The organism is Stenotrophomonas sp. FSL W7-1447 (assembly GCF_037966425.1).
Classification (GTDB): Bacteria; Pseudomonadota; Gammaproteobacteria; order Xanthomonadales; family Xanthomonadaceae; genus Stenotrophomonas; species Stenotrophomonas pavanii.
In genome coordinates, this window is sequence record NZ_CP150199.1 from 286041 (window position 1) to 393670 (window position 107630).

At 66.6% G+C, this 107630-nt stretch carries 122 protein-coding genes, 1 tRNA gene and 1 riboswitch (2 of these 124 cut by a window edge); of the genes, 45 read left to right on the forward strand and 78 right to left on the reverse strand.

Annotated features, from left to right (window positions below):
* A protein-coding gene (locus NSQ78_RS01175) for a LysR family transcriptional regulator (protein ID WP_053462614.1) crosses the window boundary here: on the reverse strand, positions 1-139 show its beginning. It extends 773 nt beyond the left edge of the window; only the first 139 of its 912 coding nucleotides appear in the window; its start codon is at positions 137-139; its stop codon lies off the left edge, out of view.
* A gap of 114 nt (positions 140-253) precedes the next feature.
* Here NSQ78_RS01175 and purU point away from each other — a divergent pair, with 114 nt between their 5' ends.
* Positions 254-1105, forward strand: coding sequence for a formyltetrahydrofolate deformylase (gene purU, locus NSQ78_RS01180; RefSeq protein WP_026347242.1), 852 nt, complete (start codon positions 254-256; stop codon positions 1103-1105).
* 128 nt (positions 1106-1233) lie between these two features.
* Here purU and pncA read toward each other — a convergent pair whose 3' ends face one another.
* The 4 genes from pncA to NSQ78_RS01200 form a co-directional block, all read right to left on the reverse strand.
* Complete coding sequence (gene pncA, locus NSQ78_RS01185; RefSeq protein ID WP_064237429.1) at positions 1234-1860, reverse strand: bifunctional nicotinamidase/pyrazinamidase; 627 nt, start codon at positions 1858-1860, stop codon at positions 1234-1236.
* 55 nt (positions 1861-1915) lie between these two features.
* Positions 1916-2587, reverse strand: a complete 672-nt coding sequence (locus tag NSQ78_RS01190) for an epoxyqueuosine reductase QueH (RefSeq protein WP_339207629.1) — start codon at positions 2585-2587, stop codon at positions 1916-1918.
* Positions 2588-2725: 138 nt separating this feature from the next.
* Positions 2726-2954, reverse strand: a riboswitch (cobalamin riboswitch).
* Positions 2955-3033: 79 nt separating this feature from the next.
* Positions 3034-4443 (reverse strand): nicotinate phosphoribosyltransferase, encoded by a 1410-nt coding sequence (locus tag NSQ78_RS01195; RefSeq protein WP_064237431.1) that lies wholly within the window; start codon positions 4441-4443, stop codon positions 3034-3036.
* Between the two features lie 64 nt (positions 4444-4507).
* Entirely contained in the window at positions 4508-5563 is a 1056-nt protein-coding gene (locus NSQ78_RS01200; protein WP_149901853.1) for a bifunctional nicotinamide-nucleotide adenylyltransferase/Nudix hydroxylase, read from the reverse strand.
* 187 nt (positions 5564-5750) lie between these two features.
* Here NSQ78_RS01200 and NSQ78_RS01205 point away from each other — a divergent pair, with 187 nt between their 5' ends.
* Positions 5751-7643, forward strand: coding sequence for a patatin-like phospholipase family protein (locus tag NSQ78_RS01205; RefSeq protein ID WP_049465430.1), 1893 nt, complete (start codon positions 5751-5753; stop codon positions 7641-7643).
* A 73-nt stretch (positions 7644-7716) separates the two neighbouring features.
* On the opposite strand, the gene NSQ78_RS01210 is transcribed toward NSQ78_RS01205, so the two are convergent.
* Together NSQ78_RS01210 and NSQ78_RS01215 are read right to left on the reverse strand one after the other, a co-directional pair.
* Positions 7717-8670, reverse strand: coding sequence for a DUF1028 domain-containing protein (locus NSQ78_RS01210; RefSeq protein ID WP_064237433.1), 954 nt, complete (start codon positions 8668-8670; stop codon positions 7717-7719).
* 349 nt (positions 8671-9019) lie between these two features.
* Positions 9020-10387 carry a short-chain fatty acyl-CoA regulator family protein gene (locus NSQ78_RS01215; RefSeq protein ID WP_064237434.1) on the reverse strand — a complete coding sequence of 456 codons (1368 nt, stop codon included), beginning with the start codon at positions 10385-10387 and terminating at the stop codon, positions 9020-9022.
* 115 nt (positions 10388-10502) lie between these two features.
* On the opposite strand from NSQ78_RS01215, the gene NSQ78_RS01220 reads away from it, so the two are divergent.
* From NSQ78_RS01220 to mmsB, 5 genes are read left to right on the forward strand one after another with little or no spacing between them, the layout of a single operon-like run.
* On the forward strand, positions 10503-12008 hold the full coding sequence (locus tag NSQ78_RS01220) for a CoA-acylating methylmalonate-semialdehyde dehydrogenase (RefSeq protein ID WP_064237435.1): 1506 nt from the start codon (positions 10503-10505) through the stop codon (positions 12006-12008).
* 14 nt (positions 12009-12022) lie between these two features.
* A complete protein-coding gene (locus tag NSQ78_RS01225) occupies positions 12023-13189 on the forward strand; it encodes an acyl-CoA dehydrogenase family protein (protein ID WP_064237436.1) in 1167 nt (388 codons plus the stop codon).
* Entirely contained in the window at positions 13186-13983 is a 798-nt protein-coding gene (locus tag NSQ78_RS01230) for an enoyl-CoA hydratase (RefSeq protein ID WP_064237437.1), read from the forward strand. The genes NSQ78_RS01225 and NSQ78_RS01230 overlap by 4 nt, the downstream gene beginning before the upstream one ends.
* Positions 13980-15155 (forward strand): enoyl-CoA hydratase/isomerase family protein, encoded by a 1176-nt coding sequence (locus tag NSQ78_RS01235; protein ID WP_064237438.1) that lies wholly within the window; start codon positions 13980-13982, stop codon positions 15153-15155. Before NSQ78_RS01230 ends, NSQ78_RS01235 begins: the two co-directional genes overlap by 4 nt.
* On the forward strand, positions 15152-16042 hold the full coding sequence (gene mmsB / locus NSQ78_RS01240) for a 3-hydroxyisobutyrate dehydrogenase (RefSeq protein ID WP_049449384.1): 891 nt from the start codon (positions 15152-15154) through the stop codon (positions 16040-16042). The genes NSQ78_RS01235 and mmsB overlap by 4 nt, the downstream gene beginning before the upstream one ends.
* 165 nt (positions 16043-16207) lie before the next feature.
* On the opposite strand, the gene NSQ78_RS01245 is transcribed toward mmsB, so the two are convergent.
* A complete protein-coding gene (locus tag NSQ78_RS01245; protein ID WP_005411948.1) occupies positions 16208-16633 on the reverse strand; it encodes an organic hydroperoxide resistance protein in 426 nt (141 codons plus the stop codon).
* Positions 16634-16744: 111 nt separating this feature from the next.
* Positions 16745-17701 (reverse strand): cation transporter, encoded by a 957-nt coding sequence (locus NSQ78_RS01250; protein ID WP_049466253.1) that lies wholly within the window; start codon positions 17699-17701, stop codon positions 16745-16747.
* Between the two features lie 187 nt (positions 17702-17888).
* On the opposite strand from NSQ78_RS01250, the gene NSQ78_RS01255 reads away from it, so the two are divergent.
* The 3 genes from NSQ78_RS01255 (at position 17889) to NSQ78_RS01265 (ending at position 22284) form a co-directional block, all read left to right on the forward strand.
* A complete protein-coding gene (locus NSQ78_RS01255; protein WP_064237439.1) occupies positions 17889-18482 on the forward strand; it encodes a lysozyme inhibitor LprI family protein in 594 nt (197 codons plus the stop codon).
* Between the two features lie 25 nt (positions 18483-18507).
* Positions 18508-20904, forward strand: a complete 2397-nt coding sequence (locus NSQ78_RS01260) for a peptidoglycan-binding domain-containing protein (protein ID WP_064237440.1) — start codon at positions 18508-18510, stop codon at positions 20902-20904.
* Positions 20905-21369: 465 nt separating this feature from the next.
* Entirely contained in the window at positions 21370-22284 is a 915-nt protein-coding gene (locus NSQ78_RS01265; protein ID WP_064237441.1) for a DUF4760 domain-containing protein, read from the forward strand.
* Positions 22285-22324: 40 nt separating this feature from the next.
* On the opposite strand, the gene NSQ78_RS01270 is transcribed toward NSQ78_RS01265, so the two are convergent.
* The 11 genes from NSQ78_RS01270 to NSQ78_RS01320 form a co-directional block, all read right to left on the reverse strand.
* Positions 22325-22564, reverse strand: coding sequence for a hypothetical protein (locus NSQ78_RS01270; protein ID WP_064237442.1), 240 nt, complete (start codon positions 22562-22564; stop codon positions 22325-22327).
* Positions 22565-22843: 279 nt separating this feature from the next.
* Positions 22844-23299, reverse strand: a complete 456-nt coding sequence (locus NSQ78_RS01275; RefSeq protein WP_064237443.1) for a hypothetical protein — start codon at positions 23297-23299, stop codon at positions 22844-22846.
* Complete coding sequence (locus NSQ78_RS01280) at positions 23296-23481, reverse strand: hypothetical protein (protein WP_064237444.1); 186 nt, start codon at positions 23479-23481, stop codon at positions 23296-23298. The genes NSQ78_RS01275 and NSQ78_RS01280 overlap by 4 nt, the downstream gene beginning before the upstream one ends.
* The gene (locus tag NSQ78_RS01285; RefSeq protein WP_230548406.1) at positions 23474-23899 is read right to left on the reverse strand and encodes a hypothetical protein; all 426 of its coding nucleotides are present in this window, start codon (positions 23897-23899) and stop codon (positions 23474-23476) included. Before NSQ78_RS01285 ends, NSQ78_RS01280 begins: the two co-directional genes overlap by 8 nt.
* A gap of 351 nt (positions 23900-24250) precedes the next feature.
* Positions 24251-26947 (reverse strand): toprim domain-containing protein, encoded by a 2697-nt coding sequence (locus NSQ78_RS01290; RefSeq protein ID WP_049405147.1) that lies wholly within the window; start codon positions 26945-26947, stop codon positions 24251-24253.
* 192 nt (positions 26948-27139) lie between these two features.
* Positions 27140-27397: a hypothetical protein gene (locus NSQ78_RS01295; protein WP_339207643.1), complete on the reverse strand. Its 258-nt coding sequence runs from the start codon at positions 27395-27397 to the stop codon at positions 27140-27142.
* Entirely contained in the window at positions 27397-27702 is a 306-nt protein-coding gene (locus tag NSQ78_RS01300) for a hypothetical protein (RefSeq protein ID WP_064237446.1), read from the reverse strand. Before NSQ78_RS01300 ends, NSQ78_RS01295 begins: the two co-directional genes overlap by 1 nt.
* Complete coding sequence (locus NSQ78_RS01305; protein WP_053461901.1) at positions 27702-27944, reverse strand: hypothetical protein; 243 nt, start codon at positions 27942-27944, stop codon at positions 27702-27704. The genes NSQ78_RS01300 and NSQ78_RS01305 overlap by 1 nt, the downstream gene beginning before the upstream one ends.
* 323 nt (positions 27945-28267) lie before the next feature.
* Positions 28268-28471, reverse strand: coding sequence for a hypothetical protein (locus NSQ78_RS01310; protein ID WP_230548407.1), 204 nt, complete (start codon positions 28469-28471; stop codon positions 28268-28270).
* Positions 28472-28541: 70 nt separating this feature from the next.
* Positions 28542-28886: an ogr/Delta-like zinc finger family protein gene (locus NSQ78_RS01315; protein ID WP_080473085.1), complete on the reverse strand. Its 345-nt coding sequence runs from the start codon at positions 28884-28886 to the stop codon at positions 28542-28544.
* Complete coding sequence (locus NSQ78_RS01320; RefSeq protein WP_080473086.1) at positions 28883-29215, reverse strand: hypothetical protein; 333 nt, start codon at positions 29213-29215, stop codon at positions 28883-28885. The genes NSQ78_RS01315 and NSQ78_RS01320 overlap by 4 nt, the downstream gene beginning before the upstream one ends.
* 84 nt (positions 29216-29299) lie before the next feature.
* Here NSQ78_RS01320 and NSQ78_RS01325 point away from each other — a divergent pair, with 84 nt between their 5' ends.
* Both NSQ78_RS01325 and NSQ78_RS01330 read left to right on the forward strand, forming a co-directional pair.
* Positions 29300-29731, forward strand: coding sequence for a helix-turn-helix transcriptional regulator (locus NSQ78_RS01325; RefSeq protein ID WP_064237447.1), 432 nt, complete (start codon positions 29300-29302; stop codon positions 29729-29731).
* 98 nt (positions 29732-29829) lie between these two features.
* Complete coding sequence (locus tag NSQ78_RS01330) at positions 29830-30183, forward strand: hypothetical protein (RefSeq protein ID WP_064237448.1); 354 nt, start codon at positions 29830-29832, stop codon at positions 30181-30183.
* On the opposite strand, the gene NSQ78_RS01335 is transcribed toward NSQ78_RS01330, so the two are convergent.
* The 24 genes from NSQ78_RS01335 to NSQ78_RS01450 form a co-directional block, all read right to left on the reverse strand.
* Positions 30128-31147: a phage late control D family protein gene (locus tag NSQ78_RS01335; protein ID WP_049405135.1), complete on the reverse strand. Its 1020-nt coding sequence runs from the start codon at positions 31145-31147 to the stop codon at positions 30128-30130. The genes NSQ78_RS01330 and NSQ78_RS01335 overlap by 56 nt on opposite strands.
* Positions 31144-31542 carry a phage tail protein gene (locus tag NSQ78_RS01340; RefSeq protein ID WP_164184998.1) on the reverse strand — a complete coding sequence of 133 codons (399 nt, stop codon included), beginning with the start codon at positions 31540-31542 and terminating at the stop codon, positions 31144-31146. The genes NSQ78_RS01335 and NSQ78_RS01340 overlap by 4 nt, the downstream gene beginning before the upstream one ends.
* A gap of 11 nt (positions 31543-31553) precedes the next feature.
* Positions 31554-34418 (reverse strand): phage tail tape measure protein, encoded by a 2865-nt coding sequence (locus tag NSQ78_RS01345; protein ID WP_339207652.1) that lies wholly within the window; start codon positions 34416-34418, stop codon positions 31554-31556.
* Between the two features lie 172 nt (positions 34419-34590).
* Positions 34591-34707, reverse strand: coding sequence for a GpE family phage tail protein (locus NSQ78_RS01350; RefSeq protein WP_014648142.1), 117 nt, complete (start codon positions 34705-34707; stop codon positions 34591-34593).
* A gap of 8 nt (positions 34708-34715) precedes the next feature.
* Positions 34716-35042: a phage tail assembly protein gene (locus tag NSQ78_RS01355; RefSeq protein ID WP_061478809.1), complete on the reverse strand. Its 327-nt coding sequence runs from the start codon at positions 35040-35042 to the stop codon at positions 34716-34718.
* 59 nt (positions 35043-35101) lie between these two features.
* Positions 35102-35611: a phage major tail tube protein gene (locus tag NSQ78_RS01360; RefSeq protein ID WP_049405130.1), complete on the reverse strand. Its 510-nt coding sequence runs from the start codon at positions 35609-35611 to the stop codon at positions 35102-35104.
* A gap of 23 nt (positions 35612-35634) precedes the next feature.
* Entirely contained in the window at positions 35635-36804 is a 1170-nt protein-coding gene (locus NSQ78_RS01365; RefSeq protein ID WP_061478808.1) for a phage tail sheath protein, read from the reverse strand.
* 16 nt (positions 36805-36820) lie between these two features.
* Positions 36821-37180, reverse strand: a complete 360-nt coding sequence (locus NSQ78_RS01370) for a GPW/gp25 family protein (protein ID WP_339207659.1) — start codon at positions 37178-37180, stop codon at positions 36821-36823.
* Positions 37177-37743, reverse strand: a complete 567-nt coding sequence (locus NSQ78_RS01375; RefSeq protein WP_053461905.1) for a phage baseplate assembly protein V — start codon at positions 37741-37743, stop codon at positions 37177-37179. The genes NSQ78_RS01370 and NSQ78_RS01375 overlap by 4 nt, the downstream gene beginning before the upstream one ends.
* Positions 37744-37817: 74 nt before the next feature.
* Positions 37818-38468: a hypothetical protein gene (locus NSQ78_RS01380; protein WP_339207662.1), complete on the reverse strand. Its 651-nt coding sequence runs from the start codon at positions 38466-38468 to the stop codon at positions 37818-37820.
* A gap of 1 nt (position 38469) precedes the next feature.
* Positions 38470-40488, reverse strand: coding sequence for a tail fiber domain-containing protein (locus NSQ78_RS01385; RefSeq protein ID WP_339207664.1), 2019 nt, complete (start codon positions 40486-40488; stop codon positions 38470-38472).
* A gap of 9 nt (positions 40489-40497) precedes the next feature.
* Positions 40498-41055, reverse strand: coding sequence for a phage tail protein I (locus tag NSQ78_RS01390; protein WP_064237456.1), 558 nt, complete (start codon positions 41053-41055; stop codon positions 40498-40500).
* Complete coding sequence (locus NSQ78_RS01395; RefSeq protein ID WP_339207667.1) at positions 41048-41938, reverse strand: baseplate J/gp47 family protein; 891 nt, start codon at positions 41936-41938, stop codon at positions 41048-41050. The genes NSQ78_RS01390 and NSQ78_RS01395 overlap by 8 nt, the downstream gene beginning before the upstream one ends.
* Before the next feature lie 86 nt (positions 41939-42024).
* Positions 42025-42486 (reverse strand): phage virion morphogenesis protein, encoded by a 462-nt coding sequence (locus NSQ78_RS01400; protein WP_339207669.1) that lies wholly within the window; start codon positions 42484-42486, stop codon positions 42025-42027.
* The gene (locus NSQ78_RS01405) at positions 42483-42968 is read right to left on the reverse strand and encodes a phage tail protein (protein WP_339207671.1); all 486 of its coding nucleotides are present in this window, start codon (positions 42966-42968) and stop codon (positions 42483-42485) included. The genes NSQ78_RS01400 and NSQ78_RS01405 overlap by 4 nt, the downstream gene beginning before the upstream one ends.
* Positions 42965-43489 (reverse strand): hypothetical protein, encoded by a 525-nt coding sequence (locus NSQ78_RS01410; RefSeq protein ID WP_053461911.1) that lies wholly within the window; start codon positions 43487-43489, stop codon positions 42965-42967. Before NSQ78_RS01410 ends, NSQ78_RS01405 begins: the two co-directional genes overlap by 4 nt.
* Positions 43489-44124 carry a glycoside hydrolase family 19 protein gene (locus tag NSQ78_RS01415; RefSeq protein ID WP_339207673.1) on the reverse strand — a complete coding sequence of 212 codons (636 nt, stop codon included), beginning with the start codon at positions 44122-44124 and terminating at the stop codon, positions 43489-43491. Before NSQ78_RS01415 ends, NSQ78_RS01410 begins: the two co-directional genes overlap by 1 nt.
* A gap of 1 nt (position 44125) precedes the next feature.
* Positions 44126-44401, reverse strand: a complete 276-nt coding sequence (locus NSQ78_RS01420; protein ID WP_014648128.1) for a phage holin family protein — start codon at positions 44399-44401, stop codon at positions 44126-44128.
* Positions 44394-44747 carry a putative holin gene (locus tag NSQ78_RS01425; protein ID WP_049405104.1) on the reverse strand — a complete coding sequence of 118 codons (354 nt, stop codon included), beginning with the start codon at positions 44745-44747 and terminating at the stop codon, positions 44394-44396. The genes NSQ78_RS01420 and NSQ78_RS01425 overlap by 8 nt, the downstream gene beginning before the upstream one ends.
* Positions 44748-44749: 2 nt before the next feature.
* Positions 44750-44965, reverse strand: a complete 216-nt coding sequence (locus NSQ78_RS01430; RefSeq protein WP_014648126.1) for a tail protein X — start codon at positions 44963-44965, stop codon at positions 44750-44752.
* The gene (locus tag NSQ78_RS01435) at positions 44965-45432 is read right to left on the reverse strand and encodes a head completion/stabilization protein (RefSeq protein ID WP_339207677.1); all 468 of its coding nucleotides are present in this window, start codon (positions 45430-45432) and stop codon (positions 44965-44967) included. The genes NSQ78_RS01430 and NSQ78_RS01435 overlap by 1 nt, the downstream gene beginning before the upstream one ends.
* Before the next feature lie 104 nt (positions 45433-45536).
* Positions 45537-46244 carry a phage terminase small subunit gene (gpM, locus tag NSQ78_RS01440; RefSeq protein ID WP_339207679.1) on the reverse strand — a complete coding sequence of 236 codons (708 nt, stop codon included), beginning with the start codon at positions 46242-46244 and terminating at the stop codon, positions 45537-45539.
* A gap of 2 nt (positions 46245-46246) precedes the next feature.
* Positions 46247-47263 carry a phage major capsid protein, P2 family gene (locus NSQ78_RS01445; RefSeq protein WP_049419457.1) on the reverse strand — a complete coding sequence of 339 codons (1017 nt, stop codon included), beginning with the start codon at positions 47261-47263 and terminating at the stop codon, positions 46247-46249.
* A 33-nt stretch (positions 47264-47296) separates the two neighbouring features.
* Positions 47297-48157 (reverse strand): GPO family capsid scaffolding protein, encoded by an 861-nt coding sequence (locus NSQ78_RS01450; RefSeq protein ID WP_149901833.1) that lies wholly within the window; start codon positions 48155-48157, stop codon positions 47297-47299.
* A gap of 154 nt (positions 48158-48311) precedes the next feature.
* Here NSQ78_RS01450 and NSQ78_RS01455 point away from each other — a divergent pair, with 154 nt between their 5' ends.
* Together NSQ78_RS01455 and NSQ78_RS01460 are read left to right on the forward strand one after the other, a co-directional pair.
* Positions 48312-50069 carry a terminase ATPase subunit family protein gene (locus NSQ78_RS01455; protein ID WP_049405095.1) on the forward strand — a complete coding sequence of 586 codons (1758 nt, stop codon included), beginning with the start codon at positions 48312-48314 and terminating at the stop codon, positions 50067-50069.
* Positions 50069-51079, forward strand: a complete 1011-nt coding sequence (locus NSQ78_RS01460; RefSeq protein WP_064237464.1) for a phage portal protein — start codon at positions 50069-50071, stop codon at positions 51077-51079. Before NSQ78_RS01455 ends, NSQ78_RS01460 begins: the two co-directional genes overlap by 1 nt.
* Positions 51080-51125: 46 nt before the next feature.
* Here NSQ78_RS01460 and NSQ78_RS01465 read toward each other — a convergent pair whose 3' ends face one another.
* The gene (locus NSQ78_RS01465) at positions 51126-51923 is read right to left on the reverse strand and encodes a hypothetical protein (RefSeq protein WP_064237465.1); all 798 of its coding nucleotides are present in this window, start codon (positions 51921-51923) and stop codon (positions 51126-51128) included.
* A gap of 712 nt (positions 51924-52635) precedes the next feature.
* Here NSQ78_RS01465 and NSQ78_RS01470 point away from each other — a divergent pair.
* Entirely contained in the window at positions 52636-52980 is a 345-nt protein-coding gene (locus NSQ78_RS01470; protein WP_064237466.1) for a hypothetical protein, read from the forward strand.
* Positions 52981-52998: 18 nt separating this feature from the next.
* Here the strand turns inward: NSQ78_RS01470 and NSQ78_RS01475 are convergent, their stop codons facing one another.
* From NSQ78_RS01475 to NSQ78_RS01485, 3 genes are read right to left on the reverse strand one after another with little or no spacing between them, the layout of a single operon-like run.
* Entirely contained in the window at positions 52999-53664 is a 666-nt protein-coding gene (locus NSQ78_RS01475) for an SOS response-associated peptidase (protein ID WP_064237467.1), read from the reverse strand.
* A gap of 54 nt (positions 53665-53718) precedes the next feature.
* The gene (locus tag NSQ78_RS01480) at positions 53719-54393 is read right to left on the reverse strand and encodes a hypothetical protein (RefSeq protein WP_154803396.1); all 675 of its coding nucleotides are present in this window, start codon (positions 54391-54393) and stop codon (positions 53719-53721) included.
* A complete protein-coding gene (locus NSQ78_RS01485; protein ID WP_064237469.1) occupies positions 54390-55472 on the reverse strand; it encodes a site-specific integrase in 1083 nt (360 codons plus the stop codon). The genes NSQ78_RS01480 and NSQ78_RS01485 overlap by 4 nt, the downstream gene beginning before the upstream one ends.
* A gap of 125 nt (positions 55473-55597) precedes the next feature.
* On the opposite strand from NSQ78_RS01485, the gene dusA reads away from it, so the two are divergent.
* The 4 genes from dusA (at position 55598) to NSQ78_RS01505 (ending at position 59388) form a co-directional block, all read left to right on the forward strand.
* Positions 55598-56593: a tRNA dihydrouridine(20/20a) synthase DusA gene (gene dusA / locus NSQ78_RS01490; protein ID WP_064237470.1), complete on the forward strand. Its 996-nt coding sequence runs from the start codon at positions 55598-55600 to the stop codon at positions 56591-56593.
* Between the two features lie 213 nt (positions 56594-56806).
* A complete protein-coding gene (locus NSQ78_RS01495; RefSeq protein ID WP_064237471.1) occupies positions 56807-57181 on the forward strand; it encodes a hypothetical protein in 375 nt (124 codons plus the stop codon).
* A 73-nt stretch (positions 57182-57254) separates the two neighbouring features.
* Positions 57255-57938, forward strand: coding sequence for a response regulator transcription factor (locus NSQ78_RS01500; protein ID WP_004136763.1), 684 nt, complete (start codon positions 57255-57257; stop codon positions 57936-57938).
* A gap of 25 nt (positions 57939-57963) precedes the next feature.
* Entirely contained in the window at positions 57964-59388 is a 1425-nt protein-coding gene (locus tag NSQ78_RS01505; protein ID WP_049466224.1) for a sensor histidine kinase, read from the forward strand.
* Between the two features lie 85 nt (positions 59389-59473).
* On the opposite strand, the gene NSQ78_RS01510 is transcribed toward NSQ78_RS01505, so the two are convergent.
* Together NSQ78_RS01510 and NSQ78_RS01515 are read right to left on the reverse strand one after the other, a co-directional pair.
* Positions 59474-60265, reverse strand: coding sequence for a M90 family metallopeptidase (locus NSQ78_RS01510; protein WP_188238377.1), 792 nt, complete (start codon positions 60263-60265; stop codon positions 59474-59476).
* Positions 60232-60516, reverse strand: a complete 285-nt coding sequence (locus NSQ78_RS01515; RefSeq protein ID WP_014645622.1) for a hypothetical protein — start codon at positions 60514-60516, stop codon at positions 60232-60234. The genes NSQ78_RS01510 and NSQ78_RS01515 overlap by 34 nt, the downstream gene beginning before the upstream one ends.
* Positions 60517-60660: 144 nt before the next feature.
* Here NSQ78_RS01515 and birA point away from each other — a divergent pair, with 144 nt between their 5' ends.
* The 4 genes from birA (at position 60661) to NSQ78_RS01535 (ending at position 63325) form a co-directional block, all read left to right on the forward strand.
* The gene (birA, locus tag NSQ78_RS01520) at positions 60661-61626 is read left to right on the forward strand and encodes a bifunctional biotin--[acetyl-CoA-carboxylase] ligase/biotin operon repressor BirA (RefSeq protein ID WP_049466222.1); all 966 of its coding nucleotides are present in this window, start codon (positions 60661-60663) and stop codon (positions 61624-61626) included.
* Positions 61623-62354 carry a type III pantothenate kinase gene (locus tag NSQ78_RS01525; protein WP_064237473.1) on the forward strand — a complete coding sequence of 244 codons (732 nt, stop codon included), beginning with the start codon at positions 61623-61625 and terminating at the stop codon, positions 62352-62354. Before birA ends, NSQ78_RS01525 begins: the two co-directional genes overlap by 4 nt.
* 9 nt (positions 62355-62363) lie before the next feature.
* Entirely contained in the window at positions 62364-63209 is an 846-nt protein-coding gene (locus tag NSQ78_RS01530) for an SPOR domain-containing protein (RefSeq protein WP_064237474.1), read from the forward strand.
* Positions 63210-63249: 40 nt separating this feature from the next.
* Positions 63250-63325 (forward strand) — tRNA-Thr (locus NSQ78_RS01535).
* 84 nt (positions 63326-63409) lie between these two features.
* On the opposite strand, the gene NSQ78_RS01540 is transcribed toward NSQ78_RS01535, so the two are convergent.
* Positions 63410-64534 carry an XVIPCD domain-containing protein gene (locus NSQ78_RS01540; RefSeq protein WP_080473089.1) on the reverse strand — a complete coding sequence of 375 codons (1125 nt, stop codon included), beginning with the start codon at positions 64532-64534 and terminating at the stop codon, positions 63410-63412.
* A 22-nt stretch (positions 64535-64556) separates the two neighbouring features.
* The gene (locus NSQ78_RS01545) at positions 64557-65156 is read right to left on the reverse strand and encodes a hypothetical protein (protein ID WP_149901828.1); all 600 of its coding nucleotides are present in this window, start codon (positions 65154-65156) and stop codon (positions 64557-64559) included.
* A 231-nt stretch (positions 65157-65387) separates the two neighbouring features.
* Between NSQ78_RS01545 and NSQ78_RS01550 the strand changes: the two genes are divergently transcribed.
* Both NSQ78_RS01550 and NSQ78_RS01555 read left to right on the forward strand, forming a co-directional pair.
* On the forward strand, positions 65388-65675 hold the full coding sequence (locus tag NSQ78_RS01550; RefSeq protein WP_012478870.1) for a type II toxin-antitoxin system RelE/ParE family toxin: 288 nt from the start codon (positions 65388-65390) through the stop codon (positions 65673-65675).
* 58 nt (positions 65676-65733) lie between these two features.
* A complete protein-coding gene (locus tag NSQ78_RS01555) occupies positions 65734-66036 on the forward strand; it encodes an addiction module antidote protein (protein WP_064237476.1) in 303 nt (100 codons plus the stop codon).
* 57 nt (positions 66037-66093) lie between these two features.
* Here the strand turns inward: NSQ78_RS01555 and NSQ78_RS01560 are convergent, their stop codons facing one another.
* Positions 66094-66417, reverse strand: coding sequence for a hypothetical protein (locus NSQ78_RS01560; RefSeq protein WP_080473090.1), 324 nt, complete (start codon positions 66415-66417; stop codon positions 66094-66096).
* 80 nt (positions 66418-66497) lie between these two features.
* Complete coding sequence (locus tag NSQ78_RS01565) at positions 66498-66905, reverse strand: hypothetical protein (RefSeq protein WP_064237477.1); 408 nt, start codon at positions 66903-66905, stop codon at positions 66498-66500.
* Positions 66906-67498: 593 nt separating this feature from the next.
* Between NSQ78_RS01565 and NSQ78_RS01570 the strand changes: the two genes are divergently transcribed.
* Entirely contained in the window at positions 67499-68269 is a 771-nt protein-coding gene (locus tag NSQ78_RS01570) for a DUF3011 domain-containing protein (protein ID WP_064237478.1), read from the forward strand.
* Positions 68270-68340: 71 nt separating this feature from the next.
* Here NSQ78_RS01570 and NSQ78_RS01575 read toward each other — a convergent pair whose 3' ends face one another.
* On the reverse strand, positions 68341-68790 hold the full coding sequence (locus NSQ78_RS01575; RefSeq protein ID WP_064237479.1) for a hypothetical protein: 450 nt from the start codon (positions 68788-68790) through the stop codon (positions 68341-68343).
* A 275-nt stretch (positions 68791-69065) separates the two neighbouring features.
* Between NSQ78_RS01575 and rocF the strand changes: the two genes are divergently transcribed.
* The 3 genes from rocF (at position 69066) to NSQ78_RS01590 (ending at position 70710) form a co-directional block, all read left to right on the forward strand.
* Complete coding sequence (rocF, locus tag NSQ78_RS01580; protein ID WP_064237480.1) at positions 69066-69986, forward strand: arginase; 921 nt, start codon at positions 69066-69068, stop codon at positions 69984-69986.
* A gap of 160 nt (positions 69987-70146) precedes the next feature.
* Positions 70147-70284, forward strand: a complete 138-nt coding sequence (locus tag NSQ78_RS01585; RefSeq protein WP_014035659.1) for an entericidin A/B family lipoprotein — start codon at positions 70147-70149, stop codon at positions 70282-70284.
* A 204-nt stretch (positions 70285-70488) separates the two neighbouring features.
* A complete protein-coding gene (locus NSQ78_RS01590) occupies positions 70489-70710 on the forward strand; it encodes a CsbD family protein (RefSeq protein WP_004153772.1) in 222 nt (73 codons plus the stop codon).
* Positions 70711-70786: 76 nt separating this feature from the next.
* Here the strand turns inward: NSQ78_RS01590 and NSQ78_RS01595 are convergent, their stop codons facing one another.
* Positions 70787-71587, reverse strand: a complete 801-nt coding sequence (locus NSQ78_RS01595) for a hypothetical protein (protein ID WP_064237481.1) — start codon at positions 71585-71587, stop codon at positions 70787-70789.
* Between the two features lie 108 nt (positions 71588-71695).
* Here NSQ78_RS01595 and NSQ78_RS01600 point away from each other — a divergent pair, with 108 nt between their 5' ends.
* The 4 genes from NSQ78_RS01600 (at position 71696) to NSQ78_RS01615 (ending at position 76290) form a co-directional block, all read left to right on the forward strand.
* Positions 71696-72988 carry a tryptophan--tRNA ligase gene (locus NSQ78_RS01600; protein ID WP_053461929.1) on the forward strand — a complete coding sequence of 431 codons (1293 nt, stop codon included), beginning with the start codon at positions 71696-71698 and terminating at the stop codon, positions 72986-72988.
* Positions 72989-73154: 166 nt separating this feature from the next.
* The gene (locus NSQ78_RS01605; RefSeq protein ID WP_053461930.1) at positions 73155-73451 is read left to right on the forward strand and encodes a hypothetical protein; all 297 of its coding nucleotides are present in this window, start codon (positions 73155-73157) and stop codon (positions 73449-73451) included.
* A gap of 149 nt (positions 73452-73600) precedes the next feature.
* Positions 73601-74533, forward strand: coding sequence for an MBL fold metallo-hydrolase (locus NSQ78_RS01610; protein WP_057494452.1), 933 nt, complete (start codon positions 73601-73603; stop codon positions 74531-74533).
* Positions 74534-74637: 104 nt separating this feature from the next.
* Positions 74638-76290 (forward strand): M28 family metallopeptidase, encoded by a 1653-nt coding sequence (locus NSQ78_RS01615; protein ID WP_064237482.1) that lies wholly within the window; start codon positions 74638-74640, stop codon positions 76288-76290.
* 127 nt (positions 76291-76417) lie between these two features.
* Here the strand turns inward: NSQ78_RS01615 and NSQ78_RS01620 are convergent, their stop codons facing one another.
* Together NSQ78_RS01620 and NSQ78_RS01625 are read right to left on the reverse strand one after the other, a co-directional pair.
* Positions 76418-76714 carry a hypothetical protein gene (locus NSQ78_RS01620; RefSeq protein WP_064239593.1) on the reverse strand — a complete coding sequence of 99 codons (297 nt, stop codon included), beginning with the start codon at positions 76712-76714 and terminating at the stop codon, positions 76418-76420.
* A gap of 67 nt (positions 76715-76781) precedes the next feature.
* Positions 76782-78116, reverse strand: a complete 1335-nt coding sequence (locus NSQ78_RS01625; protein WP_057494450.1) for an MFS transporter — start codon at positions 78114-78116, stop codon at positions 76782-76784.
* A gap of 224 nt (positions 78117-78340) precedes the next feature.
* Between NSQ78_RS01625 and yedA the strand changes: the two genes are divergently transcribed.
* Complete coding sequence (gene yedA / locus NSQ78_RS01630) at positions 78341-79246, forward strand: drug/metabolite exporter YedA (protein ID WP_049468675.1); 906 nt, start codon at positions 78341-78343, stop codon at positions 79244-79246.
* Positions 79243-80139 (forward strand): EamA family transporter RarD, encoded by an 897-nt coding sequence (gene rarD / locus NSQ78_RS01635; protein ID WP_053461935.1) that lies wholly within the window; start codon positions 79243-79245, stop codon positions 80137-80139. The genes yedA and rarD overlap by 4 nt, the downstream gene beginning before the upstream one ends.
* A gap of 303 nt (positions 80140-80442) precedes the next feature.
* Here the strand turns inward: rarD and NSQ78_RS01640 are convergent, their stop codons facing one another.
* The 4 genes from NSQ78_RS01640 to NSQ78_RS01655 all read right to left on the reverse strand — a co-directional run bounded on the left by NSQ78_RS01640 (position 80443) and on the right by NSQ78_RS01655 (position 84990).
* Positions 80443-81765, reverse strand: coding sequence for an ABC transporter permease (locus tag NSQ78_RS01640; protein ID WP_064237484.1), 1323 nt, complete (start codon positions 81763-81765; stop codon positions 80443-80445).
* A 13-nt stretch (positions 81766-81778) separates the two neighbouring features.
* A complete protein-coding gene (locus tag NSQ78_RS01645) occupies positions 81779-82936 on the reverse strand; it encodes an ABC transporter permease (protein ID WP_064237485.1) in 1158 nt (385 codons plus the stop codon).
* A 14-nt stretch (positions 82937-82950) separates the two neighbouring features.
* Entirely contained in the window at positions 82951-83640 is a 690-nt protein-coding gene (locus NSQ78_RS01650; protein ID WP_064237486.1) for an ABC transporter ATP-binding protein, read from the reverse strand.
* A 102-nt stretch (positions 83641-83742) separates the two neighbouring features.
* Positions 83743-84990: an efflux RND transporter periplasmic adaptor subunit gene (locus tag NSQ78_RS01655; protein WP_064237487.1), complete on the reverse strand. Its 1248-nt coding sequence runs from the start codon at positions 84988-84990 to the stop codon at positions 83743-83745.
* Positions 84991-85193: 203 nt separating this feature from the next.
* On the opposite strand from NSQ78_RS01655, the gene NSQ78_RS01660 reads away from it, so the two are divergent.
* The 3 genes from NSQ78_RS01660 to NSQ78_RS01670 are packed head-to-tail and all read left to right on the forward strand — an operon-like array spanning position 85194 to position 87141.
* Positions 85194-85322: a hypothetical protein gene (locus NSQ78_RS01660; protein WP_262088884.1), complete on the forward strand. Its 129-nt coding sequence runs from the start codon at positions 85194-85196 to the stop codon at positions 85320-85322.
* The gene (locus tag NSQ78_RS01665; RefSeq protein WP_064237488.1) at positions 85319-86542 is read left to right on the forward strand and encodes a sensor histidine kinase; all 1224 of its coding nucleotides are present in this window, start codon (positions 85319-85321) and stop codon (positions 86540-86542) included. The genes NSQ78_RS01660 and NSQ78_RS01665 overlap by 4 nt, the downstream gene beginning before the upstream one ends.
* Entirely contained in the window at positions 86539-87141 is a 603-nt protein-coding gene (locus tag NSQ78_RS01670) for a response regulator transcription factor (protein WP_014645643.1), read from the forward strand. The genes NSQ78_RS01665 and NSQ78_RS01670 overlap by 4 nt, the downstream gene beginning before the upstream one ends.
* A 558-nt stretch (positions 87142-87699) precedes the next feature.
* Here NSQ78_RS01670 and NSQ78_RS01675 read toward each other — a convergent pair.
* The 9 genes from NSQ78_RS01675 to NSQ78_RS01715 form a co-directional block, all read right to left on the reverse strand.
* Positions 87700-88236 carry a cytochrome b gene (locus NSQ78_RS01675; protein ID WP_057494446.1) on the reverse strand — a complete coding sequence of 179 codons (537 nt, stop codon included), beginning with the start codon at positions 88234-88236 and terminating at the stop codon, positions 87700-87702.
* Complete coding sequence (locus tag NSQ78_RS01680) at positions 88233-89336, reverse strand: catalase family peroxidase (protein WP_049470011.1); 1104 nt, start codon at positions 89334-89336, stop codon at positions 88233-88235. The genes NSQ78_RS01675 and NSQ78_RS01680 overlap by 4 nt, the downstream gene beginning before the upstream one ends.
* A gap of 140 nt (positions 89337-89476) precedes the next feature.
* Positions 89477-90844 carry a M17 family metallopeptidase gene (locus NSQ78_RS01685; RefSeq protein WP_064237489.1) on the reverse strand — a complete coding sequence of 456 codons (1368 nt, stop codon included), beginning with the start codon at positions 90842-90844 and terminating at the stop codon, positions 89477-89479.
* 3 nt (positions 90845-90847) lie between these two features.
* Positions 90848-91567: an HAD-IA family hydrolase gene (locus NSQ78_RS01690; RefSeq protein ID WP_049470017.1), complete on the reverse strand. Its 720-nt coding sequence runs from the start codon at positions 91565-91567 to the stop codon at positions 90848-90850.
* Between the two features lie 31 nt (positions 91568-91598).
* A complete protein-coding gene (locus NSQ78_RS01695; RefSeq protein ID WP_049470021.1) occupies positions 91599-92708 on the reverse strand; it encodes an AI-2E family transporter in 1110 nt (369 codons plus the stop codon).
* A gap of 67 nt (positions 92709-92775) precedes the next feature.
* Entirely contained in the window at positions 92776-93231 is a 456-nt protein-coding gene (locus NSQ78_RS01700) for a hypothetical protein (protein ID WP_049470024.1), read from the reverse strand.
* Entirely contained in the window at positions 93228-93698 is a 471-nt protein-coding gene (locus tag NSQ78_RS01705) for a phage holin family protein (protein ID WP_049465970.1), read from the reverse strand. Before NSQ78_RS01705 ends, NSQ78_RS01700 begins: the two co-directional genes overlap by 4 nt.
* 8 nt (positions 93699-93706) lie before the next feature.
* Complete coding sequence (locus NSQ78_RS01710; protein ID WP_053461944.1) at positions 93707-94072, reverse strand: hypothetical protein; 366 nt, start codon at positions 94070-94072, stop codon at positions 93707-93709.
* Between the two features lie 101 nt (positions 94073-94173).
* The gene (locus NSQ78_RS01715) at positions 94174-95607 is read right to left on the reverse strand and encodes a Do family serine endopeptidase (protein ID WP_049465966.1); all 1434 of its coding nucleotides are present in this window, start codon (positions 95605-95607) and stop codon (positions 94174-94176) included.
* 490 nt (positions 95608-96097) lie between these two features.
* On the opposite strand from NSQ78_RS01715, the gene NSQ78_RS01720 reads away from it, so the two are divergent.
* The gene (locus tag NSQ78_RS01720) at positions 96098-96988 is read left to right on the forward strand and encodes a hypothetical protein (protein WP_064237490.1); all 891 of its coding nucleotides are present in this window, start codon (positions 96098-96100) and stop codon (positions 96986-96988) included.
* 105 nt (positions 96989-97093) lie between these two features.
* Positions 97094-97780: a hypothetical protein gene (locus NSQ78_RS01725; RefSeq protein WP_053461946.1), complete on the forward strand. Its 687-nt coding sequence runs from the start codon at positions 97094-97096 to the stop codon at positions 97778-97780.
* 15 nt (positions 97781-97795) lie between these two features.
* Here NSQ78_RS01725 and NSQ78_RS01730 read toward each other — a convergent pair whose 3' ends face one another.
* Positions 97796-98155, reverse strand: coding sequence for a DUF1428 domain-containing protein (locus tag NSQ78_RS01730; RefSeq protein ID WP_053461947.1), 360 nt, complete (start codon positions 98153-98155; stop codon positions 97796-97798).
* 283 nt (positions 98156-98438) lie between these two features.
* On the opposite strand from NSQ78_RS01730, the gene NSQ78_RS01735 reads away from it, so the two are divergent.
* Together NSQ78_RS01735 and NSQ78_RS01740 are read left to right on the forward strand one after the other, a co-directional pair.
* Positions 98439-99011, forward strand: coding sequence for an Ax21 family protein (locus NSQ78_RS01735; protein ID WP_049465959.1), 573 nt, complete (start codon positions 98439-98441; stop codon positions 99009-99011).
* Positions 99012-99209: 198 nt separating this feature from the next.
* Entirely contained in the window at positions 99210-99887 is a 678-nt protein-coding gene (locus NSQ78_RS01740) for a response regulator transcription factor (protein ID WP_064237491.1), read from the forward strand.
* A gap of 6 nt (positions 99888-99893) precedes the next feature.
* On the opposite strand, the gene NSQ78_RS01745 is transcribed toward NSQ78_RS01740, so the two are convergent.
* A complete protein-coding gene (locus NSQ78_RS01745; protein ID WP_010486915.1) occupies positions 99894-100283 on the reverse strand; it encodes a DUF6165 family protein in 390 nt (129 codons plus the stop codon).
* Positions 100284-100461: 178 nt separating this feature from the next.
* Here NSQ78_RS01745 and NSQ78_RS01750 point away from each other — a divergent pair, with 178 nt between their 5' ends.
* Entirely contained in the window at positions 100462-101160 is a 699-nt protein-coding gene (locus tag NSQ78_RS01750; RefSeq protein ID WP_049465953.1) for a TorF family putative porin, read from the forward strand.
* Here the strand turns inward: NSQ78_RS01750 and NSQ78_RS01755 are convergent.
* Positions 101157-102350: an MFS transporter gene (locus NSQ78_RS01755; RefSeq protein ID WP_337589301.1), complete on the reverse strand. Its 1194-nt coding sequence runs from the start codon at positions 102348-102350 to the stop codon at positions 101157-101159. The two genes, NSQ78_RS01750 and NSQ78_RS01755, sit on opposite strands and share 4 nt — an antisense overlap.
* 98 nt (positions 102351-102448) lie before the next feature.
* Between NSQ78_RS01755 and NSQ78_RS01760 the strand changes: the two genes are divergently transcribed.
* Positions 102449-103336 carry a LysR family transcriptional regulator gene (locus tag NSQ78_RS01760; RefSeq protein WP_064237493.1) on the forward strand — a complete coding sequence of 296 codons (888 nt, stop codon included), beginning with the start codon at positions 102449-102451 and terminating at the stop codon, positions 103334-103336.
* Here the strand turns inward: NSQ78_RS01760 and NSQ78_RS01765 are convergent.
* Positions 103305-103772 carry a DUF1456 family protein gene (locus tag NSQ78_RS01765; protein WP_049465947.1) on the reverse strand — a complete coding sequence of 156 codons (468 nt, stop codon included), beginning with the start codon at positions 103770-103772 and terminating at the stop codon, positions 103305-103307. The two genes, NSQ78_RS01760 and NSQ78_RS01765, sit on opposite strands and share 32 nt — an antisense overlap.
* Before the next feature lie 147 nt (positions 103773-103919).
* On the opposite strand from NSQ78_RS01765, the gene NSQ78_RS01770 reads away from it, so the two are divergent.
* Complete coding sequence (locus tag NSQ78_RS01770; RefSeq protein ID WP_064237494.1) at positions 103920-104672, forward strand: SDR family NAD(P)-dependent oxidoreductase; 753 nt, start codon at positions 103920-103922, stop codon at positions 104670-104672.
* 89 nt (positions 104673-104761) lie between these two features.
* Here the strand turns inward: NSQ78_RS01770 and NSQ78_RS01775 are convergent, their stop codons facing one another.
* The 3 genes from NSQ78_RS01775 to radC form a co-directional block, all read right to left on the reverse strand.
* Positions 104762-105643, reverse strand: a complete 882-nt coding sequence (locus NSQ78_RS01775) for an SPOR domain-containing protein (protein ID WP_339207702.1) — start codon at positions 105641-105643, stop codon at positions 104762-104764.
* Between the two features lie 21 nt (positions 105644-105664).
* A complete protein-coding gene (gene argS, locus NSQ78_RS01780) occupies positions 105665-107353 on the reverse strand; it encodes an arginine--tRNA ligase (protein ID WP_049465941.1) in 1689 nt (562 codons plus the stop codon).
* Positions 107354-107465: 112 nt separating this feature from the next.
* Positions 107466-107630 carry the 3' portion of a DNA repair protein RadC gene (gene radC / locus NSQ78_RS01785; protein WP_308304154.1) on the reverse strand. Its footprint extends 576 nt past the window's final position, so 165 of the gene's 741 nt are visible here — the last part of the coding sequence; its start codon lies beyond the right edge, outside the window — the gene reads right to left on this strand; it ends in the stop codon at positions 107466-107468.

Below are 107630 nucleotides of genomic sequence, written 5' to 3' on the forward strand. Positions count from 1 at the left end.
GTACGCCCAGGTGCGCCTCCAGCCGGTTGATGTTCTGCCCGACTGCGGTGGCACTGATGCCAAGGATGCGGGCCGCGGCGGCAATGCTGCCGGTCTCTGCGGTGCGGGTGAAGCTGCGGATCAGTTGCAACAGGTTCATGACCAACCAGCTTGCCACGATGGAGGCCAAGTATCGCTTGGGACTGAACCCATCGGTTCGGCTGCATCGGCGATCATCCCGCCGCTGGGCAGGATGCTGCCCTACACTGTGGCGATGCGCCCCGATTCCATCCTCACCCTGTCCTGCCCCGACCGTACCGGCATCGTCTATCGCGTGTCCGGCCTGCTGTTCGACCACGGCTGCAACATCCTCGACGCCCAGCAGTTCGGCGACGAGGAAAGCGGCCGCTTCTTCCTGCGCGTGCATTTCGATCGCGATGCCGGCCTGCCGCTGGAGACCGTGCACGCCGCGATGGCCACGCTCGCCCAGGACTTCGGCATGGACTGGCAGCTGCACGATGGCCGCCGCCGCGCACGCCTGCTGGTGCTGGTCAGCAAACAGGGGCATTGCCTCAACGACCTGCTGTTCCGCGCCCACAGCGGCCAGCTGAAGGTCGACATCGCGGCGGTGGCGTCCAACCACGCCGACTTCGCGCCATTGGCCGCCTCCTACCAGGTGCCGTTCCACCACCTGCCGGTGACCGCCGATACGCGCGCGGTGCAGGAGCAGCAGATCATCGATCTGGTCGAGCGCGAGCGCATCGACCTGGTGGTGCTGGCGCGCTACATGCAGATCCTGTCACCCACGCTGTGCCGCGCGCTGGCCGGCCGTGCGATCAACATCCACCACAGCTTCCTGCCCAGCTTCAAGGGCGCGCAGCCCTACCACCAGGCACACGCGCGCGGGGTCAAGATCATCGGTGCCACCGCGCACTACGTCACCGAGGACCTGGACGAAGGCCCGATCATCGAACAGGACGTGGCCCGGGTGGACCACGCGATGGCGCCGCGCGAACTGGTACGGCTGGGCAGTGATACCGAATCGCTGGTGCTGGCGCGTGCCGTGCGCCGCCATGTGGAGCACCGCATCCTGCTCAACGGGCACCGCACGGTGGTGTTCCGGTAACGTGCTGCCCCTTCGTGGTCCGCCGGGCATGGCCCGGCGCTACCCACGGGTGTGACCCGGTAGTGGCCGCTGGTAGGCAACTGCAGGGATCCAGGCGTTGTACCAGCGGCCGGCACGACCGTTGTAGGTCAGGCGATCGCGATCCCCGCCTTGCCCAGCGCCTCGCGCACCATCGCGTCATTGGCTTCGGTCACCGGCCGGGTCAGGTCCCACAGGAACTTCACCCGGAAGCCGGACTTCACTGCGTCCTGCGCGCTCCACAGTACGCAGTAATCGCGGGCCAGGCCGCACACGTGCACTTCGCGGATGCGCCGCTCATGCAGCCAGCCGGCCAGGCCGGTGGCCGGGCGCTCGCCCTCGGGGCCGTGGTTCTCGCGGAAAGCGCTGTACGAATCCACCTGTTGGCGCGTGCCCTTGCGCAGGATCAGGTCGGCCGTGGTCCAGTCCACGCCCGGGTGCAGGGCGGCACCGGCGCTGCCCTGCACGCAGTGGTCGGGCCACAGGGTCTGCGGCTGCGCGTGCAGCAGGATGGTCTCGAACGGACGCTGGCCCGGGTGCTGGCTGGCGAACGAGGCATGGTCGGCCGGGTGCCAGTCCTGGGTCGCCACCACCGTGCGGTAGCGGCGCTGCGCCAACAGTCCGGCAATGGGGGCCACCAGCGCATCGCCCTGGTCGCAGGCCAGGGCGCCCCCGGGCATGAAGTCCGGCTGCAGGTCGATCACCAGCAGGGCGACATCGGCGGGCAGGGCGGTCATGGCAGTTCCGGTACAACAGAAGGGGCGACCAGCGTGGCCGCCCCATGCGCACACGTCAATCGCCCTGCGGCGTCCCAGCGGCCTGTCCGTAGTACAGCAGGCCGATCCTGATGCGCTCGCGGCCGTTCTCGCGGCGGTGGCGGTTGGCATCGCGCAGCGAGTACACGCAGCCGCAGTACTCCTGCTGGTAGAACTGCTCGCGCTTGCTGATCTCGATCATGCGGCTGGCACCGCCGCCCTTGCGCCAGTTGTAGTCCCAGTACTGCAGGCCTTCATAGCGCGAGGCGGCACGGATGCCGCAGTCGTTGATCTGCGCCATGTTCTTCCAGCGCGAGATGCCCAGCGACGAACTGATGGTGTCGTAGCCGTGTTCGTGCGCGTACAGCGCGGTGCGTTCGAAACGCATGTCGAAGCACATCGTGCAGCGGATGCCGCGCTGGGGTTCGTTCTCCATGCCGCGTGCGCGGCTGAACCAGTTGTCGGTGTCGTAGTCGCAATCGATGAACGGAATGCCGTGCTGCTCGGCGAAGCGGATGTTCTCCTGCTTGCGCAGCTCGTACTCCTTCACCGGGTGGATGTTCGGGTTGTAGAAGAAGATCGCGTAGTCGATCCCGGAGGCGGTGATCGCTTCCATCACTTCGCCGGAACAGGGCGCGCAGCATGAATGCAGCAGCAGGCGCTTGCCGTCGGCGGGCAGGGTCAGGGTGGGGCGTTGGAACTCGGTCATCGTCGGGTGCGTCAGGGCGTGGAAGCGGGCTGGCCGGATACCGTGAACAGGACGCGCGCGGCCACACCGCCTGCACGCGCAGGACGACGACGGCCCCGGCACCCTCCCCGCGGAGAGTCCAGGTCGAATCAGGGGACGGTCGTGTCCCCCGGCCGGGGCCGGTATTCGGGCTGATGGACACGGGCCGCAGCCCACCTACTCCCTGCCGCTTCCCAGGCGTGAGCCCAGTGCTGTTGGCAGGATTCGTTTCCATTCACCGCTGCGGGGCAGCTCCGGAATGGGCGCGCCAGGCGCCTTCACCGGATTCCCGTTTAAATCCCTGCCACCATCCAGACACGGCAGGGATACCTTCGGCGTGTGCAAGGTGGACCTGTTGGCCGCAGGGGTCAAGGCCCGGGGTCGGATCCCCGTTGACCCGCACCGGGCCCTGACCCCCGCAAACGCCTTCAGCATCCCGCCGCCGCCCGGGCCCGGATGTCGTCCAGCCGCTGGTCGTGCAGCAGGCGCCCGTTCTCCCACACGGTCACCATCGCGTCCTCGAAGCCGACCGGCAGGGTGTCGTCGCCGTTGGCCGGCAGTGGCACCGTATGCAGGCTGCCGTCACCCTGGCGGCGCAGCAGGCGCATGCGGCCACGCTTGCTGGTCTTGCCGGCATCGGTGACCGGATCCTTGTATACATCGACCCACTCACCGTCGACCCGTGCCGCCGAGCACTTCAGCGCGAACTTCTGCGTGTCGCGGTCCAGTCGCTGCAGCAGGGCGCCGCCCATGCCGAAGGCCACGTTGTCGGCCGCGTAACCGTCGCCCGTGATGCGCTGCAGGATGGCGCGGATCGTGTCGGGGTTGATGCCATCGCCCTGGATCACCCGGACGTGGTTGAGCACGCGATAGCCCTTGCCGTTGATCACGTGGCCGAATGCTTCATCCAGCCGGCGCAGGCTTTCGGCCACCACCTCCACCGGGTCGCCCGAGTCGGGCCGGATGACCAAGGTGGCGCCCGAGGCGATCACTGCATCGCGCAGGGTGGTACCCCAGTGCTCGCTGATCGCGCGGTAGATGTCATAGCTGTCCGACACGACCGCCACGATCGCACCGGGCTTGCCGAACTGGCGCAGCATGTTGCGGTAGGCGTCCACTTCACGCTCGCGGCCCCAGCTGGTGATGGTGCTGTGCTCGGCGGCGGGAATCGAATAGCCGGCCATCGGCGCGTGATAGTGCGCGCGGGCCAGGCACAGGGCCGATACGGTATCGGTGCCGAGGAAGTTGACCAGGTGCGCGGCACCGCCCAGCGCGGCCGATTCCAGGCTCGATACACCGCGCGCGCCGAAGTCGTGCAGCTTGAACGGCAGCTGCCCCTGCGGATCGTCGCTGGTCTGCTGCAGGAACGCGGCAATCGTCTGCCGTGCGTGCCAGCTGATGGTGGCCACGGTGACCGGATACCACACGCGCAGCAGCAGCGTTTCCAGGTACGACGGCACCCAGAACGCGGCCGGATCGGTCGACTCGATCGTCATCAGTGCCTGGTGGGTGGGCACCACGCAGCCCTCGGGCACGGCACGGATGCGTACCGGCAGGTGGCCGCCAAGCCGGTCGACGATATCGCGCCAGCCGGTCTCGTTGAACGGTTCGCCATGCGCGGCGAACACCGCAGCAGCGTCGTCGATGTCGTCGTGGGTGACCGGCCGTGCCAGCGCGTCCTTGAGGATCGCCTGCAGGCCGAAGAACACCGTGCGATCGTGCAGGCCGCCACGCGATTCGACGTAGAAGAACGTGGCATCGGTACCCGGGGGGTACTGCAGCCAATGGCTGGCCTTGTAGCTGTCGGTGTTGAGGAGAAGATTATCGAGGTAGTGCATGACGGAAGCTCCTTCGCGTCGGGTGGCACCGGCGGTCTATCCGCCGGTGGGGAGGCCGGGCCTGTCAGCCGCGGCCGAGGAAATACTCCAGGATGTGCAGGTGGTCTTCGAACAGCTGCGGGCCCATGTCCAGGGCTTCACTCATCGGTATCCAGCGCGCCTTGTCGGCGTCATCGCCGCCGCGCACCGGCGGCAGTTCGCCGGCGGGGAATTCGAAGTGGAAACCGTGGGTGATGGTGCGGCCGCGCTGGCTGCGGTCGGGGTGGTCGAAGACCTGCTGGCCCTTCAGTGACCCCTTCAGCACCGGCAGCGGGATCTTCAGCCGGGTTTCCTCGCGCAGTTCGCGCAGGCAGCTGTCGAGCAGGCTCTGTTCCTGGCCGACGAAACCGCCGGGCAATGCCCACAGCCCCTTGCCGGGTTCCGAGCGGCGGCGCACCAGCAGCACGTGGCCCGAATGCACCACCACTGCATCGGTGGTGACGAAGGTCGGCGCGTAGGGCGCATCCTTCCAGGCGGCCTTGTACTGTTCGATGAAGCGGTACTCGGCCACCAGCTGGGCATAGGCCGGCGCGCTCTTGCGGAACGCTTCGAGCATGTCGAACACCGGCGCCGGCACATTGCCACGCAGCATCAGCAATGCACCGTGGAAGTCCACGTCGCCGGCCTCGAACAGGTAACGCCGCAGTTCGGTGGCCGACAGCGTGGCGGTGTGCTGCACGTCCACCAGCGGCCACTGCGGGAACTCGCGCAGGTAGTAGCTGGACGCATCCTTGTCCATGCCGATCAGGCCGACTCTGGCATCGGCGGCGGCGCCGTCGTTGCGCAGGGCGTCAGCCACCTGGCGCTGCACGTTGGCGATCCACTGTGCTTCGTTGTACAGGTGGTCACGCAGCGGGCGGATCAGCAGGCGGTCGCCGTGGCCGTCGAGGGCCGCCTGGATCATCACGGCACGTTCGGCCACGGTCCAGGGATTGCGGAGGCTGCGGGGGGTATCGGCAGAGCCGACCAGGAAGATCAGCTTGCGGGCCCGGCTCAGGGCCAGGCGGGCAACGGCGGCGTGGCCGTTGTGGAAGGGCTCGAATCGCCCGATGAAGACGAGATAGTCGAATTCCATGAGAATCCCTCATGTCGTTGTGGCAGCCGCGGGTCTGTCCCTTGGCTTGCTGCAGATGCTACGCCGATGGACGGGCCGGTCAAGCCTGCAGCCACGCTTTCTGCTGAACGGCGCATTGCGTGCGCGGACTGCGCCGTTGTTCTCAGGCCCTGAGAAGCCTCTGCGCCATACTGCAACCCACGCGGCGGACGGCATGCTCGGGGGCAAGACAGTGGCGGACAAGTACTGCGATCTGGTCATGAAAGGCGGCATCACCAGCGGCATCGTGTACCCCAATGCGGTACTGGCGCTGGCCCGCGAGTATCGGTTCAAGAGCATCGGCGGCACTTCAGCCGGCGCCATTGCGGCAGCGGTGGCGGCTGCGGCGGCCTGCGGTGATCGCCGGATGCAGGCTGGCGAGCAGCTTGCCGGCGACGCCGGCTATGGCGGGCTGTCGGCGGTGTCGGCACAGCTGTCGCGGCGCGGCTTCATCTACAGCCTGTTCCAGCCGGCGCGCGGCGCGCGCGCGGCCTATCGCCTGCTGGTGGTGCTGACCGGCAATGCCAGCCTGCCGCACAAGCTGCTGTGCCTGGCCGTCGCCGTATTCGAGATCGCGCCGCTGGAAGTGCTGGTGTCGTTGGCGCTGCTGCTCGGGCTGGGCGGGTGGGGCGGTGGCTGGAGCGGGGTGGCCGCGACGCTGCTGCCGTCACTGCTGTGCGCGTACGGGGCTGGCGTCGCTGGCGCGGTGCTGCGGGTGGCACGGGTGGCGCGGCGCAACCTGCTGGGCCTGTGCAGTGGTCTCGGTCGCGATGCACGCAAGCCGGCATTGACCGAGTGGCTGCATGCGTGCCTGCAGCAGTTGTCCGGCAAGCCGCTGGATGCACCGTTGACCTTCGCCGACCTGCACGATGCGCCGCGCTATGCCGGTGAGCCGGACAGCCCGCATGCGATCAGCCTGCAGATGATCACCACCTGCATCTCGCACAACGAGCCGCGCACGTTGCCGCTGGGCGGCGCACAGTTCTGGTTCCTGCGCGAGGAGTTCGAACAGCTGTTCCCCGCCAGCGTCGTGCAGTGGCTGGTGAGCCAGGCCGGCCCGCCGCTGGAGGTGGATGGGCGGCAGTATTACCACCTGCCGCAGGGCCCGAAGCTGCCGGTGCTGGTGGCCACGCGCATGAGCCTGAGCTTCCCGCTGCTGATCAGCGCGGTGCCGCTGCATGAACCCTCACGCCGCGAACGACGCTGCGAACCGACCGCCCCTGCGGCCGACCCGGAGCACAACGTGGCCGACAGCATGGAGGGGCTGACCAGTGCCGGGCAGGCCTGCGGTCCGGTGATCACCGCCTTCCGCATCTGCTGGTTCTCCGATGGCGGCATCAGCAGCAACTTCCCGATCCATCTGTTCGACGCCGCCCTGCCGCGTTGGCCGACCTTCGCCATCAACCTGGTCTATCCGCAGCACGCCGAAGCAGTGAGCCAGGGCAGCGGCAGCCGGCAGGCGCTGGAGCATGCGGTGTTCCTGCCCACCGAAAACCGCCACGGCTGGCAACGGCATTACCAGTCCATTGCCACGCCGCTGGCCGCAGCCGAACTGGGGCGCTTCCTGTTCGCCGTCGTGGCGACCATGCAGAACTGGCGCGACCTGCTGCAGGCGCGCGCACCGGGTTATCGCGACCGCATCGTGCACGTCAGCCTGCAGGGCGACGAGGGTGGCATGAACCTGGACATGCCGCAGGAGGTGCTGACCCGCATCGCCGACAAGGGCAGCCTGGCCGGTGCGCGTTTCTGTTCGTTCTCGTTCGAGAACCACTACTGGATCCGCTGGCGCAACCTGGCCTCGGCCTACCAGCGCTACACGCTGGAGGTGGCGCGCACCGATGATCCGGCGCAGCAGGTGCTGGCTTACCGCGCGGCGTATTCGATGGTCGCCCGCGGTGAACCGTCACCGCCCTCGTACAAGCTGGGCTCGGAAGACAAGCGGCTGGCCTCGCAGCAACTGTGGGGGCTGATGGTCGAGCAGGGCCGCAGCTGGGACGACCTCGGCCCTGACCTTACCGATGGGGCGCCGCGACCGCTGCCGCAGATGAAGGTCACGCCGATCTACTGATCTCCGCCGCAGCCGATTGAACTGTTCTGGTGGGTGCCGACCTTGGTCGGCACGATCTGACCCCTGCGGTGCCTCATCGCCACGACGCCACCACCGCATCACCCTGCATGGGTACATACAACGGCAGCGCCAGCTCCTGCTTCACCCAGCCCGGATTGAGCGCACGCAGGCCGGCCAGGTATTCGCGGGCCAGCGCGATATCCCCCTGCCGCATCGCCAGGCGCGCAGCGCGCGCCCAGGTGCGGTCCCAGCCATGGGCCAGCGACAACGAGGTCGCCAGTGCCGCACGCGCCCCTGCCACATCGCCTTTCTCCCAGCGCTGCTCGGCGCGGATGATCGCCTCGTTGGACAGGCGCATGTCGTACAGCTCGCGCAGCCTTGCGACCGCGCGTGGGTCAGCGTCCACGCGCAGGTCGGTGTCCTGCCAGTCGCCGCCGGGCGTACGCACCAGCAGCGCCGCCGACCACTGTCCGCTGCGTTGACCACCCGCTGCCTGACCTGCTTCCAGCGCCGCCAGCAGGCGCGCGGCTAGCGGCCCACGTGAGGTGGCGAAGACGCGTTGCATCGATGCCAGCACCTCCCACCCGGCCAGACCATTGCCCTGCACGCTCAGCATGCCCTCGCCCTGCGCACCGGCCCAATCCGCCTGCTGCGCGGTAGCGCCGGTGTACTGCGCATTGCCGCCGCGTGCGCTGACCAGCCCCACCTGGCGCTCGGCCAGCGTGGTGCCATCGAAGTTGCCATCTTCATCCAACAGCTGCTTCAGCACCTGCGCAGGCGTGCGGCCTTTGGCCATCAACTCCAGACCCTTCGACCCATAGGTCGGGTTGGTTTCGAACTGGCTGGCGACCGCACCCACTTTCGCCTGCGCCCACGGCACGCCCACGCCGCCGACCGCCAGGTTATGCGTGGCCACCGCCACCCCACAGTCGCCGGCCTCGTTGCAGGCGGCAATGGAGAACGTCGCCCACGCCGGTGTGGCGGTGGCAGCGAGCAGCAGGGCCAGGCAAGAGCGCAACAGGGGCATGGGTGTCTCCATGGGCAGGCATTGCAATGGGATGCAGCCTACGCACGAAAGGTTTAGTAGATCCACGCGATGTGTGGATCAAGCGTGTCGACCTTGGTCGACACCCACCAAGAGCAGCGTGCCGACGAACGGTCGGCACCCACCCACAGCAGCGGGAAACTGTCGAAGGCGGGGTGGGTCCGGTTGCGGGGGTGTCCGCGGCATGGATGCCGCGGCCAAGCCCCCAAGGACGGGTTTACGGCGTCCCCCGCAACCGGACCCACCCCGCCATCCCACGGAAAGCCCGTTGTTGCTTTTGCTGTTGCCTTGGATTGAAGCAGGTGCAGGGCGCAGCCCTGCCGAACCAACCCTATCGCCCCGGCAACTGCGCGAACGCGCGCTGCATGCAGTCCTCGCGCGGGCACACCCGGCAACCCGGCCCGATCGACACCGAGTTGCCCGGGCTCTGCACATCCAGCCCCAGCGAATACACCAGGCGTTCGGCATGCTGTAGATCGCAGCCCAGCGCCACCGCGAAGGTCTTGCGGGGCTGGCCATGGCCCACCGGGCCACTGCTGACCTGCCGCGCCAGCCAGAAATGGCGGCGGCCATCGGGCATGCGCGCGGTCTGGGTGAGGATGCGCCCGGGCTGGTTGAACGCCTCGTAGACGATCCACAGGGGGCACGATCCACCCACCTGCGAGAAGTGGAAATCGGTGGCCGAATGGCGCTTGGATACGTTGCCCGCACGGTCCACGCGGATGAAAAAGAACGGCAGGCCAGGTGCGCTGCGCCGTGCCAACGTGCTCAGCCGGTGGCAGACCGCCTCGAAGCCGACACCGAACTGGTGCGCCAGCAGCTCGATGTCGTAGCTGCTGGCTTCGGCCGCACGCAGGAAACGCATGTACGGCATCACCAGCGCGCCAGCGAAGTAGTTTGAAAGACCCACCCGCGCCTGCGCGATGCGTGCCTCATCGGTAAAGCCGGCACGCGCCACCACCGCATCGATCTGCGGCAGGTAGCCGTGCAGGGCCAGTTCGGCGGCCATCTGGAACGCCTGCTGGCCCGGCTCCAGGTAGTCCGGCAGCCACAGCCGTCGCGTGCCCGCATCGTACTGGCGCTTCTCGCGCCCGGCCTGCAGCGCGGCCACTTCCACCAGCACGCCGTGGCGGTCGGCTAGCAGCTGGCGCAGGCGTGGTGCCACACGCCCGGGCGACAGCCCCCACTCGGCGAACAGGCGTTCGGCCAGTTCGTCCAGTTCGGGAATGTGGTTGTGCATGCGGTTGAAGAACTCGCGCACCTGGTCGCCGGCCGGCAGGGTGCTGCCGGCGCCGGGCTCGCCCAGCTGGAACTCCAGTGCGGCGGCGTGCTCGCGCAGCGCCAGGTGGCGGCGGTGCAGGTCCAGCAGCGCCCGGCTGACCTGCGGCAGGTTGCCGGCCAGCGCGCGCAGCTCAGTCGCGCTGACCTCGGCCAGGCCCAGGTCGCGCAGGGTTTCGCCCAGCGCTTCCTGCAGGGCGGCGGGCTCATCGTCATCGAACAGCGAGGAAACGTCGCCCAACACCTCTCCCAGCTTCTTCTGCACCGCCGGTGTCAACGGGCGCTTGTTGCGCTCGATCTGGTTCAGGTAGCTGGCCGACAGCCCCAGCGCGCGCGCCAGATCGGCCTGGCTGTAGCCGCGCTGCTCGCGCAGCCGCAGCAGGCGCAGGCCAAGTTGCCGTTGGGGGGCTGAATAATTCACAGAATTAACAGGAATCGTAGGGCGCATTGGCCAGATTAAGCGGATTCAGGCCGGAAATCGAGGTGGGTGCTGTGAATAATGCCAAGCATCTTTCGCACCCCGTGGGATTGTCGTCATGACTGTTGCAGCGCCCCGTATCCGCATGCTGATCGATGGCCAGTTCGTTGAATCGGCCACCTCCCACTGGCAGGACGTGATCAATCCGGCCACCCAGGACGTGCTGGCCCAGGTGCCGTTCGCCACCGCCAGCGAAGTGGACGCCGCCGTCGCCGCCGCCAAGGAAGCCTTCAAGACCTGGCGCAAGACCCCGATCGGCACCCGTGCACGCATCTTCCTGAAGTACCAGCAGCTGATCCGCGAAAACATGAGCGAGCTGGCCCACATCCTCACCGCCGAACAGGGCAAGACCCTGCCGGACGCCGAAGGCGATGTGTTCCGCGGCCTGGAAGTGGTCGAGCACGCCGCCGCCATCGGCAACCTGCAGCTGGGCGAGCTGGCCAACAACGTGGCCAATGGCGTGGACACCTACACGATCATGCAGCCGCTGGGCGTGTGCGCCGGCATCACCCCGTTCAACTTCCCGGCGATGATCCCGCTGTGGATGTTCCCGATGGCCATTGCCACCGGCAACACCTTCATCCTCAAGCCGTCCGAACAGGACCCGATGGTCACCATGCGCCTGGTTGAACTGGCGCTGGAAGCCGGCATTCCCAAGGGCGTGCTGAACGTCGTCCACGGTGGCGAGGAAGTGGTCAATGCGATCTGCGACCACCCGGACATCAAGGCCGTGTCGTTCGTCGGTTCCACCCGCGTCGGTACCCACGTCTACAACCGCGCCTCGCTGGCCGGCAAGCGCGTGCAGTGCATGATGGGCGCCAAGAACCACGCCGTGGTGCTGCCGGACGCCAACAAGGAACAGACCCTCAACGCGATGGTCGGTGCCGCCTTCGGCGCCGCTGGCCAGCGCTGCATGGCCGCGTCCACCCTGGTGCTGGTCGGCGAAGCGCGCAGCTGGGTGCAGGACCTGGTCGAAAAGGCCAAGACGCTGAAGGTCAGCGCCGGCACCGTGTCCGGCACCGACGTCGGCCCGGTCATTTCCTGCAGCGCCCGCGAGCGCGTGGAAGGCCTGATCGCCTCGGGCGTGGAGCAGGGCGCCAAGCTGGTGCTCGACGGCCGCAAGCCGCAGGTGGATGGCTTCGAGAAGGGCAACTTCGTCGGCCCGACCATCTTTGCCGGCGTTACCACCGACATGCGCATCTACCAGGAAGAGATCTTCGGGCCGGTGCTGGTCATCCTCGAAGCGGACACGCTGGAAGACGCCATCGCGATGGTCAACAGCAATCCGAACGGCAACGGCACCGCACTGTTCACCCAGTCCGGCGCCGCCGCGCGCGAGTTCCAGGAAGACATCGACGTCGGACAGGTCGGCATCAACGTGCCGATCCCGGTGCCGGTGCCGCTGTTCTCCTTCACCGGTTCGCGCGCGTCCAAGCTGGGCGACCTGGGCCCGTACGGCAAGCAGGTGGTGCTGTTCTACACCCAGACCAAGACGGTCACCGCGCGCTGGTTCGACGACGAGACGCTGAGCCACGGCGTCAACACCACGATCAGCCTGAAGTAAGCGCAGGAGCAGCCATGAGCCACTCGATGACGACGGAACTGGACGAAGCACAGCAGGCGTACCGCGAGGCTGCGCGCGACTTCGCACTGGCCGAACTGGCGCCGCACGCCGCGCGATGGGATGCGGAGGGCATCTTTCCGCGCGAGGCGATCGCCAAGGCCGGGGAACTGGGCTTCTGCGGTCTGTACATGGACCCGGAAGTGGGCGGCAGCGGCCTGAGCCGACTGGACGCCGCCGTCGTCATCGAGGAGCTCGCCAACGTCGATCCGTCGACTGCGGCCTACATCAGCATCCACAACATGGCCTCGTGGATGGTGTCCACGTGGGGCCAGCCGGCCCTGCGCGACGCCTGGGGCAGCGACCTGTCTTCGGGCAACAAGCTGGCCTCGTACTGCCTGACCGAGCCGGGCGCCGGTTCCGATGCGGCCTCGCTGAAGACCACCGCCGTGCGTGAGGGCGACCATTTCGTGCTGAACGGCTCGAAGGCCTTCATTTCCGGCGCCGGGGCCACCGAACTGCTGGTGGTGATGGCGCGTACCGGCGGTGCCGGTGCCGGCGGTGTCAGCGCGATCGCGGTGCCGTCGGACCTGCCAGGCATCAGCTTCGGCCGCAAGGAAGAGAAGATGGGCTGGAACAGCCAGCCCACCCGCGGCATCGCCTTCGAAAACGTCCGCGTGCCGGTCAGCCACCTTCTGGGAGAGGAAGGCGGCGGCTTCAAGCTGGCGATGAAGGGGCTCGACGGCGGCCGCATCAACATCGCCGCCTGCTCGCTGGGCGCCGCGCAGGGTGCGCTGGATGCCGCGCGCCGCTACATGGGCGAGCGCCGCCAGTTCGGCAAGGCGCTGGCCGAGTTCCAGGCGCTGCAGTTCAAGCTGGCCGACATGGTCACCCAGCTGGTGGCCGCGCGGCAGATGGTGCACACCGCCGCGCGCAAGCTCGATGCCGGTGCCAGCGATGCCAATGTGTGGTGCGCGATGGCCAAGCGTTTTGCTACCGATGCGGGTTTCATCGTCTGCAACGAAGCGCTGCAGATCCATGGTGGCTACGGCTACATCCGCGAGTACCCGATCGAGCGCCTGCTGCGTGACTGCCGCGTGCACCAGATCCTGGAAGGCACCAACGAGATCATGCGGGTGATCGTTGCCCGTCACCTGCTCAACACCGAAGAGGAACTGCGATGAAGGATTGGCGTACCCAGGAGCACGTGGGCCTGAAGGTCGAGGTCGATGGCCACACCGCCGTGGTCACTCTGAACAACCCGCCGGCGCATACCTGGACCGTGCACAGCCTGTCGGCGCTGCGCGACCTGGTCGGCGCGCTCAACGCAGACCGCGACATCTACGCGCTGGTGATCACTGGCGAGGGCGAGAAGTTCTTCTCCGCCGGTGCCGATCTCAACCAGTTCGCCTCTGGCGACAAGGCCGACGCACGTGAGGCCGCGCGCCGCTTCGGTGAAGCCTTCGAGGCGCTGTCCGGTTTCCGTGGCGTGTCGATCGCCGCGATCAACGGCTACGCCATGGGCGGTGGCCTGGAATGCGCGCTGGCCTGCGACCTGCGCATCATCGAAGACCACGCCCAGGTCGCGCTGCCGGAGGCCACCGTCGGCCTGCTGCCGTGTGCTGGCGGCACCCAGAACCTGCCGCGCCTGGTCGGCGAGGGCTGGGCCAAGCGCATGATCCTGCTGGGCGAGCGCATCAATGCCGAGACCGCGGTGCGCATTGGCCTGGCCGAAGAAAAGGTCGGCAAGGGCGAAGCCAAGGCACTGGCGCTGGAATGGGCGAAGAAGGCCGGCAAGCAGAGCCCGACCAGCATCGCCGCCTGCAAGACCCTGGTGCAGGCCACCCGCACCGGCACCCACGCCTCGGCGCTGGTGGCCGAGCGCGAAGCCTTCGTCGACCTGTTCGACACTGCCGACCAGGTCGAGGGCGTGACGGCCTTCCTGGAAAAGCGCGCCGCGCAGTGGAAGAACGCATGAGCACCGACACCGCTGCCGACGACGCACCGGTGCTGTTCGAAGAGCGCGTGGCCGGCAATGGCACGCGCATCGGCATCGCCACGCTCAACGCGCCGCGCACGCTCAACGGCTTCTCGCTGCCGATGGCGCATCTGCTGCTGAAGCAGTTGAACGCCTGGGCCGACGACGACGGCATCGCCATGGTGGTGCTGCAGGGCGCCGGTGAAAAGGCGTTCTGCGCCGGCGGCGACCTGCACAGCCTGTACAAGAGCATGGTCGCCTTCCGCGAGGCCGGCCGCAGCGACATCCGCGGGAACGACTACGCCGCCGAGTTCTTCGACGTCGAATACCGCGTCGATTACCTCATCCACACCTATGCCAAGCCGATCCTGTGCTGGGGCCATGGCATCGTGATGGGCGGTGGCATCGGCCTGATGTCCGGCGCCAGCCACCGCGTGGTCAGCGAGCGCTCCAAGCTGGCCTTCCCGGAAATCACCGTCGGTCTGTTCCCCGATGTCGGTGGCAGCTGGCTGCTGCCGCGCGTACCGGGCAAGGGCGGCCTGTTCCTGGCGCTGACCGGCGCGCTGCTCAACCCGGGCGACGCTATCTACGCCGGCCTGGCCGACGTGCACGTGGCCGAAGAACGCCGCAGTGCAGTGTTCGATGCGCTGCTGCAGGTGGCCTGGTCCAATGACACCGCGCACAACCACGAACGCCTGACCCATCTGCTGCAGTCGCATGCCAGCGATGCCGCCACCGGTCCACTGCTGGCCCACGCGGCGCAGGTCGATGCGTTGTGCGAAGGCGATGACCTTGAAGCCATCGTGGCGCGCATTGCCGGCCTGCAGACCGACGACGCCTGGTTGCAGGCGGCTCAGAAGACCCTTGCGGCCGGTGCACCGGGTTCGGCACGGTTGGCGTACGAACTTCAGCGCCGCAGTGCCGGCCAGGACCTTGCCGCGATCTATCGCCTGGAGTACATCGTCGCCCTGCATTGCGCCGCCCACGGTGATTTCGCCGAAGGCATCCGCGCGCTGCTGATCGACAAGGACCGCAATCCGCAGTGGAACCCGGCCACCCTGGCCGGGGCCACCGGCACGTGGGCCGACACCTTCTTCGCTTCCCCCTGGGCCGACGCTGCGCATCCGCTGGCCGACCTGGGCACTCCCCTTGTTGAAAGGAGCCTTGCATGAGCCGCATTGCATTCATCGGGTTGGGCAACATGGGTGGCCCGATGGCCGCCAATCTGGTCAAGAACGGCCACAGCGTGCGCGTGTTCGATCTGGTCCCGGCCGCGGTGCAGGCCGCTGTCGACGCCGGCGCCAGCGCCGCCGCGTCGGCGCGCGACACCCTGGCCGATGCCGAAGTGGTGATCTCGATGCTGCCGGCCAGCCGTCATGTCGAAGGCGTGTACCTGGGCGACGACGGCATTCTTGCCGCGATCCCTGCCGGTGCACTGGTCATCGACTGCAGCACGATCGCGCCGGCCAGCGCCCGCAAGGTCTCGGAAGCCGCCGCCGCACGTGGCCTGCAGATGATCGACGCACCGGTGTCCGGTGGTACCGCAGGGGCACAGGCGGGCACGCTGACCTTCATCGTCGGTGGCGAGGAGGACGCGCTGGAGCGCGCCCGCCCGGTACTGCAGGCGATGGGCAAGAACATCTTCCACGTTGGCGCCAGCGGTGCCGGCCAGGTCGCCAAGCTGTGCAACAACATGGCGCTGGGCGTGATCATGGCGGTGACCGGTGAAGCCATCGCACTGGGCGTGGCGCACGGCCTGGACCCGAAGGTGCTGTCGCAGATGATGGCGGTCAGCACCGGCCGCAGCTGGGCCACCGAGGTGTGCAACCCGTGGCCGGGCGTGCTGGAGAATGCGCCGGCCTCGCGTGGCTACAGCGGTGGCTTCGGCAGTGATCTGATGCTGAAGGACATGGGCCTGGCGGTGGAAGCGGCGATGAGCGTCGGCGCCTCGATCCCGCTGGGCGAAGTGGCGCGCAACCTGTACTCGATGAACCACCAGGCCGGCCGCGGCAAGCTGGATTTCTCCAGCGTCGTGCAGCTCATCACCAGCGAAAAGTGACCTGGTAGTGCCGGCCGCTGGCCGGCAACCTCATGCCCCCCTGTGGGACAACGAAGGTGGGATGGGCGGATGTTCGGTTTCGACCGGCATCCGCCCATTTTTTTGGGGTGGGTTCCCTGGGGTCGGATCCCTCTCGCAACGCGAAAGGGCTCTGACCCCGTTGCATCAGGCCACGACCAGCGTCACGTCGATGTTGCCGCGGGTGGCGTTGGAGTACGGGCACACGATGTGCGCCTTCTGCACCAGTTCTTCCACCTGCTCGCGCGGCACGCCCGGCACGTTGATGGTCAGCTCGGCCTCGATGCCGAAGCCGGTCGGGATCTGGCCGATGCCGACCTTGCCGGTGACGGTGGTGTCGGCCGGCAGCGCGACCTTGGCCTGGCCGGCCACGAACTTCAGCGCACCCAGGAAGCAGGCCGAGTAGCCAGCGGCGAACAGCTGTTCCGGGTTGGTGCCCGGGCCACCGGCGCCGCCCAGCTCGCGCGGGGTCGACAGCTGGATGTCCAGCACGTTGTCGGAGGAGACGGAACGGCCTTCGCGGCCGCCGGTGGAGGTTGCCTGGGCGGTGTACAGAACCTTTTCGATGGACATCGGGATGCTCCTGGTCAGTGGGTGGGTGTTGCGTTGGAGCCTACTTTGCCCGCTTTCCGCGTACGGTGGGTTGCAACGCGTACGAAAAACTTGATCGATCGTCCTGTTGGCCTAGATCGTCCATTCGCGGTCGGTGGTGAACATGATGGTCAGCCAGCGGTCGGGCGAGGCTTCGCCCAGCGCATCGCCGATCTCGTCGCGCAGCCGGTCCCATTCCACCAGCGGCCGCGGCGGGTCGTCCTCGCGCACCACGAAGAACAGTTCGATCTGTTCGCCACGCCCCACCTGGGCCACGTAGCTGCGGTGCTCGACGAAGCCATGCTTGGCCACGATCGCGCGTGCCACCGCGTCCACGTGCGCCTGCAGTTCCGGCGGAGTGACCAGCAGGATGCCGGCCAGCGCCCGGCGCACGGTACCGAGCGGGGCGATCATCACCAGCACGCAGACGAAGGCAAGGATGGCCGGGTCGATGTACGGCCCGACCCAGGCCAGCGAGGTGCCGCGCACCAGCACGCCGCCGAGGAAGGCCAGCAGATAGCAGGCCGACATGCTGGCGGCGATCACCCAGTTCTTCGCGTCCAGCGCGATGAACTCCGAACCGATGCGGCGGTTGGCGCGCAGGATGAACCCGGCCAGCGCACCTTCGCCAACGATCGACAAGCCGGCGAAGGCGATGGCCGGGCCGAGCGCGATGTGGCGGCCGCCGGACATCAGCGCATCCACCGCGTTGACCAGCGCATACAGCGCCGCCCCGATCATCAGCGTGCCGCTCACCCCCAGCACGATCGGCTCCAGGTGCCAGAAGCCCATGGTGAAGCGCTGGTTGAGCCGCGACTGCAGCGCGTCGGTGCTGGTTGAAAGCGCGATCAGACGCGCGACCAGCAGCGACAGCCAGGTCATCACCACATCGATCAGGCCGTAGATGCCGTCGAAGATGATCAGCGAGGAATTGGCCAGAAGACCGAATACCACCGCAGCGGCAGCCAGCAGCAATGAGGCGGCGATGGACAGGCGCAGTACGCCCTGTTCGGTGGTGGAGTCGAAGAACTGCGGACGATCGGCGGCCATGGAGCGATTGTAGAGCGCCGCCGCGCCCCGCGCGGGACCGGGCCAAAGCGGCTGCGATCGGTGCACACATTCTGAATCCAGTCAGGCATCTGAAATCCGTGCTGACGTAGCATGCAGTTCCCGATCGGGCCGATGGACGGCTTCGCGTTGACGGGCCACGTGCCTGGATGCCAAGGAGATGCAAGCAATGCAGGGAACGAATCACCTTTCAGCGGCCCCCCGCGAAACGTTCGGTAAGGCCGCAGCCATCGCGTTTGCGTTGGCACTGAGCCTCAGCCTGGCAGCATGCCAGGCCAAGAACCCGCAGGCGGATACGACGCATGCGCCTGCTGCGGCCGCGCCTGCCACTGCATCGGCGCCGGCCACTGCAGAGCCTGCACGTGCTGCACCTGCCACGACAGCGACGGACGCCTATGACGAAGACATGCCACCCCGGCGCCCGGATGATTCCTACAACAAGGCCACGTTGCGGCCGCAGTACGCCACGTGCGTGAACTCCAGCGGCGGCGAGACCCCCGCACTGCAGGCGTGTGGCGATGAGGAGCTTGCCTGGCAGGAGCAGCGCCTCGAGCAGGCCTTCATGAAGATCGTCGACGGCCCCGATGGCAAGGACAAGGACAGGCTGATGGACGAGCAGGCGGCCTACATGTCCGATACCAATCGCTACTGCAGCTGGAACCCTGCCGAAGACGGGCAGGGACAGATGCTGGACGCGCAGTCCTGCCGGATCAATCGCACGGCCAACCGTGCCGATGTGCTGCAGGCACTGACCTCGAAGTAATTCCCCCGCCAAGGAGTGCAGGACGATGGATGTTGTGACCCAGGCAAAGCAGGCGATGGATAGCTGGCATCGCGGCCAGACGTCGGCGCATTTCGAAACCGGCGGTCGCGGCCCCGGCCACGTGTCCACCGGCAGGGGCGACCACGGTGGCGTGTCGTATGGCAGTTACCAGTACGCGACCAATGTGGGTGGCGTGGACGAGTACATCGCTGCATCGCGTTACGGCAACCGCTTCCATGGCCTGCAGGCCGGAACCCCGGCTTTTACCGAACGCTGGAAGGAGGTGGCGGCTGCCGACCCGGCAGGCTTTGCCAGGGACCAGCACGACTTCATCCAGCACAAATACTATGACGTGCAGATGGGGCGCCTGAAGGATGTGGGCATCGATCTTTCCGGCCGCGGTCCGGCCGTGCAGGATGCGCTGTGGAGCACCTCGGTGCAGTACCGCGGCATGACCCGCTCGGTGTTCCAGAAGGGTCTCCAGCACACCTACGGCGAAGACTTCAAGCTGGCTGAGCTGAGTGACGAGCAGATTGTCCGCGCGGTGCAGGACTACAAGCACGCCAACGTGCAGTCGCACTTCCAGAGCTCGCCGACCCTGTGGGATTCGCTGCGTGACCGCGCGCTCACCGAGAAGACTGCGCTGGTCGGGTTGGCGCGCTACGACCAGGTCAACCGCAATCCCGAGGCGTACCAGGGCAAGGATTACCAGCAGGCGTTCGGTGAGCCCGAACCCGGACAGCGTGGCCAGCGTGCGGCGGTAGCGGCGATGGCCGACGGCGTGCTGACCCCAGGCGAGCGTGGGGCCGAGGTCCAGGCCCTGCAGGCCAAGCTGATCCAGGCGGGCCATACCGGCCACGACGGGCAACCGCTGGCGGCCGATAGCCACTACGGTGCCAATACCGAGCATGCGGTGCGCGCGTTCCAGCAGGCCCACGGGCTGACCGTCGATGGCAAGGCCGGCCGGGAGACCCTGCAGGCCCTGGATACCGCAGTACGCGGGCACACGCCGGTGCAGCCCGCAGCGCCGACCGCCCCGGCAGGCACTGCGACGCCTGCACCCGCAACCGCGCGTGAGCCCGATACCGCCCCTGCGCCCGGTGGCCAGCGCATCGTCGTGGTCGAATCCTTTGGCAACGGCAGCAGCAACCGCACACTGCGCCATGGCACCAGTGGCGAGGACGCTTATCGCGAGTTGAAGATCCATCACCCCAACACCAATGCCGAGGCCGTGCGCACCGGCAATGCCGCCAAGGCTGACCGGCCGTCGGCCATGGTCGAGGGCGAACTGGAAACCGTGCGGACCCGCGGTGATCGCAACGGCATCCCGCTGGTGCACAAGGATCTGATCCTGAGCAATGCGCGCGGCGACCGGGAGGTGATGATTCCCAATCCGGTCGCCGGGTATGTCCAGGTCAACAATGACAAGTGGAACTCGATCAGCATCTGGAGCCACCCGGCCGGTCATCCGGAGCGCGAACTGGTGGGGCAGGTACTGCACGGCGCGCGTGGCACCACGCCCTACAAGACCGGTGATTTCGTCGAGTACGGTGCACCCCTGATCCGCCAGTCCGACGCCGGTACCCCGGGTGCCGTGCATGCGCATATCGAGCTGGAGCCCGATCAATACCGCAGGTTCCTGGGTGACATGCTCAACGACCGCATCACCCTGGGCGGCAAGGTCCACGCGCAGGGCCCCGAAGCGGCGCAGGCCGCGCGCAGCACGCAACAGGCACCGATGGCCGATGGCGTGCTCAAGCAGGGCGAACGTGGTGATGAGGTCAAGGCCCTGCAGGGCAAGCTGGCGGCGCTGGGCTACGCGGGGGCCGACGGCAAGCCGCTGCATGCCGATGGCGTGTATGGCAAGGACACGGTCGCAGCGGTGAAGCAGTTCCAGGCCAACAACGGCCTCGACGACGATGGCAAGGCCGGCCGGAAGACCCTGGCGCAGGTCGATGCCCCCAACGCGGTGAAGGCCAGCACCCCGCCGGCAGCACCGGGTCGGGCCGAACCGGCGGCGCCGGCCAGCATGCGCGACCCCGGGCATGCCGACCACGCGCGCTTCGGCCAGGCCCTGGACAAGCTGCAGGCGCTGGAGCAGCAGCGCGCCCAGGCCGGCCTGAAGCCGCTGTTCGCCAACCCGCAGGAGGCCGAGCGTGCGGCCGGCCAGTTGGCCTACGAGAGCAAGGTGTCCGGCATGCGCCAGATCGACCACGTCGTGGCCCGCCCCGATGGCACCGGCCTGTTCGCAGTGCAGGGCGAGCTGGGCGATCCGGCCGCGCAGCGGACCTTCGTCGACCGCCAGCAAGCGGTATCGCACTCTGTCGAGGCCAGCAGCCGGCAGAGCGAGGCGTTGGACAGCCAGTTCAACCCGCGTGCACAGGAACAGCAGCAGGAACAGGTGCGCAACCGCGGGCTCTAAGGCCTGCGCGTCCCTGGGGCCGGTCGACCGGTCCCGGGGCCACCCGCCGCCATTCAGCCGGTCGGTGTAAACTATTGATCTCACTGGCAATGCCAGTCTCTGCGATCACCAGCCCGATGACGTCCGCCGCCGCCCGTTACGCCGATTCCCTGCGCCTGTCCGTTGCCCCGATGATGGACTGGACCTACAGCCTTGTGGGACAAGGCTTTTGCGGGTTCAGGCACATTAATGGCGCATTAAAGTCGCCGGGAGGCCCAGCCGATAGCTGAGGGGGAGTGTGGAAATTCTTGCGGACCGTCTACACTTTCCTCATAGCACCCAGATACACTGGTGCCGTCCCATCCGCTTCACCCGTCATGGAGGTCTGTATGAAGAACAATGGTGTTGAAGGCTAAGGCCCAAGCAACGGAATAGAAAAAGCAGAGGCCCCTACACGTTAGGGGCCTCTCTCGTATGAGGGGAAAAATGGAAAGGATCTTCACGGATTTGAAGTTCGCGCCAGTGTGGAGCTGGCTGTCGCTTGTCGTTAGCCTTGTAACGCTCACTTTGGCATGCAGTGGCGCTTACCAAGCTAAGGCAGTGGTCCTTTTGGCGGTCGTATCACAGCTTGGCCTGGGTGCCTTCTTGGCTCCCACCGTATTTCGAGCGGCTAAGAAAGGACACAAACACGTTCCCACTGTCTGCGCATGGACAGTGGTCTGGCTTGCTACTGCAGTAGCAACGTTCCTTTACTGGTTCTTCAACTGGCCGGGCTTCAATGCGAACGACCAGAATGACCGCATCTTGAACGTAGTTCCGGTTCTGACTGCAATCGTCTTTGGTGGTCTGGGCTGGTATGTGCACTATCAGTTCTCTGCTCGCACTCAGCGCATGAACAGCAGTTTTGCGCTGGTCATGGAGATGATGAAGAGTTCGGAGTACCTCGCCCGCAACGCTTTGGTAAGCGATCACTTCCCGTCCAGTGTCGAAGACATCCCCGATGAGTACATTCCGTACTTTGCTCCTGGCGCGGAAAAGCGCCTAAAGGATGCTGCCACTGCAGACGAACCTCTTTGCCCCATCAAGCTTGAGCAAGCGCGTGCAATCGCCGCTTTGCGCTACATCCTCAACTACTTCGAATTTATGGCTGTAGGCGTCAGAGCGAATGACATTGATTGTGATCTGCTTCTAGATACCGTGGGTCAGATCGTTGTGAGCCGATTTAAGAGATCGCAAAAGCTGGTGAAGTGGATTCGTGATCCTAAGCCGCTCGGTGCCGGTCAAGACCTCGCATTTGAACACCTTGAATGGATGTGCCGCGATTGGGAGCCACGTCTTGAGGAACAAACCTCCAAGGCAAAGCAGCGACTACTTGAGCGACAGCGAGTAGAGCAGCGCTAAGGGAAAAGCCGCCTTGCAAGGCGGCTTTTTCGTTACCTAGTCAGTGCGTCCTATTCGTCCGTTGTTCGTCCCACCAGTCTGCTACGTCGCGGGTGTCGTAGACCTCCCCGATACGGGGTGGCAAAAGACCCGCGCTGTGCTTGTTGGCCATGGTCTTCATGGTTGATGACGGGAAGAAGGCGTCACGCAACTGTGCGACGGTCAGAGTTGCCCCAAACTGTCCAAACAGCATCCAGAACGTGCCGAACCCACCTCCACCTGCCGTTCCCGGCGCTGCCATCAACCTGTTCCTCCAACTAGCCGCAGCTGCAGCTGGGGTGCGGGCGCCGGCAAAGGCGTCGCCGGTTGAACTGCCTGCAGGCCGTGTTGCTTGTGCCAATGTGCCCAAGCCAGGTCAAACGACGGATGCTTTGCAGTGGTGCTGCAACGGCACTCGATCAGGTGGCCGCCGCCCGCGCTCTCACGGCGTAGATCATGGACGTACCTGGCTTTATGGCCCGCCGGGCAGGCGGGGAGGGCGCGCGGCGGTGCCTTCTGCTGCTGTGTCATGCGGCGGCCCTCAATTCTCGAATGAACTGCCGTGCCTTGGCTGGCGGGCGGCGAGGGCGGCTTCCAGCATGGCGCGCACCATGGTCGGGATATGCACGGCGCCATCGATCCCGTAGGCCGTCAGAACGCTGATCACCTTGCTTTCGCAATCGCTAACGCCTGCCAGTGTTTCACGCGTGGTTGCCTGCAGTGCGGCCATGACCATCGCGTCGGTTACCAGCGCATCCCCCGGACCACCCGGGGAGGGCTGGGCGGAGAGGGCGGCTCGCCAGCACTTCCACGTCAGCTGGCCGAGCGGGTCGGCGTACATGTTCGGATGGTCTGCATCGCGGTCCGTGAGGATGTTGCCGCCTCGGTAGCTCTGCGCACGCGCCCACCCCTCAAACCGCGCCCGCTCGGCAAGATCCACCAGCTTTACCCTCCCACCGGGCTGCACGTCCGCCAGGGTCTTGTTGTCGGTGGTCATGCTGCACCTCCGGCGCGGCGCACGGCCATTGGGGCGCGGCGACGCAGCGCCTGCGGGATCTGACCCACGGCCAGGCCGGTGTGCCGGCGGCGGGGGGGGCGGGTCTGCCACATCTTGAGCATGGTGGCGCCAGCGACCGGCAGCAGCACGCACATGGCCAGCAATGCGACGAAATCAGCCATTGGCCACCTCCTGCGCAGCTTGGGCAACCACCTTGGAGCTGGCCTTCGCACCCGGAAGCATGTTGGCTACCGCGAACGGAAAGGGAAGCCGGTCAGCGAATGCGGCCAGCTCGGCCGAGATCCAATCCGCCTCGTCAGAAAAGTGTTCATTTCCCCTGGCCAGAATCCATCCTGCTGAGCTGCCTTTCCGCCGCTCGAACACGCGCTGGGCGACCTTCTGCCCGCCCATGTCCAGTTGGGCGGTGGCGATCACCTGGTTGTGGGTGATCCGCAGTGTGATGGTGGCGCTGCAATCGCGGCCTTGCGCCATGTCAAATCCACACATTCCCCCAGCCGTGCTAGCCTTTGCCACTGGTCCGGTGTCGGAATCCTGCGGAAATGCCTTGGTGTGGTCGGTACTGCCGATCATGTCGTGCATGGTTCTCTCCTGAACTTCGTTGGTGGATGGCCTTGGGGTCAGAGGTGGTGCTCTGCCCGCCGGACCGCTGTTGCGCTTACTTCTTGAATACCCAGCACCTCACGGTGCTGTGTCGGATGCGGCTCCTGACCGCCGAAATGCGAACGAGCCGAGGGCAAGTTCGGACGGCGTCAAGAAGCGGCTTGCCCGCCGGCAGCTGCACCCCCAAGCGGCGTGCTTCCGTCCTGACTTCCGGCATGCAAATGCCAAGGTGATCGGAATCACCCATGTGATCGCCGACGCCCCGCGACGCCAGCCCTCGCGCGACCACATGCCAGAATGCGTCCAATACCGTGACGTGCTTCGAGCCGGTCATTTTTTGAATACCCAGCAGCGAACGGCCACGCCACCGCCGGTGCTATTGGTTTTGATGGCGCTGTTCACCGTCAGATTCGCGTCGACCAGCTTGTAGCGGCGCGAGTCTCGCAGGTACGCCCGCAGCAGCTTTAGATCCGCCACCGGTTGGCTGTGGTGCGCAGCCTTGGCGATGAAATCGTTCAGATTGATGGCAATGCGCTGCGGGTCGCGGGAGTGATTGACCACTGGCCGCTCACCATTGCCGAGGCTTTCCAGATACTCGTAGGCTTCCCAGAATTCATTGACCAGGGGATGGTCTGCGCTGACGGCCGATTGGCGCTCCATCGCCATGGCAACCAGCGCTTGGCGTGTAGCTGTTACCAGCTCTTCGGGGATGTCGATGACCAGGCGCAACCCATCGAGCATGGCAAGCATCTGCGAGTGGTTCTTGATGATGCGCTCCATCCGCAGATCCTTGTTGTCGCGCAGCTTGGCCTCATAGAAGCGCACTCGCTCGCCGAACTTCTCCATCACCTGTGCCTCGGCACGTACGGCCTTGATGAGAAAGTGGCTCAGATCTTCGACCTGCAGGGCATTTAGGTTGTCCGCTGCCTGCCGGCTCTCCGTCGTCGCGTTGGGCTTGCGGAAGTGCAGCTTGACGATGCGCGTCATGATCGCCTCACTGGCATCCACGGCGGCGTTCTGGCTGATGACGATCGTGCCTCGGAAGGGTGGCTCGTAGGTTTCATTGCCACCGTTGCGCACGCCACGCGTGGCCAGCGTGCCGCCACCGTAGTAGTCCTTCAATTCGTCCCATTCAAACGACTTCGCGTGCGCCTTGTCCGGGGCATCGCGGTCGGCTTCAAGCAGCACCACCGGCATGCCCGAGGTTTGTCCCATGGCGCGGGCGCGGCCGGCCTTGGATGATTTGGCGGGATCGAAACCCTCGTAATCGCTGCGGGCGAGCAGCTTCCAGAGGAACGTCAGGAGCGTGGTCTTACCGGCACCGGCCTCGCCGGTAGCCTCCAAGAACGGGAAAGACTTGTGCGCGCTGCGGATCTGGTTGGCGAAAAGCGAGCCAAACCAGAACGTGAGCGCCACCATGCCGTTCGTGCCGAAGCAGATCCACAGCCACTGCAGCCAGTCGGTTCGGTAGGCTTCATGATCGCGCTGAATGTCCATGCGGATCGAACGCTGCGTGGTCTTGATACGCAGTTTGGGGAACTCGAAGTAGTCCTCGGCGTTGGCCAGGGTGACTTCACCATTGCGCACGGCCAGGTCGCCGAAGATGTACGCCTTGTGGTCCGGGCTGTAGCCGACGAAATCGACCGTGGCCACGTCCTTGATGCCAAACGTCTGCGCGTCCATCACGCGGTCCAGTTGTTTCCCCGTGCCGCTGAACAGCGCGCCCTGCGCAAGACTTAGCAAGCGCTTCTTAAACTCGGTGGCGCTGGCGATCTGAGCGCCGGTAAAGGTGCCCTTTACCGAGGGCGCATCGTGTGGGAAGTCCACGCGGAAGAAGTACCAGCTCTCGTCGGTGGCTTCGTGCTTCTGGAAGTACAGCGCCTCTGGATAGCAGTTGGCGATCTGTCGAACGGACGCGCTTGCGCGTTGGATCTTGGCCAGCTCCTCATCTTCCAGCTCATCTTCGCTGGCCAGGTCGCGGTCCCCGGCGCGCTCGCGGCACAGCTTCTCGTAGCGCAGCGCGTCGAACTCGAACCAGTACAGGCGCGAGTTGTGTTCAAGGTGAAACTCGGTGTTCTTCTCGCGCTCGTACATGATGAGGCCCTTGTCCATGGCGGTGCGCGCCAGGAGCAGCGCGCCATTGTGCAGTGCCAACTCGATATCGGCTTGCCACTGGCTGTCGCCGTCTTCTGCAGCCTGGGCACGCAAATGCAGGTCGTTCCAGTCGGTCTTCCTCTCGCCGGTCTGCTCGATCTGTGCCGCCTTGCAGCGATACCCCAGCCTTTCGGCGCGGCGCACATGCTTGGCGGTGTAGCCACGTGCCCCGGGCTCGTTGTCCAAGGCCCACACCAGCACCGGTAGGTCGTTGGGGCGTGCATCCCGCAGTTCCTTGAGAGACAGTTCGGGATAGGCGTTGCTCGACATGGCGGCCACGGCGCAGATCCCGCGTTGCAGCAGGGCGATTGCGTCGAAGATTCCCTCCACGATCCACACTTCGCGGGCCGTGCGCAGCTGGTCGCGGGCAGCCGCGCCCCACCACACCCCGGCGTAGCTTTCGCCTGGGGCAAAACGGGCTTTCATCTTCCCGAACCGGTGCGGGCGGTCGATGAGACGCTCCCACCAGCCGCCCTTCACCAGCGGGAAGCGCACTGTGGCCGTACCTTGGCGCTTGGCGCGGTCGTAGTAGTCCTCCTGCGTGTAGAGGCCCTGCAGCGGTTTGATGTTGAAGCCGCGGCCGGTCGCCAAGTAGGCGTCAGCGGCGGCGTGCGGTGCCTGCGGCGTCTGCGGATTGTGCTTGGAATAGTCGTCGAACAGGTCGTCGTAGAGGTCGCGCACGCGCACCTCCTGTCCGCACTTTGCCTGACGGCCGCAACGCAATACCCACGGCGTGAGGTGGCTGGTGTACAGCTCCTTCTTGCCGCAATGAGGGCACTTGCCCCCGCGCATGTATGGCGTGCCGACGCGGTGTTTGAGTCCGTAGTCGCGCTCGATGCGCGACAGGACCTGCTGGCGGATCTCTTCCTGCATGCCGGTTCAGCCCTGGCAAGCCGCAGCTGCGGCGTAGTGGTGGTGCATGGTTCTCTCCTGGCACCGTCGGCAGCGGTGGTGCGCTGCCGGCGATGCGGGTGTGGTCGGCTTACGGGGTACTGACTGGTGACGCGGGGGCGTGCATGGCTCTCTCCTTGCGACCCATGGCGGCGGTGGTGCGCCGCCTCGGGCCTATTCGTCTGCTGGCTTGGACCGGGCGAGAATTCCCCGCAGGTCGTCCCTGATGTACTCGGCCACGGCCGAAGTGTGGTCGGCAGTGATGCCCAGCACCTTGGCGGCCTCAGCAGGGAGTACGGCGATCAGCTCGACGGCGTAGGAGATGCGCCACAGGCGCGTCACGTCGTCGGCGCTGATGAGATGGCCATGCGCCTCGGTAACGGCCCGCGAGGGGTTCCGGTGCGGTGGCGTGTGCCCGTTGTGACTGGCCATCAATTCACCCCGCCCGGATAGCTGTCACCGGTGCGCAGCCAGTCGAAGAAACGGTCGGCCTCGCCTTTGGCGAGGAAGTACACAACGGTCCCGGTCTGGATGCCTTCGTTAGCGGCGCGCTGCACATTCCGCGAGTTGTGCGCGGAGACGGTTGCGGCGGTGTCGGAATCGATGTGTATCAGGGCCAAGTACAGCACTCGCCGCTGGTCGAAGGAGGCGCGAAGGCCGAAGCCGGGGATCTGCGTTTCCAGAACAATGACCGGGCGCAGCGCCTCGGTCGGCATCACGACATTTGCGGGGGACATCAGTGCGCCCCCTTGCTGTCGTCCTGGTGCGCGCCCCTGCGGGCATCGCACTGTGCCGTGTAGGCCATCAGCACGTCGCCCAGGGTGATGGCGAGCGGGGACATGCCTACGCCGACCAGTCGGGCGATGAACGCCTGATAGTCCTCAGAGGGCCATGCGAGGGTGTCGGCGATCAGGCCGAGGGTAAGCGAGAGTTGACGCGCGGAAGCATTGCCGGGCGTGGAAGGGGCGCCATGGGGCATGGAGACGTCTCCTGTATCCGAGGTGTGGCCTCGGCGAGACGTTTTGAGTCGTCGCGCCGAAGGTGTCGGGAGGCTCAAAACCGGGATACAGACCGGCGGGCAGTTTTCCCCTTGCGGGTGTTGTATGGCTGCCGCCCTCCCGACGCAGAAAGCGTCGGTGCGCTCGTTTTGCAGGCGCAAAAAAACCGCAATGCTGACGGGCGCGGTTGCCGCTGTATCCTCGGAGTTTTGAGTCTCCTTGCGGCAAACTCTGCTCCCTGCCTGCGGGGAAGTCAAGGGGGAATGGCGGAAAGTGTGGAAACGAGATTCAGCAACACGCAGGCTCATGCGGACACCCGCGCATCGACAGTTGAGGGCAGTTGCTGGTAGTCGCCACCGGCGGCAATGTGGGCCTCGACCAAGGCGCGCAGTTCGGCCGCATTGCGGGATTTTTCCGCGTACGGCACGTACTCAACACCGCTCGGGCTGGTGACGAAGTTCGGTTGTGTGGCGGTGGACCAACCGTCACGCTGAGTTTTATGTCGCATCATGCGCAGCACTTCCTAGCCAGCGGCCAAAGCCGCCAGGTCATTTCGTTGTGGAAGGGGAAACCTTGATTCAGACGGCGGGCTGATCGCTACCGCCGGGTGGTGCTTCCTCTAACGAGTCGATCCAGTCGAGCTGTACCTCGCCCCGATCCTGTTTCCAGCGCTGTTGCAGCAAAGTGCGCTGGTAGCCGGGCGTCGGTGGCAGTTCGCATGCGGGTGCGCTCGGAAGGCCGCTCGGGCTGGCGACGCTGGTCAGCTCTGAATTGCCAGTGTATGTCGCCCCGCACATCGGATTGGGACACACATAGGCATCGGTTCGCAGGAACTGGTGCTGCAACGCACTGGTGCGCTTCACCAACGGCGCTTTGCAGGCTGGACAGCAGAACACAGCACGCTGGCCAACGGCGGCGCTCATACCTTGCCCCGAACCTTGGATGCCCGCTTGGCGGCCGTGCGCTTGGGGGAGGCCTCGTTTGTCTTGCCACGCCCTGCGGTCAACTGACGGGATTTGGCGGGAACTGTGCAAGAATTGGGATCGCGCTTGATGCCAAGCGCGATAGCCGCTTCATGCGACTTGCCGAAGTTGCCTTTGCCGACACCGCGCAGCGCATCGTTAACCGCGTGCCGGTCGAGGTTGTTCTGCCGAGCAAAGGCGACGACGGTGATTCCCATGTTGCGCAGGTGCTGGCGAGCTTCCTCCGGCGTACGCAGTTTCTGGCGATTCGTGCGGCGTGTGGCAGTCATACCAATTCCCCGTGTTAAGCGAGCAGTGAAAGATCTTTCACTATCTTCGGTGAAACATATTTCACCTGTCAAGGAGGTTTGAGCGTGAGTGTGGGTCTTAGGCTGAAGGAAGAAAGGAAGCGTCTGGGCCTTACCCAAGAGGCCATGGGTGTCGCGTGTGGAGTCACCAAGCGCACACAGATTTTTTATGAGATGGATAGTGTGGGAGCCAGCGCGGCTTACCTCACCGCCGCCTATGAACTCGGCGTCGACGTGGTCTATTTGCTGACCGGCACCCGCGAGCGCCTGGCCGCAGCCGATGCCGATCTGCTCGATGCCTGGCGCAGTGCGTCGCCTTCGGCACGTGCCGCCGTGATGGCCGCGTTGCGTGGCGTAGCGCCGGCGTCGGCCACAAGCGCGCCTCGAACCTCTTTCGAGAACACCAGCATCGGCCAGCAGATCAGCGGCGATGTTGATCTGCGCGGACAAAAGATCGTTGTCAAGGCTCCGAAAGGTTCGAAGAAAGCCGCCCGCTGAGGCTCACCCCACATCGCATTCAGGCCGCTAACTCGCCCGTACAGGGCGCCGGTGGGGCGCGGTTTTCGATGTGAGGGAATATGGGTTGCAGCAGTGATGTGAAGCGTGGCGAGGTGGTGTGCGTGTGCGGCGGGCCCACCGTGTTCGAGGGGGCCGTGATTGGCCAGGTGTTTACCGGCGATGTGCAGATGCAGTGTCCCCATGCGCACCAGCACAGCGCGGAAGGCGACGAACGCGAACGGGCGCCCACGGAGACGGGGCGCCCGTTGTCGACAGCATTGATCGCGCTGGCGATCTGGCAGGCCACTTACCCGGCGGCAGCGGTTGCGGATGACTGCGGATCTTCGCTCGCGCATGCCGCCATGTTCTTCGCCGCAGGCGCGCTCACGCGTTACTTCAAGCCGAGACTTCTGCGCTGGATTCGCCGCCGCGCTCAAGCTCCAGCGCGGTAACAAAGCCTCCGCCGCCGTCGACGGTGTGCGTAGCCTTGGACACCAGCCAATCGGTGCCATCGATTTCCGGTTTGAAGCCGCTCACCGTCACCGTCTGTTCCGGATAGATATCGGCGCGGCCGAGCGCCAGGCGGTAGCTGAGCTGGGCCGTGCCGCGATCCAGCCGTTTGAACTCCGCCTCGGCATGCTGGCGCGCTTCCTCGGCAGTGGCATACGTGGGCTGCAGCTTCTTCTCGTTCTCTGACGTGCCCACCAGCACACCGGTGCGACGCGCTGCCTTGCGGTCGCCCCAGTACGCGCGCACGCCTGTGTACTTCTCGCGGTCAGCCACGGTGTAGCGGTGTTGATCGCCGGATGCACGAGTGATCTGGACACCGGGCAGCGGCTGGCCGCTGGCGGTAGTGCCGGCGCCGATAGGCGCGAAGATCAGCGCGCCGGCTTTCACCGTGGCCACCGCATCAAAACGCTTCCCCAAGCGCGTCAGGAGATTGATATCGCTCTCGTTGGCCTGGTCAAGATGCGGGATGCGGACGGACGCAAGGTTTGCGGCAATGGACGGGCGCAACGAATGCTCGGCGGCGATTGTGCCGAGAATGTCGCCCAGGGTGGCGTCATGCCAGCTGCGCTCGCGGCGGCTGCGGACAGCACCGGTCAGATCCGCAGAGCGCGCCCGGATGGAGACGATATCGGGAGCGCCGCTGTGCTCCACGTCATCGACCACGAACGTGCCCTTATCGAACAATCCGCTTTCGCGCCAGCCGATGGCCACCTGCAGCGTGACGCCGCGTCGCGGTAGCGCCACGCGCCCATCATGGTCGTGCAACCGCAGATTCAGTTCGTCGGCTTCGTCGCCCCGGCTCTCCGTCAGCGACAGGTCCAGCAGGCGCGGCGCGAGGCGGTCGGTCAGATCCTGCCCGTCCAGCACCACTCGCCATGCGGGGATCGGGTACGGTGTCGCCCTCATGCGACCGCCTCGGTGGCGCCGTCGTCGTCGCGCTCCAACTGCATCTGAAATTCGATCAGGCGCGGCGTGCCGTCGGGAAAGAACTCCTTGCGCGTCTCGCTCAGGCTGACCAGCAGAAAGGCGCCATATACCCGCCCACTGCCCTCCACCAGCGCCTGTGGCTTGCCCTGGTCGCCCAGCTCCCGCAGCGTGTCGAGCACCTGCAGATCGCCCACCAGCTCGGCGGCGATGGTGCCCTGCAGGGTGATGGTGTCGTCGCCTGGGCCAACGTACTGACGGGCCGGGCGTGCGCCCAGCCGGTCGCTGCTGGCGTGGCGCCACGTCATCTGCCGCTGCAGCTGCTCATAGGCCGCTGTGGAGAGGGAAAACACAAACGTGCCGTAGGTCATCATCATGGCGGCGTGCCTCAATCGCTCAGACGGGAGCCACGGCGGCTGGCCCGCTCGCGCTCAATGGTTTCAATGGTCTGGCGGACCAGGTCGGCGATGGCCTGGCCGTCGCTGCCCGGTGCCGCTGTGATCTGGATCGTGTAGCTGTTGCCGCCTGCGGCGCCCGTGGCGGCCTGCGCGGCACCCGGCGCCACTACCGGGCCGGCGCTGGCCATGACGGGCAGCGCAGCGGCGCCCAGGGCGATTCCTGCGCCTGCCTGCTTCATCCGGTCGCCCAGGGTAGCCACCTGCGACAGCGGCTCGCCCTGGCTGCGGTCGAGACCCCCGGCCAGGCCCTGCATGGTGAAGTCACCGAACTGCGCGAACACCCGCGATGGGCTGTGGATGCCGAGCATGCCCTTGAACTTGCCCACCACGCCCGAGGCGACGCCGGCGACGGCATCCATGGCCGCGCTGCCTTTGGACACGATGCCGTTGACCAGGCCCTGCACCATGTCGATGCCGGCCTGCATCATCTGCGCCGGCCAGCCGAGCAGGATCTGATTGACGCCTGCCCACATCGCGCTCAGGCCCGAGCGGATCTTGTCGCCGTTGCCGGTGAACAGGCCCACGATCAGATTCCACGCGCCCTGCAGGTACGTCCACGCACCGCCAACAGCGTTCTGGATCACCGGCAGGATGGTGGTAAAGGCGCTGACCAGCCAGCCGATGGCCTTCACCGCCACGCGCAGGTTCACCGTCAGCACGGTGGCCAGGATCTGGCCGAACCCGCGCCCCGCATCGGTGGCGCCCTGCAGCTGCTCGCTGGTGGCCTCGAACGGGGCGAACAGCTTCATCACCCAGCCCCACGCCTGGCTCATCGCCGAGGACACCATGTCCCACACCGGGCCGAGCGGTTCGAGCGCGGTGGCCAGCTCGGCCATGATCGGATTGACCACGTCGAGAATGCCCTGCCAGGTGCCGATCATGAATGCCTTGATCGGCTCCCAGTATTTCCACACCAGCGCTGCCACCACGCCGATGGCGGCGCCGATGGCCAGCACCGGCAGGCTGATGCCCCCGAGCAGCGGCAGCAGCATGCGGCCAACGTTGAACAGCATCGGGAACGCCCGGCCGGCCAAGGACAGCACCTGGCCCACCAGCTTGCCCAAGCCGCCGCCACCGCTGAGCAGCATCACAGCCTTGTGGATCTGCGTCAGCGCCATCGCGCCGACCCCACCTGCGACAACCAAACCGCCGAGCGCAGCAGCCAGCGCGGTGCCGCCGATGGCCAGCTTGGCGATGGTGGCGACCATCTGAGGGTTGCTCTTGACCCACTCGGCCATGCGGTCGGCGACCTTGGCCACGCGCGCAGCCAGCTCCTTCACCGTGGGCAACAGGGTCTTGCCGATGCGCTGGGACAGCACGATGGCGCTGTTCTTGAGCAGGATCAGGCCATTCTCGGCCGTGCCGACACGGGCGGCGTACTCGGCGTTCATCGAACCGCCGTACTTCTGCTCATCGGAGACCTTGCCCAGGTTCTCCTTCAGCAGGTCGAGGTTCGTCAGCAGCGGTGCGATGGCGCCGATGGACTCGCGGCCGAACAGCTGCGTCATGGTCGCGGCCTGTTCGGCCTTGGGCAGCTGCTTGAGCTTCTCCAGCACGCCGAGAATCGCGCCGCCGGCATCGTCCTGCATCGCCTTGGCCAGATCCCCTGCCTTGAGGCCGAGCTTGTCGAACGATGCCACCTGCCGGGCAGTTGCGGCATCGCCCGAGGACAGCGTGAGCAGCATGTTCTTGATGCCCGTGGCAGACACTTCCGACTCGATGCCCATGCCGGCCACCGTCGCGCCCAGCGCCGCCAGCGGGCCGCTACCCAGGCCGGCGACCTCGCCAAGGGCACCGATACGGTTCACCACCTCGCTGATCTTCTGCACGCTGGCCGGGCCGGTGTTGCCCAGGTAGTTGATCTTGTCGGCCAGCACGACAACGTCATCCTGGCCCATGCGGAACGCGGTGCGCCAAGTAGCCATCGTCTGGCCGGCGTCTTCGGCGGTGGTATCGAACGCCACACCCATCTTCGCCGCGTCCTCGGCGAAACGGGTCAGCTCGTTGCTGGCGATGCCGGCCTGGCCGGCGGCGGCGACGATCTTGGCGATGTCGGTGGGCACCATTGGCAGGCGCCGCGACAGCTCCTGAATATCGTTGCCCATCTTCTCGAAGCCGTCCGGCGTGTCGAAGTCCACTACCTTCTTCACGTCGGCCATAGCCGACTCGAAGTCCATGGCCTGAGCGATGGGCAGGACCTGGGCGCGCAGCGCGCCGAACGCGGCCAGTGCAACACCCGCACCGTGGGCTGCTGCATTCATGCCGGCGCTGTGGATCTTCTGGCTACGTGCCTTTGCTGCGTCAAGCGCAGCCAGGCGAGCGCGCTGCTGCTCCATCTGCTGCGAGGCGGCGGCGATATCCGTGCGCAGCCTGCGCTCATGCGCACCGAGCTGGCGCGTGCTGATGCCGGCCCGATCCAGTCCCGAGCGCAGCCGCTGCAGCTCAACCTGCTGCTGTTTCTGCTGGGCGCTCAGCTGGGCGGCGGCCGTCTTGGCCTGGCTGAACTCGCGGCTCAGCTTGCGGGTGGGGGTGCCAGCCTCCCTCATCTGGCGGGCAAGCGCCGCCACGCGCGCCTGCGCCTGTTGGTAGCTCTGCTCGGTACCGCGCAGCGCCTGCTGCTGCTGGCGGTAGGCGCTCACATCGCGCTGGGCGCTGTTCAGGCGCCGGAGGGTGGCTTGCTGCGCCTGTAGGGCCGAAGCCAGCCCCTTGCTGCCGGCCATGACTTTGCGGAAGGGACCGGTGGCCTGATCGAGAGCCTGCAGCACCACCTGCAGGCGAAGGTTGCCGCCGCTCATGCGACGACAACCGATGTACCGGCTACGCCGAGGGCGTGTCGGTCGGTGAGGAAACCAGCGCCGCCAGCAGGCGGCACAGCGCGCTCAATGCCCAGGTCAGCAGAGTGCCGACTCCGCAAAGCAGGAGGCCCGCCAAGGCGATGAAGACCACTATGTCCATGGGCGAAAGGTATCACGGCTCGGCTCCACTTCTTACACGGGCGCGCTCGCGCCATTCGATCAGTTCAAACAGCGAGAGGGCCGATAGCTCGGTGAGAGTGAATGGGAAAATCACCGCGATATCGGCCATGAAATCCTCTACGCGCTGAGGAATTCCCGCTGCGCCTTCGGCACAAAAAAACCAGCGGCGAGGGTGCCGATGGCGACCAAGTCGGCAGGGTCCAGCTTGTTCACGTCTGCAGCCGTCAGCGTCGGCTCGGTGATGCGCGGCAGCAGCGCGGCCACCGCGCTCACGTCGATCTGCAGCAGGTCCACCAGCTTGATGCCGCGCAGCTCCCCGGCGTTGGGCTTGCGCAGCTTGATGGTGGCGATGACCTGCTCGCCGCGCTGGATTGGGTAGTCGAGGGTGACCGTGTTGGCGTCGATGGCTTCGGCGCCGGCGGTGGTGGTGGCTTTGTCAGTCATGTCGTGGGTCTCTCAGGGCAGAGGTGGGCCGGGCCGCTGAGGCAGCCCGGTTATGTGGGTCAGGCGCCGATGGCGCGTCGCTGGCCGGCCAGCTGGTCCACGCCGTTGACGATGAACACCATGCCGACCATGTCGATTTCGATCTCGGTACGGCCGTTGATGCTCAGCTTGTAGTAGCTGGCGGTGGTCTTCACGCTGAACTCGGTGTCGTCACCGACCTTGCCGGTGCCGGGGTCGATCTCGCTGTGGCGGCCGCGGATGACGATCTCCAACGCGTCCACGTCGGCGCTATCTTCGCGCTGGTATGCACCAGCGAAGCGCAGCTGCACGGCGTTGTGAGCGATGGCGCCGTACTGGCGCAGCACGTCGCGCATCAGTCCGCCGCACTTCCATTCCAGTTCGATCTTTTCCTGGCCGAGGTCGATATCGATGGGGCCGAGCATGCCGCCGGCGCGGTATTCCTCCATCTTGCGGGTCAAGGTCGGCAGCTTGACCTCGGTGACCTGGCCCAGGTAGCTGAGGCCGTCATTGAACAGGTTGAGATTCTTGAGCTTGCTGGGCATGGACATGGGAATGGTTCCTCAGTACGGCATCAGCCGTTGATACGGGCCGGGAAGTCGGCGAAGTAGCGGTCGGTGATGCGCTGGTTCAGTACCAGGTTCTCCAGCGGCGGTACCGGCGTGTAGTCGTAATCGATGGTCACCCGGCCGGCCTTCAGCTGGCTGGGCTCGTTGGCGGCTTCGTCGTACCAGGCCGATGCACCCAGCACGTAGCCCGCGTTCACCAGCTCTCGGAATTTGGCATTGATGCTCTCCAGCATGTCGCGGATGAGCGACGGATGCTCGGGCTTGTCGATGTAGACCATCTGCGCCTCTGCAATGGTGTCGGCCAGGATCTGCGCGGTGCGCGTGGCCGTCTCGAAGGCGAACAGCGGGTCGTCGCTGCAGGTTCGCGAACCCCAGAACTTGTAGCCGTTGGAGTTGATGAGGGTGGTGATGTCGGCGGCGTTCAGCAGGCCAGCGTCGGTCGCCGGATCTTGCAGATCCCAGTGCACGTCGCGGCTGATGCCGGTCACGCCGGCGACGGCCACATTGGAGATCGATTTGTGCCAACCCTGCTGCTCATCGATCATCGCGCGCAGGCCCAGGGCGCGGGCGGTCGCGAACGCCATGCTGGTGGTGGCGTCGGCAGTGTTGAACGCGACGAAGTCGGGATAGATCAGCATCAGCTCGCGCTGGCTGAACTGCTCGCGATAGGCGATGGCTTCGCTGACCGAGGCACTGGCGGCACAGCTCACGTAGGCCATCGCGCGCAGCTTCTTGGCGATGACCGCCAGCGCGGCCGAAACCGGCTGGGTGTCCAGACCGGGTGCGCCCAGGATGCGCGGACGCACGCCTACCTGCGCCTCAGCTACCAGCAGCGCCTGCATGCCGGTGAAGGTGGCGCCGTCCTTCTTGCCGATCACGTTGGCGGTGGTGGCGCTGTCGTCGGAACCTTCGGCGACGCGCACCACCACGGTAATGGCGTTGGCCTGGTCGGCAATGGCCTGCAGCGTGGCGCGCAGCGTGCCGCTGGTGCCGGCCTTGCCGACGGCGCCCAGCACGTCGGTCAGCAGCACCGGTCGGTCGAGGGGGAACAGCGTGGCGTCGGCGTCCTGCGCGGTGCAGACGACGCCGACAACAGCGGTGGCAACAGTGCGAATCGGACGCACGCCGCCGTTGATTTCGATGACGCGTACGCCGTGGTGGTAGTCGGTGGCCATGAGGGAACTCCTGCGGTTATGGGGTGCGGAAGCGAAGCGGGACAGAGAGACGGGTGGTGCTGGAGGCGCCGGCGGGCACCGTGCGCTGGCCATCCAGATCCAGCACGAACGTGCCTGGCTCCTGACCACGCGCGAGGGTGATGCGGCTGAGGCGCAGGCGCGGCTCCCAACGCATCAGCGCCGTTGCAGTAGCGCCATACAGGCGCAACCGTGTGGCTTCGTTGAACGGCTGGTCGATCAGCTCCGGCAGCAGCGAGCCGTAGTCGCGGCGCTGGATGCGCGAGCCGATGGGAGTAGTGAGAATGTCGGCAATGGACTGCCGCAGATGCGCGGTGTCGTCCTTGAAACTGCCTGCCTGACCGTCCATGCCGATCATGCCGGCGGTCCCGACGTGCCGCTGCCCGGCTGCACCGCGCCGTGCTTATGCTGCTTGAGGCTGATGCCGCCGCCCACAACGTCCTCGGAAGCCTCAGCCTTGCCGTTGATGGTGACCTGGCCGGTGATGCTGGTATCGCCGTTTATGGTGACCGGCCCGTTGATCGTCACGCCACCATCTGCGGTGATCGTGGCAATGCCACCGCTGGGCAGGATGGCTGCGAGCGCATGTGACGCGCTGTCGTAGCTGATGACAGCGCCATCACTGAACTTGACCATGACCAGATCCGCATTGTCGGACGGGGCGGGGTACTGATCGCAGTACAGGCCGCGCAGGACGACCGCATTGGCCAGGTCGCCGTCGCTGCACACCAGCGTCACCTGCTCGCCGACGCTCGGCGGTGCCCACACCGCGAGCGTGCCGGCGGCGGATGCCAGCCATGGGATGTAGTCGGTATGGGCCTCGCCCGTGCGGACACGACACAGCGCACGCGCATGATCGACCGTCGTCACCACGCCATGGCGCAGCAGGTTGTTGATCTGTTGGGGCTGGGCGCTATCCATGCGCCCATGTTGTGCCGTGCCTCTCGCGCGCGCACGTAATGGCACGCGTAGATCGACGCGCTACAAAGCTGCGGTTACCACCAGCCGGCCGCGCCTACGCTGGCCACCATGATGGAACGGCTGACGGTCCCGCCGGCCCTTCGCATGAGGCAGTGGAACTCCACATCCGCGCGCACATTCTGGCCCGAAGCGCTGGGCACGCTGACCTGGGCCGAGCACGACTGCGAAGCGCTGGCATTGCGCCAGTCCGGCGCCGTACTGCCAACGTTCGCCGCGCCGACGTTGGCGAACTCAAAGCGCACGTCATACTCACCCACGCCGCCGTTGCGCAGCCACATCCCGCGCTCAGCCACGCGGCTGGAGTTGTTGCCGCCGCCGATGGTCGACACCCAGACCTCGTAGGCGCCATCGGCGTTGATGCGCAGCTCCACCTGCGCCGAGGTGTTGCCCTGCGCGTTGGTGTCGGATTGGTTGTGTGCGGAGAAGCCCTTGCCGTGAAAGGGCAGAACGTAGGTTGCTGTGCCCTTTGCAGCCCACAGGTTCGACACGTCGACGCCGCCGGAGCGATATCCCACGTCGCCACGCTTCTGACCGTACTGGATGTGGGCATACCGGAGCGGTTGCCCGCTCCGCCGGTATCCGCTGGCGGTTGGGCCATCGCCCATCACGTCGGGGTCGAACAGGTCGTCGAAGTCATAGCCATTGATACGGTATCCGCTTGCCATGTCAGACCCTCTCCCGCAGCTCGCGGACCTGGCCAGCAAGCTCCTGAATCGCCCGGGCCAATACCGGCAGCAGTTGGTCGAGCTTGACGGACGGAACGCGCTCTCCGTCGAACTCGACGCCATCCATATCCACAGCCTCGGGAACCAACTGCGCCAGCTGTTCGGCGACGAAGAACAACCGCCGGCGCCCATCGCCGTTGTACTCCGGCTTGTAGCGACCTGCGGCCAGTTCCATGCGCTCGACTGCTGCCAGGCCATAGGACACTGGGCCGTCAATGTCCTTCAGCTTGCGCGACGAGCCGAAGTCGAAGCCCCCGGCAGCGATGACGGAGCCGACGAATTCCGCGCTGCTATTTTTGATCTTTGCGAGAGTGAGATTGGCGCCGATGTTGAAGAAGTGGATGCCATCGGCAACTGAATCGCTGATGTTGGCGAAGACCTTATAGCCAACGCTGCCGGCGGGCGAATAGAACTGGATTTCCGGAATGTTCTTCTGAATGACGTGATTAGTTTCCGTGCGGAACGAGCTGGTGTTTGCGTTGAACAGCTCCTTTGTGACTCCGGTGGACCCGTTCCGCACGCGTGCGAAGATCGTGTCGCCGGCCGCAGTGTAGAGCCACGCCCAGTGGTTTCCGTCCTGCATGGCGATGCCGCCGCCATATGACCCGGAGGAGATGAGCCCCGCCGCCTGTGGTGCGTTTGGATCGAACGCGCCGCTGCCCTTGACACCGTAGTTCGCAACGAAGGCCCCCGAGCCGCTCAGGCTCGCGACGGTGACGCCAGTGCTGTTGGCCCAAGTGAAGTCGCTTGCGCGGAGTCGCATGCTCGCATTGGGTGTGTCGGAGCCATTCTGTCGAGCATCGAAGTAGACGGAGCCGGCAGCCGTTCCAATCCATCCATTCGCGTTACCGCCGTTCTTGAGCCACAGCTCCGGCATGGTCAACGAGCCGGTCATCACATCGCCCGATTTCTTGACCCTGCTGGCGGGATCGAAGTTCCCGCTTGTCCAGATCGTGCCGCCGGCAGAAAGCGTGGCGGTATATCCGCCCGCCGAGTTGTTGAAGTCGAAGTAGGCGCCATTCTTCTGAATGTACGAGCCGGTATCGCCCAGCACCAGGATTCCGTTACTGGCTACACCGTTCCATCCGTAAGAACGCAGCATGGCGCCATTCACCGCCAGCGGCCCGGTGAAGGTGTCTCCGGCGCGGTTGGCTTTGCCGTCGAGCGCGGGTTGCAGGCCGTCTACCTCGTCGATGGGATGCGAGTGGGGAGCCGGCGTGAACCTGTTCGGGACGCCGGTGAAGTTCTTCCAGTCCAGGTAGTAATCACCGTGCGCACCGTCGAGCAGATCGGCGTTGAGGCCGTTCCCATGGCCTTCATCGCGCAGCGCTGCGCCCTTCAGGCCCAGCTCGACGCGGAACATGGCAGCGGTGGCCAAGCCGAGCAGCGTCTTGACGAAGGTGGAAGGCGCGCCGGTGCCGAAGCGGTTGTTGATGTAGCGGGCCAGGCCGCGCGGGGTGATCGCCGTGGCAGGATCGCTGCCGGCGTCTGCCTCCTGCTCGGTGGCCAGCCGCACCACACCCATCTGCGTGGTCGTCGCCGGTGGATTGATGAAGTCGATATCGCCGACCTCGATGCTGGTGGCGTTGATCTTGGCGAACCGAATGTCCGTGGCCAGCAGCAGGGTCGCGGCCGCTGCCTTTTCCATGATGGGCGTGGACTGCGAGTAGACGGCAAACAGTGTGCCGTCCTGCAGGTACAGACCAAAGCCGCGCAGCGTGTAGGTATCGGTGCCATCGTCGCGCACGTTCAGGTGCAGCGTGTCGTCAGCAACGGCCTTGCCACCGAAGGTGGTCAGGCGCTTGAACTCCGCCGGCACGGATGCGCCCACGGTGCCCACATCGAAGTGCTGAGCAGTCAAGCCGACCTGTGTGACCTTGACCGGCGCGGTACCGGTGTTCTCTGCGTTGACGATGGCGGCAAAGCCAGCCGGCGTAATGGTGATCTGGGGGATGGGCATGGGTATGTCCTACGGTTCGCTGGCGGCCAGCTGCAGGCGGGTAGAGGTAAGCACGCGAGCCACGCCCAGGACGCCGATGGCGCCCTCGGCGTTGATGCCCTGAGTGAAGGAGTAGTGCGAACGCACGGGCTTGGCGCGGTCCACCGCAGCCATAACCTGGTCGATAAAGTCGGCGGTGGCGTCTTGCCCACCTTGACCGCTGAGGGTCAGCAGCAGCTCGAAGGTGTGGGGCTGGCCGGGCGGGTCCATCTGCCACCACTCGCGCAGCTGCACCTGTCCGCCGAAGCTGGCCACCACGTCGGCAATGCTCTGCGCGGTGCCCTTGTGCCGTTGGATCTGGAACGAGCTGGCGATGCGGGCGCGCTTGATCTGTTCCGGCCACTCGCTGTCCCAGGTGTCCACCGACACCGTCCACGCCAGGAACGGCAGAAACTCCGCCGGGCACGTCCACGGGTTCCACAGCAGGTGGTGAACCATCGGGATGCCCATCAGCTGCGCATCGGCGCCCTCCACGGCCCGTTCCAGCGTGGTGGCATTGGGGGGCAGCAGGGTGCGCACCTCAGTCATTGGTGCCCACGTGTTCGATCACCACAGCGGTGCAGTACGCCGCGCTCTGCGCACTGACCGTGATATCTGCGGCGGGACTGTCCAGCTGCACGCGCTGCACGCCCTCGACATGCAGGGCCGAATACAGCGCCGAGAGAGGAACGTCACGGCCCAGCCGCTGCGACTGGCTCAGGAAAAGCCGCATGCGCCGGTTGGCCTCGGCAATGACCAGGGCGCTGTCAGGTCCGTTGAAGGTGGTCAGCTGCGCGCGGACCTCGTACGGCTCAATGGTGGCTGCCGCCACAGTCACGTGGTCGGTGAGGGGGCGCACGTTCCCGTTGAGCAGGGCCGATTCCACCGCAGCCAGCAGCTGCGCGGAGGGCGTGCCATCGCCCTCCCGCGAAAGCACGGTCACCACGACTTCACCGGGCGAAGGGCTGGCCACGCTGGCGTCGAGTACGGCCACGTCGGCCGAAAGGGTGTGGAAGATGTAGGCACCTTCGGGGCCGGCAACCGATAGGCCCTCCGGCGCCAGCTGGATGCGGCGCCGGAAATCGGAATCGCTCTCGTAGACCGCCGGTGTGCCCGTCTCGGGATCTGCGGGGGTCAGTAGCTTTCGCTGAACCCCGTACGGTACCGCCAGGTTGTCGAGGTCGCCGCCCTGGGAGTACGGAAGAAGGAGGCCGCGAGCGCGCTGGTTGAACTGCTCGCGCAGCAGCACCTCTCGGTACGCACTGGCCTGCAGGATCTTCACCACCGGGTCGGATTCGACCACGGCGGTGTACTCCGGGCAAAGGCGGCGGAACTCAGCCAGACGCTCGGCGTAGATCGACTCGAACGAGCGCTGCTCGAAGATGTCGGGCGCCGGCAGCTTGTCGACTTCGATGGCGGTAAATGTGGACACGACAGCGCCGATTCGGGGATGCGTTTCAGCATCCCATCGCGCGCGCGCGTGCCTATCGGCTACGCCATGTAGGGGGGGCGATTACGCTACAGACCTTCCAGATGGTCGAGGATCAGATCGCGCACAAGCCGTTCGTCGGCTGGCGAGAAGCCCAGCAGGCGCCGACGTGCATAGGTAACGCGGGGACCGCCCTTGCTGACCGCATCGCTGCGGCCCTCCTGATGGATCAGTGCAATGCGCGATACACGGCCGGTGAAGCCGACGGCCACCTCATTTGGGGTCGCGCGTACGCGAAGGTGCCGCGCCTGCCGGATCTTGGCGAACATTGCGCCGCGCTTGATGCGCCCGGCCTTGGCCCGACGCAGGGGCGCGGCACGGCGCGCCGCGTACGGCGTGCCATCCGGGTTCTTCTGCGTTGCGATGCGCTGCTGTTGGGCCCGGCGCAGCGCGGTACCGACCTTGCGCGCCAGCTTGCCGCGTTCGGCCGGCTGCAGACGCCGCAGCAGGGGCGCGGCCCAGGCTTCCAGTCGCTGTAGATCCTCGTTCACTGCGTAATCGCCGGCAGCGTGGCGATCTGGACACCGTCTGCGACCAGGACGCCGCCGGCCAGCGTGTCGGCGTGGGCATCCTCTGCAGGCGGCTCGGGCAGGTGCTGCAGCTGCACGCTGCCATCAGCGGCGCGGGTGACCAACACCCGTTCGGTGAGCGGCATCTTGATGGCCAGATCCACCAGGCTGTCGCCCAGCACGTCCACCTCAAAGGTCAGCTTCTCACGGTTGACAGGGTTGGCCAGTAGTTCGGGCTGGTGACGGGTCAGCCATTGCAGCAGAGGCACCATGACAGCCTCGGGTGCGCTGCCAAAGTCGGTCAGCACCAGGTCCAGGGTGTAGCGGTACTCGAACGCCAGGCCCGGCCGGTAGGTACCGGCCAGGCCGCCACCGTCGACAAAGATCAGCAGCTTGTCGGGGTCGCTGGCCAGTGCCGGGACGGCGGCGACCAGGTGGTCGCGCAGCAGCTGCGGCTTCTTCATGGCGTACCTGCCTGCCGTTCAAGCTCGGCGTGCAGCTCGCGGGCCAGTTCCTGCAAGGCCACTACCTGCTCGGCGGTTGCGTGGCAGGTGGCGTAGTTGCTGGCGACGGTTTCGGCGACCGCAGAGAGCGGAGTGGCGGCGGCGGGCGCATCAGGATTTCCGGCAGGGCCGGCGGTGGGGCTGCCGCTCGCGGCGGTGTCGTGGAGCTGCACGAAGCCAGCAGGAACAACACAGGCAGCATCAGCGTTCGCGGTGACATAGATGGGAACCTCTTTGACGATGGTGTCGCCGCGCTCGTGCACCAGCTGTACGCGGTCCACGTACTCGGTCACGACGCGGGTGGTGCCTTCGGCCAGCTTGAGGCTGCTGGCCAGGGCGGCGTTGTCGGCGACGGCCTTGGCCAAGGCCGCGTTGGCCTTGTCCAGCGCGATGGTGGCGCGGCTGACGCGCGACTGCTGGCAGCTGAAGAGACCGGCGGTGGCCAGCACCAGGGCGGCCAGTGCGAGGGCGCGGTAGAGCATCAGCGCGCCCCCAGCGCGGCCAGGGCGCGCGTGGTGCGGGCGGTGCGGTCTGCCATGCCATTGGGCGTGGCGCGGCTGCGGGCGTTACCCAGGTTGATGACGCGGCTGACGGTCAGCACGTCGCGCTGATCGGCGTAGGAGTTGAGGCCGTTCTCTTTCCAGAACGCAGCCGCCGCCATGGCGCCGATCTCCGGCTCGATCAGCAGGCCCGGCTGTTCTTCCAGCGGCTGGCCGATGAGCTGCCCCATGCGGCGGTAATTGCCCCGGCCGGTATGCTGCAGCGGGCCACGGCCGCGGAACAGATAGCCGTCGCCGCTGGCCTCGCTACCGTTGCCGTTGCGGTTGGCGTAGACGCGGTTGCCGAGCTTTGCCGGCTGATGAACGAACGCGGCGGCCTCGGCCGGCGAGATGTACCGGCCGAACACTTCCAGCAGGCGTTCGCGGCTGTAGCTGAGCGACTCTTCGACACGCGACAGGCTCAGGCTTTCGTGGCCGAGCTGTGCCAGGAAGTAGGCCGCGCGCAAAGGCGTGTTGATGCCGAAGCGCCTCATGGCCGCGTTCAGCGCCTCGGCCCAGCGCTGTGCGCGCTGCAGCGGGCACTGCATGATCTGAGCGAGCAGAGCAGGGGTCAGCATGTCAGTTGCTCCCGAACAGGTGGGCCACGTTCCCACGCGCCCGATAGACGGCCACCAGCAGCACCACCAACAGTGCCAGCTGCCAAGCGGTGACGCGGGCGCCGGCGCCCTGCAGGATGATCTGCAGGGCCTGCCCACCGGTGCTAGCAATCAGCAGCCAGGCGCACCAGGCGATGCCGTGGCGATGGTTGGCGTTGGGGGCCGGCCGGTAGGTCAGCAGGCGCACGCAGATGGCCACGCAGCACAGCAGCGTGGCGGTGGTCAGTAGTTCAGCCATCGGAGCCTCCGCGCGGCAGGCGGCTCGGATCGGCGCTGCGGCTGCGCTCGATCAGGGCCAAGGTGAGGGTGATGATGGTGGCCGCGCACAGGAACGCGGCCAGGCCGCTGGACGCCACGTCAAACCGGCGCATGACCTCCGTGCCGCCCATGTAGCCGGCCACCACGCTGATGGCCAGGTAGATCAGCCGCTTCCAGAGCGACAGATCCTTGGCCGATACGACGAACAGTGTGGCACCGGCGAACGCGCCGATGAATGCGTCCGTCTCGATGCCCGGCAGCAGCGAGGCGAGGCCGACGCCGGTGGCCAGTGCGGCCATGCTGCCGGTGGAAGTTGGTTCGGTCATCTTCAATCCCATAGCTGGACAAGGGGACGCATCACTGCGCCGGTTGAGGGTGTCGGTACGTCCGGCAGTTCCACCACGGTGCCCATGGGCAGGACAGGGCCATGCAGGCTGATTCCATAGTTCAGCGCCATCACCCTCTCGACCATGCCGGCGGTGGTTCCGAGGTGCCGATGACACAGCGCGTCGATGGTGTCGCCCTGTAGCGAGCGGACGCGCATCAGATCAACTCCACCGTGACCCGGCGCAGCCCTTGCAGATCGCTGATGGCGTTGCGGTGATCGCGCCGCAGTTCATCAATGGTCGGGGTCAGATCGTCGGCGCGTTGATTGCCCTGGGCGGTAGCGTCATAGGACCGGTAGCGTTCGTGCAGCTCCACGGCGGTGCCACACTGCACGGCGCGCCGGTACAGCTGCAGCAGCACCGACTCGCCGTCGATCTGCTGCGCCGGTATGTCTGCCAGCGCAGCAAAGCCGTCCGCTTCCTTGCGGGCCTGCCACAACGCCAGCTCCCGCGTCACTGAGGCCACGGCCAGCACCACTGTGTTGCGCAGCCGCGCCGCCAGCACATCGCCCGGTACCCGGATGGCCTCGCGCAGCGCGTCCACGTCGATCTCTGGCCAGAACGGGCCGGCGGTGACAGGGGCAAGCTTGGGAGCGGGCGATGCGTTGGCGGTGAAGGCGCTCATGGTGTGTCCGTAGGTCGCCGGTGGTCGGGGCGTCACACCAAGGGAGAGAGGTCTTGGTGATCGGCCCCGAGCCGGCGGGGTCGCGGGGTACGCTCGGTGTGACGTCAGTCGTTGGACTGGCTGGCGTCGAACTTCTTCTGTAGGCGCTCGGCGCGCTTGAGGTCTTCCTTGCCGCCGCAGCTGTCATGCAGCTGGATCGCGGTGCGCAGGTCTTCGATGGCCTGGGCAACTGCGTCGGCGCTCAGCGGCGCCGCCTCGGTATCGGAGGCCAGCAGGCTGCGTCCACGCGCCAGCAGCAGACGGGCGCGCACTTCGTCGGGCATGTCTTGGCCCTCGGTGAGCGTGGCCGCCCGGTCGATCACATTCAGGTCGAAAGGGGCGCTGGTCTTGAGCGCGTTCAGCGCGGCCAAGCCGATCTCCTCAGCCACCACGCAGGCCGCTGTGCGCTTGTGGGTGTCCGGCATATCCAGACCGTGGGCCAGGACGTACCGCGCAATGTCGAGGCCGGCATCGAACAGCCCGGCATCGAAGTGCCACAGCATCAGCGTGGAGACGATATCGTCCTTGCCGCCGGCGTCCGCCGACAGCACGCCGTCCAGATACGGGGCATAGGACGGCAGCAGCGCAGTCTTGAGCTGAGCCTTGCCCTGCGTGGACTGGATCTGCTTCAGCCGGGCGCGGTCGGAAGCCAGGCGCATCTGCATCTGCTGGTAGATCGTGGTCCCTTCCATCAGGTTGCTGCCGGCGGTGCGCGCCGCCTCCTTCGAGGCGAGCGCACGCTTCACATGGCGGCTGGCGGGGGTGTCGACCATGGTCAGATCCCGAACTCGATGTTCTCGGCCACCGCGCCCAGACCGTAGTCCTCCACCACGTAGTCATCGTTGGACGACTCGAAGTTGGCGACGCGGTTCTTGTTCGGCTGCTCGATGATGTGACGGCGGCGCGAGGCAATCTGCCAGTACAGCGACAGGTTGCTCAGGCTGGTCACCATCAGCGACTTGGCCGGGAAGAACGGCACGATGACCGGCTGCAGGCCACCGATGCGCTTGGCGCCCAGGATCAGTTCGGCCGCGACCTTCTCGGTGGGGGCGTTGTCACGGTTGATGATCGGGAAATACTTGTCGTGCACCAGCTGGCGGCCGCAGATCACCACCAGGCTCGGATCTTCCTGATGCCACGGGTCGATCAGGTTGGCGACCAGGTCCATCACCAGGGCATCGATGTTGCCGTAGTCAGCGTCGGTACCGCCCACCTTGATCTTGCCGCTGCCATCGACGCCTTCGGTCATGACACGCTCGGGCGCATGCTCGCGGTACTTCTGCAGCCAGCCCTTGTTCACATCCTGCAGCATCGGATTGGCGACGCGGTTGGTGTTGATGGCAATGCTGGTGCCGTGCCAACCGATCATGATCCGGTCCAGTGCCTGGCGCTGGATGATCGCGTCGCGGATCAGGGTCTGGAACTCGGGGCGATGTGCCCAGGCGTCCAGACGGGCATAGGGCAGGGCGGTGTCAAAGTCGGTCTTCTGGCACTCGTAGGTGTTGGACACCAGCGAGGTCGGATCGGACGGGTTGCGCTCGCCGTTGCCGCTGGTGTCGGTGCGGCCGGCGATGGTGCCGGTGATGCCAACGCCAACCTTCTGGCCCTTCAGTTCGTTCACGCCGACCATGTTGATCGCCTGCAGGAAGGTACTGCTTTCCTGCATGCGGGCTTCGAGGCTCTGCTGCACGGTCGGCTCGACAGAGAAGGTGTTGGCCACACCGCTGACGTTGTTCAGCGTGGCAACCTGCTGGGTGTAGCCCTCGAACAGGCGGCGGGTTTCGGTACGCATGGGGTAGCTCCGGAATGTTGAGAGAGGGTCCGATCAGCAATCGGTAATGTTGGCGGCGTCCACATCCTTGCCACCCGGAACAACCGGACGCTGGGTGAATGCCTGCGGGGTGTCGTCCAGCTTCTTGCGCAGCCCAGCCACCTGAGTGGACAGCGCCTGTACCTGCTCGCGCAGTGCGCGGTTGTCCTGGCCGAGCTTGGCCATGGCCGCATCCTGTTCACCCACCGCGCCGAGCAGCTGAGCGGCGAACTCGGCCACGTTGAACTCGGGATCTTCCTTGGCAGGCGCCGGCGCGGTCTTCTTGCCCAGGCCGAGGCTCGAAAGGAACACGGCGACCGGGCCGGGGCGAGCCTCCGGCTCATCCTCGGCGGTGAACTTGATGACCGTCTCCGTGGCCTCGGTGAACAGGTTCTCCGGGGCCTGCTTGCGGTCCTTGAGCGGGCTGCTCTCCGGGTGCTGGGCCGAGAACGCGAGCATGCTGGTGCCCAGGCTGGCGGGGGAGTCGGTCACGGCCAAGCCGAACAGGTATGCCTTGCCGCTGTCGGCGAACTCCGGGGAAATCTCGATGCTGGTAAAGACCTTCTGCTTGCGCACGTTGACCATGTCGACCAGGTCATCGGTCGGCTCGACCTGGGCGAAGAGCGCCAGCTTCTTCTTGCCGGCAATTTCCACTTCCTCGGCCTTCACCGCCAGCACGTCGCCATAGGCGCGGAACGGGCTGTCCGGCAGCGTGCTGCGGAAGTGTTCCAGCCAGATGCGTGCGCCGTACACCTCCGGGTCGTAGGTTTCGGCGATGTCCGCGATCTGCTGGCGCTCGATCACTCGGCCATCGGTGGTGGCGCCTTCGACGGCAACACGAAAGAACTCGGAACGCTTCTTGGTTTTGCTGGCCATCTCGCCCTCTGCTGGTGTCGTTGCGCATCGGTTCTCGATGCGATGACCCATGGTCGAATGAGGGCGCTGCAGCGGCAACGCGGTCAGTTTGTAAGCCGCTGTTCTACGTAGGTTTTTCGTGTCGCGCGCGCGTGGCGGCGGGCAACCTGTTCACGTGACCAGCGTAGCCGAAAAACTCCACGTCGATCCACGACGCCAAGCCAAGTTCCTGTACTGGATGGGTTGGCGCGTGTGCGATATCGCCTCGCTGATCGGCGAGAAGGAAAAGACGGTCCACAGCTGGAAGGCGCGAGACGAATGGGACCGCGCAGACACCGTCGAGCGTATCGGCGGCGCATTGGAGGCACGCCTGGCCATCCTGATCCACAAGGAAGGCAAGACCGGCGGTGACTTCAAAGAGATTGATCTGCTGCACCGCCAGTTGGAACGGCAGGCGCGCATTCAACGGTACCAGGGCGGTGGCAACGAGGCTGACCTCAATCCGGCGGTGGCCAACCGCAACGCGGCTCCCAAGAAGAAGGCGCGCAAGAACGAGTTCAGCGAGGAAGAGATCGAGCGCCTGCAGACGGCGTTCGTGGATGGCTGTTTCGACTACCAGCGCGATTGGTACCGGGCTGGCAACGAACGCACGCGCATCATCCTGAAGTCGCGCCAGATCGGTGCCACCTACTACTTCGCCCGCGAGGCGCTGATCGACGCGCTGACCACCGGCCGCAACCAGATTTTCCTGAGCGCATCCAAGAGCCAAGCGCACATCTTCCTCGGCTACATGCGTGGGTTCGTGCGTGAGGTGCTGGACCGTGACCTGACCGGCGACCCGATCACCCTGGCCAATGGCGCCGAGCTGTTCTTCCTGGGCACCAACGCCCGTACCGCACAGGGCTACCACGGCAATTTCTATTTTGACGAGTTCTTCTGGACCTACGGTTTCAACCAGCTGAACAAGGTCGCCAGCGGCATGGCGATGCACAAGAAGTGGCGCAAGACCTACTTCAGCACGCCGTCCACCATGGCGCATGAAGCCTTCGATTTCTGGACCGGCGAGCGCTTCAACAAGGGACGGTCGGTGTCCCAGCAGATCCAGCTGGATGTGAGCCACGCGCGCCTGATGGGTGGCCGGCGTTGTGAGGACGCGATCTGGCGCCAGATCGTGACCGTTCTCGATGCGGCAGGCCGTGGCTGCGACCTGTTCGATATCGAGGAACTGCGCCGCGACTACAGCGCCGAGGAATTCGCCAACCTGCTGATGTGCGAGTTCGTGGATGACAGCGCCAGTGTGTTCCCGCTCACCATGCTGCAGCCCTGCCAGGTCGATAGCTGGGTCGAATGGGCGGACGACTACAAGCCGTTTGCCGTCCGTCCCTACGGCGACCGCGCCGTGTGGATCGGCTACGACCCGGCCGAGACTGGCGACAGCGCGGGCATCGTGGTGGTAGCCCCGCCGCTGGTGCCCGGCGGCAAGTTCCGCGTGCTGGAACGCCATCAGTTCAAGGGCATGGAGTTCAAGGACCAGGCCGCGTTCATCGAGCAGATCACCAAGCGCTATTGGGTGACCTACATCGGCGTGGATGCGACCGGCATGGGCACCGGCGTTGCACAGCTGGTGCGCCAGTTCTTCCCCGGCGTGACCGTCTTCAACTACTCGCCCGAGGTGAAAACGCGGCTGGTGCTGAAAGCCTACGACGTAATCAATGACGAACGGCTGGAGTACGACGCCGGCTGGACCGACCTCACGCAGTCGCTGCTGGCGATCCAGAAAACCATCACCCCGAGCGGGCGTCAGGTGACCTACACCGCCGGGCGCTCGCGTACCACTGGCCATGCCGACTTGGCCTGGGCCCTCATGCACGCGCTGCAGAATGAACCGCTGGAAGGCGGACAGGCTGCGCGCGGCACCATGGAGATTTTCTGATGACCGACACTGACCACGGCGCACCCAGCGCGCCGCCGGCGAGTATCGAGGCGTTCACCTTTGGCGAGGCCAGCCCGGTGCTGGAATCGCGTGGCTTCCTTGACTACCTCGAATGCTGGCGAAATGGCCGCTACTTCGAGCCGCCGGTGGATCTGCAAGGGCTGTCGCGCACCACGCGCTCCAACCCGTACCTGCACAGTGGCCTGACGTTCAAACGCAACATGCTGGTGCGCACGTTCCGGCCGCACCGGCTGCTGACCCGCGAGGTGTTCTCGCAGCTGGCGCTGGATTACACCACCTTCGGCATGGGGTATGTCGAGCGGCGCCGCGCCATGTCTGGTGCGGCACACAGCCTGGCCGTGCCGCTGGCGCAGTACGTGCGCCGTGGCGTGCAGCCCGGTGAGTTCTTTCAGGTGCGCGCCGGGCGGGTAGAGCATGAGTTTCCAGCCGGTGAGGTGTTCCAGCTGCGGGAGGCGGATGCCGATCAGGAAATCTACGGACTGCCGGAATGGATGCCGGCCGTGCAGGCCGCCCTGCTCAACGAATCGGCCACGCTGTTCCGGCGGAAGTATTACAACAACGGCTCGCACGCCGGCTACATCCTCTACATGACCGACCCCCAGCCCGAGGGCATGGACGTGGATGCGCTTCGTGATGCACTGCGGCAGTCGCGCGGGCCGGGCAATTTCAAGAACCTGTTCGTGCACTCTCCCAACGGGAAGAAGGACGGCCTGCAGGTGATTCCGGTCAGCGAGGTCGCTGCCAGGGACGAATTCACCGGCATCAAGAGCGTGACCCGTGACGACATGCTGGCCGCGCTGCGGGTACCGCCTCAGCTACTCGGTATCGTCCCGCAGAACAGCGGCGGCTTTGGCTCGATCCGGGACGCAGCGGCGGTGTGGGCGGCAATGGAACTCGCCCCTCTGCAGACGCGCATGACCGCGATCAACGAGTGGCTGGGGCAGGAGGTGATCCGCTTCGATCCGTTCGAGCTGGGCACCACAGTCTGAAACCTTCCAATGCCGCCCTCGGGCGGCATTCTTTTTGCCGTCAGATTTAGTCGGTGTACGGCTGCCACCGCTCTTGGAATGCCGTAATCAGTGCATGGAGTCTGGCAGCTGTTGGTTCCAGTTCTTCCCTTGGGCGGTGCTGGGCCGACACCACCAACCCTGTCAGGCCGATCAGGAAGCCCATGACGGCCACGCGCTGGACTTTGAGGCCCATGTGGTCAGGGCCGACCTGGGATCGGAATGTGCCGTTGTTGTCGAAGAGAGTTACGACTATCTCGCCGCCGTGCACGAAGCCGTGCCATTCCGTCAGTTCGTCCGCGAGGCCTTGGATCAGCTCGGGGGCGTCGGGGCAGATGGCAGATGCCACGAGTTTGGCAATCAGGCTCGTTTTAATGTCGTGGAGCTTCTGTGGCTGGCTGGGCCACGCCCGTTTCGGCAGTTCATCCCGCGCTCGGAATGCTGAAAGCTCGTCGTCCGTGGCTTCAATGGCAAAGAACACAGCGCGCAGCCACGTCTCCACCAGAGGGCGCCAGAGCGTGAGCGCGACAATATGCGTACGCTCCGGCTCCGTTCGCAGCAGGTGGCAGATCGACCAGGCGATATCGAGTCCGTAGGCAAGTAGCGCGCCTGTAACGGCAACCCGCTCGACCCTTGCGTAGTCGCCGCTGGGGAGTCCATCGCGTGCCGCCTCTATGAAGGCCAATGCCTCTTCCGCGATTCGGGCCACCGTTTCCTTGCCATGGGCCCTTCGCAATGGCGGGGTGGCTTGCCGCGTAGCCGCTTCTGCGGCGAGTGCCTGCGCACGGTCTATCTCCTGCCTGATCGCTTGCTGCAGTGGGTCCATACACCTCTCCTTTGACGCCGAGCATAGCTTCCTTCGTCTTCTGGCTGCCGGGGCGGGCCCTGACAGCGCTCGGCCCCCGGCGTGCGCACTCGTCTCCCCGCCACGCCTGCGCACTTCATAGGGTGCTTTTTCTGCACTCCCTGCAGCAAAGCCCAGCCCCGGCCCTGTATGGCGTTCTCCGGGGCTTCCAGCCAACGCCCGGCCCTGCGGTTCCCTGCGCGAGAGGGGGGGAGTTCTGCGTGCCCGTGGTGCCGGCTCAGTGCGAGCGGTCCACTTAGGGGGACGGGGGGTGTCCGGAAACAGGCAATTTCAGCAATGGCCTCGGAAACATGGCCGTAAGTGTTTGATTCTCATGGGTAAGTGCGATTGCAGGATGGGGGAATATTGAGCAATTTCAGCACCCCTAGAATGCAATGTGGTTGATTTCTAAGGGAAAAATTTACCGTCACGGTTGCCGAGGAAAAAGCAATCTGATTGCCTTGGGGTTGCCTTATTATTACTGTTGATATAGTTACTTAAATCATTGAAATATATGGATTATTCGCCGATCCTTGGGCTTGATTGCAGAAATTGCCTCTTCCCGGTGGCCGAGTAATTTTTTGCAATTAAAGGCCGATTGCAGGGATCAAGACCACTGCCGCCGCACGCGCTCACGCCTGCAGCCCGCGCCCTTGTCGCAGCGTTTGCGACGCCCAGCCGTATCCTGCCGGCCATGCCGCTGCCCCCCGACTTCTACTGGACGACGCGCTCTGCCAGCCTCCCCGACGATGCCCCCACGGTCATCGCGCGCAGCGGCGTGTGGGTGGTCGTACTGCTACGACGGGTGAACGATGGGATCTGGATTGCCAGTCTCGACCGGCACCGACATGGCCCCGGCGGGCCGTCCCGCCGGTGCACCAGCTACGAGCAGGGTCGCGCCGGCGCCGAGATGTGGGTGGCCAGGCACGCGACCCGCCTGCGCGAGGATGTGGCCAAGATCGAGGCCTATCGAGAGGCGGTGCGGGCGAACAGGTTGAAGAAGCTGCACATCGAGCCGCCCTTCGGCTGGGAGGGGTAGACGCCTGCCGGCATACGCTCAGGCTACGGGCTGCAGGAGCTGCTCGGTGTTGTTGCGTGGGGTGTTCACAGCCCGGCTCACGCGGTAAGCCTGCATAGCGGGCGGCTTGGACGCCAGAAGCATCGCCATCGCTTCCTCCGGCCCAGCCGTGAGCCACGCGTCGAGCTGGCCAGGGTCGATCCAGACAGGCATCCGGTCGTGGATATCGGCCGACACCCCGCTGCTGTCGCCGGTGATGATGGTGAAGGTGCCCAGGTTGCCGTCAGGCAACAGCGGGCTTGTGTCCTCCCACAGACCTGCAGCCCAAAGTGGACCGTCGGCGTGGATGAACCAGGGATCTTTCTTGCCGTCCACGTCGCTGATCGACCACTCGTAGTAGCCCGCCATTGGCACTAGGCATCTGCGCTTCTTGAACGCGTCCCGGAAGCTGTTCTTGGTGGCCACCGTCTCGATGCGGGCGTTGATGGTGGAGCCCTGCAGGCTCTTGGCCTTGGCCCAGAACGGCAACAGGCCCCACGCGAGCCGAGACAGCTGCCTGCCCGTTCCTCGATCGAGGATGACCGACGCCCGTTGTGTGGGCGCCAGGTTGAAGCTGGGCGGGATCTCGGCCAACGCCGGCGCGAGGTCGACCAGCGACGGCAGGCCGAAGTCGAGGACGGGGCGTTGGACGAAGCGGCCGCACATGAGGTGGAGCTTAGGCGAGCAGGCCCGAATTCATGTGATGACCATTGCAAACGCCTACATGGATTTCTGAAACAGCTCTCTTATGCGCTCAGCGGCAACCTCAATGCCTTCTCCGAGGTGATCCTCCCCGCTGTCTTTCGGGAACAAGTTATAGGAAAGCGCCTCAATGGTCTCAGAGGCATTACCCATCGGGTTCGGCGTGTCAATGCTCCTACGAAGCACAATCGACTGCTCCAACGCGGATATCACGAGCGTGTGGGTCAGCAGGAGCGCATTGATGGCATCCCGGTGGCTAGGGCCGAAGATGGCTGCAACTTGATTGAGAAGCGCGCCAAGCTCAGAACTATGATCTGGATCCTTGAGCGCTTTAAGGCGGGATTCGTAGGAGAACAGCTTTAGCACGCGCCCCCGTTCGAATGCTCGATCAATTTCCCATTCCATCGTAGGACGTCGGGCAATTTTAAGGCTCTGCTCCAACCCGATTGCGGCAGTGAGGGCCTTTACGGCAAGATCGGAATTGCGCTTATAGCGAAGTTCCTTGCGCCACTGGTTCACACCCCACAACGCAGCGCAGGCGCCGAGAATGGCCGCCTCGCCTTGAAGCATGGCGCCCGTCGCCGGCCAGTCCACAGCGTAACCATGTGTAGCAGCCAGATATCCTCCCAGCGCGCCACATAGGGCCGCTGGTAGTCCAATTCCACTCGCTGAAAGAAGGGTCCGAGACTTCATTTGAGAAGGTCTTTTCCGGGTAGCAACGGGCGATGCAGCGTTTCCGGTCGGAGCTGGGTGTAGCGTTTCAGCTCGTTCCACGATTCGTGAAGCGTAACCGACGCAACCTCGGGGATATCGTAGCCCTGCTCGAACAGCCGCGACGTAGCTTCGTGTCGGAGATCGTGGAAGCACAGATCCACGATGCCTAGACGGATGCAGGCCCGCGTAAATGACGTGCTGATCGATTTCGTGTTGTAGGGGAAGATCCGGTCCTCCCCATCGATCCGCGGCTGCCGCTGCACGATTGACCAGGCATCCCCCAGCAGCGCAAACCGCTTATGGTTGCCGGCCTTCTTCCTTGGATGCTTGGCGTCACGCAGGAGGATGGTCCGCGTGGCCACATCGATGTCTGACCACAGCAGGCGGGTAATCTCGCCTTCGCGCTTGGCCGACAGAATCGCGAAATCGATGATGTCCACCATCGGGATCTGCGAGCGCCAGGCCGCCTGTGTGAAATGGTCGCGCAGCTGCCCCAGCTCAGCATCGGTCGGTCTTCGGTCGCGCCGCTTGGACTTCCCAACCAGCCCAAGCAGCCGCAGGGCGGGGCGGGCCTCAGCGACCGGGTCCACCAGCAGCTTTACGCCTTTCAGGGGCGCCGCCAGCTTCAGAAGCTCGGAAAGGTAGCCCAGCTCTACGTTCATGGTTGCCGGCGAGCAAGCTGGGATAATGACCCCCTTGCCGGTCATGTGGTTTCCGGTGACCCGGCGCCGAGCATGCTCGATCACGTCGCCGGCGGTAAGTTGTCTGGCCGCGATGTGCCCCAGGCTCTCCTGCAGGCGGGTCATGTTGCCGGACTGTGTCTTCGACACCGCCTTTACGCTGGCCAGGGTGTCCGTGCGCCAGGCGATGAGTTCGTTGATCGTGGTGTCATCGCCGGCGGTGCCGCCTCGCGCTTCAAGGTCGGCCATCTCGCGCTCTACGCGGTCAGCCCACGTCTTAGCGGCGGTCTTGGTGGGGAATGTGCGGGTTTGTTCTTTGTGGCCCTTGCGGCGCACCATAGCGCGCCAGCGGCCGTTCCGATTCTGCAGCGTTGCCATCGTTGTGCCAGTCCGTGTTGTGCCAAGGCCGGCTTGGCACACGGATGGTACAGATGAATGGGAATCACCGGGAAAAATTGGGAAAATTTGGGTGCTTGGCTGTGCCCCTGACAGGTCTTAAGTATATGAAAACGTTGAAACTTGATGAAATTCGCCTGTCCGTGGCCCCCATGATGGACTGGACGGACCGCCATTGCCGCGTATTCCACCGCGTGTTGGCGCCCGGCGTGCGCCTGTACACGGAGATGGTGCACGCCAACGCAGTCATCCACGGTGATCGCGAACGCCTGCTCGGCTTCGACCGCAGCGAACTGCCGCTGGCGCTGCAGCTGGGCGGCAGCGACCCGGCGCTGCTGGCGCAGGCTGCGCGCATCGCGGCGGAGTGGGGCTACGACGAGATCAATCTCAACTGCGGCTGCCCGTCCGACCGCGTGCAGGCCGGCCGCTTCGGCGCCTGCCTGATGCGCGAACCGGTGCTGGTGGCCGAGTGCGTGGCGGCAATGGTCGATGCCGTTCAGATCCCGGTGACGGTGAAGTGCCGCCTGGGCGTGGACGAGGACAACGATTACGACGTGTTCGCCGCCTTCGTCGACCGCCAGGTCGCCGCCGGCGCGGCGATGGTGGTGGTGCACGCGCGCAACGCGTGGCTGAAGGGCCTGTCGCCGAAGGAGAACCGCGAGGTTCCGCCGCTGAAGTACGACTGGGCCTACCGCCTGAAGCAGGAGCGCCCGGCGCTGCCGGTGGTCCTCAATGGGGGCCTGGCCAGCATCGAGGCGGTGCAGGCGCAGGCCGCGCACGTCGATGGCGTGATGCTGGGCCGCGCGGCCTACCACGACCCCTACCTGCTGCATCAGTTGGAGGCGCTGCAGACCGGCGCTCCACTGCAGTCTCGCGGCGATCTGCTGCGGGCGCTGCGCCCCTACGTGGAAGCGCGGCTGGACGAGGGCCTGGCGCTGAAGCACATCACCCGCCATCTGCTCGGCCTGTTCCACGGCCAGCCCGGTGGCCGCGCATTCCGCCAGGTGCTGAGCGAAGGCGCGCACCGTCCGGGCGCCGACTGGGGCCTGGTCGAACAGGCGCTGGCGGTCACGGAGCGTGACGCGGATCGTGCCGCAGCGTGACCGCAGTCACATTCCTGACTTGACACCGCGCGGCAATTGGTCCCGAATGTTCACCTAGCTGAACATCATGGGGTCGCGACCGGAAAAGTTCAGACCGGATTCACTGCCTCAAACCAAGAATTTGCAAAGGATTTGTAAAAGGCCGGGTCCCGAACCCGGCATCCGGATTCACGACTTTTGAACGAATCGCCGTGCTCGGCTAGGATCGCATCGATGTCTTCCGCTCCCCTTCATTGCCGCATTGCCCTGGCCACGTGCGTGGTGCTGGCGGCCGCGCCGCTGTCGTCGGCGCTGGCGCAGCAGACGACGCGTGGCGAGCAGGGGCGTGCAGAGATGATGGAGCGGGGCGAGCGCGGCAACCGTGGCGACGAACGTTCGCTGTCCGATGCCGTGCGCCGCGTGCAGCGCACCACCGGTGGCCACATCCTCGGTGCCGAGCGCGTGCCGTTCGATGGTCGTGACATCAACCGGGTGAAATACATGGACGACCGGGGCCGGGTCCGCTACATGGACGACCCCGCCCCGTCGCGTTCACAGCCGCGCACGCCGCGGTCGGATATGTCATCACTACGCGGCGATAACCCCTGAACAGGGATAGTCGTCGCTATCAACCCGTACCCCACTGGCCTCCGGGCCACACCCAGGACACTAGGGAGAGTTCATGCGTATCCTTCTGGTCGAAGACGAAGCCCCGCTGCGTGAGACCCTGGCAGCCCGGCTCAAGCGCGAAGGCTTTGCCGTCGATGCTGCGCAGGACGGCGAGGAAGGCCTCTACATGGGGCGCGAAGTTCCGTTCGATGTCGGCATCATCGACCTCGGCCTGCCCAAGATGTCGGGCATGGAGCTGATTAAGGCCCTGCGTGACGAAGGCAAGAAGTTCCCGGTGCTGATCCTGACCGCGCGTTCGAGCTGGCAGGACAAGGTCGAGGGCCTGAAGCAGGGCGCCGACGATTACCTGGTCAAGCCGTTCCACGTCGAAGAGCTGCTGGCCCGCGTCAACGCGCTGCTGCGCCGCGCCGCTGGCTGGAGCAAGCCGACCCTGGAATGCGGCCCGGTCGCCCTGGACCTCGCCGCCCAGACCGTCAGCGTGGCCGGCAGCAATGTCGACCTGACCAGCTACGAGTACAAGGTGCTGGAGTACCTGATGATGCATGCCGGCGAACTGGTCTCCAAGGCCGACCTCACCGAGCACATCTACCAGCAGGACTTCGACCGCGACTCGAACGTGCTGGAAGTGTTCATCGGCCGCCTGCGCAAGAAGCTGGACCCGGATGGCGAACTGAAGCCGATCGAGACCGTGCGCGGTCGCGGCTACCGTTTCGCGATTCCGCGCAACGAGGGCTGAGCCGGCTCGCCCTGGCGCTTACACGATGTCCGGCCGTCTGTGGTTCTTCCGACGCTGGCGGCCGCGCTCACTGCAGGCGCGCCAGATGCTCGCCGCGTCCGTGGGCCTGGTGGCGTTCCTGGCCCTGGCCGGTTACGCGCTCGACGCCGCCTTCGCCGACACGGCGAAGGCGAACCTGCGTGAGCGCCTGAAGAACTACGCCACCTCCTACGCGGCCGGCATCGACTTCACCCGCGACCGCTCGCTGTACATCCGCGAGCAGCCGCCGGATTCCCGCTTCGACGTGCCCGGCAGTGGCCTGTACCTGCAGGTAGTGATGCCGCACGGCAAGGGCAATTCGATGTCCGCCGAAGGCCCGATGCTGCCCACCGTCGGCGGCGGCCTGTTGGCACCGCGCCAGGAGGTGTTCGAAGGCCCGCTGCCGATGATCCAGATCGATGGCAGCCAGGGCTCGGTGTACCGCTACGGCCTGGGCCTGGTGTGGGGCGCCGACGCCGATCCTGCCACCGAATTCCCGTACACCATCTATGTGATGGAAGACTCGCGCGCGCTGGGTGCCCAGCTGCGCGTGTTCCGTGGCCGCGTCTGGTTCTACCTGGGCGGCATCGGCCTGATCCTGCTGCTGCTGCAGACCGTCATCCTGCAGTGGAGCCTGCGGCCGTTGCGCCGGGTGATCACCGAGCTGACCAAGGTGCAGCGCGGTGAGACCGAGCGCATGAGCGAGCGCCACCCGCGCGAGCTGGAACCGCTGACCGACAGCATCAACGCTTTCATCGAAAGCGAGCGCGAGAACCTCGAGCGCCAGCGCAACACCCTGGCCGACCTGGCGCACAGCCTGAAAACGCCGATTGCGGTGTTGCGCACGCAGATGGACAGCGGTGCCGGCGACGGCGCGCTGCGCGAAGAACTGGACGTGCAGTTGCAGCGCATGAACAACCTGGTTTCGTACCAGCTGGCGCGCGCGGCCTCGTCGGGCCACAAGCTGTTCTCCGCGCCGCTGCCGATCGAGTCCAACGCCGAGGAAATCGTGCGCGGCCTGGAGAAGGTCTATGCCTCCAAGGGTGTGCTGTGCGAATTCGATATCGATCCGGCCGCACGCTTCCACGGCGAACCGGGCGACCTGCAGGAACTGCTCGGCAACCTGCTGGAGAACGCCTTCAAGTGGGCCAACCGCCGTGTGCTGCTGACCGCGCAGCCGCTGCCGGCGCCGAACGCGCGCCGCGCCGGCCTGCTGCTAGCGGTGGACGATGATGGCCCGGGCATCGCCCCGGACGACATCGGCAAGGTACTGCAGCGCGGCGTGCGTGGCGACGAGCGCGTGCAGGGCCACGGCATCGGGCTGTCGATCGTGCAGGACCTGATCAAGGATTACCGCGGCGAACTGGCCGTGGGCCGTTCGGCCGAACTGGGCGGCGCCCGCTTCGAAGTGCGCTTGCCCACAGGGCCGTAAACCGCGTTGATCGGTAGTGCCGGCCGCGGGCCGGCAATCAAGCCATACCATCGAAGAGCATGAGGGTGCCGGCCAGCGGCCGGAACTACCGTATTGCGATGCTGGGCGGCTCGCCGTAGAACCGCCGCAGCTGCGAGGCCACCTCCGGCAACGCCTGCTGCAGCAGATCCGGTGCCGAGAAGTGGTACTCGCTGGCCACCGCGAAGAACTCCTCCGGCGCCTCGGCCGCATACGGATCGATCAGGGTCTCTTGGCCAGCGTCCACCTGCGCGCAGAAGGCATCGTAGGCGCGCTGGAACGTGGCCGCCCACTCGCGCTGCCACGCACGCGGCAGCGGCGGCGTGCCATCCATCGCCCCATCAAGCGCATCCAGCTTGTGCACCATCTCGTGCACCGCCACGCAGTAGCCCTCGTGCGGCGCCGCCAGGTCGGCCAGCACATCGGCCCAGGACAGGATCAACGGACCGCTGTCCCACGACTCGCCGATCAGCTCGTCATCCCACTCGTGCAGCACGCCGGCCGCATCCATGTGGCTGCGGTGCACGCGGAACGCATCGGGGTAGACGATCAACTGCGACCAGCCCTCCAGCCCGACTTCGCCGAACTCCAGCAGCGGCAGGCAGCACAGCGCGGCCAGCAGCACGCCGTCGCCGGCCTGCAACTGCAGCTCACCGATCGGGGTAATGGTCTTCTCATGCAGGAAGCGCGTGACCAGCACGCGCAGGCGCGCACGGCGTTCGTCGTCCAGTCCGTGCAGCCAGGCCGCACGGCGGCAGGCGTGTTCCCACAGTGCATCGTCGATCGGCCGCGGCGCAGGCCGCAGCCACTGCAGCAACGACTTGATCAGCGGAACATTCCCGGCAGGTAGCTGTGCCACTTCGGCGCACGGATGCGCTGCAGCACGTCGTCGTCGCTGCCGCCGCCCCCGGTGCTGGTGGCACTGCTGGCCGCAGGGCGTACCGGTGCCGGCTTGGTGGTCGCAGCCGAGGCGGTCGCGGTCGGCGCGCGCTGCGAGGCGGCATCACCGTTGGAGGACACGCAAGCGCCGCGGCTGTCGTCCAGCGCTGCCGTCGCAGACGCCGCGAAGGGCATCATCAGCAGGATCAGGCAATGGGCATAACGGCGCATTGACGACATCCACGTTAAGGGAGGGTGAGTTCCCGATTCTAGCCCGAACCCGGCGCCCCGTTGGAAGCCCCCGCAGAACCCAGCGTGGCGGGCGTCGCTGGCGGCTTTCCCGCATAATTCCTGCCTGACTTCGTGGAAGCTGCCGTGGACGATCGCCAATTGCTGGCCAAACTCGCTGCCGGTCGCCTGTCCGGCGACGCCCTGGCCCGTGAGCTGGGCCAGACCCGGGCGGCTATTTGGAAGCGTATTCAAGGGCTTAGGGCCGCCGGTGTGGATGTCGAGGGCCGTGCCGGCGAGGGCTATGGCCTGACCCGCCCGGTTGACCTGCTGGACCCGGCGGCGATCCGTGCTGGCCTGCCCGCCGACGCCCAGGCGCTGCTGCACGACCTGCAGGTGGCCTGGACGGTGGACTCGACCAATGCCGAATTGCTGCGGTGCAGCGCGCCCCAGCGCGGGGTCAGCGTGCTGCTGGCCGAACGCCAGACCGGTGGCCGCGGCCGTCGTGGCCGTACCTGGGCCTCGCCGCTGGCCGCCCATGTCTACCTGTCGGTGTTGCGGCTGTTCTCCGGAGGCCTCGGCCGCCTGGCCGGCCTGAGCCTGGTGGCCGGCATCGCCGTGGCCGAAGCGCTCCACGATCTGGGCTACACCCAGGCGCAGCTGAAGTGGCCGAACGACCTGCTGGTCGATGGCCGCAAGCTGGTTGGCCTGCTCGCAGAAGGCGGTGGCGAATACGCCGGCCCGGCGCGCGCGGTGATCGGCATCGGCATCAACACGCACATGCCGCCCTCGTTCGCCGAGCAGATCAGCCAGCCGTGGGTGGACCTGGACACGCTGGCTGGCAAGCCAGTGGATCGAAACGTGGTCGTTGCCGCCGTGCTGGCGCGCCTGCTGCCGGCGCTGGAGGAATTCGATCGTGAAGGTCTTGCTCCGTTCCTGCCGCGCTACGCCGCCTTCGACATGCTGGCCGGCCGCGAGGTGCGGGTGGAACTGGATGGGCAGTGGCAGCATGGCACCGCACTCGGCCTGGCCGATGACGGCGCGTTGCGCGTGCGCATCGATGGCCGTGAGCGCCTGCTGCACGCCGGCGAAGTCAGCGTGAGGGCGGCATGAGCGATTGGTTGTTCGACCTCGGCAACTCGCGCTTCAAGTTCGCGCCGTTGCAGGGTGACCGTGCCGGTGACGTGCAGGCCTGGGCGCATGGTGCCGAAGGCATGGCCGGACAGCCGCCGCATAGCCTGCCCAGCGGCCGCACCGCGTTCGTGGCCAGCGTGGCCGCACCGTCGCTGACCAGCGCCATGCTGGACCAGCTGCAGCGCCGCTTCGAAAACGTGCACGTGGTGCGCACCAGCGCCGAATGCGCCGGCGTGCGCATTGCCTATGCCAAGCCGGAAAAGTTCGGCGTCGACCGCTTCCTGGCCCTGCTGGCCGCAGCCAAGGCGCAGCGCCCGGTGCTGGTGGTCGGCGTGGGCACCGCACTGACGATTGACCTGCTCGACGCCGACGGCCAGCACCACGGTGGCCGCATTTCCGCATCGCCCACCACCATGCGCGAAGCGCTGCACGCCCGTGCCGTGCAGCTGCCGGCCACTGGCGGCGGCTACAGCGAATTCGCCAACGACACCGCCGATGCGCTGGCCTCCGGTTGCGATGGCGCCGCGGTGGCGCTGATTGAACGCAGCGCACAGCAGGCGCACACGCTGCTGGGTGTGGCACCGTCGCTGCTGGTGCACGGTGGCGGCGCACCGGCGCTGATGCCGTTGCTGCCCGGTGCCGACTACCACCCCTCGCTGGTGCTGGATGGCCTCGCCCGCTGGGCGGTGCACCAGCCCGCACGCTAGTATCCGCGCATGCTGACCCGTGCCCTGATCGTCGTACTGGCCATCCTCAACCTTGGCGTCGCCTGCTGGTGGCTGCTGCGCGATGCACCACAGAAGCCTGCGCCGCCACCGCAACCTGCGGGCGTGGCCGAGCTACGCTGGGTGCCCGGTGGCGTGGGTGCCACTGCCGCCACCGCCGCCGCTCCGACAGCACCGCTGATGGAGCGCGAACCGGCTGTGAAGACCGCGGTGGCTGCGACGCCTGCGCCCGCGCCGGCCGTGCCGGCCCAGCCGGAAGTTTCCAAGCCGCAGGTGGCTGAGGCTGCGCCGGTTGCTGCCGCTGCCAAGCCGGCACCACCGCCTGCACCCGTACCGGCCCCGGAAACGCCCGCAACCCCGCCCGCGGCCGCTGAGCCGCCGCGCTGCATCGCGCTGGGCCCGTTCGCCGACCGCGCCGCCGCGAGCAGCGCGCAGGGCAAGGCCGGCACGCTGCTCAGCCAGGTGCGCTTGCGCGAACAGCCCGCTGCCAGCGGCAGTGCCCGTTACCGGGTGATGCTGCCGGCCGCCGCCAACCGCGACGAAGCGCAGGCCACCGTGAAGCTCATCGTCGCCGCCGGCCTGAGCGACTACTACATCATCAGCCAGGGCGAGGACGCCAACGCCGTGGCGCTGGGCCAGTACCGCAACCGCGAAGGCGCCGAGCGGCGCATGGCGGCGGTGCAGGCCGCCGGCTTCCAGCCGCGCCTGGTCGCCAGCGGCGACGCCGGCCAGTGGTGGCTGGAAGGGCAGCTGGCGGCGGGCACGCAGCCGGCCCACGCCCAGCAGCGCAGCGGGGCGGCACTGAGCCGGTCGCTGGAATGCGCGCGGTTGCGCTAGAATCCCCGGACCGCGGCGCTGCCGCCGGTGCACCACCCATGCCGCTTTAGCTCAGTTGGTAGAGCAACTGTCTTGTAAACAGTAGGTCATCCGTTCGATTCGGATAAGCGGCACCATCCCCATGAGTCAGCGCCTCTTTGCGCTGCTCCAGGTACTCGCCCAGTGGTTCGAAAGGCGGTACACCCGGTGCCTCGGCAGTCTTACCTTGAGAATGATGGTCCGTCCTGCGCATGGACCTGCTGCGGTGGCTGCTGTTCAAGATTTGCTGCCAATGAATCAGCGCGATGAAGTGACTCCGCTTCAGGCGCGCGAAGCGCGTCCATCGTACTCATGGTTCCACGGCGTTGGGCAGGATCGTCCATCGCTCCCTCGACGATGAATACTCTCTCGCCACGTGCAAGGGACTCTGTCGGGTTGTTCACTACGACGTGGTCAACTCTTGAAAGCCCTTGCTCCTTCGCGAGCACCAGCAAACTCGCGGACATGCGTTGGCTCGACTCATCCCACTGCTTCCCGCTCTCGGCGTCCAGGCGTTCCACACCCGCTCTTATCTGCTTATAGAGAGAACGGTCAGCATCGCAGAGTTCAGCTACTGAGAAAGTGGCTCGTTGCAGCGAAAGTGAATCGTCGGCGACCACGGCGACTCTTTCCGCAGCCGAAGTGCGCTCGGCGTCAAGTTCTGGTTCGGGCCTACGTCGACGCTGCGTGGGTGCTATGTGCTGATCATAGTGCGCGCCATAGTAAAGCTCGTATGTCGCATGAGGACCAACAGAAGGAGCCTCTGTTTTGAACACTTCAGCGATCTGCCCAAGCGCTTGGTTTCGATTGATCCGCCCGGCCTGGAGTTCAACGGCAATAGCTCCATACTGTTGTGGACGATTACCCGTGCCGGACACACCAATGTCCGGCCCACCAGCTGCAATGAGTTCACGCTGGACCTGGACATTACTGAGCGTCGCAGCTGCTTCTCCGCGTAGCAGGGTGTTTACATAGGATTGCTTGGACGTCGGATCGGGACGTTCAGTGAAGAGATGGTGCCCCACTTCATGGGAAAGAGAGCGCGCGATTCTGGGGCCTTGCCCAACCGCGTTCTCGTCAATAACGATCTTCTCACCCGGAACAAGATAGGTGCCCCTACCGGCTTGTCCCCAGACAACATCCAGATCGTCGCGCTCGGCCTGTGCGAGACCCGCTCGAAGTGTTGGGGATTTCGCCAGAAGCGGCGCCAACGAAGGGTCAGCCAACGGGGACTCCGGCCGACGTACGGGTCCTGGGCGAGGCCCGTCCTGCGGCTGCGGCAGTTCAGAGTCTTCAGTACGTTCCATGTTCGAGCTCCTGCCCAGGGGGTCAACGCTGACTGATCAATACGTGGGTCAATGTCGCATTGTCAGGGGCCAGAGTGAGTACAACCTCAGCACCGTTGACTGGCGCGGTCCAGTAGGGGAGGGAGTCAGGGGCATCAGGCCGAGGTGGATACTGCGCCGTTCCCTCCCAGATGACTTCTTTGAGCGCGACGCTCGGTGGCGCGACATCGAAGGTCAACTTCGCCTGCGCAGGATTATCGACAGCACTTCTCAGTGTGATGTTCCGAACTTCAAGGCCGCCCAACATTCCACGTTCTGCGGTTCGCTCGTCTCTCAGGCCCTGCCGAGCCGGTTTTCCAAGATGCGTGTGAAGCTGTTCGTTCAATGCATCGATATCGCCAAACCGCACATTGGACAATCGCTCGATGCTGTTCTTGAATCGCTCCATACCAGCTTCACTCCCTGATTTGATGGTCTGTCTTTGATTCACATGATCTGATGGGGGCGACGTCGCGGCGCTCGAACATGCTGCCAGCACAAGCGCCGGAATAACGATCGCGAGGCGACGACGCGCTGCGATCCAGAGGCGGCGCCGACGTCCGCGTTTTGATGAAGAATCGCATTCCTCGACCCACGCATCCATGAAAGCATCTCTCGCGCCAATGTCACGCTCTTGAATCTAGCACAGCGTTTCGTGAGTACGGATCGGGTTCCCGTGAAAAATGAGCTACTGAAAACGCACCCGGTTCCACTTTCCAGTTTAAAAAACGGGGCGTCAGCTGCGAGGGAGGGAACATCAGACGGAAGGCCGAGCACACCTCCATGCGGGCAATCCGATAGTTGAAAGACTGTAGCCTTTAGGCTACAGTCCTCCATGAAGATCCAGCGTACCCGTCAGTTCGCGACATGGATTGACGCTCTCAAGGACGTAACTGCACGCGCTCGCATCCTGGCCCGCATCGGTCGGCTCGCCGAAGGCCATCCGGGTGATCACCGCTATCTGGGGGACGGTATTTCCGAACTGCGTATCGATGCAGGGCCGGGCTACCGCCTGTACTACACCCAGCGGGGCAGGCAGTTGCTGATTCTTTTGGTCGGAGGTGACAAAAGCTCACAGCAACGCGATATCGAAAAGGCCAGGGAGATTGCGCGTGCCCTGTGAGCGTCGAACCGGCTGTAGTCGAAACGAATCAATACCGAAGTACTGGAGCTGTTCCATCATGGCCACTAAGAAAAAAGTCGAACTCAAAGCATTTGATGTGGCCGAACATCTTCGGACACCCGAAGAAATGGCCGCCTATCTCGACGCCTGCATCGACGAAAGCGACGGCGATTCCGCGTTCATCGCCAAGGCGCTCGGCGACATCGCGCGCGCTCAGGGTATGAGCAAGGTTGCGCGCGCGGCGGGCCTGTCGCGCGAGAGTCTTTACCGCGCACTGTCCGGCGAACGCAGCCCCGATTTCGCCACCATCCTGAAGGTGACCCGTGCCTTGGGTGTGCGCCTGCATGCCAGTGCCGTGTGAGGCATCAAGGCGCTGAGCTCCACTTCCGTCGCTCCAAGAAGTCCGGTGCGATCAGCCTCAATCAATCCGAATGATGCGGATCAACCCTCTTGTTGACGATCCGTCTCCGAAGGCAGCCACCGTGCCACAGGGAAATGCCTCTTTCGCACCGTCATGGTTGATGAAGGAGATCGTACAGTGTGCCCTCGTTCCAGGCATGATGCGGGTGATGGCTCTGTCATTCAAGGCGAAGCTGTACCACATGAGTTCAGGGCTTATCGAGAGCGCCATGGGGCGTGCGGTGGAGGCGATCATCTCGGCAACAGCGCCGCCGCGCGAATCCACTTCGTCCAGCCGCAGTTCAACGAGGACAGGTTTCAGGTTTGGGTAGGGTGTGCTCATCCCAGCAGCGGGTCTGTCTGATTCGTTGGCCGGCGTTGCGACGTGTTGAACCTGTGCGTTGGGGATGCCAACGTTGCGCATTATTGAGCCCCGCCCACCTGCAACGCCACATACTCCGCCAGCCCCCGGCAGGCCAGCATCAGTCCTTCGCGCGTGCCGTCGCCGATGTCGTCTTTCTCTTCCCCGTCCACGCGCACGCGCTCGGCGGCGTGGTACAGCTCCAACAGCGACACCAAACCCACCGCAGCGCGGTCCCGGCGTGCGGCGGCCACGGCCTGGCCGGGTGTGCTGGCGGGCCCCGTCCACGGCTGTCCATCGGCGGCATCACCGGCGCGGATGCGCTGCAGGCAGCTGGGCAGGTTGATGGACGCAGGCGCTTCGTTCGCAGCGGCGAAAGCGGCTTCCAATGGCTGCGCCAGTTCAGGTGGCAGGCGTAGAGCCGCCTCGCCCAGGGTGGCGGTCAGGTACGGGTGGTGGCTTCTGGACATGCAGGCATCCTCGTCAGGAACAGAGGTGCCGCCACGGTAGGGTGGCGGGCGATGCGTGGCTTCCAAGACCGGGTCAACGAATCGGCGGGCACGAGGCCCCCACGCACCGCCCGCCGTCGATCGGCTAACGGATTGCCAGCCGGCGCCGCACCTGGAAGGACGACGCCGGCTGGCAAGCGTATACATCATTGACAACACGGGCTTGGAAGTCCCGACCACCTGTGCAGGTGGCGATTCATCATGCGCAGGCGAAATCCCCGCCTGCCAGTCGTTTGTTTCGATGGCATCGGGCGATCTGAAAGGAAAAATGAATTATCGCGTTTGGCCTGTTTCGAGCAGTGCAAAGCCAGAAACGACAGTTCGTGCGGTGCCGCAGCCCACGATACATCCGGCTGTGCCATCGCTGTCGCACCGCCCATCGCGGCTCACGACGTAAAGCTGGCTTAACCGCCCCGGCAGGCCTCCAAGGACACCCCAGCAGACCTGAATCCCCACGCGCGCCACCGGTTCTTGCTATCCCTCACGGAAAGTCCGCCACTGCCCATCGCATACTGCCGCCACAGGCCCACCCCGGGCCCCTTAGGGATCCGATCATGCGTCGCCACGCCCTGCCGCTCGCCGCCGTACTGTTGTCCACCGCTTTCGTGGCCCCGGCCATGGCTGCCGTGCCGTTCTTCAACGCCAGCTGCTCGGGCGGCATCGATGTGCACGCCGATGAAGGTGGCCCGGTCTACGTGCAGGGCCGCGAGGCGGCGCTGAAACGCTTCAACGACCGCTACGTCGAAGCACGCGATGCCAATAGCGGCATCACGTTGTCGATCAGCAGCAGCGAGGACGGCACGCCGCAGATCAGCTATACCGGCCGTGGCGGCGCCAATGGCATCTGCCAGGTCAGTACTCGCGGCACACCCGCGCCAGCCGCAAGTGGCGCGCAATCTCACGCCGCCGCCGGTGGCGATGCCGCGCTACCGCGCGAAGTCACCTGCGAATCCACTGACGAGCAGCAGGTGTCGTGCGATCTGAATACTCGCGGCAATGTGGAAATCGTGCGCCAGCTCAGCCGCACCCGCTGCGAGGAAGGCAAGAACTGGGGCCTGTCGCGGCACTCGGTGTGGGTCAATGGAGGATGCCGCGCGGTGTTCCGCAACGTGTCTTCGGTGACCACCCCGGTGCCGGCGGGCGATACCGCGTTGGGCGCCTGCAACATGCGCAAGGGCGCTCAGGGCGCACTGGTCACCCAGATGCCGGTGGGCAGCGATTACCAGGAACTGATCATCGATTATCCCGATGGCCGTTTCCTGTGCATGATGCGCAACAGCGGCCAGGTGCAGAGCCTGACGCCGGTTCGCCACCGCGGCGGTTGACGCGCAACGGCACATTCGGCGTTGGCGTATGTCCGGAACGGGGCAACGCAGCACGCATTGCCCCTGTCCCGCTATTGCTGATTCACCGGGTCATTGCCCTTCTTGTAGGAGTACCCGGTGACATCCCAGCCGCCGCCATGGCCGGATGAGGGTTCCACCCAGGTGAATTCCCACGTCTGGATGGAGCCATCGGGAAGCAGGTTCTCCACCCGGTAGATCTCACCGGGAATGCCCTGCTCCGGCAGCTTTCCGGGAATCGATCCGTCCGCGCGTGCAGACGCGCGCCCTACGGAGAACGCCCGCCGTTCCACCTGTACGTTGCCGTAGCCCTGCGGGGCGAACGTCGGCTTTACCCGCTGCGCCACCCAGTCGAGCACTTCGCGTGCGCCCGCCGTCTGCATGGGATACGCGTCGGTGGTCACCGTATGCGTGATGCGTTGCGAGGACGCACTGGCCGCTGCCGGAAACAGTCCGCCCAGGGCAATTGCCAGTACCGCAAATCCATTGAGTGCATGCTTCATGCGCGTGGTGCTCCATGATCGAGGAAGTGAGGCGGCACCTTCAGGGTGCCTGCGCAGGGTGGAGACAACGGCAGCCTAGCGTAAGAGGCGAATCCGACCGGGATGTGAGGTGGATCGCGGAAGGTCCAATTCCTGACGACCCAGCGCTGGAATGCCTGACCGGATACGGCTGCCAGGCTGCGGTGATCCGGCCATTGCCCTGCTGCACCGCCGCGAGTGGTGTCACACAGCTCTGGCTAGACTGTGCTTCTTTTTCCGCACCGCAGGAGGCACCCATGGCCCATCCCATTTCCGTATCCCTGATTGGCGTTCCCACCGATGTCGGTGCGGGCCATCGCGGTGCACGGCTGGGGCCGGAGGCGCTGCGCGTGGCGGGCCTGCCGGAGGCGCTGGAGGCGCGCGGTGTGGACGTCCGTGACGTGGGCAACCTGGATGGCCCGCGCAACCCGTGGACTGCGCCGGTGCAAGGCTACCGGCACCTTGATGCGGTGGTGGCCTGGAACCACGCATTGATGGAAGCCAGCTACGCCGAACTGCAGGCCGGCCGCATGCCCATCATGCTCGGCGGCGACCACTGCCTGGGCATCGGTTCGATCACCGCCGTCGCGCGGTGGTGCCGCGAGCAGGGGAAGAACCTGCGCGTGCTGTGGCTGGATGCGCATTCGGACTTCAATACCAGCGATGTCACCCCGTCGGGCAACATCCACGGCATGCCGGTGGCCTGCCTGTGCGGCCTCGGCCCGGAGGCGCTGACCCACCTGGGCGGCAGCGCCCCGGCGATCACCCCGGCGCAGATGCACCAGATCGGCATCCGCTCGGTGGACCCGGAGGAAAAGCGCCTGATCAAGACCCACAAGGTCGATGTGTACGACATGCGCTACATCGACGAAAACGGCATGAAGCGCGCGGTGGAAGCGGCGCTGGCCGGCATCGATGAGAACACCCACCTGCATGTCAGCTTCGACGTCGACTTCCTCGACCCCAGCATCGCACCGGGCGTGGGCACCACGGTGCCGGGCGGGGTGAACTACCGCGAGGCGCAGCTGGTGATGGAGATGATCGCCGACACCGGGCGGATGGGATCGCTGGACATCGTCGAGCTCAACCCCTTGCTGGACAAGCAGAATGCCACCGCCGAACTGGCCGTGGACCTGGTCGAAAGCCTGTTCGGCAAGTCCACCCTGATGCGCGACTGAGGGCCTGGGCTGAACGGATCGCTGGTCCGTTCACACCCGCTCCACGCCGCTGCCGCCAGATTGCACGTCACGCGGCGGAGGTGGCAGTGCGCCCTCCCGCCGAGCGACAGAACCCCATCCGCGAATGAAGCGGTGTAGCGGCGAACCCAAGGAGAAGCCCATGAAGCGCGTAGTTGCCCTGATGCTGTTGTCGATGTTCTCGGTGGCCCTGCTGGCCGGCTGCAATACCGTTGCCGGTGCCGGCAAGGACGTGCAGAAGGCCGGTGAAAAGGTTGAGGACGCCGCCAAGGGCAAGTGAGCCCGGCGCGGGTTGGAAAACGAGAAGGCCGGGGATTTCCCCGGCCTTTTTTTCTGCGCGGCGTCCGCTGCACGAGTGTCGAAGCGGAGTGAACCATTCAAGCAGGTGAGCATGCATTTCATTGCGGGTTGACCGCTGCTCAACAGCCACTGCGGGAAGCTGCAACCACGGTAAGAACGCCGTTGCAACCAAGGACTCCCAGCAATGAACAAAGACATCATTTCCGGTAAGTGGTCGCAGCTGAAGGGCAAGGCGCAGGCCAAGTGGGGCGATCTGACCAACGACGACTTCGACGTGGCCGAAGGCAATGCCGAGTATCTGGCCGGCCGCCTGCAGGAACGCTATGGCTGGGCCAAGGACCGCGCTGAGAAGGAAGTGCGTGAGTTCCAGGACGCAGTGAGCAAGGACTATCCGGACTACAAGTAAGCGCTGACCGCTTACCCCCCACAGCACGACGCCCGCACCGTGAGGTCGCGGGCGTTGTGTTGTCTGGGCCGGGCGATCAGCGCGCCGGCGGGTCCGGGACGTAGCGGTTGGGGAAGGCCTGCGGTTCGCGCGGTAGGCGCGAGGGCGAGTCCACCAGGATGCCGCGCGCACGCAGGTTGCGGGCGCTGTCGTAGCGCAGCTGCAGCACCTGGGCCGGGCTGCGGCTGGCGCGCTCGAAGTCGGTGTCGCGCACCGAGGACTGTTCGCGCGCACCGTGGCCGGTACCCAGCGCCGGGGCCTGAGATCTGCTGGCATGGCCGTCGATGCGGCTGGCACTGGCATCGGCGGCCGCTTCGGCCTGTGCGGCCGGCGCCGGCAATGGCAGGCCACGGCGCAGGATGGGCTCGGGGCGCCAGCGACGTGCCTCTTCGAACACCGCCACGCCGACCACGCCGATGTTGTCCGGGCGGCCGGTGCGGCTGGCATAGCTGCCGCTGGGGCTGCTGAACACGAACTGCGCTACTTCGTCCTGGCTCTTGCGCCAGCCGGTGATGTCGGCGCGCTGGCCGGGATTGAGCACGTAGCCGGTCTGCGAGGGATCGGCATCCTCGCCGGAGATGGCGTTGATGCCGTCCACCGACAGCACCACCAGCACCCGGCGCGGGCTGTCGTTGTACAGGCGCACGGCGTAGCGGTGGCCGCGCTCGCCGGCCACCCAACGCTGGCCGTCGGCGGGATAGCTGCGCAGTTCGGTACCGCGGTCGCGGTCGACCAGGGTCATGCGCACCGGGCCGCCTTCGTAGGCCGGCGGCGGCGGCGGTGCCGGGCGGAAGCCGGCCAGGGGCAGGATCAGCAGCAGGGGCAGCAGGCGTTTCATCGGGCGTCTCCAGCGGGGTTGGGTGAATGAACGCGCCGCCGGTCCTGACGGGGTTGGCCGCCGGCACGGTAAACTGGCCCCGTTCATCGAAGGTTTCCCCACGCAGTCATGACGACCCGAGTCCTTACCGGCATCACCCCCTCCGGCACGCCCCACCTGGGCAACTACGTTGGCGCCATCCGTCCGGCCATCGCGGCCAGCCGCGCGCCGGGGATCGAGAGCTTCTTCTTCCTGGCCGACCTGCACAGCCTGATCAAGTCGCAGGACCCGCAGCGCACCCAGCGCGCGACCCTGGAGATCGCAGCCAGCTGGCTGGCCTGCGGCCTGGACCCGGAACACGTGTGGTTCTACCGCCAGAGCGACATCCGCGAGACGACGGAGCTGATGTGGTTCCTGACCGCCATCGCCAGCAAGGGCATCCTCAACCGCGCGCATGCCTACAAGGCGGCGGTGGACAAGAACCGCGAGGAAGGCCTGGACGAGGACGCAGGCGTCAGCGCCGGCTTGTTCATGTACCCGGTGCTGATGGCTGCCGACATCCTGATCTTCAAGGCCAACCAGGTACCGGTGGGCCGTGACCAGATCCAGCACATCGAGATGGCGCGCGATTTCGCCCAGCGCTTCAACCACGTGTATGGCAAGGAGTACTTCCCGCTGCCGGACGTGGTGATCGACGAGCAGGTGGCGACGCTGGCCGGCCTGGATGGCCGCAAGATGAGCAAGAGCTACCACAACACCATTCCGCTGTTCGTGCCGCGCGAGGAGCTGAAGAAGCTGGTGTTCTCGATCCTGACCGACTCGCGCGCGCCGGGTGAGCCGAAGGACACCGAAGGCTCGGCGCTGTTCCAGATGTACCAGGCGTTCGCCACGCCGGAACAGACCGCGGAATTCGCCAAGGCGTTCGCTGCGGGCATCAGCTGGGGCGATGCGAAGCAGCAGCTGTTCGAGCGCATCGACAGCGAGCTGTCGCCGCTGCGCGAGCGCTACAACGCGCTGATGGCCGAGCCGGAGAAGATCGAAGCGCTGCTCAAGCGCCGTGGCCAGCAGCTGCGCGAGCAGCTGGCGGCACCGCTGCTGGAAGAACTGCGCCACGCCGTGGGCCTGCGCGACCTGTCCACGGCGGGCGACATCGCCAGCGAAGATGCCGGCGTGGCCCGCGTGGCGCCGCCGCAGTTCAAGCAGTACCGTGAGAAGGACGGCCGGTTCTACTTCAAGCTGACCGCCGGTGACGGCACGCTGCTGATCCAGAGCGAAGGCTTCGATTCGCCGCGTGATGCCGGCCAGCTGATTGCCGTGATCAAGCAGGCCGAGCAGGGCGACCAGCTGCAGAGCGAGCTGTTCAAGCTGGACGCCGAGGTGGACGCGGTGCTGGCCGCGCTGGCCGTGCTGCGCGAAGAATAAAGGTCGTGCCGGCCGCTGGCCGGCAATTGCATGGGAAACGCCGGCCAGCGGCCGGCACGACCACGGTATTTGCATAGGGAATGCCGGCCAGCGGCCGGCACGACCGTGGCACAGCGCCCATGGCATGATGTCCGCGCGCCTCCGGCGCGATGACATGGAGTCTGCGATGGCCTGGTTGTCGCTGCTGCTGTTCCTGCCCTGGTTCCTGCTGCTGGGCGGCCTGTACTGGCTGTTCCCGCGCCAGCCGCGCAGCGTGCGGCGGCGCCTGTTCGACGGTACTACCTTGGTACTGGCTTTCGCGCTGAGCATCGTGTCGATGCTGTGGGGCTACCGTATCGGCGTGGTGCAACCCGGTGCCGGCCCGATCTGGCCGCAGGTGCTGGCGGTGCTGTACGCCTACGGCGCATTCCTGGCGGTGCTGGTGCTGGCCCTGCTGCTGCGGCCACGCTGGCTGCACCGGTAGTGCCGGCCGCTGGCCGGCAACGGCAGTCAACGGGCTGCCCCGAGGTTGCCGGCCAGCGGCCGGCACTACCCGACCAAAGCCGCATCGAACCCGGGCCGCCCGCGTGCCTACCATGGGTGTCTGTTCCCGATCCTGCCAGGTGCGTGCCGATGACCGCCGACCCCAGCATCCACACCATCGATACCGGCTTCCAGCGCCCCGACTTCGACGCGGCCTACCTGATCGTTGAAAACGGCCGCGCCGCGTTCGTCGACTGCGGCACCGGGCTGTCAGTGCCGGCCATGCTGCAGGCGCTGGCCGACGCCGGCCTGGGCGTGGATGCGGTGGACTGGCTGCTGCTCACGCACGTGCACCTGGACCACGCCGGCGGTGCGGGCCTGCTGATGCAGCAGCTGCCGAACGCGAAAGCGGTGCTGCACCCGCGCGGTGCTCCGCACATGATCGACCCGACCCGGCTGATCGCCGGTGCCACGGCGGTGTATGGCGCCGAAGAGATCGCGCGCAGCTATGGCCGCATCGAACCGATTCCCGAACAGCGGGTCGTGGTGGCTGAAGATGGCCACCGCATCGACCTGGCCGGCCGCGAGCTGGTGATGCTGCACACGCCGGGGCACGCGCTGCACCACTACTGCGTATGGGATGCGCGCAGCCGCAGCTGGTTCACCGGCGATACGTTCGGCATCTCCTACCGCGAGCTGGACAGCGCGCAGGGCGCTTTCATCTTCCCCACCTCCTCGCCGGTGCAGTTCGACCCGGAGGCGATGAAGGCCTCGATCCGGCGCATGCTGGGCTACGCGCCGCAGGCGATGTACCTGACCCACTACGGGCGGGTGCAGCAGGTGGAGAAACTGGCCGAGGACCTGTTCGAGCAGATCGATGCGATGGCGGCCATCGGCCGACAGTGCGACGGCCGGCCCGACCGCCACCGCTGCCTGCTGGCGGCGTTGCAGGCACTGTACCTGGAACGTGCACAGCTGCATGGCTGTGCGCTGGACGATGCGGCGGTGACTGCGGTGCTGGCGATGGACATCGAACTCAACGCGCAGGGCCTGGCCTGCTGGCTGGACCGCATCCGCCCGTAAGCCCCGCCATGCGTGGATGAGATGGGCCAACGCTGCGCCGTGATGTCACGACCACGTTACACTCTGGTGACTTCCAAGCTAGCCGTGGTATTGCCGTGAATCCGATGCGCGTGTTGCTGCTGTCGTCCTGCCTGTTTGTCGGTGGCCTGGCCCATGCGGCCAATGACCTGCCAGGCGGCGGCATCGATCCGCAGGCGCTGTCTCGCCATGTGCAGGTGCTGGCGTCAGATGAATTCGAGGGCCGCGCGCCGGCCACCGAGGGCGAAGAGCGCACGGTGCAGTACCTGATCGAGCAGTTCCGCAGCTACGGGCTGCAGCCGGGCGGCGTGGATGGCAGCTGGGTGCAGCCGGTGCCGTTGGTGCGCGCGCAGCTGGACGGCCCGGCCAAGGCCAGCCTGGCGCTGAAGCAGGGCCGCCGCGCGCTGACCAACGGCGTGGACGTGACCCTGCAGAGCCTGCAGCCGCGCAAGCGCGTGCAGATCAAGGAGGCACCGCTGGTGTTCGTCGGCTACGGCATCGATGCGCCGGAACGCCACTGGAACGACTACAAGGACGTGGACCTGCACGGCAAGATCGCCGTGGTGCTGATCAACGATGCCGATTTCGAGGCCGATGCGCCGGGCGCGTTCGACGGCAAGGCGGTGACCTACTACGGCCGCTGGACCTACAAGTTCGAGGAAGCCGCACGCCGTGGTGCCGAAGGCGTGCTGATCGTGCACGAGACCGCGCCGGCCGCGTATGGCTGGGCCACGGTGAAGAGCTCGGGCACCTCGCCGCTGTTCGACATCGAGCGCGGCCAGGCCGAAGCGATGGCGCAGCACACGCCGCTGCGTGGCTGGATGCAGCGCGAGCTGGCCGAGGCGATCTTCGCCGACGCCGGCCTCGACTTCGATGCGGAGAAGCGCAAGGCGATGCGCGCCGACTTCCGCCCGGTGGCACTGGACAACGCCAAGCTCAGCGTGGATTTCGCGCTGAAGCGCGAGCAGGTGGTCACCCGCAACGTGGTGGCCAAGCTGCCCGGTGGCGAGCATGGCGACGAGGCGGTGATCTTTTCCGCGCACTGGGATGCCTTCGGCATCGGCCAGCCCGACGCCAAGGGGGACCGCATCCGCCGCGGTGCGATCGACAACGCCACCGGCGTGGCCACGGTGCTGGAGCTGGGCCGGGTGTTCGCTGCCGGCCCGCAGCCGCAGCGCACGCTGTACTTCGTGGCGCTGACCGCTGAAGAGAAGGGCCTGCTGGGGGCCAGCTACTATGCTGCGCACCCGCTGGCGCCGCTGGACAAGACCGCCGCGGTGCTGAACATCGAGATGTTCAGTCCGGATGGCCCGACCCGCGACATCGCGTCGTGGGGCAAGGGCCGGGTGTCGCTGGAAGGCGACCTGGAGCGCGTGGCCAAGGCCCGCGGCCGCAGCTACAGCCCGGACTCGAACCTGGAAGCCGGCTTCTTCTACCGCGCCGACCACTTCGCCTTCGCGCGCCTGGGCGTGCCGGCGATCACCATCGGCCCGGGCCTGGACAAGCTGGACGGTGGGGTTGAAGCCGGCCGCGCGCTGCGCGAGAAGTACTTCGCCGACTGCTACCACCAGGCCTGCGATGCATGGACGCCGAGCTGGGACCCGAGCGGCCACGCCGCCGACACCCTGCTGGTCTACGACCTGGGTGCGGAGCTGGCCAACAGCCGCCGCTGGCCCACGTGGGAAAAGGAATCGGAGTTCCGCAGCGCGCGTGACAAGAGCGAAGCGGCCCGCCGCTGAGGTAGTGCCGGCCGCTGGCCGGCAACTCGCTGCTCTTCCCGGAGGTTCATGAGGTTGCCGGCCAGCGGCCGGCAATACCGAAAGAATGTGGAGGTGTCGGCCAGCGGCCGGCACGAACGGGTGTTCGTCAGCGCCGGCGCAGCAGCTTCCACGCGCCCCAGCCACTGGCGGTGAGCGCTGCCAGATAGCACGCCACCATCGTACGCAGGCCGACCAGCGATCCGCCGTTGTCGCCGCGATGCAGGCGCAACTGCAGCGAGCTGTGGCCGCTGCCCAGGTCCACTGCCAGCTGCAGCGCCAGCGCGACGCAGAACACCAGCAGGGCAATCCCGAAACCGATGCGTGGCCACGTGGCCTGTGCGCTGGGGCGGCGCAGCAGCCAGGCCAGTGCCGTGGCTGCGACCAGCGTCGCCGCGATCCACATCAACGGGGCGGCGGGAGAAGCCGCGGCCACCGGCAGTGCACCGGTGGCCGCGATCACGGCAGCGCGCCTACTTGCGGGTGCCGTCGAGCCAGTTCGGGCCCTTGTTGGTGAGGAAGAACACATAGACCACCAACGATACCGCGATCGTGGCAGTCACGTAGATGGCGAACCAGTCGACGTGGCCGGTCTTCAGCGCGCCCTGGTACAGCAGCGGGGCGGTGCCGCCGAACAGCGAGTTGGCCAGCGCATAGCCCAGGCCCACGCCCAGTGCACGCACGTGGGTGGGGAACAGCTCGGCCTTCACCACCGCGTTGATCGAGGTGTAGCCGGTGAGGATGACGAAGGCCAGCGCCAGGGTCAGGAAGGCCAGGGTGGCGTCATGCTGGTGCGGCAGCTGGGTGATCAGGTACCAGCTGTACAGCACGCCGCCGACGCCGAAGAACACCAGCAGGGTCTTGCGGCCGATGATGTCCGACAGCCAGCCACCGACCGGCTGCAGCACCATCAGGAACGCCAGCACGCCCAGGTTGATCAGGGTGCCGGTCATCGGATCGTTGCCGGCGAAGGCGCTCTGGATCATCTTCGGGCCGTTCACCGAGTAGGTGTAGAAGGCCACGGTGCCGCCGGCGGTGATCAGGAAGCACAGCAGCAGCGGCCGCCACTGGTGCACGAACAGTTCGTACATGGAGCCGGACTTCTGCGCCTTGCCCTCGCGCGCAGCTTCGATCGACGACTCCGACAGCGACTCGTCCATGCCCCGACGCAGCCAGAACACCACCACCGCGGCGATGCCACCGATGCCGAAGGCGATGCGCCAGCCCCACTCGGAGATCTCCGGCTTGCCCCAGAAGGTCAGCATCAGCAGCAGGGTCAGCTGGGCCAGCACATGGCCGCCGACCAGGGTGACGTAGTGGAAGGAGGACAGGAAGCCGCGTCGGCCGGGAATGGCAGCCTCGGACATGTAGGTGGCGCTGGCACCGTACTCGCCGCCGGTGGCGAAGCCCTGCAGCAGGCGCGCGAACAGCAGGATCACGGCGGCCCAGATGCCGATGCTGGCGGCGGTGGGGGTGACGGCGATCAGGAACGAACACAGCGCCATCAGCGTGACCGAGACGGTCAGCGCCAGGCGGCGGCCGTGGCGGTCGGCGAAGCGGCCGAAGAACCAGGCGCCGATCGGGCGCATCAGGAAGGTCGCTGCGAAGATCGCCCACACGTACATCGTGGAGTTCTTGTCGTCCGGCGAGAAGAACTGCGATTCGAAGTACACGGCGAACACCGAGTACACGTAGACGTCGTACCACTCCACCAGGTTGCCGGCGGAGCCTTTGAGTGTGTTGGAGATCGACCGGCGCAGGGCGGCGCGGTCGTTGGCGGGGACGGCGGGTTGGGACGTGGTGCTCATCTGGGTGGAAATCCTCGATGCGGCGCGTCCGTGCGCAGGGAAAACGGCGCCCGGTCATCGGGACGGCGCGACCGGGCAGCCTTCTTGGTACTGCATCGGCCGTCAACACGGGGTAGCAGACCAGCGCAGGGTGCATGGATGGATGACAGCGTGCCACCGTACGGGGTGCCGGACCATACTCAAAACGTCCTAGAATCCGCCTTCCCCCGGCTCCCTGGTGTGTCATGTCGGCTCCCCCCTCTTCGTCTGCGGCTGCCCCCCGGGGTGGCCTTGTCGCGCTGGCGCTGCTGCTGGTCTATGTGGTGTGGGGTTCGACCTACCTGGGCATCGCCAAGGCCCTGCATGGCGGCGCGCTGCCGCTGACGATGGTGTCCGGCAGCCGCTTCATCGTCGCGGGCGGCCTGATGTTCCTGGCGCTGCGCCTGTTCTGGAAGCTGCCCAACCCGACACTGCGGCAGTGGCGCAACCTGGTCATCATGGGCGTGACCATGCTGGTGCTGGGCAACGGCATGGTGGTGCTGGCCGAGCGTGAGGTGTCCTCGGGCCTGGCCGCCACCGCGGTGGCCTCGGTGCCGCTGTGGATGGCACTGTTCTCGGCGTTGCGCGGCCAGCACGCCAGCCGCGGTGAATGGCTGGGCATCGCCATCGGCTTCCTCGGGGTGGTCTGGCTCAATGCAGGCAGCAGCCTGACCGCTTCGCCGACCGGGCTGGTGCTGCTGCTGATCGCGCCGATCGGCTGGGCCTTCGGTTCGGTGTGGGCACGCGGGCTGGACCTGCCGGGCCCGTTCATGACGGCGGCCGGGCAGATGATCTGCGGTGGCGTGCTGCTGGTGCTGATCGGGCTGGCGGTCGGCGAGCGCCCGACCACGCTGCCCGATACCGGTGGCCTGCTGGCGATGGCCTACCTGTGCGTGTTCGGCTCCATCGTCGCGTTCACCGCCTACGTGTGGCTGCTGCAGAACGTGCGCCCGGCGCTGGCCGGCAGCTATGCGTACGTCAATCCGGTGATCGCGGTGCTGCTGGGCGCGCTGCTCAACGGTGAGCGCTTCGGCTGGCGCGACCTGCTGGCGATGGCGGTGATTCTCCTGGGTGTGGTGGTACTGACGATGGCAAGGACGCGCAAGAAATGAGCATGGACGAGAAAGAACAGCGCCGGGGCCTGCTGGTCACGGCCTCCACCTTCGTCATCTGGGGCCTGGTGCCGGTGTACTGGCACCTGCTCAATGAGGTGCCGTCGTTCCAGATCATCGCCCACCGCATCATCTGGAGCACCGTGCTGGTGCTGGGCTGGCTGCTGCTCAGCGCACGCCTGGGCTGGTGGCGCAAGATCGCCGCGCAGCCGCGCGCGCTGCCGATCCTGCTGGTCTCGAGCCTGACCATCGCGTTCAACTGGGGCCTGTACATCTGGGCGGTCAACGCCGGCCATGTGATCGAGACCAGCCTGGGCTATTTCATCAACCCGCTGGTGAACGTGCTGCTGGGCGTGCTGGTACTGAAGGAGCGGCTGCGCCGCCTGCAGTGGGTGGCGGTGGCGATGGCGGCGGTGGGCGTGGCGTGGCTCACCATCGACGCCGGCACGCCGCCGTGGATCGCGTTGGGCCTGGCCTGTTCGTTCGGCCTGTATGGGCTGTTGCGCAAGCTGGTCTCGGTCGACCCGGTGGCGGGGCTGGGCGTGGAGAGCATGTACCTGTTCCTGCCGGCGCTGGCCTTTGCGATCTGGGCCGAGAACGGCCATGGTGGCGCGTTCTTCCATGGCTGGGGCTGGCGCAACGACCTGCTGCTGATCTTCGGTGGCGTAGTGACTGCTGTTCCACTGATCGGCTTTGCCTACGGTGTGAAGCGCATTCCGCTGTCGCTGGTCGGCATCCTCCAGTACATCGCACCGAGCCTGCAGCTGCTGCTGGGCGTGTTCTTCTTTCATGAAGCGTTCGATACCGCCAAGGCGATCGGCTTTGCCGCGATCTGGGCCGGCCTGATCCTGTTCGTCGGCGACAACATCCGCACGATGCGCGCCAAGCGGTAGCGCAGGCGTAGCTACGGGGTCGGATCCCTCCCCAACGCGGAGGGCTCTGACCCCGCCTTCGCGCAAAAAGAACGGCGCCCCGAGAGGCGCCGTTCTGCTTCCAGCCATGGCCAGGAGAGAGATGGCCGTGGTGGGAACGCGAATACAGATGATGGGCGCGCGATTCTAGAGGGTTTCCATTGGCAACGGTCCGGCAGCGTGCCGCCAAGATGAATCGCGTCCAACAATCCACAGACGCATGACAGAAAAAAGGACGGAGCCTTCGCTCCGTCCTTGCGGGTGTGCCGCCGCGAAGGCGGGGGCTCAGGTTTCGCGCAGCGCCGTGGTGATCGGCAGGCGCGCCGCGCGCAGTGCCGGGAACAGGCCGCCGACCAGGCCGATGCCCAGTGCCCATTTCAGGCCGGTCCACAGCAGTTCCGGCGACACGTGGAACTTGAACACCACCGCGCTGAAGTTGCTGCCGATGGTGGACACGCTGTAGCCGTTGAACAGCAGCCACGCCACCGCGCAGCCGAGCAGGCCACCGAGCAGCGCCAGCAGCATCGTTTCCAGCATCACCGCCGTCACCACAGGCAGGCCGCGGAAGCCGATCGCACGCATGGTGGCGATTTCGCGGGCGCGCGTGGCCACGGCCGCATACATGGTGTTGAGCGCGCCGAACACCGCACCCACCGCCATGATCGTGCCGATCACCTTGCCGAGGATGTCGATCAGCTTGGTCAGCCCGCCGCCCTGCTTGCTGTAGTAGACGCGGGTGGTTTCCACGTCCAGTTTCAGGCGCGGGTCGGCGGCGACGGCGGCCTTGAACTGCTCGAAGCCAGCCTTGCCCTCGGTGCGCACGCTGATCGACTGCCAGGCGCTGCGCTGGTAGGTGGTGGCCAGCGTATCGGCGTCGGTCCACAGTTCCGAATCATGCGCATCGCCGGTGGCGAATGTGCCGACCACGGTCCAGGTCTGGTTGCCCAGGGTCAGCGTCCTGCCGACCTCCATGTCGCGGAACTGGCCCTTGGCGCCCTGGCCGACCACGATCTCGCGCAGGCCAGTGGCGAACTTGCGGCCCTCAACGATCTTGACCTTGTCATGCACCGCCCACGCCTGCGGGCCGACGCCGCGGAACTGCGCGTTGACGTCGGTGCCATCGGACTTCGACACCAGATTGACCACCTGCGACAGCTCCGGCGACAGCAACGGCCGGCCCTGCGCATCGCGGCTGATCCCGGGCAGGGTGGACAGCATCGGTACCTGCTCGCGGGTGATCACCGAGTTGGTCTCGGCCTGCGAGCCCCCGCGCAGCACGATGGCGGTGGTGTCATCGCCGGTGTTGTTGAGCGTGGCCTGGAAGCCTTCGCCCATCGCCAGCATCGCCACCAGCACGCCGACCACGCCGGCGATGCCGACCACGATCACCGAGGACGCGCCCCAGCGCTGCGGCAGGCTGGCCACGCCGATGCGGGTGGCGGCCAGCGCCAGCCGTCCACCGCGGGTCAGCAGCAGCCACAGCGCCACCAGCACGGCCACGGCCAGTACGCCGATCCACGGCAGGCCGATCCACAGCACCAGGCCGACCGCCAGCAGCAGCACCGTCACGCCGTTGCCCAGCCACTTCTTGAGTTTGCTCTTGAACATGTCGGTGTCCTCCTCAGCGGCCGGCCAGTGCGTCGACGATCTTCAGGCGCTTGGCACGCAGCGCCGGCAACAGGCCGACGATGATGCCGATCACCACGATCAGGCCCAGCCCCATCAGCCAGGTCGGCGTCGGTACGTGCGGCGGCAGCATGCCCATGCTCTTCGGCCCGATCGCCGGCAGGATCAGCGCGGCCAGGCCCATTCCGATCAGGCCGCCCAGGCCGATCAACAGCACCGACTCCACCATCACCAGGGTCAGCACGGTGCGGTCCTTGAAGCCCAGCGTCTTCAGCGTGGCCAGCTCCGGCACGCGCTCGCGCACCGCCTGCGCCATGGTGTTGCCGGTCAGCAGCAGCAGGGTGAAGAACACCGCGCCCATGATCGACGTGACGATCATGCCGATGTCCGCGAACTGCTTGACGAAGGCCTGCTGGAACGCCGATTCGGTCTGGGTCTTGGTCTCGTGGTCGGAGTTGGCCGAGATCGCATCGATGGCCTGAGCCACCCGCGAAGAGTGGTCCGGGTTGTCCAGCGTCACCGTGTACCAGCTCACCTGGTTCTTGATGTAGTCGTTGGATTCATCGAAGTACTTCCAGTTCATCATCAGCTGGCGCTCTTCGTTGGCGGCCAGCGCACGGTCCTTGGAGCGGTAGATGCCCTTCAGCACCAACGGCCAGTCGTTGCTGCCGCCGCGCGGGAAGATCGTGGCCTGCAGCGGGATGGTATCGCCGATCTTCCAGCCGAACTGCTTGGCCAGGGTCTCGCCCACGATGGCGCCGGTACGGGTCTGCTTCCAGTCTTCCAGCTGCGCCGGGTCGATCTGCAGTTCGCGGTAGACGTCGAAGTAGTTGGGCGACACCGAGAAATTCGGGAAGAAGTTCTTCGGGTCCTGGTAGATGCCGCCGAACCACATGCCATAGGCCACGTCGCGCACGCCGGCGACCTGGCGCACCTGGGTTTCCAGGCGGATCGGCAGCGACTGGGTGATCGACAGCCGAGAAGCGACCACCAGGCGGTTGGCCCCTTCCACGCTGCCACCGGACGAGAACGCCACGCGCACCGAATCGAGCATGCCGAACAGCAGGAACGCGGCCACCACCGAAAGCAGGGTCAGCAGGGTACGGGTGCGGCTGCGGAACAGCTGTGCCCACACCAACGAGAAGTATTTCATCGCCGTGGCCTCCGTCAGTGGGCCAGCGGCGCGTCGGCCAGCTCGCCCTTGTCCAGGTGCACCGTGTGGGTGGCGTACTCGGCAGCCTTCGGGTCATGGGTGACCATGATGATGGTCTTGCCGTGCTCGCGGTTGAGCTGCTGCAGCAGGCCGAGGATCTCCTCGGCGGACTGGCGGTCGAGGTCGCCGGTGGGTTCGTCGCAGATCAGGAAGGTCGGGTCGGAGACGATCGCGCGGGCGATCGCCACGCGCTGCTGCTGGCCGCCGGACAGCTCATTCGGGCGGTGGCTGCGGCGGTCGGCCAGGCCGACCAGGGTCAGCGCGATCTCGGCATTGCGGCGGCGCTGAGCGGCATTGAGGTGGGTCAGCAGCAGCGGCAGTTCCACGTTCTTCTGCGCGGTCAGCATCGGCATCAGGTTGTAGAACTGGAACACGAAGCCGACATGGTGGCTGCGCCAGGTCGACAACTGGCCGCCGCTCATCTGGTCGATGCGCTCGCCCTCGATGCTGATCTCGCCGCCACTGGGGTTGTCCAGGCCGCCGATCAGGTTGAGCAGGGTGGTCTTGCCCGAGCCGGACGGGCCCATCAGCGCGACGAAATCGCCGCTGGCGATTTCCAGGTCGATGCCGTGCAGCACCTGCACTTTCTCGGGGCCACGCTGGTAGGTCTTGGTGATGTTGCGCAGTGAAACCAGGGTCGACATGGGTGGTTCTCCACGGAAGGCGGGAAACGGGGAAGCGCACCCGCGATGGCCGCGGGCGAGCGTCGAGCGGTGCTGCCGGCGGCGCCCACGGGCGCCAGGCCGTTACTGCGCTTGTTTCTGTTGCACCTTGGCGCCATCGCGCAGGGTGTCCGGCGGGTTCACCACCACCGATTCACCGGCGCTCACGCCCTTGAGGATCTGGCGGTCCTTGCCCATCGCCTGGCCAGCCTCGACCGTGCGCTGCTGCACGCGGTTCTCGTCACCCAGCACGAAGGCCACCGAGGCGCCGTCGCGCTGCACCACGGCGCCGCCCGGCACGCGCACGCCCTGCGGCTTGGCCGCGGCCTGCAGCTGCGCCTGTTCCAGGAAGCTGACGCGCACGCCCATCTCCGGCACGATGCGCGGGTCCTTCACCTTCAGCGCCACGCGGACCTTCACCGTGGCCTTGCCGCGGTCGGCGGTGGGGATGATGGCGATCACCTCGCCGGGAATCTTCCATTCCGGGTAGGCGTTGAGGATGGCTTCCACCGGCATCTTCGGCTGCACGCGGCCGATGAAGGCCTCGCCGACCTCGACTTCGATCTCCAGCGAGTCCATGTCGACGATGGTGCCGATGCCGGTGCGGGTGAAACCACCGCCCGCCGACAGCGGCGAGACGATTTCACCCGGCTGCGCCGCCTTGGCGGTGACCACGCCGGAGAACGGCGCGCGTACCACGTTGTTGTCCACGCCAAGGTCGGCGATGGCCAGCTGGTCCTGGGCGACCTTGACGTTGCGCTGCGCGGTATCCAGCTGCGCACGCAGGCTGTCGCGCTGGGCCACGGCCTGGTCGTACTGCGAGTGCGACACCAGCTGCTGGCCGACCAGCGCCTGCAGGCGGCTGGCTTCGGCGGCGGCCTGCCTCTGCTGCGCCTGCAGCCCGGCGACCTGGCTGCGTGCGGCCTGCAGCTGCGAGGCGTACAGGCTGCGCTGCGCGTCGGCGTCGATCGGGTCCAGCGTGGCCATCACCTGGCCAGCCTCGACCCGCATGCCTTCTTCGATCATCACCTCGCGCACCTTGCCGGTGATCTTGGCCGATACCGTGGCCATGCGCCGGGCGACCACGTAGCCGCTGGCGTCGAGCACCGAGCTGCTGGCGCTGCCCTGCTGGATGGCCACCGCCGGCGCGGTTTCCACCTCCACGGCCGGCGCGCGGCCGAACACGAAGGCCACGGCGGCAGCAAGCAGCAGCACGACCACGATGATCGCGATCCACAGCCAGCGGCGGCCACCGCCATTGCCTCCGGAGGCCGGCGGCGGCGACTTGCGGTCGATACGGAGTTCCTTCAACAGCTCGGCAGAAGCGTTCATTCGTTCCATCACAGGCGTTCGGGCGGGTGTGGCCGGAAGGGCGGACGGCGGCGGTTCCGGCGGTGGAGCGTGCGGCACAGCATGAAGGCAGGCACAGCGATGACGGCAGTGACAGCTGTCACCCGATGACACTGACGGCGGCAACTGCGAAATGTGACCACGGCGGCACAGGATGGCAACGTTCCCCGCTACCGGTACTGCCCATGGATCCGATCGCCCCATTGTCGGCCCGCCGCAGCGGCGCCGCCAAGCGTACCGTGATCTGCGCCCGGTTGCGCCGGTGCCGCCCGGCCGGCACCGGCGCCTGCGCGCAGGCAGCTGAACTGGCATGATCGGCGGCGATCGTCCCCGCCTGGAACCGCCCGTGCCCTCGACATGGCTTGCCTCGCTGCTGCGCCCCGCGCCGGACTCGGCGGTGGCCGATACGCTGCGCCGGGGAAAATCGCCCTGGAGCGAGGCAATCCACTTGCTGTGGTCGGTGTGGATCTTCCTGACGCCCTTGCTTGGCCACGGCTTCACCCTGCGCTGGCTGCTGCTGACGCTGGCCAGCTATCCGGTGTTCCTGCTGCTGTACGCCAAGGTGATGGTGGCGCCGCGCCATCACGCTCCGCGCTATGCACTGGGCCTGATCGCGATGTCGCTGGTGCTGCTGCCCTGGTACCCGTCCGGGCTGACCTACTTCGTGTTCGGCTGCGTGCTGCTGCGGGTGAGCGGACGCGGTGGCTGGTGGCAGTATCTGCTGCAGCTCACTGGCCTGAATCTGCTGTTCTGCAGCCTCGCGCTGCTGTTCCAGTACCCATGGCAGAGCCTGGTCTGGATCCCGGCCGTGTCCTATATCGTGGGGCTGGTCGTGAACGTGGAAGCGCTCAACCAGCAGAAGGATGCGGCACTGCAGCTGTCGCAGGACGAGGTGCGGCGGCTGGCGGCCACGGCCGAGCGCGAACGCATCGGCCGCGACCTGCATGACCTGCTCGGCCACACCCTGTCGCTGATCACGTTGAAGCTGGAGCTGGCGCGCAAGCTGCACGACCGCGGCGACGCGCGCGCGCGGCTGGAGATCGGCGAGGCCGAGGCCATCGCCCGCGAAGCGCTGGCACAGGTCCGCAGCGCGGTCACCGGCATCCGCGCCAGCGACCTGGCCGGTGAGCTGGCGTCGGCGCGGCTGCTGCTGGAATGCCAGCAGGTCCACCTTCAATACGCACCACCACCGGCGATGCCGGTGGATGTCGAACGCGGTCTGGCGCTGGTGCTGCGCGAGGCCGCAACCAATATCGTGCGCCATGCACAGGCGACACAGGCACGGGTGGAGTTCATGCTGGAGGGACGCATGCTGGCGATGCAGATCCGCGACGATGGCCGTGGCGGCGTGCAGGCCGAGGGCAACGGGCTGAGCGGCATGCGCGAACGCGTGGCCGCCCTGGGAGGCAGCCTGCAGGTACAGTCCGCAAGGGGCGAGGGCACGCGACTGACCGTGCGCGTGCCACTGGCTGCCGCGACCACACCGTTGCCGCCGGGAACGCCGCCGTCGCTGACGCAGGACGGTGCCGCATGATCCGCATCCTGCTGGCCGAGGACCAGGCGATGGTACGCGGCGCACTGTCGGCGCTGCTGGGCCTGGAGCCGGATATCGAGGTGCTGGGCAGCGCCGCCGACGGCGAAACCGCGTGGCGCATGCTGCAGCAGTTGCAGCCGGACATCCTGGTGACCGACATCGAGATGCCGGGCCTGTCCGGGCTCGAGCTTGCCCAGCGCATCGCGCGCCACGAGCTGCCGATCAAGGTGGTGATCGTGACCACCTTCGCCCGCGCCGGCTTCCTGCGCCGCGCGCTGGAAGCCGGCGTGCTGGGCTACCTGCTGAAGGATGCACCGGCCGAGAACCTGGCCGATGCACTGCGCAAGGTGAAGCAGGGCATCCGTGCGATCGACCCGCAGCTGGCGCTGGATGCATGGTCACAGGCCGATCCGCTGACCGACCGCGAGCGCCGCGTGCTGCGGCTGGCGGGCGAGGGCCGTACCGCCAGCGAGATCGCCGAGCAGCTGGGCTTGTCGCACGGTACGGTGCGCAATTACCTGTCCGAGTGCATCGGCAAGCTGGGTGTGGCCAACCGGATCGAGGCGTACCGGCTGGCGCGGCAGAAGGGGTGGCTGTAGCGGCGTGCGCCGACGCACGGGTAGCGCCGGGCGCTGCCCGGCGGATCATTTCCGCGCCTGTGGAGAGGTGTCACTTTCTTTGCTCGTGCAAAGAAAGTAACCAAAGAAACACGCCGCCAGAGCGCGAGCCGTCGCTACGCGACGGTTCCCTGCGCTTCTCGGCGAATCAGGGGACGGCGCCGAACTCGCTGCGCTCAGACACCGGCGCCTCTACGCCCCTGATTCCCCTGCGATGCTCGGCTCGCTAAAAGGCGGACCCAACGTCAAAGGCAGAAGCAGCACCCAGTAGATCCACGCCATGCGTGGATGCTCTTGCTGTTGATCTTGACCTTCCAGTCCGCCTTGAGCGCAGGGTACCGGCGTGCGCAGCACGTCGACTCGCGCCCCCGGCGGCGTGTTTCTTTGGTTACTTTCTTGATGGCGCACATCCATGTGCGCCACCCTACGGGCCGGCTACGCCGTTCCACGCTGCTCCTGCAGCGTGGTGCACGCGCAAAGAAAGTGACACCCCCGCGGTCGCGGAAACAACCCGCCGGGAACTCCCGGCGAACCCGATCATCACTCCTTGCCGCGCGCCATCGCCTGGAACACCCCGTCACGCCGCACCCACAGGTGGAACAGCGCCGCACCCACATGCATCAGCACCGTGGCAAACAACACATAGGCCAGCAGGCTGTGCGCATTGCGCAACGCGGCATACAGCGCCGGAGTGTGCGGCACGATCGGCGGCAGGTGCAGGCCACCCCACAGCACGATCGGGTAGCCGCCGGCCGACAGCATCGCCCAGCCGATCAGCGGCATCGCCAGCATCAGTGCATACAGCATCCAGTGCGAAGCCTTGGCCGCCATCACCTGCCACACCGGAAGATCCGCCGGCAGCGGCGGCGGGCGATGCCGCAGCCGGTTGTAGAGGCGCAGCAGCACCAGTACGCCGAGGGCGATGCCCAATGGGCGGTGCAGGTCGATCAGCATCGGCCGCAGGTGCAGCGAGGCGACCATGGTCACACCGATGAACAGCATGGCAATGATCATCAGCGCCATGGACCAGTGCAGCACCCGCGCCAGCAGGTTGAAGTGGCCGTTACCGGTGCTCATCGTGCGGCCTCCTTCGGTGGCTCGACGTTACCGCTGGCGCGCTCGCGTTCGCGGCGGTTGAAGGACTGCGAATAGACCGCCGAGCGTGCCGCCAGGATGGGGTCGTCACTGCCGCGCACGCCGCTGGGCAGGATCAACGGATCGAAGTTGATCTGGCCACACGCACCCTGTTCCTGCGATTGCATGTGGTCCAGGCTGAGCACGCCGGCCACCACCTGGTCACGTGATTCCGGCCAGGGTACCGATGGATCGTCGATGGCATCGCCGGGCTCGGCAGTGGTCACGACCAGGTTCCAGCGCACCGGGCCCTTGGCCAGGCGCTGCTGCAGTTCCTCGCTGAGGAAATCGACGCTGGCCTGCTTGCGCGTTTCCGCGTCCATTTCCACTACCGGTGCCTGCGGCTGCCAGCGCCAGCGCACCGCACGCTTCTGGCCCTGCGCGTTGGTGAACCAGAAGCTGTTGACACTGTTGAAGGTGGTGTCGGCCCAGCTGCTGGTCCAGGGTGCCGTCTTCGCCCACTGCTGGAACGCCTGTGCGCTCGGGTACCTGGCCAGCACCGCCGCCATCTTCTGCGGGTCGGGCTTGCCGGTGGCCGGGTCGGGAATGGAGGCACGGGTCTGCTCGTAGAACGCCTCGGCGCTGGGCACAGCGAAGAACGGGAAGCTGTTCATCGCCATCCGCCATTCCTGGCCATCGTCGCTGACCAACTGCACCGCCAGGCTGCGCACGCGTGCGGTGTTGTCGGCGCCGTAGGGATCACCGCCACCGATCGACAGGCGGCCCATCACCGGTACGCGGGCCTGCGAGAACACCCGCGCGCTGGACAGGGTGGGGGCCTGCGCGCTGGGTTCGAACCAGCCGCTTACGCAGATGCCCTTGCTGTGCGCACGACGGAAGCCCGGATGGGCCGGGCCGGTGGCCTCGATGGTGTCGGTGAAGCGCTGCGCGGTGAGGCGGTCGCCCATCCAGCCGGCCAGCCAGGCGAAGGCCAGCGCGACGCCACCCAGGATGAGTGCGATCAATGCGATCCAGAGCAGCGGCGAATGCCTGCGCGGTGCGCCTGCCGTCTGGCCGGCGCGGGTGTAGCGGAAGAGCGACATGGTCGGAGTCCTGCCTTCACGGAGCGTGTGGGTGGTCGACCCTCACATCCTCGCAGAACCCGGCCGGGGCCGGAATTCAATTTTTCGTCAGATTTGCCGACCCCGCTTGGGGACGCGCCGGGCCGTGCCCGGCGCCGCCATCATGCGTAACGCGCCTTGAGCATCGCCCACGCCGAACGCAGGGCCAGCGCCTCGCCACCGGCCGGGCGTCCCGGGCGCTCGCCGTCGTTCCAGGCGTACACGTCCAGATGCGCCCAGCGCTGGCCGTCTTCGAGGAAGCGTTCCAGGTACAGCGCGGCGGTCACCGAGCCGGCCATGCGCGAACCGGCGTTGGCCAGGTCGGCGATGCCGCTGCTCAGGTAACGCAGGTAGGGGCGCCACAGCGGCATGCGCCAGACCGGGTCACGGGTGGCGTCGCCGGCCTGCAGCCACTGCTGGGCCACGCTGTCGTCATTGCTGAAGAGCGCCGGCAGGTCCGGACCCAGCGCAATGCGTGCAGCGCCGGTAAGGGTGGCGAAGTCCAGCACCAGGTCAGGCTTCTGCTCGCTGGCGAAGGTCAGCGCATCGCACAGGATCACCCGGCCTTCGGCGTCGGTGTTGTCGATCTCCACGCTCAGGCCCTTGCGGGTGGCGATCACTTCGCCCGGGCGGAACGCATCCGGGCCGATCGCGTTTTCCACCGCCGGCACCAGCAGGGTCAGGCGCACCGGCAGCCCGCGCGCCATCACCAGGCCGGCCAGCGCCAGTGCATGCGCGGCGCCGCCCATGTCCTTCTTCATGTTGCGCATGCCGTCGGCCGGCTTGATGTCCAGCCCGCCGGTATCGAAGCAGACGCCCTTGCCGACCAGCACCAGCGCCGGATCGGTGTCCTTGCCCCAGCGCAGCACGACCAGGCGCGGCGCGCGGTGCGACGCACGGCCGACGGCGTGGATGGCCGGGAAGTTCTGCTTCAGCAGTTCATCGCCGGTGATCGCCTCGACCTGCGCGCCATGGGCAGCGGCCAGGGCACGCGCGGCGTCTTCCAGCTGCTGCGGGCCCATGTCTTCGGTCGGGGTATTGACCCAGTCGCGCACGCGCAGGCTGGCAGCGATCAGGTCGGCCACTTCCCCGGACGGTGCCGCCACCAGCTGTGCCGGCGCACGGTTGCGCTTGCGGTAGCGGTCGAAGCGGTAGCTGCCCAGGCCCCAGCCCAGCTGCAGCAGTGCCTGTTCGGCGGCCGGCAGTTCGTTGGCCAGCTGCCACACGCTGCCTTCGGGCAGTGCGTGCGGGGCGTGCGCATAGCTGTAGGCATCGGCGCGGTCGCCGACGCCGATCACGGCGCCGGCCAGGCCATCGGCGCCCGGCAGCAACGCCACGCTGTGCGCGCCGGCGCTGAAGCCCTGCGACGCCAGCCAGGCCTGGGTGGCGGCCGGTTGGCCGTCCTTCCAGGCCGCGAACTGTTCGCGGTCCAGCACGTACAGCGGCAGTGCTGCGCCGCTGTCGGCGGTGAAACCAGTGATCTCGCTCATGCGTCAGGTACTCCGGGATGCGGCGGCGTCGAGGTTGGCGTCCAACCAGTCGGCCAGGCCGGTGAGGGTGTCGAACTGCAGGTCCGGCTGCAGCTGCGGATGGGTCCAGGTGGCTGCGTCGCGGTTGATCCAGCAGCCGCGCAGGCCGGCGGCGATCGCCCCGGCCACGTCCATCTCGGCGTGGTCGCCGACATGCAGTACCTGTGCCGGCACCACGCCGAGGCGGGTGCAGGCAGCGTGGAAGATGCTTGCTTCGGGCTTGGCCGCGCCGTGTTCGCGCGCGCCCAGCTGGAAGGCGAAGTGATGGGCCAGGCCGATCCGTTCCAGGTCGGCATTGCCATTGCTCAACGCAGCCACCGGCACCCGCGCGGCAATCCGCGCCAGCGCATCGATCGCATCGGGGTAGCACTCGACCTGGTTGCGCGCGGCGTAGAACACCTCATACGCCGGCTCCAGCAGGTCCAGGCTGGCGCCACTGCTGTGCAGCGCTTCGTGCAGGGTCAGCCGGCGCAGTTCGCTGAGGTCGTGGTGCAGATGCGGGTGGGCGTGGTACAGCCGCTCGCGCAGTTCGCGCATCGCGGCCACCGGATACATCGCGGCGGTGGCGGGGCTGTGTTCACGCATCCATGCGTGCAGGACCTGCTCGATGCGGGCGCCGATCGGAGCGAACGGCCACAGCGTGTCGTCGAGGTCGAGGGTGATGGCTTGGACGGGGAAATTCACCCCGCCATTCTACGCCTGCCCGCGCGGGCTTTCATTCCAGCAGCCGCGCCCAGCCCTGGGTGCCATCCAGCCGTGCCAGCACCAGTTTGATGCATACCAGCAGGGGCACCGCCAGCAGCAGGCCGATCATGCCCCAGGCCCAGCCGAACACCATCAGCGCCAGGATCAGCACCAGCGGTGACAGCTTCATGCGCCGGCCCAGCACGATCGGGGTCACCATCTGCCCTTCCAGCGTGTGCAGGGCCAGGTAGGCGGCGGCCGGCAGCAGCGCCTGCAGCGGGTCGGGGAATTCCACGAAGCCCATCAGCAGCATCAGCGCCACGCCGATCAGCGGGCCCACGTAGGGCGCAAAATTCAGCAGCGCGGCGACCGTGCCCCACAACAGCGCTTCCTGCAGGCCGATGCCGAGCAGCATCAGCACGCCGGCGAACACCAGCCCGACCAGCGTATTGATCACGCTGATGGTCAGCACATAGCGCGAGACCTCGCGCTCGATCGAACGCAGGATGTCGGTGGTGAAGCGCTGCTGCTGGCGGTTGGGCAACAGGGCGATCGCCGCGCGCTGCAGGCTCTGCCCGTAGATCATGAAGAACAGCGTCAGCAACACCACCGCCAGTACCGATGCCGCCAGTCGGGGGGCACGGGTCAGCATGCGGTACGGGTCGTCCAGCTGGGTGCGGATCACCTGCACCTTGTGGTTGCTGTCACCGCCGGCCACGCGCGCGAAGTTCTCCGCGGCCTGGTTGGCCTGCTGCACCGGCTTGGTCAGGTTCTGTACCTGGCGGGCGACCTTGCGCAGCTGCTGCGGCGCTTCCTGCGCCCATTCCATCGCCGGGCCGATCAGCTGCACTGCCAGCGAACCGGTCACGCCCAGGCCGGCGCCGAGGATCAGCAGTGCGCCCAGGGCGCGCGGAATCCACAGCTTCTGCAGCAGGCGCAGGATCGGATTGCCGACCAGCGCGAAGAACATCGCCAGCAGCACCGGCAGGATGATGTCCTGCGCGGCCCACAGCGTGTATCCGACGGCCAGCGTTGCCAGCACCACCAGTGACATCGGCCCGCGCGGGCGCGAGGGAGGCGGCAGCGGCGCGTCCGGTTCCTGTGGATCGGCCGGTGACGGGGACAGGAGGGACTCGCTCATCGACGCACCAGCCGGAAAGGGAAACGCATTATCCGCCGGCCGTCTGCGGCACGGCGGTTTCCATGGATCAACGTTCGGACAGCTCGGTGGCCGCTTCGGCCGGACGCGGTTCGCGCAGCTCCGCTTCCGGCACCGGTCGCGGCGCCGGTGCGGGCCGTGCGTCGGCGGCGGAGACGGCTGCCTGCGCCTGTTCGCTCGCATCGCCGGCTTCTTCGGCCGCGTCGTCGGCTGTGGCTGCCGCCTGTGCCGCCATCGCGGTGGCGAACGCCGCCTGTGCGCTGGCGAACAGGTTCGAGACCGAACCGGCCATCTGCAGCCAGCGCGCACCGTTCACCTTGCCTGGCACTTCCAGCTTGCCGGCGATGAAACCGCCGGCCAGTCCGACCACGACGATGCGCAGCGGCGACCAGCCCCGGCGCCAGACCTGGCTGAGCGTGGACCAGTGGTCCTGGGTTTCGACCAGGCGCACGGTCACCACCTGTTCGCAGCGTTTTACCCGCCGCTGCAGCGCACCGAACTTCATGGCTTGCCCTCGGGCAGCTGCACCTCGGCATCCGGATCGTCCTCGCTGGGCTCGTCGAACAGCCCCAGGCGTGACAGTTGGCGCCGGGTGGCGTGCATGCCGGTGTGGTGGAAGAAGTAGGACACCCGCCAGATGGCATAGCCGGTGACGGCCAGGCTCAGCAGCGAGGTGATCAGCAGCGCCTGCAGCCAGCTCAGCCCCCAGCTCTGCAGCAGCGCGATGAGGGTGGCCGCCATCAGCAGCCAGGCCGAGGCACCAAATACGATCGCCACGCCGGCCCAGGCCAGCGCACGGCCGAAGGCACTGCGGGCCAGGGCGAAGTCGGCCGAGGCCAGCCGGCGCAGCGAGCGCACGGTGTGCTTGGCCGAATCGGCGGCGGCACGACCGGCCGCGCCGACCTGGCGGATGCTCTCATCCAGCGGCGGGGTGGCCGCCGGATCAGGGGCTTGCGCGTTGTCTTCGCTCACGCCGCGGCTTACTTGTCGCTGCTGCCGCGGGCCAGCTTGGCAATGATCCAGCCGGTAGCGAAGGCGACGCCGAACGAGGCCAGCGGACGCTCGCGGATCAGCTCGGCGGCGCTGTCGATCAGGTCCTTGCCCTTGTCCATCAGTGCGTCGACCTGTTCCTTGGCGGCGGCACCGCCGAACTCGGCGGCGGCCAGGCCGGACAGCGCGCTGTCGGACAGCTCGGCCTTCACGTTGGCCTTGCCGATGCGCAGCTCGTCGGTTGCTGCACCGGTGGCGCCCTTGATCGCACCGCCGGCGGCGCTGGCGGCCTGCTTCAGGTGGGAACCGGCTTCACCCAGGTGTTCCTTCAGGTTCTCGGTATTGGTGGGGCTCATCGAATCACTCCTGTTGCGATGGGGGAACGGGCGTCGGCGGTGCCGACCTGGACTGACAGCAATACCATTGCCAGGGTATAGGGGGTGTTACGGCAGGGCGATCAGCGCATCACGAGCTGGCCCTGCTGCTGGCCGTTGTTGCGCAGCACGCGCACCACCAGGGTCGGCGGGCGTTGCTGGAAGTTGGCACGCCAGCTGGCCAGATCGGCGAACTCACCGACGGTGGCGTCGGTGATGATGTCGCCCTGCTGCAGGCCATTGCTGGCCGCGCGGCTGCCGCGCTTGACCTCGCTGACCAGTACGCCGCCGACACCCGATTGCCGCAGCGACTCGGGCAGGTCGACAAAGGTCGCGCCGGTCAGGCGCGGGTCCAGGCTCTCACCGCTGACCGCACGCGCCTGTTCCTTCAGCGTTGCCTTGATCTGCAGGGGCTTGCCTTCGCGGCGCACGTCCAGCGTCATCGGGCTGCCGACCGCCGCCAGGCCTTCCACGTTGTGCAGCGCTTCGGCGCTGTCCACGCGCTGGCCGTTTGCCGAAACCACCACGTCGCCCGGCTTCAGTCCGGCCGCGGCCGCGGCCGAGCCGGCCAGTACCCGCGTGATCAGCGCGCCACGGGTTTCGCCCAGGCCCAGGCCCTGCGCGATCTGCGCGGTCAGGTTCTGGCTCTCCACGCCCAGCGTGCCACGCACCACCACGCCGTGCTTGACCAGCTGGTCCACCACGCTGCGCGCCAGGTTGGACGGAATGGCCAGGCCCAGGCCGATGTTGCCGGCCATGCTGCCCTGCGGGTTGAAGCTGGCGGTGTTGATGCCGACCAGCTGGCCCTGCAGGTCGACCAGCGCGCCACCGGAGTTGCCCGGGTTGATCGACGCGTCGGTCTGGATGAAGTTCTGGTAGCCCAGCCCACGGATGCCGCTGCGGCCCACCGCCGAAACGATGCCCGAGGTGACCGTCTGGCTGAAGCCGAACGGATTGCCGATCGCCACCACGAAGTCGCCCACGCGCAGCTGGTCGCTGTTGCCGAGCTTGATGTCGGTCAGGTTCTGCGCCGGGATGCGGATCAGCGCGATGTCGGTATCGCGGTCCGAACCGAGGAACTCCGCTTTCACCGTGCGCCCGTCGGCCAGGGTCACCTGCACGTCATCGGCGTTATCGATGACGTGGTGGTTGGTCAGCACCAGGCCCTCCCGGGCGTCGATGATCACGCCCGAGCCCAGTGATTCATTGATGCGTTCCTGCGGGATGTCCGGGAACAGGCGGCGGAAGAACGGGTCGTTGAAGAAGGGGTTGCGCACGCGCACCACCTGCTTGGTATTGACGCTGACCACCGCCGGCATCGCCTTTTCCAGCATCGGCGCCAGCGACGGCACCGCCTGCCCGGCCACCGAGGCCGGCAGCGCCGCGGTGGTCGGCAGCACCGCAGGCAGTGGCGCTGCGTCGGCACGGTTGTCCAGGTGCGCATTGAGGCCGGTGGCAACGAAGCCGCCGAAGGCGGCGGCGATTGCGAGCGTGAGCAGGGTAGGTAGCGGTCGCATGGGAGTCGGTTCGCTGGCGTGGGTGGGGGCGGTTCGGCCCTACGGTAAAACAAGCTGAATGAGTGTGTCGCGATCTGGATAAATGCGCCATGAAAACGGCGTGCCTGGACGTCGGCGGCAGGGGCGGAAACAGGGCCGTAGCGACACACCGGGCAGCGGATTCGCGCGCCGCCGAAGGCGATCGCCGAGCGCGCCGGCCGCAGCCGAACCTTGCGCAGTTCCGCGCAAGCCGGCGCCGCAATGCGCCACGACACGTGCAGGCTGCCGCCTTCGCGCGGGCACGCGCGGGGCCTGCCGGACACCACGCGATGGGCGCGGCACATCGCTGAAAAAAAGGGGTTTGCTGCAAAGCGCAGGCGATGGTGGGGACGGCTGCGTACACCATCGGTGTCGCAGCAGATGCGATTGCGGGCGCATGCCCCGTTCCACGATCGTCAATGTCGGTATAGCATCGCCCCGTTTTGATACTTAAGGCCCGCAGGAGGGCAACATGAGCAACGGTAATGGTGTGTCGGTCGTGACCGACGCCGTCGAGAACGTCAAAGAAACCGCCACCAACGTTGGCGAGACCATCGCCCACGCTGCCGAAGACGCAGTGAAGTCGGTCAAGAAGACCGTCAAGCGCGCCACCAAGGCTGCCGGCACCCGCGTTGCCAAGGCCAGGAAGGCTGTCGCCAAGGTCGAGAAGACCGTGGCCAAGAAGGCCGAGAAGGCCGCCAAGTCGGTCGGCAAGACCGTTGCCAACGCCAGGAAGAAGCTGGAAGCGGCCAAGCAGAACGCCAAGGCCGAAGCCGCTGCCCTGAAGAAGGAAGTGGCCAAGAAGAAGGCCGCTGCGGGCAAGGCCGTGACCAAGAAGGCCGCCGCCGCCAAGAAGACCACCAAGGCCGCCACCCAGGCTGCCGGCAAGAAGGTCGCCACCGTGAAGAAGGCCGCCACCAAGAAGGCCGCCGTCGCGAAGAAGACCGTTGCCAAGAAGACCGCGGCCGCCAAGAAGGTGGTCGGCAAGAAGGTCGCCACCGCCAAGAAGGCTGTGGCCAAGAAGACCGTTGCCGCCAAGAAGGTCGCCGGCAAGAAGGCCGTGGCTGCGAAGAAGGTTGTCGGCAAGAAGGTTGCCGCCACCAAGAAGGTCGCTACCAAGAAGACCGCAGCCGCCAAGAAGGTGGTCGGCAAGAAGGCTGCTGTTGCCAAGAAGGCCGTCGGCAAGAAGACCGCCGCTGCCAAGAAGGTTGTCGGCAAGAAGACCGCCGTCGCCAAGAAGGCGGTGGGCAAGAAGGTCGCCGCCACCCGCAAGACGGTCGCCAAGAAGACTGCGCCGCTGAAGAAGGTCGCTGCCAAGAAGGCGCCGGCCAAGGCCGTGCGCAAGGTCGCCAAGCGCAAGTAATCGCGCCGTGACCGAAGGCCCTGCCGCCCATCGGGTGGCGGGGCCTTCGCGTTTCCGGGGCAGGGACTGGGGCAAGATGCAGGTTCTTCCCGCCGGAGCCCACGCATGCGCGGTATTGACTTCAGTTCCTGGCAGGGGGTGCTGTCCACGTTGGCCGGCCTGGTCCTGATCACCCTGCTGGGCGTGGGCATCCGCCTGCTGGTGATGCAGACCCTGCAGCAGCGCCGCGAGCGCGAGAACCGGCAGATCAACGAGCGGCTGCGCACGCTGATGGCGGCCTACAAGACCCTCGGTGGTTCGTTCACCGGCGAGCTGGGCGTGGATCCGCGCCATCGTCGCGACCTGGGCCAGCGCGAAGGTGCCGAAGCCATCGCCGAGCCGCGCTCGGACCGCGCGCGGCGCATCCGTGACGCGGTCGAAGCCGCATTGTCGGACATCCTGTTGCTGGGCACCGACGAACAGGTGCGGCTGGCCGCGCGTGCCGCCCATGAACTGGCGCAGGGGCGCCCGGTGCATACCCACGAACTGGTGGTGTCGCTGCGTGACTTCGTGCGCGAAGCACTGGACCTCGCCCCGATTCCGGCCGACCTGAAGATTCCACCGCAGGGCCCGACCCGGCCTGGTGCCAGTGGCGGTGGCAAGGGCCGCAATGATGGCGATGCCAGGAGTGGGCGTGCGGGCGGTGGCGGCGGGGGCGGCATGGGCGCCGGGATGGGCGGCATGGGCCTCGGTGCCGGCGCCGCACTGGGCGCCGGCCATGCCGCTGGCAGCGATGAAACGGACGCGCGCTGAGCACGTCCGCCGGCTTCAGCGCGTCAGCTCGTAGATCGGCACGAAGCCGCCGTAGATCATCCGCGCGCCGTCGAACGGCATCGGATTCTTCGCCGGATCCAGCCGTGGGTCCTCCATCATCTTCTTCATGCCGGCGTCGCGGGTCGGCTTGTCCGGCCATTCGATCCAGGAAAACACCACCGTCTCCTCCGGCGTGGCTTTCACCGCGCCGAAGAAGTCGGTGGTCTTGCCGTGCGGTACGTCGTCACCCCAGCACTCAACCACGCGCAGCGCGCCGTATTCGATGAACACCACGTCGCCGGCGCGCGCATGGGCGAGGAACTTCTCCTTGTTGGCGGTGGGTACCGCCAGGACGAAACCATCGATGTAGCTCATTGCCTGCCTCCGCATGGACCGTGCCGCATGCACGGTCTTCAAGTAACCGACGAACCCGGGCATCGCGGATCGACATCGGGGGAAAGGTGGGTGAAAGCTGGAAGCAGAATGCACGCGCGGCGCGCGCGTATGCCAGATAGAGCCTGAATCAAGCCAGAAAATTCAGCAATGCGAAGACTGCTGTTTTCAGGGAGCGTTGTGGCGAATAACGGAGAATTCACATTCCCGATGCGATGGCGCCTTGGCGCTGCTGCACACCATAAGAAAGTAAAGGTGTACCCCCATGAAGAATTCGCTGATTGCTCTGGCCCTGGCCGCTGCCCTGCCGTTCACCGCCTCGGCTGCTGAGAACCTGTCCTACAACTACGCCGAAGCCGACTACGCCAAGACCGACGTCGAAGGCATCAAGGCCGACGGCTGGGGCGTGAAGGGTTCGTACGGCTTCCTGCCGAACTTCCACGCCTTCGGCGAGTACAGCCGCCAGGAAATCGACCACACCAACCTGAAGGTTGACCAGTGGAAGATCGGTGCCGGCTACAACGTCGAAATCGCGCCGACCACCGACTTCGTTGCCCGCGTCGCCTACCAGAAGTTCGACCCGAAGCACGGCCTGGACTTCAACGGCTACAGCGCTGAAGCCGGTATCCGCACCGCCTTCGGCGCCCACGCCGAGGTCTACGGCATGGTCGGCTACGAAGACTACGCCAAGAAGCACGGCGTCAATCCGGATGGCCAGTGGTACGGCCGCCTGGGTGGTCAGGTCAAGCTGAACCAGAACTGGGGCCTGAACGGCGAGCTGAAGATGAACCGCCACGGCGACAAGGAATACACCGTCGGCCCGCGCTTCAGCTGGTAATTGCGCCCTCGGCGCGATTCCGCGCTGCAGACGCTTCGACAGGCCCGGCATTTGCCGGGCCTGTTGCATTTGCGGGGATGCAAAACGAAATGCCATCTGACTGGTGGCGTGCGCGGGCCGGGCATTGCAAGGAATTGGATTCCGCCGCTGCGGGCACCGGCCTACGGTGGATGCCCCATGTTGCCTGGACATGCCGCGATGCCGCCGACTCTCCCGCCCCTGCTGCCTGATCGGCCATGCCGCCTGGCGCTGCTGGACCCGCATCCTGTGCTGCGGTTGGGCGTGGAAGTGCTGCTGCGCCAGCACAGTGGCGTGCAGGTCCGGGTGAGCCTGTCCAGCGAGGCCCATCTGCTGCAGCTGCTGCAGCGCAGTCCACGCTGTGTCGACCTGCTGCTGATCGATGCGTTGCCGATGGGCAACCTGGGCGATGGCATGGCGTTGTTGCACGTGCTGTCGCAGCGCTGGCCGGCGCTGCCGGTACTGGTGCTTTCGGCGCACTGCAATGCCAGTACGGTAACGACCGCCATGCGTGCCGGCGCGCGTGGCTTCCTGTCCAAGTCGACGCCGCCGGACCTGCTGCTGCGCGCGATCGACGTGGTCGCCCGCGGAGGGCGCTTCGTGCCTCCGGAGCTGCGTGCGGCACTCAACCTGCCACGCACCCGCAGGATGCCGGCGCCCACGCTGGCGCCACTGAGCCGCCGCGAACGTGAAGTGCTCGGGCTGGTGCTGAAAGGGTTCAGCACCAGCGAAATGGCCCTGCGGTCAGGGCGCTCGGCCAGCACGATCAGTTCGCAGAAAACCTCGGCCTACCGCAAGCTCGGCATCCGCGGCGATGGCGACCTGTTCCGCTTCCGGCAGCTGCTGGATTGCGGATGAGCGCGCTCACTCGCCCTGGTACTGCTTCTCTTCCACCAGCGCCGAACCGGCCACGCGGTTGATCTCGTTCTTCACCTGCACGCGTTCGCCATTGGTGCCATAGACGCCGCGTGCCAGCTGGATGAACGCATCGTCGAACACCTGCGCCGCTTCCTTGTCGCGCAGCTGGTCCTGGATGTCCCACATGCGCTCGTTGATCGCCTTCAACTGCTGCTGCAGCGCGGCCAGCGCCGGCTGTGCCTGCAACTGCTGCTGCAACAGGGGCAGCAGGCCGTCCAGCTCGGTGCGCACGTTGGCCAGCTTGGCGGCGTCGTCGATGCGTTCGGCCTTGATCTGGAGAATGGTGATCTTGTCGATCAGCTCGCCGATCGATACCGGGGTCAGGATGGCGTCCACGCGGTTGGTTCCTGGAAACAGGGCGCCATGATACCGCGCCGCTGGCACATGGCCCCGATCCACGGGATTTACGCCGAATTTGCGCCGCTGGCCGGGCAGCACCCTCGATCCGTTACGGGCACGCGCCCGACACTGCCGTCCCGGCGGCGCGACCGCCTTCGACGAGGAACACAGTGCAGTGAACAGCAAGGGGATGATGGCGGCGGTGGTGGCCGCACTGGCAGGGCTGCTCGGGATCGGCAGCGCGCAGGCACAGGTGCAGGCCAGTGGCAGCGCCGCGTTGACCAGCGACTACGTGTGGCGCGGCAGTTCGCAGAGCGAGGGCGACCCGGCAGTACAGGCCGGCGCGAAGATCGCGATCGCATCGGGGTGGTACGCCAGCGTCTGGGGTTCCAACGTCTCGTTCAAACCGGACAATGGCGCGCGCAGCGAGTTCGATCTGGTGGCAGGCTGGTCCGGCGCGCTGGCACCGGACTGGACCCTGGATGCCAACCTGACCCGCTATGTGTACCCGGGCACCGGCCGCGCGCTGGACTGGACCGAGCTCAGCACCACCGCGACCTGGAAGCAGCGTGCCTGGCTGCAGGTCGCCCATTCCAACGATGCACTGGCCGGCGGACATCGCGGCACTTATGCCCAGCTGGGCGTGCGTGTGCCGCTGCATGAACGCTTCCGCCTGGAAGCGGCCGTGGGCCAGTACTGGCTGGCCACTGCACAGGGCCCGGATTACCTGCATGGCCAGCTCAGTGCCATTGCCACGCTGACCCCGGCATGGGAGCTGCGCGCCACCGTGCATGACACCGACAACGCCGCCAAGCGCCTGTTCCCGGGCAATGCCGGTGGACGCTGGGAGCTGGCGCTGCAGGGCAGCTTCTAGTTCGACGATGCCGCCTGGCGCGCACGCAGCGCGCCGGGCAGCCACAGCAGCAGCGCCAGCACGGCCACGGCGGTACCGGCCACGCACACGCCGGTCCAGCCGAAGCGCGGGTAGACCTGTGCCGACAGCAGTGAACCCAGCGAGCCGCCGATGAAGTAGCCGGTCATGTAGCCGGCATTGAGGCGGTTGCGCGCCGCAGGCTGCAGTGCGTAGATCAGGTTCTGGTTGCTGACGTGCAGCAGCTGCGCGGCCATGTCCAGCACCACCACGCCGATCAGCAGTGCCAACAACGAGTGCGACGACAGCCCCAGCGGCAGCCACGACAGCAGCAACAGCACCAGGGCGATGGCGGTGGCGCGACCGCTCTGGCCACGGTCGGACATGCGGCCGGCCAGGCCGGCGGCCAGCGTGCCGGCCGCACCCACCAGCCCGAACAGGCCGATCGTCGCGTCGCTGTAGCCGTAGGGCGGCTGTGCCAGCAGGAACGCGAGCGGTGTCCAGAAGATCGCGAACATGGCGAAGCTGCAGGCGCCCAGCAGCGTGCGCTGGCGCAGCACCGGTTCCTGCACGAACAGCACGCCGATCGAACGCAGCAACGCGAAATAACCCAGCCCTGCACTGTGGTGGAAGCGGGGCAGGCCGCGCTGCAGTGCCAGTGCAGTCAGCACCAGGGCGCCGGCGGCGATCGCATACACCAGCCGCCAGTCACCCAGGCTGGACAGCAGGCCGGCCACGGTGCGCGCCAGCAGGATGCCCAGCAGCAGGCCACTCATCAGCGTGCCGACCACGCGGCCACGGTGTTCCGGTGCCGCCAGCGTGGCCGCGAACGGCACCAGCACCTGGGCCACCACCGAAAACAGGCCGGTGATCGCGGTGCCCACCAGCAACCAGGTCAGCGACGGTGCGCAGGCACTGATCACCAGCCCGCCGGCCGACAGCAGGCTCATCACCACGATCAGGCGCCGGCGTTCGAACAGGTCGCCCAGCGGCACCAGCAGGATCAGGCCGGCGGCATAGCTCAGCTGCGCGGCGGTGACCACCATGCCGGCCTGGCCGAACGGCACGCCGAACGCGTCGGCGATGGTGTGCAGCAGTGGCTGCGCATAGTAGTTGCTGGCCACGGCCACGCCGGTGGCGACCGACATCAGCAGCACCTGCCAGCGGTGCAGAGGGGGGAGCGACGGACTCACGCGGTGTTCCAGCAAGTGGGGTACACAGTGTCCGCCTGCTGCGCGCATGATGGAAATGAATCATCATCATCCGTGTCATCTGGAAACAAGATAGCAGGATGAATCTCAAGCAGCTGGAGTTCGCCGTGGCCCTGGCCGAAGAGGGCAATTTCACCCGTGCCGCCGAACGCTGCCACGTGGTGCAGTCCGCGCTCAGCCACCAGATCGCCCATCTGGAACAGGAACTGGGTATCACGCTGTTCGAGCGCCTGCCGCGCCAGGTACGGGCCACCGCGGCCGGCGAGGCCTTGCTGGTGCATGCGCGCCAGGTGCAGGCCAGCCTGCGCCACCTGCGCGCCGACGTGGCCGCCGTCAGCGGCGAGATACGCGGACTGCTGGCCATCGGGCAGATCTCCTCGCTGGCCGGCATCGACCTGGTGGCGATGCTCGCGGCGTTCCAGCAGGTGCACCCGCAGGTGGAATTCCAGTTGCGGGTGGACAGGAGTGAGGACCTGATCGCGCAGGTGCAGTCGCGCGCGCTGGATGTGGCACTGGTCGGGCTGGCGCCCTCGGCGCCCCTGGACGGCGTCTGCCACCAGATGCTGCAGGAGGAGGATCTGGTGGCCGTGCTGGCGCCGTCGCATCGCCTGGCCGGGCAGCCGCGCCTGCCATTGACCGCACTGCAGGATGAGGCGCTGGTCGACTTCCCGCGCGGCACCGGTGCGCGCCGGCAGACCGACGATGCGTTCGCCGCCGCTGGCGTGCCGCACGCGGTGCGTTTCGAGGTCAACCTGATGGAACTGGTCGAACGCTTCGTCCGCCATGGGCTGGCCGTCGGCATCGTGCCGGCGTCGATCGCCGACGGCTTCGAGGGCGTGGTGCGGATTCCATTGCAGCCGACCCCGACCCGGCGCGTGCACCTGGTCTGGCAGCGACTGCCGGCGCCGGCCGCGCGCGCCTTCGTCGAGGCGGTGCTCAGCCGCGCAGGCGCAGGCTCAGGCCCTTGAGGAAGTTGCGCAGCATCTGGTCCAGGCAGCGCCGGTAGTTGGCGTGCCCGGGCTGGCGGAACAGCGCGCCGACTTCGGACTTGGACACGTTGAAGCCGGCGCTGGCGAAGATCTCCATCAGGTCCACGTCGCGCAGCTGGAAGGCCACCCGCAGCTTCTTCAGCACCAGGTTGTTGTCGATGCGGGTTTCCACCGCCCGCTGCGGCTGGCTCTCGTCGCGTCCGCGCAGGTGCACGATCAGGCCGTCGAGGAAGTGCGCCAGCGCGCTGTCGTTCATCGCCTCGAAACCGGCTTCGTCCTCGCGGCGCAGCCAGGCTTTCACCTGTTCGGTATCCACGGTGAAGGCCGGATCGGCCATCTGGCACAGGGCGACCACGTGCTGGTCACCCAGGTCCAGGGAATAGCGCACGCTGCGCAGGACATCGTTGTTGATCATGGCCCGATTGTACCGGTCACCCTGCAGCTGGGGTCAGATCCCGTTGCGGAGCAAGGGGGTCTGACCCCGGATCTGGCTGATCGGGCAACACAGAGGCCAACCGTCGGTGCCAGAATGGGGGTCTGGTTTTTCCCCTGGAGTTGCCTGATGACCCGCACTGTCCTGATTACCGGCGCCACGTCCGGCTTCGGCGCCGCCGCTGTCCACCGCTTCGCCCAGGCGGGCTGGAAGGTGATCGCCACCGGCCGCCGCAGTGAACGCCTGCAGCCGCTGGTCGAGCGCTACGGCAAGGACGTGGTGCACGCCGCCGTCTTCGATATCCGCGACGCGGTGGCGATGGAAGCGGCGCTGCTGGCGCTGCCGCCGGCCTTCGGCGAGATCGACCTGCTGGTCAACAACGCGGGCCTGGCGCAGGGCACCGCACCGGCACAGAGCGCCAGGCTGTCGGACTGGACCACGATGATCGACACCAACATCACCGCGCTGGTGACCCTGACCCACCGCCTGTTGCCGCAGCTGGTGGAGCGCAAGGGCGCGATCATCAACATTTCGTCGGTGGCCGGTGTCTACCCGTACCCGGGCGGCAATGCCTACGGCGGTACCAAGGCCTTCGTCAGCCAGTTCTCGCTCGGCCTGCGCTCGGACCTGCACGGCACCGGCGTGCGCGTGACCACGATCGAGCCGGGGATGGCCGAGACCGAGTTCACCGTGGTCCGCACCCATGGCGACCAGAACGCCTCGGACAAGCTGTACAGCGGTGCCAATCCAATGACGGCCGAAGACATCGCCGAACAGATCTTCTGGGTGGCCACGCTGCCGCCGCACTTGAACATCAATCGCCTGGAGCTGATGCCGGTCAGCCAGTCGTTCGCCGGTTTCCAGGTTGCCCGCGAGGGCTGACGCCGTGTGGAGAGTCGAGCCATGCTCGACTCAGCAGGAACAAAAAAAAAGCCGGGCACTGCCCGGCTTTTTCATTCAGATCGGCAGCCTCACTGCGCCTTGATCGCCATCGCCTGCAGGCCGGTGCCGTCCAGCTTCTGCTTGGCTTCGGACAGTTCGCTGGCGCTGCCGTACGGCCCCATGCGCACGCGGTACACGGTCTTGCCGTTGATCTGCGCCGACTCCACGCGTGCGGCCAGGCCCATCATCGCCAGCTTGGCCTTGGTGGCTTCGGCGTCGCCGGAGGCACCGAAGGCGCCTGCCTGCAGGATGTAGCGGGCGTTGTCGGCGGCCGCTGGTGCGGCAGCGGCCGTTGCCGGCGCGGTCTCCGCCCGCGGTGCCGCCGGGGTGGCCGCCGTGCTGGTGGACGCCGGCGCGGTGCTGGCCGGCGGCGTTGCCGCCGTCGGGCGCTCGCTCAGCGGTGCCGGCGCGGGCGGCTGTCGGCGGCCGCCGGTGCGGTGCTGGCGACGCTGGCGGTTGCCGCGGGGGCGGTGCTGGTAGGGTACCGGCTTGCCCTCCAGCGCGGCTTGCGCGCGCGACGCTTCCGCCTTGGCCCGGCGCTGGTCCTCGGCGCGCGCGCTGGCGGCCAGTTCGGCATCGGACATTTCCACTTCCTTGCCCGGCAGCAGGGTGTAGAAGTCGTACTGCGTCGCGGCGGGCTTCTCCGACTCGGCCGGCTTCGGCGTGGCCGGCGGTGCGGCCGGCTGGCCACCGACATCGCTGTCGGCATCAGCGACCGGGGCCGGCTGCGCGTTCGGGTTCGGCTGCGGGCCGGCGCGCAGGAAACCATCGCCATCGCCCTTGAACAGGTTCGGCGCCGCCAGGAACACCACGGCGGCGATCGCCACACCGGCCACCAGCCACACCCATCCGGGTGTGCCCTGGCTGCTGCTGTTGCGTCGTGCCTGGCTTTTGCCGCGTCGTGCTGCCATGTGTACTGCGTCTCCTGATGCTTACATTTTTTCCGGGGCGCTCACGCCCAGGAGTTCGAGGCCATTGGCCAGCACCTGGCGCGCCGCGCAGGCCAGGGTCAGCTTGGCGTTGCGGTCGGCGGCGTCGTCCACCAGCACCGGCGTCCCGTGATACCACGTGTGGAAGGCATGCGCCAATTCACGCAGGTATTGCGCCACCAGGTGCGGCTCCAGCGCCACGCCGGCCGCTTCCACCACTTCCGGGTACCGCGAGATCTCGTTCATCAGCAGCAGCGAGGCGTCGTCGGCCAGGCGGCCGAGATTGGCCAGGCCATCGCCCTGCTCGTAGACCAGGCCCTTTTCCTGTGCCTGGCGCAGCAGGCTGCACACGCGGGCGTGCGCGTACTGCACGTAGAACACCGGGTTGTCGTTGCTCTGCTGGCGGGCCAGGTCGATGTCGAAGGTCAGCTGCGAATCGGGCTTGCGCGCGATCAGGAACCAGCGGGTGGCATCGCGGCCGGCTTCCTCGATCAGGTCGCGCAGGGTGAAGTAGCTGCCGGCACGCTTGGACAGCTTCACTTCCTCGCCGCCGCGCATCACGGTGACCATCTGGTGCAGCACGTATTCCGGCCAGCCCTGCGGGATGCCCACTTCCAGCGCCTGCAGGCCGGCGCGCACGCGTGCCAGCGAACCGTGGTGGTCGGCGCCGAGTTCGGTGATCGCGCGCTCATAGCCGCGCTGCCACTTGGACAGGTGGTAGGCCACGTCCGGCACGAAGTAGGTGAAGGTGCCGTCGGACTTGCGCATCACGCGGTCCTTGTCGTCACCGAAGTCGGTACTGCGCAGCCACAGCGCGCCGCCTTCCTCATAGGTGTGGCCGGACGCCTGCAGCTTGGCCACGGCTTCGGCGACCTTGCCGTCGGCGTACAGCGAGCTTTCCAGGAAGTAGATGTCGAAGTCGACACCGAACGCGGCCAGGTCCAGGTTCTGCTCGTTGCGCAGGTAAGCCACCGCGAAACGACGGATCGCCTGCATGTCGTCCGGGTCCTTGGCGCCGACCACGATGCTGCCTTCCAGATCGACGCTGGCACCGGCCATGTAGGCGCGGGCGACATCGGCAATGTACTCACCGCGGTAGCCGCCTTCCGGCCAGCCGTCCTGATCGGGTGCGATGCCCTTGATCCGCGCCTGGGTGGACAGCGCCAGGTTCTCGATCTGCACGCCGGCGTCGTTGTAGTAGAACTCGCGCTTGGCATTCCAGCCGTTGGCATCGAGCACGCGGGCCACGCAGTCGCCGATGGCCGCTGCGCGGCCATGGCCGACGTGCAGCGGGCCGGTCGGGTTGGCCGAGACGTATTCCACGCCCACCGTGCGGCCGTTGCCGGAGAGGTTGCGGCCGTAATCGTGGCCTTCCTTGATGACCGAGGCGGCTTCGCGCTGGTACGCGGCCGGAGCCAGGTGGAAGTTGATGAAGCCGGGACCGGCGATCTCGACCTTGCTGACGTCCTCGCTGCGCGGCAGCGCCTCGACCAGCGCCTGCGCCAGTGCGCGCGGATTGCTGCGCGCGGCCTTGGCCAGCAGCATCGCGGCGTTGGTGGCGAAGTCGCCGTGGTCACGGGTCTTCGGGCGCTCGACCACGAAGTCCGGCGGCAGGGAGTCGGCGGGCAGGGTGCCATTGGCGCGCAAGGCTTCGATGCCTTGGCTGATCAGGGCGCGGAGGAGATTTTTCACGAGGCCTGCTGTGAGAATGAGCGGCGGAATCGCCCATTTTAGCGCAGATGCCCGCGCCCACGCTGACCAGAACATGCCTGTGGGGGCCCCGCCCGCGCCTGGCGGGCGCGGCTCAGCCGAACAGGCGCGGCTGGGGCGGGGACAGCAGCCCTCGTTCAGCAAATGAAACGGGGCGGCCCTCGCCGACCACGAAGTGGTCCAGCAGGCGCACGTCCACCAGGGCCAGCGCCTGCTGCAGTTCGTCGGTGATGCGGGTATCGGCGCCGGAGGGCTCCGG

What these genes read in the sequence shown, in the direction of transcription:
- purU (WP_026347242.1), top strand. Translation starts at nt 254, where the DNA reads ATGCGCCCCGATTCCATCCTCACCCTGTCCTGCCCCGACCGTACCGGC.
- pncA (WP_064237429.1), bottom strand. Translation starts at nt 1,860, where the DNA reads ATGACCGCCCTGCCCGCCGATGTCGCCCTGCTGGTGATCGACCTGCAG.
- NSQ78_RS01190 (WP_339207629.1), bottom strand. Translation starts at nt 2,587, where the DNA reads ATGACCGAGTTCCAACGCCCCACCCTGACCCTGCCCGCCGACGGCAAG.
- NSQ78_RS01195 (WP_064237431.1), bottom strand. Translation starts at nt 4,443, where the DNA reads ATGCACTACCTCGATAATCTTCTCCTCAACACCGACAGCTACAAGGCC.
- NSQ78_RS01205 (WP_049465430.1), top strand. Translation starts at nt 5,751, where the DNA reads ATGCTCGGGGGCAAGACAGTGGCGGACAAGTACTGCGATCTGGTCATG.
- NSQ78_RS01210 (WP_064237433.1), bottom strand. Translation starts at nt 8,670, where the DNA reads ATGCCCCTGTTGCGCTCTTGCCTGGCCCTGCTGCTCGCTGCCACCGCC.
- NSQ78_RS01220 (WP_064237435.1), top strand. Translation starts at nt 10,503, where the DNA reads ATGACTGTTGCAGCGCCCCGTATCCGCATGCTGATCGATGGCCAGTTC.
- NSQ78_RS01225 (WP_064237436.1), top strand. Translation starts at nt 12,023, where the DNA reads ATGAGCCACTCGATGACGACGGAACTGGACGAAGCACAGCAGGCGTAC.
- NSQ78_RS01230 (WP_064237437.1), top strand. Translation starts at nt 13,186, where the DNA reads ATGAAGGATTGGCGTACCCAGGAGCACGTGGGCCTGAAGGTCGAGGTC.
- NSQ78_RS01235 (WP_064237438.1), top strand. Translation starts at nt 13,980, where the DNA reads ATGAGCACCGACACCGCTGCCGACGACGCACCGGTGCTGTTCGAAGAG.
- mmsB (WP_049449384.1), top strand. Translation starts at nt 15,152, where the DNA reads ATGAGCCGCATTGCATTCATCGGGTTGGGCAACATGGGTGGCCCGATG.
- NSQ78_RS01245 (WP_005411948.1), bottom strand. Translation starts at nt 16,633, where the DNA reads ATGTCCATCGAAAAGGTTCTGTACACCGCCCAGGCAACCTCCACCGGC.
- NSQ78_RS01250 (WP_049466253.1), bottom strand. Translation starts at nt 17,701, where the DNA reads ATGGCCGCCGATCGTCCGCAGTTCTTCGACTCCACCACCGAACAGGGC.
- NSQ78_RS01255 (WP_064237439.1), top strand. Translation starts at nt 17,889, where the DNA reads ATGCAGGGAACGAATCACCTTTCAGCGGCCCCCCGCGAAACGTTCGGT.
- NSQ78_RS01260 (WP_064237440.1), top strand. Translation starts at nt 18,508, where the DNA reads ATGGATGTTGTGACCCAGGCAAAGCAGGCGATGGATAGCTGGCATCGC.
- NSQ78_RS01265 (WP_064237441.1), top strand. Translation starts at nt 21,370, where the DNA reads ATGGAAAGGATCTTCACGGATTTGAAGTTCGCGCCAGTGTGGAGCTGG.
- NSQ78_RS01270 (WP_064237442.1), bottom strand. Translation starts at nt 22,564, where the DNA reads ATGGCAGCGCCGGGAACGGCAGGTGGAGGTGGGTTCGGCACGTTCTGG.
- NSQ78_RS01275 (WP_064237443.1), bottom strand. Translation starts at nt 23,299, where the DNA reads ATGACCACCGACAACAAGACCCTGGCGGACGTGCAGCCCGGTGGGAGG.
- NSQ78_RS01280 (WP_064237444.1), bottom strand. Translation starts at nt 23,481, where the DNA reads ATGGCTGATTTCGTCGCATTGCTGGCCATGTGCGTGCTGCTGCCGGTC.
- NSQ78_RS01285 (WP_230548406.1), bottom strand. Translation starts at nt 23,899, where the DNA reads ATGCACGACATGATCGGCAGTACCGACCACACCAAGGCATTTCCGCAG.
- NSQ78_RS01290 (WP_049405147.1), bottom strand. Translation starts at nt 26,947, where the DNA reads ATGCAGGAAGAGATCCGCCAGCAGGTCCTGTCGCGCATCGAGCGCGAC.
- NSQ78_RS01295 (WP_339207643.1), bottom strand. Translation starts at nt 27,397, where the DNA reads ATGGCCAGTCACAACGGGCACACGCCACCGCACCGGAACCCCTCGCGG.
- NSQ78_RS01300 (WP_064237446.1), bottom strand. Translation starts at nt 27,702, where the DNA reads ATGTCCCCCGCAAATGTCGTGATGCCGACCGAGGCGCTGCGCCCGGTC.
- NSQ78_RS01305 (WP_053461901.1), bottom strand. Translation starts at nt 27,944, where the DNA reads ATGCCCCATGGCGCCCCTTCCACGCCCGGCAATGCTTCCGCGCGTCAA.
- NSQ78_RS01310 (WP_230548407.1), bottom strand. Translation starts at nt 28,471, where the DNA reads ATGCGACATAAAACTCAGCGTGACGGTTGGTCCACCGCCACACAACCG.
- NSQ78_RS01315 (WP_080473085.1), bottom strand. Translation starts at nt 28,886, where the DNA reads ATGAGCGCCGCCGTTGGCCAGCGTGCTGTGTTCTGCTGTCCAGCCTGC.
- NSQ78_RS01320 (WP_080473086.1), bottom strand. Translation starts at nt 29,215, where the DNA reads ATGACTGCCACACGCCGCACGAATCGCCAGAAACTGCGTACGCCGGAG.
- NSQ78_RS01335 (WP_049405135.1), bottom strand. Translation starts at nt 31,147, where the DNA reads ATGAGGGCGACACCGTACCCGATCCCCGCATGGCGAGTGGTGCTGGAC.
- NSQ78_RS01340 (WP_164184998.1), bottom strand. Translation starts at nt 31,542, where the DNA reads ATGATGATGACCTACGGCACGTTTGTGTTTTCCCTCTCCACAGCGGCC.
- NSQ78_RS01345 (WP_339207652.1), bottom strand. Translation starts at nt 34,418, where the DNA reads ATGAGCGGCGGCAACCTTCGCCTGCAGGTGGTGCTGCAGGCTCTCGAT.
- NSQ78_RS01350 (WP_014648142.1), bottom strand. Translation starts at nt 34,707, where the DNA reads ATGGCCGATATCGCGGTGATTTTCCCATTCACTCTCACCGAGCTATCG.
- NSQ78_RS01355 (WP_061478809.1), bottom strand. Translation starts at nt 35,042, where the DNA reads ATGACTGACAAAGCCACCACCACCGCCGGCGCCGAAGCCATCGACGCC.
- NSQ78_RS01360 (WP_049405130.1), bottom strand. Translation starts at nt 35,611, where the DNA reads ATGTCCATGCCCAGCAAGCTCAAGAATCTCAACCTGTTCAATGACGGC.
- NSQ78_RS01365 (WP_061478808.1), bottom strand. Translation starts at nt 36,804, where the DNA reads ATGGCCACCGACTACCACCACGGCGTACGCGTCATCGAAATCAACGGC.
- NSQ78_RS01370 (WP_339207659.1), bottom strand. Translation starts at nt 37,180, where the DNA reads ATGATCGGCATGGACGGTCAGGCAGGCAGTTTCAAGGACGACACCGCG.
- NSQ78_RS01375 (WP_053461905.1), bottom strand. Translation starts at nt 37,743, where the DNA reads ATGGATAGCGCCCAGCCCCAACAGATCAACAACCTGCTGCGCCATGGC.
- NSQ78_RS01380 (WP_339207662.1), bottom strand. Translation starts at nt 38,468, where the DNA reads ATGGCAAGCGGATACCGTATCAATGGCTATGACTTCGACGACCTGTTC.
- NSQ78_RS01385 (WP_339207664.1), bottom strand. Translation starts at nt 40,488, where the DNA reads ATGCCCATCCCCCAGATCACCATTACGCCGGCTGGCTTTGCCGCCATC.
- NSQ78_RS01390 (WP_064237456.1), bottom strand. Translation starts at nt 41,055, where the DNA reads ATGACTGAGGTGCGCACCCTGCTGCCCCCCAATGCCACCACGCTGGAA.
- NSQ78_RS01405 (WP_339207671.1), bottom strand. Translation starts at nt 42,968, where the DNA reads ATGAAGAAGCCGCAGCTGCTGCGCGACCACCTGGTCGCCGCCGTCCCG.
- NSQ78_RS01410 (WP_053461911.1), bottom strand. Translation starts at nt 43,489, where the DNA reads ATGCTCTACCGCGCCCTCGCACTGGCCGCCCTGGTGCTGGCCACCGCC.
- NSQ78_RS01415 (WP_339207673.1), bottom strand. Translation starts at nt 44,124, where the DNA reads ATGCTGACCCCTGCTCTGCTCGCTCAGATCATGCAGTGCCCGCTGCAG.
- NSQ78_RS01420 (WP_014648128.1), bottom strand. Translation starts at nt 44,401, where the DNA reads ATGGCTGAACTACTGACCACCGCCACGCTGCTGTGCTGCGTGGCCATC.
- NSQ78_RS01425 (WP_049405104.1), bottom strand. Translation starts at nt 44,747, where the DNA reads ATGACCGAACCAACTTCCACCGGCAGCATGGCCGCACTGGCCACCGGC.
- NSQ78_RS01430 (WP_014648126.1), bottom strand. Translation starts at nt 44,965, where the DNA reads ATGCGCGTCCGCTCGCTACAGGGCGACACCATCGACGCGCTGTGTCAT.
- NSQ78_RS01435 (WP_339207677.1), bottom strand. Translation starts at nt 45,432, where the DNA reads ATGAGCGCCTTCACCGCCAACGCATCGCCCGCTCCCAAGCTTGCCCCT.
- gpM (WP_339207679.1), bottom strand. Translation starts at nt 46,244, where the DNA reads ATGGTCGACACCCCCGCCAGCCGCCATGTGAAGCGTGCGCTCGCCTCG.
- NSQ78_RS01445 (WP_049419457.1), bottom strand. Translation starts at nt 47,263, where the DNA reads ATGCGTACCGAAACCCGCCGCCTGTTCGAGGGCTACACCCAGCAGGTT.
- NSQ78_RS01450 (WP_149901833.1), bottom strand. Translation starts at nt 48,157, where the DNA reads ATGGCCAGCAAAACCAAGAAGCGTTCCGAGTTCTTTCGTGTTGCCGTC.
- NSQ78_RS01460 (WP_064237464.1), top strand. Translation starts at nt 50,069, where the DNA reads ATGACCGACACTGACCACGGCGCACCCAGCGCGCCGCCGGCGAGTATC.
- NSQ78_RS01465 (WP_064237465.1), bottom strand. Translation starts at nt 51,923, where the DNA reads ATGGACCCACTGCAGCAAGCGATCAGGCAGGAGATAGACCGTGCGCAG.
- NSQ78_RS01470 (WP_064237466.1), top strand. Translation starts at nt 52,636, where the DNA reads ATGCCGCTGCCCCCCGACTTCTACTGGACGACGCGCTCTGCCAGCCTC.
- NSQ78_RS01475 (WP_064237467.1), bottom strand. Translation starts at nt 53,664, where the DNA reads ATGTGCGGCCGCTTCGTCCAACGCCCCGTCCTCGACTTCGGCCTGCCG.
- NSQ78_RS01480 (WP_154803396.1), bottom strand. Translation starts at nt 54,393, where the DNA reads ATGAAGTCTCGGACCCTTCTTTCAGCGAGTGGAATTGGACTACCAGCG.
- NSQ78_RS01485 (WP_064237469.1), bottom strand. Translation starts at nt 55,472, where the DNA reads ATGGCAACGCTGCAGAATCGGAACGGCCGCTGGCGCGCTATGGTGCGC.
- dusA (WP_064237470.1), top strand. Translation starts at nt 55,598, where the DNA reads ATGAAAACGTTGAAACTTGATGAAATTCGCCTGTCCGTGGCCCCCATG.
- NSQ78_RS01495 (WP_064237471.1), top strand. Translation starts at nt 56,807, where the DNA reads ATGTCTTCCGCTCCCCTTCATTGCCGCATTGCCCTGGCCACGTGCGTG.
- NSQ78_RS01500 (WP_004136763.1), top strand. Translation starts at nt 57,255, where the DNA reads ATGCGTATCCTTCTGGTCGAAGACGAAGCCCCGCTGCGTGAGACCCTG.
- NSQ78_RS01505 (WP_049466224.1), top strand. Translation starts at nt 57,964, where the DNA reads ATGTCCGGCCGTCTGTGGTTCTTCCGACGCTGGCGGCCGCGCTCACTG.
- NSQ78_RS01515 (WP_014645622.1), bottom strand. Translation starts at nt 60,516, where the DNA reads ATGCGCCGTTATGCCCATTGCCTGATCCTGCTGATGATGCCCTTCGCG.
- NSQ78_RS01525 (WP_064237473.1), top strand. Translation starts at nt 61,623, where the DNA reads ATGAGCGATTGGTTGTTCGACCTCGGCAACTCGCGCTTCAAGTTCGCG.
- NSQ78_RS01530 (WP_064237474.1), top strand. Translation starts at nt 62,364, where the DNA reads ATGCTGACCCGTGCCCTGATCGTCGTACTGGCCATCCTCAACCTTGGC.
- NSQ78_RS01540 (WP_080473089.1), bottom strand. Translation starts at nt 64,534, where the DNA reads ATGGAACGTACTGAAGACTCTGAACTGCCGCAGCCGCAGGACGGGCCT.
- NSQ78_RS01545 (WP_149901828.1), bottom strand. Translation starts at nt 65,156, where the DNA reads ATGGATGCGTGGGTCGAGGAATGCGATTCTTCATCAAAACGCGGACGT.
- NSQ78_RS01550 (WP_012478870.1), top strand. Translation starts at nt 65,388, where the DNA reads ATGAAGATCCAGCGTACCCGTCAGTTCGCGACATGGATTGACGCTCTC.
- NSQ78_RS01555 (WP_064237476.1), top strand. Translation starts at nt 65,734, where the DNA reads ATGGCCACTAAGAAAAAAGTCGAACTCAAAGCATTTGATGTGGCCGAA.
- NSQ78_RS01560 (WP_080473090.1), bottom strand. Translation starts at nt 66,417, where the DNA reads ATGAGCACACCCTACCCAAACCTGAAACCTGTCCTCGTTGAACTGCGG.
- NSQ78_RS01565 (WP_064237477.1), bottom strand. Translation starts at nt 66,905, where the DNA reads ATGTCCAGAAGCCACCACCCGTACCTGACCGCCACCCTGGGCGAGGCG.
- NSQ78_RS01570 (WP_064237478.1), top strand. Translation starts at nt 67,499, where the DNA reads ATGCGTCGCCACGCCCTGCCGCTCGCCGCCGTACTGTTGTCCACCGCT.
- NSQ78_RS01575 (WP_064237479.1), bottom strand. Translation starts at nt 68,790, where the DNA reads ATGAAGCATGCACTCAATGGATTTGCGGTACTGGCAATTGCCCTGGGC.
- rocF (WP_064237480.1), top strand. Translation starts at nt 69,066, where the DNA reads ATGGCCCATCCCATTTCCGTATCCCTGATTGGCGTTCCCACCGATGTC.
- NSQ78_RS01585 (WP_014035659.1), top strand. Translation starts at nt 70,147, where the DNA reads ATGAAGCGCGTAGTTGCCCTGATGCTGTTGTCGATGTTCTCGGTGGCC.
- NSQ78_RS01590 (WP_004153772.1), top strand. Translation starts at nt 70,489, where the DNA reads ATGAACAAAGACATCATTTCCGGTAAGTGGTCGCAGCTGAAGGGCAAG.
- NSQ78_RS01595 (WP_064237481.1), bottom strand. Translation starts at nt 71,587, where the DNA reads ATGAAACGCCTGCTGCCCCTGCTGCTGATCCTGCCCCTGGCCGGCTTC.
- NSQ78_RS01600 (WP_053461929.1), top strand. Translation starts at nt 71,696, where the DNA reads ATGACGACCCGAGTCCTTACCGGCATCACCCCCTCCGGCACGCCCCAC.
- NSQ78_RS01605 (WP_053461930.1), top strand. Translation starts at nt 73,155, where the DNA reads ATGGCCTGGTTGTCGCTGCTGCTGTTCCTGCCCTGGTTCCTGCTGCTG.
- NSQ78_RS01610 (WP_057494452.1), top strand. Translation starts at nt 73,601, where the DNA reads ATGACCGCCGACCCCAGCATCCACACCATCGATACCGGCTTCCAGCGC.
- NSQ78_RS01615 (WP_064237482.1), top strand. Translation starts at nt 74,638, where the DNA reads ATGCGCGTGTTGCTGCTGTCGTCCTGCCTGTTTGTCGGTGGCCTGGCC.
- NSQ78_RS01620 (WP_064239593.1), bottom strand. Translation starts at nt 76,714, where the DNA reads ATGTGGATCGCGGCGACGCTGGTCGCAGCCACGGCACTGGCCTGGCTG.
- NSQ78_RS01625 (WP_057494450.1), bottom strand. Translation starts at nt 78,116, where the DNA reads ATGAGCACCACGTCCCAACCCGCCGTCCCCGCCAACGACCGCGCCGCC.
- yedA (WP_049468675.1), top strand. Translation starts at nt 78,341, where the DNA reads ATGTCGGCTCCCCCCTCTTCGTCTGCGGCTGCCCCCCGGGGTGGCCTT.
- rarD (WP_053461935.1), top strand. Translation starts at nt 79,243, where the DNA reads ATGAGCATGGACGAGAAAGAACAGCGCCGGGGCCTGCTGGTCACGGCC.
- NSQ78_RS01640 (WP_064237484.1), bottom strand. Translation starts at nt 81,765, where the DNA reads ATGTTCAAGAGCAAACTCAAGAAGTGGCTGGGCAACGGCGTGACGGTG.
- NSQ78_RS01645 (WP_064237485.1), bottom strand. Translation starts at nt 82,936, where the DNA reads ATGAAATACTTCTCGTTGGTGTGGGCACAGCTGTTCCGCAGCCGCACC.
- NSQ78_RS01650 (WP_064237486.1), bottom strand. Translation starts at nt 83,640, where the DNA reads ATGTCGACCCTGGTTTCACTGCGCAACATCACCAAGACCTACCAGCGT.
- NSQ78_RS01655 (WP_064237487.1), bottom strand. Translation starts at nt 84,990, where the DNA reads ATGAACGCTTCTGCCGAGCTGTTGAAGGAACTCCGTATCGACCGCAAG.
- NSQ78_RS01660 (WP_262088884.1), top strand. Translation starts at nt 85,194, where the DNA reads ATGGATCCGATCGCCCCATTGTCGGCCCGCCGCAGCGGCGCCGCCAAG.
- NSQ78_RS01665 (WP_064237488.1), top strand. Translation starts at nt 85,319, where the DNA reads ATGATCGGCGGCGATCGTCCCCGCCTGGAACCGCCCGTGCCCTCGACA.
- NSQ78_RS01670 (WP_014645643.1), top strand. Translation starts at nt 86,539, where the DNA reads ATGATCCGCATCCTGCTGGCCGAGGACCAGGCGATGGTACGCGGCGCA.
- NSQ78_RS01675 (WP_057494446.1), bottom strand. Translation starts at nt 88,236, where the DNA reads ATGAGCACCGGTAACGGCCACTTCAACCTGCTGGCGCGGGTGCTGCAC.
- NSQ78_RS01680 (WP_049470011.1), bottom strand. Translation starts at nt 89,336, where the DNA reads ATGTCGCTCTTCCGCTACACCCGCGCCGGCCAGACGGCAGGCGCACCG.
- NSQ78_RS01685 (WP_064237489.1), bottom strand. Translation starts at nt 90,844, where the DNA reads ATGAGCGAGATCACTGGTTTCACCGCCGACAGCGGCGCAGCACTGCCG.
- NSQ78_RS01695 (WP_049470021.1), bottom strand. Translation starts at nt 92,708, where the DNA reads ATGAGCGAGTCCCTCCTGTCCCCGTCACCGGCCGATCCACAGGAACCG.
- NSQ78_RS01700 (WP_049470024.1), bottom strand. Translation starts at nt 93,231, where the DNA reads ATGAAGTTCGGTGCGCTGCAGCGGCGGGTAAAACGCTGCGAACAGGTG.
- NSQ78_RS01710 (WP_053461944.1), bottom strand. Translation starts at nt 94,072, where the DNA reads ATGAGCCCCACCAATACCGAGAACCTGAAGGAACACCTGGGTGAAGCC.
- NSQ78_RS01715 (WP_049465966.1), bottom strand. Translation starts at nt 95,607, where the DNA reads ATGCGACCGCTACCTACCCTGCTCACGCTCGCAATCGCCGCCGCCTTC.
- NSQ78_RS01720 (WP_064237490.1), top strand. Translation starts at nt 96,098, where the DNA reads ATGAGCAACGGTAATGGTGTGTCGGTCGTGACCGACGCCGTCGAGAAC.
- NSQ78_RS01725 (WP_053461946.1), top strand. Translation starts at nt 97,094, where the DNA reads ATGCGCGGTATTGACTTCAGTTCCTGGCAGGGGGTGCTGTCCACGTTG.
- NSQ78_RS01730 (WP_053461947.1), bottom strand. Translation starts at nt 98,155, where the DNA reads ATGAGCTACATCGATGGTTTCGTCCTGGCGGTACCCACCGCCAACAAG.
- NSQ78_RS01735 (WP_049465959.1), top strand. Translation starts at nt 98,439, where the DNA reads ATGAAGAATTCGCTGATTGCTCTGGCCCTGGCCGCTGCCCTGCCGTTC.
- NSQ78_RS01740 (WP_064237491.1), top strand. Translation starts at nt 99,210, where the DNA reads ATGCCGCCGACTCTCCCGCCCCTGCTGCCTGATCGGCCATGCCGCCTG.
- NSQ78_RS01760 (WP_064237493.1), top strand. Translation starts at nt 102,449, where the DNA reads ATGAATCTCAAGCAGCTGGAGTTCGCCGTGGCCCTGGCCGAAGAGGGC.
- NSQ78_RS01765 (WP_049465947.1), bottom strand. Translation starts at nt 103,772, where the DNA reads ATGATCAACAACGATGTCCTGCGCAGCGTGCGCTATTCCCTGGACCTG.
- NSQ78_RS01770 (WP_064237494.1), top strand. Translation starts at nt 103,920, where the DNA reads ATGACCCGCACTGTCCTGATTACCGGCGCCACGTCCGGCTTCGGCGCC.
- NSQ78_RS01775 (WP_339207702.1), bottom strand. Translation starts at nt 105,643, where the DNA reads ATGGCAGCACGACGCGGCAAAAGCCAGGCACGACGCAACAGCAGCAGC.